The following is a 115,343-nucleotide window of genomic DNA, read 5'->3' as shown; positions in this document are numbered from 1 at the left end:
GAAGCGTTACCGACGTTGCTCAATCCGCTGCGCCGCAAAATCACACAAGTCAGTGTTGATGGCGCCTACGATACAAAAGGCTGTCATCAGGTACTCAGGCAAAAAGGGATAAAGCCGACGCTCCCGCCGCGGAGCAATGCTGGCTAATGGGATGATGGCCATCCTGGCAACGAAGCGGTTCAGGCTTTAAAAGCAGGAGCGCTGAGTCAATGGAAACGTGAAAACGATTATCATCAACGATCATTGTCAGAAACGGCCATGTATCGATACAAGTAGTTGCTCAGCCCAAAATTGGCACTGCGTGATTACAATGCACAAGTCGGGGAAGCATTGGCGAACGTTAAAGCGATGAACAAAGTCATAAGACTCGGTATGCCTGAGAGTTACCGAGTTGGATAACTGTTATAACCTTCAGTAGAACAGTGCATTAAGTGAATGATTTGATCAACAACGCCCCGCTCACCTACTAATAACTTGAGGTCGTCAAAGCTCAAATTAGCAACTGCAGCACTGAGTGTATTTCAATATTTACACTTGTAAAAATCTTTCAGAATTTATTACTTATTTAAGGAGTCACCGCCATTGATAAGATGTTGCACATATCAATGAAAGCGGATAACCCCTTAATAAGGATATATCTACATCTAAAACAAACCTGACTTCTTCTTAATTATAAGAGGAAAAAATGCTTGATAAAAATATATTATACATTCTTAAACTAATTAATACACTTAAACGCCTGCAACACCTAGATCGTTAAGTTCATTGATTACTGATGCCAACGCAGCATCTTCTTTTTCAAGTTTAGTAACCTCTTTGGAATATTCATTGTATTCTTCAGACCCTTTCACTAGCATACTCAGCATTGCTTTGCGATCTTTCAACATAGCTTCTGAGTTAACTTTATTTGCCTTTGCCTTAACTAGATCAGCTTTAAGTACATTTTTATTGTTTTTATTATTTTGAATACTTGACCTTAAATCCATATTTAGATTGGAAAACTCAGAATTAACTCTCTTCGCTTCCGACAATAATGCTTCTTTTTGGTCATTTTCTAATGTAACTTCACCTAGCTTAGCTATCTGTTCCATTGCGATATATTCTGCGATCTTCTGAATAGCTATAGTTCCACCAACTCCAGCTGCCATTTTAAGTGGTAATGGCCAACTATCACCAAACTTTTCGATTAACAACGCGCTAACTGCAACGCCACCAATTGTACCTGCAATAGTCGCTTCTTTCATAATCTTCAATTCAGTTTCTGACCTAATTACGTTTTCATCAGAAGCTGTTGATTCATTGCTCGTCAGCGCACAACCAGAAACGGTAAGTGTCAGTAATGCAGAAATTGCTACAGTACGAATTTTTCCAAACATAATTTCCTCTACATATTATATATTAACTGTGAATAATACAGTTATATAGGCTTAGTGTTTCTTTATAATAAACAAGACTTCAATCAGTATTCACCGACCATTAAGTAACAAAACATTAATAAGTATAAACTTTTATCAATTCCTTTTTCTCGTGTATAGATTTCTCCAATGAAGATTTTAAATTTAGTAAAATACTAAGCTTTTTATTAAAGTCTTCTTCAGACTTTTTAACATTAGCAGCTTGACTTTCTCGATTTAATTTTTGAATCTCTTTAATTTCTAGTTCTAAACGCTCAACTTCTTGTGTTAGTGATTTTAGCTCGGCCAACAAAATAACTCTCTCATTTTCATTATTAATTTTGTTTTTTTCTTCAACACTAAACTGTGTATTAATCAAATTCATACGTTCATTCTGTATGTCTATAGCTTTATGATACGTACATCCCGGAATAATTATTATGGTTAAGATAATAAAAATAAATTTATTATTTAATATTTTGATCATGGTTTTTCTCATTTCAGTTCTGGTTCTGACAATAAGCTATCATAAAGCTCGTCAACTTGTAGATACTTTCCTTGTTGCACTTCACGAATATGTCTTTCTAATAAATCTAAACCCTGTATTTGTCGCTTATCTATCTTATTAGATTCCAGCCAATTAACAACTTTATTTTTCACTTCGGGAAGTAATTTCACATTAGTATTATCTATAATTTGCACTATATATCTTCGGTATTCTTTTAGCATAGCTTCAGCTTCACGCTTATTATTATCCCAAGCACTTGGTGATACTGAACTACCAGCTCTTTTTTTAATTTCAATTGCTCTCAGGTTGCGCCAAGCTGTATAAAGATTGTAACCTGCGACTCGGACTAAAGCTTCTAGTAATCGCTTCTCCGCAACGATAATTCTCTTCTTATTTTTCTCTATCTCGTGTAATGCAATAGTGTCTCTACGCTCTGCATCGCTCACTTTCTTTTGTAGAGAAAATATTTTTTTATCAGATAGTTCTTTACTTTTTAGCTGATTAACTTGTTTAGCAACTAAAGATGAAAGTTGAGTTAACTCTGATTTTAGTCGCGATATTTCTGAATCTTTCACCGAGATAGCAATATTGATTTTTTTATCAATTGATTCTATATCAGCTAATTTGCTTAAATTTTTATTTTTCTCTCTTTCTGCATTAAGCTCTCTTTTTAATACGGCTAGAGTAAGTAGATTCTCTTCTATTTTGCCATGTAGGGTTTCGGCTTCATACACCAGGTTTTTGTTGTCGCCGCGTAGTTCTTTTACTTCATCACTTAATCTAGAAATTTCATCAGAATAATAGTTAACTTGATCAGCTTGAGCTTGTTGTGAAAGGCTAGTTTTACCTACAGGACCAGACTGAGTTACCCCGCTATCACTCTGAATGTAATCTTCATATGCATCATCCAATTCATCATTGGTGTGGCCGGACTCACTGACTAAAGTGCCTATAGCAAGTCTAAATCCGACTTTACTCCAGCGTAAAATATCACCATTTGATTTGTATACTTTATATTCCGCGCGTCTAGAGGCTTTGATATCATCAATATGATCACTAAAGTTTCCACCGCGAACAACTAAACCTCCAAATCTTGCGAAAAGAAAGTCATGGCCGAAGATTCCGTATGTCAGCTCTTCAGCATTTCCGAGCATATCATAGAGCCCTAAAGGGTTAGGTTTAAGTTCTTTTGAGCCCGTATGTCGTATTTTATTGCCGGAAGCTTGACGATACCACTCATATCCCCCAGGTGTGGAATCGTAAGGGTGAGGTTGGTCAAAAACACTCAGGGACACTTTATTTCCGCCCCGCGCCGCGTAAGCCCATTCCACCTCAGTAGGTAAACGGATATACCAACTGCATTACCGTTCTTTGGCAAGGCATGTTTCTGAGTTTGTAACAGGTAAACATTCAATGCTTCTATGAACATGAATATCTCCGCTGGGGTCTTACCAGTTTGAGGAACCAGAGACGTGTTCTGAGCCTCTATCACTAAGCTATTCTTTTCCTGCCACCATCTCATCACTGCGTTAAACTGTCTAACGGACACTTCAGTCTGACCAAGATAGTAGAACCATTTCTTCTCGCCTTTGTCGTCGGGACCGACAAACGCGCCACCAAGGTTTGTTATTGATAAACGTTCTTTATAACTAACATCATCTCCATCTCTTGAACCGAGTCTCATTTTTTGAGAAGAAAAAATTTTATCGCCATCAATATCCAAAAAAACTGGTTGAAAGTTCATTGGAGTATTATCTGGTAACTGTACTGTTAGTGTTTCCGATGCAATAACAATTTGACTATTAAGTACTAAAATTGACGAAGATAACGCAAGAAGAAGTAAAATGTATTTATTCATGAATATACCTTTTGGAGTCAATTTTATTAATTGCAGTGGCTGCAAAGAGAGAACTAAGACTCCCCAACAGTAATACTATCGATATTAGGCCTAAGATATATTCACTAGTAAGTCTAGTTAGTGATTCTGTCTCACCTAATAAATCTACGAACCAATTTTTTGCCAACATATCAAACAACCAATATGCAGAAAAAGCAATAGATAAACCAAATAGAATCAATATCATATTTTTGATAAGCGGAAAGAAAACTATTTTTGATTTATTTATACCTAACATATTCAAGTATGCTATATCTTTTTTCCTTCTCTGTACCGTAGCATATACGGATGCAGTAACAGCAAAAATGGTTGATATACCAGATATTGATGCAATTAATAGATATATTTTCTCCATATAATTGGATAGTTTTTGAATATTACGCACATCGTTTAATTTTGAAACAGGACTGACTAATGCTTTGACTCCTAACCTTTCCCCTTCATTTTTAACTGTATCGACTAGTAATTCTAAGTCATCTAGTGATTTTGAGTAGACACGGAAATAGCGTGTGAGATTTTCATTCTCTAATTCGAAAGAAAAACGTTCCTCACTATATACAGCACCTATCCGTATTGCTGATCGCAGTAAACCAGTAAAGTGGTAGCTCGGTACTATATAACCATGAGGAACTTTGTCTGAAATCATTAGTTCGACCGGTATTATAGCAGTTTTTTTCCCGAGGCCTGTTTTAAGTATTAGACGTTGTGCACCAACAAATTCGGCATCACTATTAGATACTAAGAGTATTGGTCGTTTTCCCTGCTGATAAAGAGGAGATTCACTAATACTCAGTGTTTTTACTTTCCAACTTTTTGGTATCTTTCCTTTAAAAAGAGACAGTTTAACATTATCCACATAAGGAGTAATTCTCGGAGAATAGCCATAGTTGAGAAGTGTATTATTCAGTTCTTGAATTTCTTCTTTCGTTATAGTGCTATTGACAGCTTTCCAGAGTAAACTATCGTCCTGCCCAACTTCTTCATCAGATTTCGAGTATTTAATTGGTAAAGTGCTGAAAGGGAACCTGCCAGCAAGCATTTTATTAAAGTCTTCTGTATTTGGCCTTTTATTACCAAAAGTCGTTATCGCTCCGTCATACTCAGGTAAGATATTTATCTCTCTGTTACCCTCTAAGTTGAGCTTTTTTGATGCATAACCTTTACGCCAGTGATATATATCATTAAATATTGAATCCTGCATGTGGATTTTATAATCAGGCATAACTTCTTTGTCTAAAACACCAACGATGCTAAAGTCAACTGGTATTTCCTCTCGATAATTATTTTTTGTGAACCTTACCAACATAATAGTCAATATATCTTTCTCATACTTACCGAGCTTTTTGCTTAAAGATTCTGAAATAAGTACCCATTTACTGTCATTATTGGTTAGGCTAGCTTTGGATTTAATAAAGAAAGGATCTAAATCAGAACTAGGTACTACATTAATTGGATCAGACAAACCTTTTACATCAAGTAATAAATGTGAGGTTTCAGACTCAATAAAAGCAGCACCAGCGTTTTTAATTACTTCCAGCGTTTCCTCAGGAATTGGACTCTGAGACATAAATTTAGGACGCACTAAACGACTTGTAGGATCACTTTCCAAAGCATCTATCATGTTGCCAATTATGCCTTTCTGTAGACCTAATAAGATAATTATCGGTGTAAAAATTGCTCCAAGAGAACACGCCATACAAAAAGATAAGATCTTTTCATGACTAATATCTCGTAATGCCAAGATTGTTAAATATTGTATATCCTTAAGCATCTCAACCTCTATGACATGCTTCTTCATTGAGCACAGACAGTGTTTCTCCATTCACCTGAGAAACACAAAAACGGTAAACTCGATTTGCATAATCATTAACTAGAGATAAGTCATGACTAACAATAATTAGACTTGAGTCAGAGCATTTTACTCTATTGGTTAAGCTAGTCATTAAATTTATTGCACTTATAGTGTCCATTGCAGACGTCGGTTCATCCGCAAGAATAATGTCAGGCTCTTGTATAAGTGCTCTAGCAATTGCGCCCTTTTGTCGCTGACCACCGGAGAGTTCCATAGGCTTTTTATTAATATAAGTTCCTATACCCAGTTCACTTATTACCTGGTCAAAGTTTGCTTGCTTGCCTTTTTTTAACTTTTTAACCAATGAAATATTCTGTTTTAAAGTTAAAAATTCAAGAAGGCCACCATTTTGCAGTATGTATGCTATGTTATTACGCCTTATTTTACTTATTTCTTCATTATCTAACTGTTCTACATGACTATATTCATCATTTCTAAATGTATAGTTAAACTCACCTATTTCATCTGGCTTATACAACATCGCTATCATATCAAGTAGAGTCGATTTACCGCATCCATTTGACCCTATAACCGCAACGATCTCATTTTGACGTAATTCAAACTTGGGAATTCGAATAGTAATCTTACTATCCGAATCACCAAGCTTAATTTCTGCGTCAGTAATAATTAACTTACTCGGCATTTTTTGTAGATTATGGTAACTGGTTTAACTCGACACCGACAACTCTATCCCGTTCACTTGTACCGGAACTCAATTTCTTCCAGACATTTGGATTGCCCTGTTGACGTTTAAGATCTTCGTAATGTCGTATTTTATTATCCATCGAGCGAACGAATGTCTGAACACGATCCATACTATGAAATTCTTCACGAGTCGTTGACATTATGTCACTCTCGTATGGAAGGCTATTGATCCCTAAAGGTGCTGAAAATGCATCTCGAAAGTTTACAGCGGACGGGTCTACAATAGTAAAGCGGGTGTTATCACTGACCAAATCAAAGAAGTCCAGGGTTGTACCGCTGTCTCCTCGCATTGCCATTTCACCTATTGTTTTTAATTCGCGTACGCGCTGCTCAAGTTCATTTAATTCAGCTTCGTTTAGTAAGATCATCGGTGCTAGTGCTTCTCGCGCTGGCGTTTTCATAACCTTGTCAGACACCCAACCTTGTATCGAGTCTTCAGGCATTGACGGGTCTGCTAACATTATATTTGCCTGTTGAAAGAGTAACTCACTAACCGACCCTTGCTCTAATTTAATTGAATCAGAGCTTTTTGCTAAATTCGCTAACAGGACTCTTGCCTCATTCAAACTATTAGACACTGTCTTAGCAAATTTTTGAGTCGAGCCTCCATCAATTATGGATATATGAGGAATTTGACGACTTGTTCCGTACGCTCCTTCATAAGTTGATGAAAGTTCGGTGTATTGTTTTTTACCTCTTCTCGAGTGTTTTGCAGCACCTTTTGATGAATCAATATAAAGAGAGAAGATAGGTATTTTTCTAACGTTAGCTTTATCTCGTAAAGCTCTAACATTGAATAGACTATCTTCACGCCCAGGTGCATCTCCAATCAGCACGAGCAGCTTTAGGCTATTATCACGCCATTGGTTTGATTCAAGCGCGGTATTTACTCCGTTCATCACTGCTTCGGGAATATCGTCTGACTTTACAGGCGTTTTCCTTGCTTCAATTTTGCTCAAAACTTTCACAAAGTCAGGAGGGCTCATAACTCCGTTTGGAGTAAACTGTTTTACTGTATAATCAAAATTTTTATTCTTATCTTGATAGCCAACGAAACCAAACTTGATATCCTGACCATCCATATCTAGTGCAAAGTTTTCTACTACTGAAAGTAACCTTTCAAGATATGGCTTCATGGAGCTTGTTAAGTCCATTGCAAAGACAATATCGACTGGCAGCCTACCTAGGCTTCCATCATTTGACCCGTTTCGTGTTTGAGCAGCCACTTCTAACAAACGAGTAAATTGACCGTCCATATAAAGGCCATCGGACTTTGATTCATAAAAGTCAAGCAGCGGATACATTACAATCTGTTCTTGTTTTTGTCCTACTGTAGGCTCTATAGCGAGAGCTCCACTAACTTTATTGACAGTTCCTGTTTCGAACTGTGTATAAAGCTTATCTAGTTGTGTCGTCCTATTGTCAGTTGAAGCTTTTATTAGGGCGACAGCATCTTCAGCAGTTTCAAAGAAGACTGATGGTTCTCTGTTTAGCGTATTAGTGAAACGCATAACAAGAGCTCGTTTCCACGGAATCACATCGTCAGCGGAAATCCAACCAATTGTTTTCGGTTGCCAGTTGGCAGGTTTCTGTTTTGGTACATACTCTTCAGTTACATGAAACCATAGATTCCCATCAATATTTTCCTGCTTTACGACCCCGAAAGCTTCATAAAGAGGCAGATTATCCCGCACTACATCGGAAGAACTATTTGAATTTGTATAAAGCTTTGCATACTGCTTAGTCAATACACGTGAAACTCTGTTCTGATCCGGATGATTACCAACACCATTCCAAAATGTAGTACTGCCATCCTCTAGACGGATCTCTCTCATCACACCTTTTACATAAAAAGGGTGTCGTTTTTGCGCAAACTGGACGCCAATGGTATTCAAATCATTATCTAATGATTTTGCCATTAATGTATAAAGGGCTTTGCGATCATTATTTTCATCTTCGGCCAATTGCTTTACGTCAGCCGGGCAAGAGTGATTTATTTTCAAATATCCATTCAAGCGTTCCCCAAGACATGTATCACTAAGAAGTTGCTGTCTTTCTAAGTCAGGTTGACGCACTTGCATTGTAGCCATTAAATCAGAATAGTTACTCGCAAATGATTGCGTTGACATCACCATTAAGCCAAGGCCACAAACAGAGCTAATATTAGACAAGGAAATTTTTCCGGTACTCATAACGCTTACTCCTTATCCAAAATGGTCGACTTTTTGTTTATTTTTTCAACGACACCCCAGGGGTTTGCGTTGCCGACTACCTTTATAGTTATTGGCTCGCCAGCGCTATTTGAGTCAATAGTCATTATTCCATTAACACTATCCTGCGCCGACTTTGCGAACTTGACTCTAAAGTTTTCTTTAGTACCTGGCTCTATTTCTAGACCACCTTCAGGTAGTTCCGCACTAAAATACTCTTGAGAAAAAATAACGTCATTTAACTTTAGTGTTACTTCACCATCATTAAAAACTTCTACCTTTACTGTTTGACCTGGGGATAAAGTTAATAAATTATCCTCAATGCGAATGACCGCATCACCCCTTAGCAATATAAACCAGACAAAACCAGCTATAATAGCTATCCCACTTAACAGGCTGGTAATTAATGCCCATGGAATTTTCTTAGGTGGAATAACTTTCTCCAAAACAGACCCACATGGCTCACCAAATACAGTTTCGCCAGGACAAATTGCCTCACCAGTTTCACTAATGGTTATGAGTGAACTTAAAATGTTATCATCACTACTAGCATGTTCACAGTCACCATCTGGACCGCCTTTATTTTTACATCTATACACGACTTCTGAAGTCATTACTTAATCACTCTTTTATAGTTTTTCTTTTAGTTCCGGTAGAACCCGGTTAATTGCATCATAAATAGCATCTTTAAATTTGCCATATCGCTCATCTTCTTCATTTCTTTTAGCGAGTAAGAAAACCCATTTGCTGTAGTTTTTTAATTTTAATTCTGCCGCGTCAATATGCTCAGGTACAACTTCAATACTATTTAGTAGTGCCTCAACTTTCGATCCGCAATCTCGCAAAAACTGCTCATGGTAGTCGGTATACAGAATTGCTAGTTCAACACTTATATCCATTTCATCATATTGATCACCAATTCTAGCGGCTAACTCTTTCTGCTTTAGAGTAAACTTAATACCAGTATCAATACGATTCTCAATAGGGCTAAATTTATCTTCTCGAGTACCAAAATACAGTTGCTTGTCAAGATCGTCGGGCACCTGAAGGTAACCCAGCGCACAGGCTGCAAGTATTGATGGAAGCCTAATCTCCATCTCTTCTGAACGACTTGGTAATAAAAGGTCTGAGAATCTCGCAGATTCACTGTGGCACTGATAAGAAACAAAACGTCCTTCATTACTCATCAATGCTCTGTCGTAATGCACTTTCAGTGCCGATACGACAGCTGCTTGACGAAGAGGGAAAAAGAAAGCAACTGTTAAAGCGCTAATTTCATTTGGGCATCGCTCTTCAGGGATGGTTTTAACTAAAATCTTTCCATCATTATTTGATAACGAACCTTCAATGCACGCTTTTAATGCATCTTGAAATGACTTAGGTACATCTTGACAAGTCGGTAGAAGCATCATCCGGCGCTTTCTCGGACCAGGCTTGGGTACGCTAGGGCGAGGTTGGCCCGCATCAAATGCAACCATAGGACTTGATGCATCAATCCAACGTTTGACTACATTCTCTAACTGCTTGGTAACCTCACCATATTGCTCATAGAGTTCTTTTACGATGTTTCGTCCGAAAAATGGCTTAAATGTCGGGTTATTTTCGACAACATCTGCATGGAAAGTATGGCTATATTGCAATGATTCTTTACGGATAGCAGAAGGGAATTCACCGCGTACAACGCTCGTTTTTTCGTCAATGACCATCAGGCGATTATAGGAGTCAAAGCTTTTGCGATCGCCGCGAAGCTCTTTTAATTGATCCCAAATAGCATTGCTGTTGGTCTCTAAAAGAGGCTTATTGGTGACAAAGTACTGCTGAATTGACTCATTAATTTCGTCCCAATTGATCCAATCTTCAATACCAGATTTTTTCTCGTTTTCAAGGTTTAAATCCGTTACGAAGTTATCTCTCAAGTTAGTGATATTTCGCTTAAACTGACCAACATCTTTTCGAAGTAACCGTAAGCTGTCTAATAATTCGAGACTAAAAGCAGCACCATATTTGGAAGCTCGCTCGTAGGTGCGATTAGAGTAGAAAACCACCGACTCTTCTTGGTACTGGGCAAATAAACGCAACGCCGCTCCACCAATTTTGTAGCCGATTTTGCCGATTCTTCTTATTTCCTCTTTTATTGTTACACGCTTCTTCTGGGCTGCAATTGCCATTTTTTCATAGCCAGCGCTTCTTTTGGCAAAGTTAGCAGCCTCGTCTTCTACCCGCTCAATCAGGTTTTCGACGATATCAGGTAGATTATGTGTTGTATAATTCTCTAATCCACTCTCGAGGCCATCAACCAGTAACGCCTCAATGTGTTTTCTTACGCTATTCGATCGCTTATCAAGTTGTATAGGGCTACCATGAAAACCGAAATAGCGTTCGACACCGCCTTGATCACCTAATGGACGAAAACCCTCATTCCAATATAGTTCTGCTTCACGGTTAAAAACTGTCACCCACTGCTGCATCTCTTGATACGAATCAGCTGTTTTCGTATTTTTTTCAATCTCCTCAAGCTTCAACCGCCAGTCTTGCTGATATGCTGCAAAGCTAGTTTCTTCAGAAAATTTCGTTTTTCCAACGGCTTTATCAAGCCATAGATCTCCCTTACTTACCTCTAGGTTTTTGACCAAATCAGCTACAAATGATTTAGCATTGAATGCAGTCGTCGGATCATCCACAAAGGATTTAACCCAATTATTATGCAAAATTTGTAGCGTGAATTGTAAACCGAGCGAGGAGATAAGACGCTGACGAATTTTTGTTTCTGGAATAGTTATCCTATGCACACCGTAAGCGCCATTCTTCATTGAACGGGGTCCGGTAAAGCCTTCATCAGTTGTTTCAGGGTTATCTTCGTTTGAAAGAGCTTGGCGAATTTCATTTGGTAGGTTGCCAAGTTGCCTTACAGACAGCTGGAACAATAGTTCTGCTGTCCCATTAACCTGTTCTGGCAAGCTAACGCGTTTTCCTTCTGATGTGCTATCCGTGACTAAGAATAGAGATTTATAGGTTTGCTTGAGATCATAGTGGTTTGTATCTTCCGCACTTGCATTGACAGGTTTAATAGATAAGCGCTTGGCGTGCGGAGGGTTTTTTATATCCCAAGGTTTATAATCAGAGCGGTTAAAAGCATTGTATTCTTTTAACGCGGCATATTGATTAATGTAAAAACGACCAGTGTTCTTATCGCCAACGTCTGCAGCAGTGGTAAAAGCATGGACATAGATCGTAGTGCGCCATGGCTGGTTTGATAGGTAAGATTGAAGCTGTGCCAAAATATCCAGCATTGTCCCACCGCCAGTACCAGTAGCTATACTGCCTGCAATGTGGATATCAACGGATTGCTCGCCGCCATTGTCACACAACCGTTCAAGTCGTCGCGACACCATTGATAACATTATCGACATTGTCCCCACTAGCAAGGGCCAGACGTCCCAGGCGACGAAGCTGGTTACACCCACAGTTTGGCTCTAAGCCAACTGTTATATTTGTTAAAAAGTCCTTTTCATCTTCTTTTCTGAGCCAAGGTGATACACCAGTATAAAGATCAAGGTTTTGGGCGGTATCCAACACTGAAGAGCTATTTAACAGTACCTGCTCGCGTCCCATTAAGTTGATGTCTTCGTTGAGGCTTACCCACTGCTCTCTTTTTCCCTGACCAGCTAGGTCATCAGAATGCGAATCAATACTGAGGGTGGCAATTCTCGAGATAAAGTCATTACCGAAGCTTTCTTTAAACTCAAACATGTCAGGAATTTGCTTATCTTCGGCACCGCGAGTTCTCCACTCAACATGAAGCTTCTTCTTCAATTCGCGAACAACTTCACATCCTGTCCCGCCAACCCCTATTAACAGTGTGTTTTTTTGAGTCATTTTAAGTCTCCATAGTGTCTAGTTTTCGCAGACACATTTTTCAATTCTAAAAATTTTCTTTGATTTCTCGAAGTGCCGACCAAGAAATTAAACCAATAATGATTGTTTGCAAAAGAAGCCAAAACCCCAGCAAGGCCAGAGAGCCAAATACAATTATCCGGTCAGACTGCTTAACTAATTCATTTGAAATATTGCTACTCGCAATACTAATTGCATCAGTAATTACGTATGTTGAAGAGTTCTCAAAGTATCTCTCAATATCTTCTGACATTTCGGACTTAGCTGAGCCCGATTCCGCTGAAAGTATCCAACTCAACATCGGCATTTTTTTCTCAAATTCTTCTTCTATTGAGTTGAGATATGTTTCTATAACAGTGATCTGGGCTTGATCTGAACGAGAAGGAATAGTTTCCCCCCCTAAATCTGGATGTGTATAACCTTTCAAGTTCTCGACGGGTAGCCCATCAGACGTTTTTAGTTCAGCGACATTTTCAAATGCATCCCGAAAGGTTGATTCTCGCCACTCTTCATTTTGAGTCAGGGCAAGTCCCCATCCCTTTATGACCACTTTCACAACCGGCTCTGTATAATGAAGTGATACAAGGCTTATAATTAATATAAAAGTGGAGGAATAAGAAAGTACGGATCCAATCGCGAAACCAAACCCTGGTTTATATGTTTCAGTTATATTCCTAGCAATGACTCTAATAATCCAAACTATCATAGCCGACACAACGAATGCTGCTGCGACACTTATATAGAGTGAATACTTTGCATTCTTCATCTCAAATATCAGTTGTAAAAAAACCATCATTATCGATAAAAACAATGAATCTGATGATATTAGTTTCTCAAGGACGTAATTTTCCATTTTTATCATTCCAAATGGTAATTTATAAATTCATCTATTATCAGTGATGGAGTAATTAATTCTGGGGCGTATTTTCTTAACATTTCCGACGTATAGCTTCGTTTAAAGCATTTTCAAATTAATTTTATGGAAAGCTTCAAAAATTTAACATGTTCATAATGCTGAAATGCAAATATGTGGTTTTATGTTTATTACAACAATCTTAACCAACACTTACTTGAGTACCAGAAGAATTTAGACTCTAGTCGAGATAAAATATGAATGTATATGTCTTTTAGTTATTTCAATTTTCATTATTTTCATTATTTCAGATTGTGAGGTTCGTCTAAATTTTTAATTTGAATATTCGCCGATGATTCAAACGAGAGATATGGTATAACAAGAATGTTATCTATGACCTCTTTCGTTTCTTAATTTTGCGATCAACTTAAGAAATATTTTAGACGCTTAGATAGGTCTCCACTAAACGCATGGATGCTCTCCTCTGCGTTTACAAAGTCTTACACTGGTACACACAACGACGCTCAGCAAGACCACTTTGTGTGTCGTCCATGACGCAGTTATTAATGCAAAAGTTGGTGTGCTATCGCCAATAAACGGCAAAGATCAGTGCGGCTCGGCCACGAAGGTTGATATCTTAAAAAGGTAACCAAAAACGATAAATAATATGATTACAGAGAGGGTAAATATGCACTACTCCCGTCTCTGTAACTCAGCATTTTACTCTCGGTAGATCTCTCCACCGAGTCGTGTATTGCGGCGATAAAAACTCGCGGCGCATGCCCCATTTCGGCGCAATGCCTTGCGCAGCCATGAACACAGTGCCTGTACCATAACGTTTATTCAGGCTGTCATAGGCTTTCATCAGCGTTGGGTTTCCGGGTTGTGAGTCGAAGAGGTCTGGCTGTATATGGTCAACTCTTGCGATATCTAGAAGCCCTACCCCCACTTTGTAGTACTTCACTCCTGGCTCAAATAATAGGGGAACCAGTTCAGATACCGCACGCGTGATGACAGTAGTGTCGTCAACAGCAAAAGCGAAGCGATGCAGTTGTTTGAAGCTTTTGGGTCTCTCGTCATATGGCGAGTTACCAGCAAAAACCATTAATACTGAGCTTGCTGATTTCTGCGCCCGTAATTTGGCGGCCGCGATCCCTGCGTGCTTGCATAATGCCTGATGTAACGAGACTTCATCGACGATACGTTCACCCATCGAACGGGTGGAGAAAATTTGTTGTTTATCCGCTCGAGAAGCATCCCAGCCTTTGCACACCTCGCCATTCAGTTCACGTACCGTGCGCTCCATCTCGACGTTAAACTCGCGACGAATCAAGGTAGGTTTTTGTCGCGACAGCTGCAATGCAGTTTCTATCCCCTGACGCTTCAACCGCGCCGCAATTCGTCTGCCCACGCCCCAGACATCTTCAACCGCCATCTGCTCCAACACATCAAGTCGCATCAATTCTGAGTTCAACACACAAACCCCGTCATATCCGGGCAATTTTTTCGCTGCGTTATTGGCGGCCTTCGCCAACGTCATGGTTGTACCCATGCCCACACCGACGGCCAAACGACATTCTTTCCAGACCGCCCGTCGAAGCGCTTTCGCGTGATCGCGCAAATCAGGGATAGCACTGCAACGGTGAAAAGACAGAAAGGATTCATCAATTGAGTAAACGTGCTGATCTGGTGCAAAGCGGCCGATCACCTGCATCATTTTGTCCGAGAGGTCACCATACAGTTCATAGTTCGACGAACACACGATCACTGACTGGGCTTCACACAATGCCTGTACTTGGAAATAGGGCTTAAACTTTTCGACACCCAATTCTTTTGCCTGCCGATTAGCTGCCACCACACAGCCATCGTTGTTCGACAGCACTATCATGGGTTTACCGCGCCAGTCAGGCCTGAATACCTGTTCTGCGCTGCAATAAAAGGCGTTGGCATCAACTAGCGCGAACATAACAATGGACTCTCGCGATGACAACGAATCGACCGCACCACAACACCTTCAACAGAAAAAGTATCGTGGCGGTTAATGTGAACTGAGGGATACCCTTCATTGGCAGAGAGCAGCAGACGATGGGTGACATCAAGAAGCTTGCAAACAAACTCACCATTAAAGTTTGCCACAATTACATCGCCGTCTCGGGCCGTTACATGCCTGTCAACAATCAGGATATCACCATCGAAGATCCCGACCCCCTGCATTGACTCGCCTGATGCACGGCCAATAAATGTTGCACTAGGGTGTTCAACTAACAGCTCATCCAGACTCAGCGGCAACTGACGATAATCACCCGCGGGTGATTCGAAACCGGTGATCCCGGCACTGGCAAAAATTGGGATAACATTCATTTTTATAATACTGTTTATTTATACAGTATTAATTGTATCGCTTTTTGTCTCAGTGGCAAGATCCAGCTTTTCTGACAGTCGAGGATTTGGGCACTTTTGTGTGTTCAAACCGATTCGGTCAAAGAAACAGCTGTTGAGAATAACGAAGAATGACAATCTAAGTAACACATTAGGAAGCCAATTTATTCAATAAGTTAAGTGAATAATTGTGCGCCCAGAGCCTTTGTAACTGCCGACTCAGCGAGAATTTCCGCAGTGTCATAAATAGGGGGTGATACATGGAGCGATGGACTCAAATAAGACAGTTCAGTGCAGGCAATCAGTATGTTGTCTGCGCCTTGTTCACTGAGGCTGCAATGGCACTTTCGAGAATTTTGGTGTCATCGATGTGAATTGAGTGCGCTTTATTCGCTTGATCAACGCCATAACTTGATGCTGATTCATGGAGTCGGGAAAAACAATCTCTATGTTCTGCTCAGAAAAGTATGGCTCAAATAACCTGACCTGCTGAACAGCGGTGGAGGCCAGTAAGCCAATTCTTTTAGAAAAGGGCTTTTGCTTACTCAAGTAAGCGGCAGAAATCTCAATCGTATTCAACATAGGAATAGCAACCTTATCCCTAATGTCTGAATAATAATGATGCGCGGTATTGCACGCAATGACGAGGAAATCAGCCCCCGCTTGCTGCAGGCCCTGCGCCATTGCAATTAAGGCAGGCAAAGGACTTTCGCCAGTTTGATCGATCAGGGCCTTAATCCGTGATGGTACTTTGGGGTTGTTATCGACGAGTAAACGGATATGGTCAATATCATCTGATGCGGGTGTAAGTTTGATGATCCTTTGCATCAAGTCCACGGTCGCATCAGGTCCCATTCCCCCCATAATGCCCACCGTGAGTGGCTTTTTTCTCATCAACTCGCCCTCTATATACTGCCAATGGTCCCGTATTTTGAGCAGCCTTATTTTTTCAACGGCGCAGTACTGTCTCTGGCAATAAGTTGGGTACTTACGGTTATTCTGTTTTCTGGCTCATTGCCTGCCAGCTTATCAAGAATATATTGAGCCGCCTTTTGCCCCATCGTTTTCGAGGGGATGTGTAAGGTTGTTAATGCGGGAGATAAATGCTCAGAAAACGGTAGGTCATCCACACCGGTTATAGAAACGTCCTCGGGCACATTGAGACCTAAATGCTGGCATTCGGTAATACAGCCAAACGCCAAGACATCGTTGCCACAAATAACGGCGGTTGGCCGCTCATTGTCTGGTCGACGCATCAGGTGTCGGGCTGCATGACGCCCTTCCCATATTCCGTAACGGCACTCAATAATATCTGCATCGTCGATGGTAATGCCTTCTGCGGCCAGTGCTTCGGTCACGCCGCGCACACGCTCCTGCGCCCTGTCATTACCCGTACGGATACCTGAAATGATAGCGAATTGCGTATGCCCCAAATTGAGCAGGTAGTTCGCAATCTTGGCACCCGCTTCTCTGTTATCAAAACCGACGGAGGGATGATCGTTGGTTTCGCTCAATGTCCAAAGGTTAACGTAAAGCTTTTGGTGTTGCTCTAGCAATGCATAGGACTCAGGGAGGTGTAAGTTCCCCACCAGTGCTACCGCCTCCACCCTTTGTTCCAACATATCGCGGATCTGTCGGTACTCATGCTCAAGGTCGTAATTCGATACCGACAGCATCAGCGTGTAACCCGCCTGATACAGCACTTTTTCCAGCTCACTGATACCTGACGCAAATATGGCGTTATCAATGGTGGGGATGATTGCGCCGACAATACGGGTTTTGCTTGAGGCAAGCGCCCGGGCTGCACCATCTCTCACATACCCTAATTTTAAAATCGTCTGCTCGATTTTCGCTCTGAGTTCTGGGTTAACCGGGCCACTGTTATTGATTACACGCGAAACCGAAGCCGTGGACACACCCGCCGCTTTCGCGACATCACTTAATGTCGGTTTATTCGTACCACTATGTAAGCGTTTTCTGGGCGTCATGTTCTGATTCTTCGTCAATTGATAACGTTACCTGCACTCCATCATATCTATTTCACATGGACGTTTTCAATCTTATTTTTGAGGCAGTCATTTATACGAAAAAATAAAATAAACAAATTTTTCAATGCATTAAGAATATAAAACAGTCTCTTTAGTATTTCACTTAGTATACGAAAACAAAAGTGCCAACTATTTACTCTTTTATTGTTTATAAAAAGTGAACGCACTCATGTTAATAACATTTCTATCACTAACAGACTCATCATGTAAGCGCTTACAGTTGATCTTACTTCCAGCTCTTCATAGGATAATTTTTGTTCAGCGAAAGCACGTAACTCACAAAGAATTATCAGAGCAACGCTCTGAACAGGAGTCGAAATGCCATCCAGCAACTCGTCAGCATCAGAAAACGCAAAACGTCGACTGGTGCAAAAAGGATATCTTTACGCCGCTTTGGTGTTTTTTATCGGCTATTGCATGAACATTCTCTTTGGGATCCTCAGTATTCGATTTGGTGCAGGCTTGCCATACGGAGAGCCGTTATTCGAATTCGTACTGCTTTTTCTTTCGGTGATTTTCGCCACCGCTTTCGTGCTCAAAAATGAGCAGCCTGATGGTAAGCCCCCTGTTGGCAGCCCCTCAAACACATAACAATGATCAAACCATACAGACGTTGCGCTTTATCTCTCTGAGTCTTCCTTAAATGAGTGGGTCGGCTCTTCACCTTACAGTAATGGGAGCACAACAATGAAAGGACTATTTAAGTCACGCAGCCATCAACACGCTAACCCAGACAGTGTTGAATCCATTGAGCGCCGCCGTTTCCTCGAGTTAAGTGGAAAATACGGATTCACGGCAGCCTTGGTTGCAGGTGCAGCAGGTACGCTTTTGTCCCCTGAAGCGAGCGCCGCCATCAGTAAAGAAGAAGCCCGACGCCAAAAAGCAGCAAAATACACCATGACGATAGCCACGGCCTATATTCTTGGTGCGTCACGCAGCTACCCCATCATGCAGCTCGATTTCAAAGAGAACATTCAGAACATGACCAATGATCAGGTCTATGTGAAGCTGGCACCGGGCGGGCAACTTGGTGCAGGCGGTGCGTTGGCTCAGAAGGTGCAGCAAGGTACCATTCAGGCGGCGCAGCACTCCTTGTCGAATTTTTCTTCCTTCGCGCCCGTGGTGGATTTGATCAATATTCCTTACTGGTGTGGCGAGAATCAGAAGTTTACCAACCTCGTCAATTCGGCGGCGTGGAAGAACGAAGTCGATGCCAAAATTGCTGACCGTGGCTTTAAAGCCCTATGGTATGTGTGTATTGACCCACGTGTTGTGGCGTTGCGTAAAGGCCGTGATGAGATCATCAAAACACCGGATCAACTTGAAGGGATCAAGTTCCGCGTGCCTGGCTCCAAAATCCTCCAGCAGTTCTATCGCCTGCTGGGAGCAAACCCAACACCCGTGGCATGGGGTGAAACACCGTCAGCATCAAACAAGGCGTAGCCGATGCCCTTGATCCGAGTGTTGAAGCTCTGAATATTTTTGGCTTTAAAGACGTGCTCTCCTCGGTGACCTTTATCCGCTCGGTGCCAGATGCACAGGTTTATTCCTGTAACCTCAAATGGTTTAACAGCCTGCCAAAAGACGTTCAAATGGGCATTGAGATGGCCAGTGAAGTAACTGCACAGCAGAATCTGGCAAAAGTTCCTGCCGCACGCGCGTTTGCGATGGCAGAACTGAAGAAAAACAAGGTGCAGTTCTACAGCCCAACGCCATCTGAGCTTAAACAGTGGCAAGACAAAGCAGGCCACCAGCTGCCTGTTTGGGATAAAACCAAAATCGAACTCGCAGGCTCACTCGATACTTTCAATAGCTTGCTTGAAGCAGCCAACACGCAAGGCCGTTATTACGTCCACGATATCTGATATCGAATTTCACTGAAATGGGTGAAGCTCTGTACCCAGACCCTTCGCATGATATTGGGGTACAGAGCCTTTCTTTACGGTTGTTTGCAGGTGGTTGTAATGCAAAATTGGCTCAAAAAAACGGACAATAATCTTGAGCGCTGGTTATGCCTAGTGTTCTACGCAATGATTGCTATCACCATTGTGTCTGAAGTGATGCGGCGGTTTTTACTCAGTTATTCCTCAATCTGGGGCGAGGAAGTCGCACGGTACTGTTTCATTTATCTCGCGTGGATTGGCGCGGCGTTAGCGGTCAAAGAGCGCAGCCATATCCGCATTGACGTGATCATGAATTTTTTGTCGTCACGCAATCAAATTCTCCTCTACATCTTCTCAGATATTCTGACGTTAATGCTTTCCGTGATTTGTCTGGTGGTCTCCGTGCTGCCTGTACTGACGTCGATTGAGTTCGGCTCCGTCACTCACGGCCTGAGGATCAGTCAATTTTGGTTTTTGATGGCTGTACCCATTGGTTTTTCATTGATTCTCGTTCGTCTCCTGCAGTCACTCAAACGCGATATTGCAGATTTACGGGCAGGAAGAGAGCCATTTAAAGGCACCCAGTTGGTTGACTAAGGAGTCAGGGAATGAATAACTATTATTTGCTGCAGGAAGCAGAAGCCGCCTCTTACGGTGCCAGCGTGTACATTCCAGTTCTGGCGATGATTGTGATGATTGCACTGGGTGTGCCAGTGTGGGTATTGCTGGGGTTAGGCTCTATCGCCATGCTGGTATTAACAGACGTACTGCCCTTGTCGCTGGTCGGCGAATCACTGTTTGACGGCATTGATGCATTTGCACTGATTGCCATTCCGCTCTTCATCCTGACAGGAGACGTTTTGGTTCGCACTGGCCTGTCGAATAAGCTGCTCGATATCGCGGAAGCTTGCACGGGCGCCGCACGTTCCGGGCTGGGCAGTTCAACCGTTCTCGGCTGTGGCTTTTTCGCCTGTATTTCCGGCTCTGACGCCGCGGGTGCTGCGGCAGTGGGCAGAATGACCATTCACCGCTTGGTAGACCGCGGATATCCAAAGGCTTATGCCTGTGCACTGGTCGCCTCCGGTGCATGTACCGGGATCCTGATACCACCCTCTATCGCCTATATCATCATCGGTCTGATTCTGGGTATTTCAGCATCGACATTGTTCCTAGCCGCCGCAATTCCCGGTCTGATGGTGATGATTTCCATTATGGTGACCAACGCCGTTCTCAACCGAATTTCCGGTTATGAGGATGCCAAAACAGGCTTCTCGTGGAAGCGTTGGACAAAAGCGATGATTGACGGACGCTATGCCCTTTTGATTCCCGGAATCATCCTGGGCGGCATTTACTCCGGCGTTTTCACCCCCACTGAAGCTGCTGCGATTGCCGTCTTCGTGGGCATTGTTATCGGTTTAGCGACAGGCACTATCACATGGCGTGATTTCCCAAAAATGCTGTATAGCTCAGCCAAAATCAACGGGATAATCCTGCCGATAATCGCCATGTCACTACCACTGGCCCAAACGCTAGCGATCCTCGATATTCCTCAGAGCTTTGTCGCCTCAATGACAGCTCTGACTGATGATCCGGTACATATCACCCTGTTGATGATTGCCATTTTAATTGTTGCTGGCTGTGTGATGGAAACCACACCGAATATCGTGGTGCTGTCGCCAATTCTTTTACCGCTGGCACAGTCGATAGGGATGGATGAAATCCACTTCTGCATCATGATGGTGACGGCATTGGGTGTTGGCTTTATTACCCCACCTTTGGGTCTGAACCTTTTCGTTGTTTCCGGCGTGACTGGCACACCGGTTCTGAGTGTTGCTCGCTACGCCGTGCCGTATGTGATTGCCATGCTTGGTGTGGTGTTGCTTCTGGCATTTATTCCGGCGTTGTCCCTTTGGGCATTACCAACTTAATACCCTGAGCAGCCACATAGCTGCTCCCCCTAATCCGTTTTTTCCAGCAGACAGACATGTCTGGTGAGTATTGTTGTGCGTTAAGGAGAGTCCAATGGCAATTACGTATTTAAAACAAGCAACCAAAACTGCGGCAACTGGCGAACAAGATGTCAGCGCCACCGTCAATGACATGTTGACTGCAATCGGTCAGCACGGCGAGCAAAAAGTCGTTGAATTCACTCAGTCATTTGATAAATGGCAAGGCGACATTCTGGTGCCTCAATCGGTGATTGATGATGCGGAAAAGCAGCTCAGCGAGCAGATGAAAAAAGATATCGCTTACGCCTATCAGCATGTAAAAGGCTTTGCCGAAGCGCAGCTTGATGCACTGAAAGAAACCGAAGTTGAGCTATCACCCGGTTTGATTGCCGGACAAAAGCTGATCCCGATGAATACCGCAGGTTGTTACATTCCGGGTGGCCGCTATTCGCATATCGCTTCTGCCATCATGAGTATCACCACTGCCAAAGTGGCAGGTGTCAAAAATGTGGTGGCTTGTTCACCCGCGAAACTGGGCAAGGGCGTACCTGCTGCCATCCTTTACACCATGAAATTGTGCGGTGCCGACCATATTCTTGCACTTGGCGGCGTGCAGGCTGTGGCCAGTATGGCTGAGGGTTTGTTTACAGGCACAAAGCCGACATTCTGGTTGGCCCGGGTAACCGCTTTGTCGCCGAAGCAAAAAGGCAGCTTTACGGTCGTGTCGGTATTGATATGTTTGCAGGGCCCTCTGAAGTCGCGGTCATAGCCGATGACAGCGCTGACCCACGCATTGTCGCCATTGACCTGATTGGTCAGGCAGAGCACGGTCTCGACAGCCCGGCGTGGCTCTTCACCACCAGCAGGCGTGTCGGTGAAGAAGTAATGAAACTGATGCCCGAGCTGATCGCCGATTTACCGGATACCGCGCGCGAAGCAGCCGAAACATCTTGGCGTGATTACGGCGAGGTAATTCTTTGCGAAAGTAGAGAGGAAATGGCCAGAATCAGCGACGAATATGCTTCTGAACACCTTGAGGTACAAACGGAAGATCTCGACTGGTGGCTGGAAAATCTGACCAATTATGGGTCGTTATTCCTTGGCGAAGAATCGACGGTTGCCTTTGGTGATAAATGCTCAGGGCCTAACCACATCTTGCCAACCAAAGGTGCGGCTAAATACACCGGAGGGTTGTCCGTCAGTAAATTCATCAAGATTTGCTCGTACCAGCGCCTAACGAAAGAGGCCAACCGTGATGTCGCGGCGGTCACAGCGAGACTCTCACGGTTGGAAGGCATGGAAGCGCACGCCAGAACCGGAGATGCGAGATTAGAAAAATACTTCCCGCAGGATGATTTTTCACTGCAGTACTGAATGCTCAGCACATTATCAGTGACCATGTGAGGAACAAAACAATGACAACATCACATCACCTGCCTCCTTCTCACTCACCGGAAAAGTGGCGCTCGTCACCGGGGGAGGAACAGGGCTAGGACGTCAGTTTGCAATAACATTGGCAGCCGCAGGGGCTGCCGTGATTGTGGTCGGTAGGCGGAAAGCACCGCTGCAAGAGACAGTAAAACGCATTGAGATAGATGGCGGACAAGCCGCCTGTGTCGCCGCCGATATCAGCGTAACTGCGGATATCCAAGATATTGTCTCACGCTGCAGCGAATATTTTGGCGCGCCGGACATTTTGGTCAATGCCGCTGGCGTTAACCTGCGTCAGCCTGTCGATGATATCGCTGAAAGCGACTGGGACATGACGCTAAACATCAACCTCAAAACCCCTTTCTTTCTCGCGCGTACCGTTTCTGACGCAATGAAAGCAAAAGGGGCGGGTAAAATTATCAATATCGCATCGTTGCAAAGTCAACGTGCCTTTGCCAATAGCCTGCCTTACGGCGCTTCAAAAGGTGGTATCTGTCAGCTCACACGGGCGATGGCTGAAACTTGGTCATCTTCGGGGATTCAGTGCAATGCCATCGCGCCGGGCTTCTTCCGCACTGAACTGACGCAGGCCGTTTTCGATGACACTGAGCGCGCCTCTAAACTGGCCGCCCAAACGGCAATAGGACGAAACGGTGAACCGGAAGATCTTAACGGCCCTTTACTGTTTTTTGCCTCATCGGCATCAGATTACGTCACAGGACAAACGCTCTACGTGGACGGAGGATTCACCGCAAAGTAGGCGCCTGACACAGCCTCATCGTTTCGAATACTGTAGAGAGAAATGACAATGAAAGCACTCGTATACGCTGCGAAAGAACACATGGAACTCCGCAACGAGCCAGAGCCTGTCGCGGAACAGGGCGAAGTGATTGTCCGCATCCTCAAAGCGGGGATCTGCGGGTCAGACATGCACGCCTATCACGGTCATGATCCCAGACGTGTGCCGCCGTTAATCCTTGGTCACGAAGCTTGCGGTATCGCAGAAAGCGGCAAATACAAAGGGCAAAAAGTGGTGCTCAACCCACTGATCACCTGCGGAGAATGCAACGATTGCCTGACAGGTCGACAAAACCTTTGCCAGTGCCGTACTGCCATTGGGTTAAAAAAGCCCGGCGCTTTCGCCGATTTTACGGCAATACCTGAACGCAACCTGATCCCGGTGCCGAATGACATGCCAGCCGAGCACGCTGCACTGGCCGAGCCAACTGCAACCGCAGTGCATGCCGTCGCGCTGGGTGAGCGGCATACGCATCGGCCTTTGAGCGAATACAAAATACTGGTGATCGGCGCAGGCTCCATCGGGTTACTCACTGCTCTGCTGCTGCAATACAAAGGCTGTATGGATGTGACCGTCAGCGACACAAATAGCTTGAGGCTTACCACCTGCCAGCAAGTAGGTATCGACAAGGTACATAATCCGCTGAATGATGCCCCTCATCCGGAAAATCATTTTGACTGGGTCATCGATGCGGTGGGCAGCGCAATCACACGCGATGTTGCCATGCATGCGATTCGCCCCGGTGGCGTGTTTATTCACGTCGGTTTACAGGATGCCTCCGGCACCTTTGATGTGCGTAAGATGACATTGCAGGAAGTCGCGGTTATCGGCGCATTCTCTTACACACAGACTGATATGAAAGTCGCGGTCGACTACCTCTACTCTGGTGCGCTTGGCACCCTGAACTGGATTGAGGAGCGTCAACTTTCTGAAGGCGCAGCGGCGTTTTCAGATCTCGATCAGGGGAAAACAGCAGCGGCGAAAATCATTCTCCAGATTGCTGATATGCCCGGGTAAGCCGTTCCGTGAGGAAAGAAGAGCGTAAAAGGAGCCACCATATATTGATGCTCCTTTTTCATATTAAGAAACGTGTCCTCTCACGGAGAAAAGTCTTGATTAATGATAAATTTAATGTGATGCAGAGCAGGCTCAGTCAACTCCCCTCCACCATCATTTTGTAGCTTTGATAACATCAGAGTGAATACGTTTTTTGAGTAAGGATTGTATGTCTAAACCCACCCATTTCATGCCGCTATACGCACAAGTCAAAGAACTTCTTACCCAGCGATTGATTGATAAAGTCTGGACGCCCGGAATGGCGTTACCCAGCGAGTTTCAACTCGCGGATGAGTTATCAGTCAGTCAGGGGACAGTACGTAAGGCATTGGATGAAATGGCGGCCGAGAAACTGGTAATCAGACGACAGGGAAAAGGCACCTATGTCGCCGAACACACCCAAGAACAGCCGCTCTACCACTTCTTCCGATTTGTCGATAACGACGGAAACCGTCATCTCCCCGATAGCAAACTGGAAAGTATCGTGCGGAAAAAAGCGACGCCCCTTGAGGCGCGTTCTCTCGGCCTTAAAAATAGCGATAAAGTGGTGCGCATCCATCGGGTTCGCTGGCTTGGTGGCCAACCTGTGATTAATGAAGTCGTCAGTCTGCCCGACGGGCTTTTTGACAACGCTGAAGTCCCGAGCGATCTTCCCAATATTCTCTACAGTTACTACCAACAGGATTTGGGCGTATCGATCGTAAAAGTCTCCGAAAAGCTGACTGCGGAATCGGCATCGGCAAGCGACCATCAGACTCTGGGGGTGGAAGTCGGAACACCTATACTGCAAGCATTACGTGTCGCTTACTCGCTTGATGGTCGAGCTGTAGAGATGCGCCAAACTCGCTGTCACACCGATCAGTACCACTACCTCAACGAGCTGACCTAAACCGTCGCGCCATGTGAAATAACGACGCACAGTCTCAGAACTTTCCCTTAAACACAAAAAAGCTGCAGCTCCAAGGGCAGGATGGCTGCAGCAAACACATAATAGGGAAAGGTTTTTACGTGTTAAGCACTTCGGTAAAGCTTAGTCAGAGAGAACTCGACGTGACCGAGCACTTCAGCGCAGGTGTGACGACCATTCGCAGTATCTATCACCATATCAATTAAGAGATCGCCCGCCTGATCCAGAGTCATCTCATGACGAAGGATGGCTGAAACATCATGATCGATATGTTCGCTCATGGTACGCACAGTTCTTGGGTTTCCGGTAATTTTCAAAACAGGCATGATCGGGTTACCAATCACGTTGCCTTGGCCTGTCGGGAACAGGTGAACCGCATAGCCTGCTGCTGCCTGAAGGGTGTTACACTCGGCCGCCGCTGACGAGGTATCCATAAAGTAGAGACCCGGGCCTTTTGCCGGCGCTTCAGCTGGCTCAAGGACATCGACATATTGGGTTTTCTTACCAATCTTCTGCACATTGCCAAGCGCTTTTTCTTCGATGGTCGTTAATCCACCTTCGATGTTGCCTTTGGTCGGTTGTGAATCTGACAGGTCATTGGTTTTCTCGGCGAGAATAAAATCGTTATAGGAAGACCAAGTACTCATGAATTTATCTGCTGCCTCCGGCGATGCTGCTCTGCCTTTTACAATGTGCTCAGCACCCGTAATTTCAGAGGTTTCACCAAAACAGGTAGTCGCGCCGATAGCATCCATTTTATCGATGAAGTTACCGACAGTCGGGTTGGCAGACAAACCTGATGTGGTATCAGATTCACCGCATTTTACCGCCACCCACAAATCACTCAGCGGGCATTCTTCGCGGCTCAATCCCGTCGCGTAGTGAACAAATTCTTTGGCTTTTCGTGAGGCCGCCGCCACGGTATTAATATCACCGTTCTGCTCAATCGAGAATCCGGCAACAGGCTTGCCCGTTTGTGCAATCCCTTCTACGACTTTCTGCGTCCAACCCGGTTCAATACCGATCACCACAACAGCAGCAACATTGGGGTTCGCACCGGTGCCGATAATGGTGCGGAAATGGAGTTCAAGGTCAGCACCAAACTGCAAACGTCCATATGAGTGCGGAATGGCAATCGTGCCTTTAATGTTGTTCGATACCGCCTCACAGGCTGCATTTGAAATATCATCCAATGGCAGAATAAGGACATGATTGCGGACACCGACACGGCCGTTATCTCTGCGGTAACCCATAAATGTTGTACGTTCCATTGTCTTGTCTCCTTTGGTTACCAGCGTTTGGTTTTGATGTTGTGAACGTGAGCATGACCACCCTGAGGGATCGCCTCAACCACCTTGCCCATATCGACACCGTATTTCATCACTGTGTCACCGATGTCCATATCGCCCAATGCGATTTTGTGGCCCAGCGGAATGTCATTTTGCGCTGTCATGGTCACTTTCTCGTGGGTATCCATGGTGTATCCACACACCTCCATACCCGCTTTCACTGTCTCAACAACCACAACGCCAACAGAGTCACCGTCATCGTGGATCAAAAAATGTGTCTCGCTCATTTCTCCTCCCAATCGCTCTTAGTCTGCATGTACTTCGTTTGAATGTATTTCGGTTTCAGTGTGCAAAACCTCAATCTGTATTTAGCCTAGCGATCGAACAGATCTTATACAAGATGTCTTTTGTCTTATATCTTATATAAGACTTAATTTGGATTTTAAGGTATTGATTTATGGGAGGTAAAAAAGAGAGAAAAATCTCAATCGATGAGGAAAGGGCAAATTGAGCAGCTAAAGAAGTTGATGCGTTGGGAGGGTTTTACGTTGAAAGTGATCGACTGACCGAGATCAGAAAAGATCTAAACAACAAGGTTTGATACTGATCTCAATTAGAGAGTTTGTGATCTGTGCAAAAGAGGTCATACACAAAAATCACAGCGGATTGTCATTTCTTTACAATCTCGAACCATCACAATTTGTGACTTCTCCAATAAAGATGAGTGATAACGATGAAACTCAAGAAACATGCTCTCGCTTTGATGATGGGAGCAAGCCTACTCGCTGGCTGTGCCAATTCAGACACCCGCAAGGCTGTCGAACCAACATTTAAAATCGCAGCCTACAATCTCTCTTTTGATCGCAGCACGTTTACTCAACTGGCTGAAGAAATGAACACAACGCCGCTTCAGCAACAACAGTTGATTCATGCCTTCACGCAAGGAGTATTGTCGGGCGAAAACAAGGTGCGGGCGGAAAAAATCATTCAAATCCGAAATGTTGCCGCAACCATTCAGGCAACGCGCCCACATGTACTCATGATGAGTGAGTTCAACAATGACGGAACGGGTGATGACCTTTCGGCGCTGCGCGATTTCCAGAAAAACTATCTCTCGGTAGGCCAACAAAGTGACGGCTTGCTGGGCGGTGAACGCCTCGCACCTATCGCTTACCCATTTGGTGAAAGTTTTTCTACCAACACAGGCCTGCTTAGCGACTTAGATTTGGACAACAATGGTAAGGTCGCTTTACCGGGCGATGCATGGGGCTTTGGCTTCTATCATGGTCAATATGCCTTTGCTGTTCTCTCTCAGTTTGAAATTGACCGTCAGAACATCCGCACCTTCCAGAACTTCAAATGGAAAGATTTGCCGGGCGCAGAGAACCCAACCATCACTAAGTGTGACAGCGAGAGACACTCTATTCCGTCAGGCATGAAGTGCGGTGACAACTGGTACAGTGATGATGAATGGCAGCAGGTTCGCCTGTCATCGAAAAACCATGTTGATGTGCCAGTTCTCATTGAAACTAATGACGGCGTGCGGTCTGTGCATTTATTGATGTCACACCCTACCCCACCCGTTTTCGATACCGTCACCATCAACAATAAGCTACGTAATCGCGACGAAATTCAGTTTTGGAATGATTACATCAGCGGCAAATCCTATTTCTATGACGACAAAGGTGTAAAAGGCGGTCTGAATGCAGATGCCGATTTCGTCATCATGGGTGATCTCAATGCCGACCCAGATGCCGGTGACGGATTCACAAAAACGATTGGCGCGCTGTTGTCGCACCCTAGTGTTAATCAGACAGCAACAACAGGTGACTTCGTACCAACCAGTCTTGGCGGAAGCAATGTTACTCTGGCAAAGAATGTCGAACAGATAACCCTTACGCTGAGCGCATCACCAGTACTTTTGGCCTCCGCGTCGACCATGTCATCCCTTCCAAAAAACTGGATGTAAAAGACTCTGGCGTCTTCTGGCCTGCAGTCGGTGAAAACGGTCGTGGCTTAGTAAATGACAAAGCAGTTGGAAAATACGGTAATGGTAAAGACGTATCGTCTGATCACCGTATGGTCTGGATTGAAACCAGCCTCAAATAAGACGCTTGTTGACTGATAACTAACCTTGAAGCCCCGCGTTGACGGGGCTTTTTTATAGATACTGATTAAACTCTAATACGTTGCCATCAGGATCACGGATAAAACATGCCAAACGTCGACCGCCAATTTTAATTGGTCCTTCGGTAATTGTTATCGATGCATCACGACAACCCCTTTCAAAGGCCGCCATTGAATCAATGATGAAAGCGACGTGCGTAATACCCGGCAGCTTAACCTTGTTGTCTTGCAATATGTTGAACTGCTTTGGTGAATTAGGCTGTGCGTTGAATATCAGGTTAAGCATCACGCCTTTCTCACTCACCAATTCAACGGCTTGATGTTCAGGTAGTTCCACATCCAGCCTAAAACCGAGCTTGGCATAAAAGGTGAGTGCTTCTGCTCGGTCACTGACCCTTATACCGACATGCTCGTATCCTTTAATCACAAAACTCATGGTGATTACTCAATCCCCGGCATGGTGATAAAGCCATTCAACATCTTTATCCGTTCACACCAAGCTCGAGTTTTAGGGTATGCATCAAGCGCAACACCTCCTTGATGAGCCAATGCGATATAGGGGAAACAGGCAATATCCGCCAATGTCACTTTATCACCCACCAGCCAATTACTGTCCTGCAAGGTGGCTTCAGTAACATCGAGGACAGCCCGCGCTTTGTCCCTTGCCTCAGCAACATCCAACGGCACTTCAAACAGATCATGCAAGCGGGCATCATTAGGGCCACGTGCAATTTCGTTGGCAGAAAAAGATAGCCACTGCATGATTAGCGCCTGACCGATAGCGCCATGCGGCCACCAGTTGATCAGGTCATATTTGACCGCGAGATACACCAAAATCGCTTGCGAGTCTCTGATGATCAGTCCGTTGTCATCTAGCGACGGGAGTTGCCCTAAAGGATTAATCGCAAGATACTCGCTACCTTTGTGCTCGCCTGCAAGATAATCGACGGGCACAATGTCCAGGGGGATGTTGTTAAGAGCACAAAACAGCCTGACTTTATAACAATTTCCTGACAGTTCCAGATCGTAAAGCTTCATCGTTACCGCTCCTTGTTCGCAATCGGTCAACTCACTTTAGGCAGAACAACTCACCATAACAGCCCTCAAACACGCTGGTGACTGATGCAAATTTGCATCTCGGATCAAGCTTCATACTAAGGGAGGATTGTCTCACTCACCCTAAGCTCCCACGATAGCGTTGAATAGTCATGGAGGGCGGAATGACAATTACCACCACAAGTAATTCAAAGCCTCAGCTCAGCTGGAATGATTTAAAGGTATTCCATGCTTTTGCTCAAACTGGCTCAATAAACAGTGCAGCCCGACACTTAGACGTTGATAACTCAACCGTATCCCGCCGATTACAGGATTTAGAAAAACAGTCTGGCGTCATGCTGGTAGAGAGAACATCGAACGGCTATCGGCTCACCCGCGAAGGCAGCGAACTTAAGCAACTGGTCAATGGTATGGCGGAAGGTGCGGGCAATATTCATCAATGGTTAAAAGAAAAAGAGAGCGTGTTGTCGGGCAGACTCACATTGAGCTGCTGTGACATTTCAATGCCACGACTATCAACCTTGATCCGATATTTTCAGGAACAGCACCCCGACACTCAATTTACCATCGAGCCAGTCCGTCACTTGCACGATTCGGGCCTGACGGTGTTGATATCGCAATAAGAGCGACTAACAACCCAGACGACAGTTTGATTGGTATTCGCCTACAGAATTTTGAGTTTGTGCTCACCTACCCATCATCCCGGCAAGAAATAACTGGGTTACCTTGGGTAAGGCTAAATGAGCAGCATCAAGGGCTGCCGTCAGAGCGATGGAATGGTGCCGAAAAAGCGACATGTCGATCACGCATCGCAACCGACAGTTACCTGAGTGTCATGCAGTTGATAAGCGCAGGAAATGGTATCGGCCTGGTACCGGACTTTGTTGTTCGAAGTAACCCATTACTGGGAAGCCAAAAAACCGAAACATCCTTACCACAGTGGTCTTTGTGGTTGCTTTACCAGCCTCAGCTGCGCAAGAGCCCATTGGCAAGGACATTCAGTGATTACCTAAAAGAAAATTGGCTACCACCTGTTAAGGCTATCAGTCGTGCAGCGAACTCGATAGAGTAAATACTTTCCCGTAGCTTTTGTCCAAAGCCATGCTTGAACATAAAAATCTCAGTCATTGCCTCTGACAAACCATAAATCGGTATGAATTCTTCTCGGGTTTAACTGATTCTATCCTTAGCGACGCGAGCTGAGAACATCACCCAAGATAACAGCTGTCGCGCAAGTTATGTGTTTCCAGCAGAGTCACCCCCTCTTCCACCACTCTTTGAAATTTCCCCCAAACTCTGCAGTTTCTCTATGTCATCCAAAGCCTGTCGTTACCCGTAAATAATTCGCAACAAACTAAATCAAAACAGGAATAGAGAAATATGTTCTCAGCAGACGAAGAGTCAAGAATCATTGAAATGGCGTGGGAAGACAGAACACCTTTCGAAGCGATCACACTTCAATTTGGTCTTACTGAGCCTCAGGTTCAGGCACTAATGCGCAGAAATCTTACTCCATCCTCATTTAAGCTTTGGCGTAAACGCGTGTCAGGAAGAAAGACCAAACATTTGCAACTGAGAAGCAAAGACGTCAGTCGCGGATACTGCCCCTCACAATACAAGCAGCGATAAAATCAAAAACCATCGTATAGATGAATGAATACACAGGACATTACTTTTTCGGTCTCGTCTTGATGAAATACGATCATAAAATATCAACATCATTTATATGCAGTGTGCCCCTCAAAGAAGTAACAAAGACGATGACTTTTTGATGATTTTTTTAGTATTCATAGCTGACAACAAGCTGAAAAACTAGGGGCAAATGTGGAAGTCAATTATCTCGACTGGGAAGGTAACTATGAAGACGTACTTAACGTGCTGCTAAGCTTACGCCCGTCTTACGATATAGAGACGCTCAAAACTCAGATAAAGAGGCAGCAACAGCAGGGCTATCAGGTGGTTTATGTTTCCGGAAAGCACGGCGTTCTGGCGGTCGCGGGGTTTGTGATAAGTGAAAAGCTGGCGTGGGGAAAACACATCTACATTGACGATCTTGTTACTAACCCTGAGTTTCGCTCGACTGGTGTTGGTGCGTTTCTGATGAGCTGGTTTAAAGCGCTGGCAGATGAAAAAGGGTGCGGTCAAATCCATCTCGATTCTGGTGTCCAACGTTTCGCTGCGCATAAGTTTTATTTGCGGGAAGGTTTTAATATCGCCAGCCACCACTTTTCATATATCAAAGATTAACCCGTAAATAAGCACGGAGTGGATGTGATCACTCCGTGCATCAAACGTTTTACCTCAGATAAAAGGGGCCAGACAAGTTAACGAGGTTTTAAAACGCTCCGAATAGTATTTTTCAGACCATCTCCATTTGGCTCCGTGATCTCTTTCCCTTTGCGTGTGGTTGGAAACGCAATATCTCTGTATGCATCAGAGATTTCTTTTGCTTGCGCTGTAATTTCCTCTTCACTGGTTAACTGACCTTCAGCAATTTGTATGACAAGCTCTTTGCTCTTAGTGCAATAGCCTACCTGACGGAATTTCGCATTTATCCAACCAATGGTATTACCATAACCACTGTTCTCGCGCCACTCGACCCAATGACCTGCTCCCTCCATCTTGGGAGAACGGGTAACGATGTCCCACGTCATGCTGTCATGACCAATATTACTGGCATAATCACCGTGCATAGAAACGGAGTCACCCTCTTTCGTCGCATAGCCATTCCAGTTTGGGAACGTATCTGAATACCAGTAGTAACTGGTATGAGTGCCGTTTGTACCGATAGGAATAAAGCATAACCCTTGTGTCGCCCATTGCTGGTGAACTGGGCTGCGATCGTTGTAAGCAGTGATGAGCCAACGATTTCCTCCATTTACCAAATCAGGAAAATGAGGGGGCTGTGAGTTAGCCATTGGGGCAGCTAACATTCCTGTCAGGACGACGAGTCCCGCTTTTTTCAATCGTGATGAACTTGATTTGCTTTCGTGTACTGTTTTCATTTCTGTACTCCTTGGCGGGGCCATGTTTAAAAAATCCACAGAAATGTCTAATTATTTAGCCTTTCAATCAAGGGAATTACCAGAAACACACCAATCAGTCTGAAATAATAGACAGGTGAAACTGAAGTATCGATTTAAAGATTGATAAGGGAGTGAGGGTAAAAACATATATAAATCATAAGCCTGTTAATCTTTTATTTTTTATCTTTGTTTTACTAAATTAGGTATAAAAGGAAGAAAAACAGATGGTTGATCTTAGTTTTTTCAACACGAGAGTTACAGAACCACACCAGCTAAAGATGCTAACTCGAATATTTGGTATCTGAATGGCAGCATATCGGTGCTGAACATACGACTTAAAAAATATGCATCGCAGAACTTCCGCTTTATTTCCAGCCTTAAAAGCGTCTCTCACAAAAAGCACTGTAAAATTTGCTCGTTCAATCAGGCAAAAATTCATCAACACTCACCACGGAATGACTTCATGGACATAACAGGCTTCTCAATCGCTGTGCTACCTTTTGCCCTCTCCCCCGGCGCTAGTTTTACGTTAACGATGAGTAATGTCACTCATTCAGGCATAAAAGGGGCGTTCAGCGTAATCGCAGGTACGGGTATCGGGATTTTGATCCATGCATTTCTGGTCGGTGTTGGTATTTCACAACTGTTGGCTTCAAGCAAGCTGGCAATGGCTACGTTAAATATCGTAGGTTTTGTATTCCTCTTTTGGTTGGGAGTTAAGCTCATCTATTCTGGCGTAAATAGTCGAAATACTCCCATCGCTGATTCTGATGAATTGCCAGTTACCGTTTCTCAGGCGTTATCGCTAAACATATTCAATGCGAAATCGGTGCTACTTTACCTGACCGTCGTGCCACTTTTTGCTGGCAATGCACTGACAGATTTCATGACATTAGGGGTTGTTCACACAGGGATCATGGCCAGTTGGCTTTTTCTATGTAGTTTTCTTCTGGGAATGGCAAGAAGGCAGTTTTCCCTCACGCCTATGACAACCGTGATTAATATCGTCGGCGGGCTGTTCCTCGTCTATACCTCAGTAGTGAAAATAGCTGTTTTTATCTCAGGGTAAGAAGCCTATTTTCTAAACTCGGCCGCAAATAAATAGCTGAAGATCCCAAGGTTTCTCATCTTCCGTTAGCTTGTCATGAAAAGTTAAGTATCGACATTTCGGTAACATGCAAAGCGAGAGGGAGTATTTGATGGCTGAACACAAAAGGCCATTGTCCATTCAGGCAAGTCACTTACTCGGTCTCAGGGTTCAGTGACAAAGCGGCCAATTGTCATTGCCCAATGTGCAGAAAGTTTTACGGCGCAGCCTTTACAACCCTTGTCGCCGTTGCCGATTTTATGTGACTTTCCGGATAACAGCAGCTTCGGGAGTTTACCGCTAACAATTGCACTGTTCGCACATTCTGCAGCAGATGTGGTTCAAGAATCGGCTTCGGGGTCAAAGATACTTCGCAAAGCAGCATAGAAGTGGCAATCGCAAGTTTTGATGAGGAGATTTCCGTCAAAATCGATGCCCACATCTATACAACTACAAAGCGAACTGGCGCGAGATATCCGATACATTACCGCCATTTGAAGACGGCAGAGAATAAGCCCCAAAACAAAACGGACTTTATAGTGAATATATTGACAGTAACATCAGAACACCTCGAACTCGTTGCTCCACTTTTTGATCAATACCGCGTGTTCTATGGGCACAACAGCAACCTCTCACTTGCAGGCACTTTCTTGAGTGAGCGGCTAAAGAAAAATGAATCGGTGATCTTTCTGGCGTAGAACGATCAAGATATACCTGTTGGCTTCACCCAGCTTTATCCCTCTTTCTCCTCTGTGTCGGCGCAAAAAACATGGATCTTGAATGGCCTGTTTGTGAAAGAAGAAGCGCGAGGGCAAGGCGCAGGGAAAGCATTATTAGATGCAGCAAAGGCGTTTACGCATTCGACGGGGGCAAAAGGATTATCGTTAGAGACCGCGAAGGACAATCATCATGCGCAAGCGCTTTATGAATCACTTGGCTACGAGAAAGACGACCGTTACTACAGCTACTTTTTAACGCTTTAGGCAGTTCGGCTGATATGGTTTTCATTCTGCGATATCAGCTTTCGAAGTTCGTCGTAATTATCAACCTTGTCAATAAATTGGTTGTGACAGACACAATGTATTGATTTACATTCAGGTAGTCACTTTGTCCCGAAAAGGCTTTTGGAGAGAATACTGTTATGAAGCTGCATTTCGAAAACGTTGCGTCAACCGAGCAAATTCATCAGGTCTTTGAGCTTGCCAACATTATTTGGACTGAACATTACACCCCCATTATCGGTGCTGATCAGGTCGAATATATGTTGGGTCACTTTCACTCAAAAGAAGTGATCACCGATGAAGTGACAACAGGGCTGACACATTACTTCTTGATGGTCAGTGATGATAAACCCGTTGGATACCTGGGTGTGAAGCTGAGTGAAGACGACCTGTTTTTGAGTAAAATCTATTTATTATCATCAGAGCGCGGTAACGGCTTTGGACGAAAAGCGATTGATTTCATCAAAGACATGGCGAAGGAATATCACAAGAAAAGCATCGTTTTGACGGTGAACAAATACAATACCAACACCATCAAAGCCTATCAGGCATGCGGTTTCGACATCGTCGAAGAGATTTGTGCAGATATTGGCCGCGGCTACGTTATGGACGATTACCGGATGCGCCTTATCGTGTAGTCATCACTCCAGAAAAAAGCACCTGATTTCTTGGCAATTGCGTTGTACCGCAACAACTGCTTTTAAGTATCAAAACAGCTTGAAAGAATCATATTATCTTGTTTTTATTGATTTAATTTTGGTTAGGTCAAAAGCAAGGACTCGCAATGAATTACTGGGTGCTAGGTGCGGGTGTAATTTCTCTACTGACGGCTTTCGTCCATATTTTTGCCGGACAAGTCGACCCTGTTAGGCCATTCCTCAAATCAGAACTGGCTGACGTACCCAAGGCAACACTCCTCTCCTGTTGGCATATGGTTTCTGTGGTTCTTTTGTGTTCTTCATTACTTTATCTATATGCGGGTTGGCGGCCAGCCCCATCTTTTGACATTCTCTCTATGTTCATGTCTTTTGGGTATCTCGCCTTCACCGCAGTGTTTGTTGTTGTCGGTTGGTATTTCTTTGGTGTAAAAAGCCTCCTCAAGCTACCGCAATGGGTATTGTTGCTTCCTGTTGGGGTAATGGGTTGCCTTGGTACATTTTTAGGGTCGTGAGAAAAATTGCATGCAAATCGATAATCAGTTTCAGCAGCTCAAACATCTTGGCGCGGGTGATTTTCAGCACCTCAATGGCTCGTTAGAGACCCACTTACAAGGCACAGAGGCGCTCCTTCGCGAGTGGCAAGCAGACGACATATTACGAACAGCCGGACTTTTTCATGCTGCTTATGGCACGGCGGGCTTTGACGAACAAATGGTGTCATTAAGCAAACGAGCAGAAATTGCAGATGTTATCGGCGTAGAGGCCGAAGCTCTGGTTTATCTGTATTGCTCATGTGATAGAGACGTCGTGTTCCCACAGTTTTCAGGCCAAAAAAGTATACAGTTTAAAGACAGATTCACAGGAGATGTGTTTTCCTTAAAGGAAAATCAATGCAGGTATTTTTGCGAACTGACCGTGGCCAACGAACTAGAGTTAGTCAAAAGTAGCGCCTCATTCAAAGCACAGTATGGGAGGGGTTTGCTGACCTTATTCACGTCTATGAACAACTATTTAAGTGAACATGCGATAGCAAGTTACGAGCAATTATTACAGTGATTCTTTGTTTCGAAATCTAGTTTGCGTGCAAACGCACGTGAACTGAGTCACCAATGTTCATAGTGTTATCATTTTTTATTTCACCGTCCAAAATGTCTACTTTTTAAGTCATCATCAATACCTCATGAAGAGTAATATTCTCTTAGATGTACATACTTGCTGAATCCATGAGGTTATACAATGAAATACCAGACTCTTCTTTTGCTGACTGCCGCTTCTCTGAGCGTCACCTCTCCGGCTATTGCTGCCTCCGAAAAAAGTGTCAGTGATTCTGTGGTGTCAGAGCAAAGAGCCAACCTTGCTACCAATACCTTAAACAAAGGCTTCGGCCCTCAATCACCCCGCGACATTGACTCAGTGAAAGGGGCTAACCCCATTACGTTCAACGCGGCTCCAGCCTATCAACAGATGAATCTGTGTAATATCCACTTTCATAAAAATGCTGAACACGCTGGCGGCGAATTCACCCGTTATGCCGGGAATGGTGACGGCAAAGGTTTCCAGAGTGGCTTTTTGTTCAGCGGTACACTGACAGAAAAAGAATTGGCGGCATTTGACGGAAATGTTTGCCCAAGTAAACATGGCGGGCTTTTCCCAGGTGATACAATTGAAGTTCACTACGTTCACACCTCTGCACAGGTATTACCCGGACCAACGCTGGGAGCTTGCTTGAGTGATGCCAACAAAAATCCGCAGCTGCGAGTTGAAGCGCAAGTAATGGTATTGGTAAACGATGACAAAGCACTCGACTTCAATCAGTTGGCTAAACTCGGCACAACCAATGGCTTTCAGCAGGCTGTCAATCTACCAGATAACACAGGGACACCCATTCAGTATGCCGGTTCAACAACTGGCCCGGCTTACAATGAGGCAGGATCGCCCTTTCAAGTGAGCTGGAGTGTTCGTCCGAAAGTTGCCAAAGTAAATATTAAAACTGTCGCGGACTGGTGTCAGGGTAACGTGTTCAACGAAGATCATGGCCACGGCGTTCGTAACTTAGTGAGGAACATGGCGCTACTCTCCCCAATAAAATAATCTCGCGCCTATTCTTCAGCACTACATCTACTGACGGCGTTCATTTGCACGCCGTCATCTTCATCGTGCTCTCGCAAAAGCAAGAAATCCCGCTGGTGAATTTCTCTCAATGCGTTAGGTTGTTGGCTTTTCCGGAGTGTGAGGCATTAAACATGACGTTGTCAGAGCTTCAGTCACAAATCAAAGCTCATGATCATAAACCAGAATTGGCTGACAAATATTTTCTCAAACTCATCGAAGAGGTGGGAGAACTATCAGAAGCCGTCAGAAAAGAACGTTTTGGACAGCCAACATTGGAGAACCTAAAAGGCTCTGTCGCAGAAGAGCTTCATGATGTGATTTACTATGCCTGCGCACTCGCCAATGTTCATAACATCGATCTGACACAAACCTGCCAACTGAAAAACACGCTCAATCGGGCAAAATACAACAGATGAGTATGCACATTTACATCCTCTGACTTGTTTATTTTCACAACCAATAAGGCGCTAAGAATGCAAAATCTTAATATTGTCGAGATTAAATCGTTTGTCCCCGCAAAAGATTTCGAGTTATCGAAACGCTTTTATCAAACTATTGGTTTTGAGATGGCCTCTGAGTTCGATGGGATCGCGTTTTTTCGAAAAGACCGGTTTTCATTCTTACTTCAGGCGTTTTACGAGCCAAAGCATGCTGAAAATTTTATGATGCACCTCCTTGTTGAAGATGTAGAAAGTTGGCATCAACACATCAGCGCCACAAACATTGACGAGTTTGGCGCAAAGTTGACCGAGCTGGTTGATCAACCGTGGGGAATGCGAGAGTGCTGTCTGTTTGACCCGAGCGGTGTACTCTGGCGAATTGCACAAAATCACGGTTAAAAAACTAAATACCGCTAAATTAGCTTGCCTCACCCTAAACCATTTTCCTGAGGGAGAAATCAGTGGGTCGCCAGATACTCGCAGCAAAACAGGGCAAGAACCTTGCCCTGATAACAATCAGTCACTACTTTCAACGCGCCCACACAAAGCCTGATACTGAATAGATTTCACTCACAGAATGGCCATCAAAACGTCGACGTTCTGCCGGGACATTCTTTAAATGCCATACTCCATGCATTCTGAAGCCTGTCTAACGGAATGGTCGCTGTGGTACTCAGACGGAAGTTACCATCGCTTGAGACCATTTCTGTGTCGCCGGAATACTCATTATATTCCGGGTACATTCGAAACGCCGTCATATTGATTTTGCGAGTATCGTACGTTTTTGAACCATCAGTGACGATACACGGCGCTGTTTGCACCCAGTATTTCCAGCTTCCCCCGTTAGGGTGTCCCGTTGTGGAAAAATTATAAACCTGCTCCATTAAGGTTTTTTCACGCGCCAGGTACTGCTGCCACACCTGCTCTTTCTGATTTCTCGCCTGTTGCTGTTTCTCTCGCTTAGCCTGCGCTTCGGCTTGCGCAATACGCTCTTGCTCAAGCTCTTTGTCACGCTCTGCGACACGGACCTCTAAGGTATCAAGCCCACGCTTAAACACATTGGCAAGCACCGGATGCGCCTCCTTCCACACCAGCATCAACGCAAAGGTTGTGCTGTTCCAATCGCCATATCGACCGCTGTTGTAGTTAAAATCTAAACAGGGCGTTTTACGCAGAGGTACTTTCTTCTCGATGATGTTGCCTACGTCATCCACCGTTTTTTCAATACGGAATTTTTGTTCGACGCATTCATCACGCAGATAGTGCAAAAGGTTGTCCTGAACAAATGTAAACAGCTGCGGCGCTTCTTTCTTCATGTAGTTCAAGCAAGCAGAAAGGTTGTAGTCAGCCTTCTGCATCGTTTCTTGTTCCAGCGTCAGCCGGTCAAGCCGGACACCTGCCGCCTCGAATTTTTTATTCACCCAGAGGCTCGAGGCCTCAATACCGTCCCACACAAAATCGCTGTTCATTGAATCGAGTTGATTGTAATCAGCCAAAGGGCGTTGAAAAAAAGGATGAGTAAACACGTTACAAATTTCCTGAGGGCTGGCAATAGTACCAACCGCAATATTTGTGCCCCAATCAAAACCGCTTTTGGGAACCAAAAGTTCGCCTGACGGCCAATTTGGTTGCGTTTCTTGGGTGTTAGTTTCTGCCTCCGACGCATTGGTAACGCTTACCAACGCCGTCAGTAAAACACTCATCAGGGCAAAACGATGATTCATAGTCAAAGAAGCCTTCTGTTGTGTATTCATTGTGGTATGTCATTTCCGCTGAAAAAAGACACATTCTGTTTATCAGAACATTCTTAAAATGTAGGAGAACTGACCGAGTCGTCAAATGAGAAAGTCACAAAAAAGCGTTACAAAGCAACTGGTTTCCTGACCTCCAGCCCGAGAGTCGTAAGTGAACGCTTCTGTTAAATAAGACGCAAAATAAAGAGAAGGCGCTACCTTGCAATATTGACAACCGAGTAAGGTAGAGCGTCCATAACCTTCTGGTCATCAGTATGCAATTTACACATTCGCACTATATTGGCACTGGCGTAAATCACGACAACGAGCAGTTTGAGGGAAAGCTGACAATCTCAAATTTATCCTCAACGGGTACGCAATCCATGCATTACATTTGTCAAAGAATTTCCGACGGCGAAAAAGTGCACGAAGAACTTGCACTGCTGACAACCAATGAGAACGGCGACAAAACACTTCATCTGCATATGGAGGAGCTACCGTCGATAACCATTCATACCTTAGCGACTCACGACGATGCCTTATGGACGTATTCCTACACCGGAACGGGCCAACTTGAGGGCTTCAACAGTGAGCTTGTCTTCGAATGGAATGAACGAAAAGTAAAATACCTTCACCGTTGGGCAGTGAATGATGAAGTGAGCGATAAATCATGGTGTCTTCTCGAACCCGTCAATGTCCCCGATACAGATGTTTCTCTCAGTCTTACATTGTCGAACAACCAATAAAGGAAAGCTCTTATGCAACCCAGAATGAGTATGTTGACACTCGGTGTCAGCGACCTGAAACGCTCAGTCAAATTCTATTCCGATCTCGGTTTCCCTCGTTATGGCAACGAGGATGAAGTGGCTTTCTTCAACCTTAACGGCACCTGGCTTGGCCTATATGGCAAAGACGCCTTAGCCGAAGATGCCAATGTGTCTGCCGAAGGCTCTGGCTTCAGCGGTGTGACGATTTCGCATTGTCTAGAAACTGAAGAGGAAGTCATTGCGGCAATGGAAGAAGCTGTAGCTGCTGGAGCAGAAATGGTGAAAGCGCCACAAAAGGTATTCTGGGGTGGGTTCAGTGGTTATTTCAAAGATCCTGATGGTTACCTCTGGGAGCTGGCGATGAACCCATTTACGTGGATAGGCCCGGAAAACATGCCCGTTCAATCCGACGAACATCAACCCAATGAGAGTCAAACAAACAGTGATTGATCATTTTGAAATCAAGACAAACAACTTCGACGTCTGCAAACGTTTTTATCAAGCCTGTCTTGCACTTTTGAACATTGAATTAAAGTGGAGTGATGACGCTGCCGCAGGCTTTGGTGTTATCGACGAAAACAAGGTGCGTTTTTTGATTGAACATGGAGAGAGCAATACCGGTTGCCATATTGCTTTCTCAGCAACAGACGAAAACGCTGTGAAACAGTTTCATCATGCAGCAATGGAGGTGAACGCGAAATGTAACGGCAAGCCGGGGCTTCGCGCGCATTACTCTCCAAACTACTATGCCGCTTTTGTTTTTGACCCTGATGGCAACAACGTAGAAGCGGTCACCTATTTATAATGCCGGAACGTCAACTCACATTGATGAATTAGATGGATGAAGAAGATACCAGAGGCATTACAAGGCTTTCTGTTGCCATATAACTGGGATGTCACCAAAGTCTGGGCGCTCGATGCGCCGAGCCAGCAGCTTCACATCGACACGTTAGCATTTATGTTTGAGCTTCCATTTTGGTCATCGGTAAAAGGCGAAATGCGTTTCGACGTGAAGCCCATTGATGTACTCAATGACCCAAGCCTGCATCCGCACCAGTGGCAGCGAGTCATACAAGCAGATTTGCGCTATCCCATAGACCTTATCTACTCTAACAACCGCTACTATATTCTTGATGGACTCCACCGACTGGCTAGATTAAAACAGCAAGGCCTAACAACTGTCAAAGTGCGCATTCACTCGCCCAACATCCAAGACTTTATAGAAATCAAATCCCTTGTAGCGCTATTCCCTACGGAATTCAGCCCAAGCTTATACAACCCTTGGCGTAATCCATCCTATGCTTGAAATAGTATTTTGACTCACGGGTCTTTATGACTAGGCAAGCTCGTGACTGGTTCAGTGACAACTCCAACACAGTCTAATTACCCAAAAAAGGATGCCGTACATGTCTATCCGAACAATGGAACCGGATGATTTCTTTGAGGTATACAACCTCTATCAGGATCAGGATGCTGTTTTTAACAGCTGGTATTTGCTGCCCTTTTTTACGATTGAAAACTTCCTCAACAAATTCTTAGAATCACAGTTGAACTTTGTATTCTGCGATAGTCAGGATAAATCGATTATCGGCCACCTGGTCATCACGCCGTTTTTAATGCCAAGCAACGTCATATCGTGTCATTTGGTATTACTGTTTCTCATCATAGCCGAGGCCAAGGTGTGGGTCAGCAACTACTCACTCACCTGTTTAAACTCTGCAAAAATGAGTTGGGAATAACGCGTATTGAGCTCGAGGTACCGGCCGATAACACGGGCGCACAAAAGCTTTATGTAAGAAATGGCTTTGTGGCTGAAGGGGTTAAGAAAAGCGCCGCTTATGGAAACGGCGCTTATTTTGATGTCATCGTCATGGCCAAATGTTTGGGAGTTGGCCACGAATAATCTTCATGCTGATTGACGACATATGTCTAAATACTGCTCCACAACACTGTCCAACCCCTGTTCGATACACTCAATCATTAATACATGACCAATTGAGACTTCCTTTATATCAGGGATGGTTAAAAAATGCGGAAGGTTTTGTAGGTCCAGATCATGCCCCGCGTTGACTTCAATTCCCAGCTCCTGAGCACGAGTGGCCACGGCTTTAAACTTAGCCAGTACACTGTCAAACTCTGGCGTGCCATAGGCGGCAGCAAGGGTTTCGGTATAGAGTTCAATGCGATGAGCATGTGTGGCTTTCACTCTTTCAACTTGCTCGAGACTAGGGTCTAAAAAAATGGCAGTGCGAATACCCTGCCCGTTCAGGCGCTCACAAATAGTCGCAAGGTACTCACCATCCTGGCTCAAATCCCAACCATGATCAGACGTTAACTGTTCGGGGGAATCCGGTACTAAGGTGCACTGTTTTGGTTTCACTTCCTCCACGAGCTGCAAAAAATCCTCAGATGGATAACCTTCGATATTAAACTCAACCTCGCCATCACAGGACAACAGGCGTGAAAGGTCTCTCACATCCTGTCGAGTAATATGTCGCTCATCTTGCCTCGGGTGAACGGTAATCCCGTGCACACCACGCGAGATAAATTTCTCTGCAAAATCGACAACATTGGGAAAGTCACGCCCTCTTGAATTTCTGAGTAACGCGATTTTATTGAGATTTACACTTAACTTGGTCATCGAACGCGATAACTCCTTTAGCAACGGGTTCACTTGCTTTCATTCTTCTCATGTCTTTTTGTGACAGACAAGTAACATCGCTGTGTAGTGAACCGCAAATATACGCAAAACTGACGGCCAATTTTCTCTTTACTACCAGAAGTAATTACAAACCATTGTTTTTATAGGTTTATTTTGATGTTTATAAAAGTGTAAGTTACGCCGCAAGAACGACCGGACTGCCTGAAAAGTTAGTCTCTCTATGGGGTATTTTTTGCTGGATCGAGACGTATCGGAGCAAAGATTTGAACATCACGTTAAGAGACTTTCGTGACAGCGATGGCGACTTACTGGAGAACATTCTGATTGAAAATGATCAATTTGAATTTCCTGACGTCGAGAATAAGGCCTCAATGAAACGGGTCGCTGATAACCCATCGTCAGTATTTTTGGTGGCTGAATGGGATGGCAAGGTCGCGGGGTTTGCCAAAGGTTTTTACGATGGCTCGCGCGCTCAGCTACAACTCGTTTCTGTTGCAAAGCAATACCAACGCTTCGGCGTAGGCAAAACGCTTATTCAAGCCGTTCAAAGCAACCTTAAAAAAATGGGCGCGCCAACTGTCGCTGTCGTGAATCGCGAAGAAACAGCGGAGTACTGGCTCAAATCTGGCTACTCGCCGCTCCCGGTCAACGTCATGGTAAAACGCATTTAACGCTTATTCTGACTTTAATAACAAACATTTATTTATCAAAAACACCCGCTAAGGAGTACACATTCATGGCATGGTTATTTCTACTTGTCGCAGGTCTATTCGAAGTCGTCTGGGCTGTCATGCTCAAGCAATCTGAGGGCTTTACCAAGCTCTGGCCATCGGTTATCACTATTGCAGCTATGTGGGTGAGCTTTGGCTGTTTGGCCATGGCGCTGAAAACACTGCCAATCGGCAATGCCTATGCCATATGGACGGGTATCGGCGCCGTTGGTGTGGCAATTGTTGGTATCGTGTGGTTCAACGAAAGTATTGATTTCGTCAGAGTGGCCTGCATCGGTCTGATTGTCGCAGGTGTTGTTGGGCTGAAGGTGCTGGGCTCAGGCAACGCGCTGGTTTAATTCTTATCATCTGCGACAGACGGCAGGGTCATTTTGCCCTGCCCGTTTCTCTTTCTTATATTATGAAAACACTCAACATTATAAAAGACGAATGTTCCGACCCATTATCATCTTCTTAGCACTTATCACCTGTAATTCGTTAACTCGCTTCAATTCGACATAAATATCGGAGGCAGACTGGTAAATGATTTTGTAAAACGGCTCTGACTGTTATCACAAGGTGCAAATATCGTTCTTCGAAAGTGCCTCTACTGGCTATTTTTAAAACGTAATTATAAGAATCGCACCGCAGCTTGGGGACCCGAGAAAATGATAAAGTACTTAGAAGTTCACGTAGATGATATTGAAAAATCGCGTATTTTTTGGTCATGGTTTCTGGATGAAGTCGGCTACTGTCCGAACGCGCAGTGGGATAAGGGGTTCAGTTATAATTTGGGTGAGTGTTACCTGTCGTTTGTGCAGGCCGCAAACCTCGAATCGCCTGAAGTTTTTCATCCAACACTGAAAGACCTCAAACATATACCCTTTGGCGCATCATCTGCCAACGATGTGGAACTTATGGCGCAAGCACTTACATCACGAGGTGTTGCACTCAATAAATTACAGCAGCCCGATGAAAGCGCTCTGCATGCCGAGCACTGCCTTTGGTTCACTGACCTTAATGGCCTATCGGTAGAATACTCGACGGCTGCCTGAATAAATAAAGGCTAAGATGACCGACAAAACCAATACACTGATCAATGATGTCGCCTCGCTCGACAGCATCAATATGACACCTATTATCGCCGCTGCTGGCGGCGTGTATGACATAAAGCGACGTATAAACGCGTTAACACAGGAAATTGAAAACGGTAGTCATATCGAGACCACGTATGTCAATGGCGCTCTGATTGGCTACATTCAGTGCTCGTCACGTGACAATTCATCAGCCTATATCAATTCGTTACAAATTCACCCACAGCACCGAAAAGGCGCTGTGCTTAGGAAACTTTTTAGAAACCTAGTCAAACAGCTTAACGAGCGACAGGTGAACTCGTTGACAAGCCGTGTTCACCAAAATAACGAAGCATCGATTCGATTACACCGACGGCTTGGGTTTTCAGAGTCACCTCCAGATGAGTGCTTTATTGCGTTCACGCTAAACAATACTGACTTTAAAGCACGAGCAGACCGATACATTCGCTGAGTGACTGAGAGATAATGAGTAACTTTCCGATAGCAGATAACACTTTCGTTATCGTCCAGTTTTCAGCATCGCACACGAAAGCACTTACGTCTCTCTGGCGAGAGGCGCATGCTGACGTCACAGGTATTTCCCCTATTCACCCTTTTGAAGGGCAGGCTGAATATTTTAAAACGGTACTAACGGAGCAATACCGTGTATTTACCGCATTGACCTCAACCGACAACTTACCTGTGGGTTTTATAGCAGTCAGTGATGACGAAATCTCCCAGCTCTATATTCACCCGAACTTCAAGGTCTAGGGCTGGGGAGTCAATTTATGAAAATAGCCAAAGAGTTATCGCTGGCCGCCTGACACTGAGAACATTTGAGAAAAACATCCGAGCACAGATATTTTATGAACGGCATGGTTTCACCAGTCAGCCGGGAGATACCAACAATGAAGAAGGTCTTTTGGACAGACTTTATACTTGGCAGCCGATCACTGATAATCCTTGATTACACCAACAAGCCTGAGTAGCGCTTCTAATGAAAATCTCTACGATTACTGCCCAGCAGGTACTCCCAATTCGACATCAGGTACTATGGCCCGATAAACCTGTCGATTTCAGTCAGGTTAAAGGTGACGACACTGCCACGCATTACGGTGCGTTTATTGAAGGTGAATTGGTGAGCGTCGGGTCGATTTTTATTGACGGTGACACGGCGAGGCTCAGAAAGTTTGCCACACTATCAGCTCACCAAGGGAAAGGCGTTGGCACCGCAATGCTTCATGTCATGCTCAGCGATCTCAAATCATCATCAGTGAAAACGTTTTGGTGTGATGCCAGAGAATCAGCAATGGCGATTTATCAACGTATTGGCATGAAAGCAGAGGGAGAACGTTTTCACAAAAGCGATATTCCGTATTTCAAAATGCAAATGCCAGTCAGTTCTAAAATCGCCAACCACTTATCTATGACTTATTCTCAAATCCAGAGATAAATATTTACATATAACCTCATAAAATTATTGATAAATACCTCTATGATGATGTGTTAAATTTACATCTTTTCTCTTACTCCATTCGACAAGCCTTCCATTAGCCATTCATTCCTCCAGCCTGAAAGAAAAACTTTATATTAGGTTCATTTTTAGAGTGTTTACTCAGCGACGTTTTTCATAATAACAAGGTTATCAAAGTGAATATTACACGCCGCTCTTTCATCAAAAACTCCGCAGCTCTCTCTGTGGTGCCCATGACTTTCTCTCTCACAGGTTGCGAGTTTAAAACGACCCCTTTCGTTCATGGGGTGGCCAGCGGTGACCCGCTTAGCGATCGCGTTATCATCTGGACGCACCTTTCTTTGCCGGAAGACGTAAAAGATAATTTTGATGTTAACGCACTGAATATTGCCGTTAAATGGGAAGTGTCACTCGACCCGCGATTCGATAGCTTGGTGCAAGAAGGTACAGTGGTAACCAGCCACGAACGTGATTTTACAGTGAAACAAGACGTTACTGGGTTGCAGGAAAATACCTACTACTATTTTCGCTTTACGTTAGCGGTCAAAGATAATGTCTACACCTCTACCATTGGCAGAACCAAAACACTGACTACTAATGATGTTTCTCGCGTCAAAATCGCCTTTACATCATGTTCTCATTACAGCTACGGATACTTTAACGTTTATGCCCGTATTGCAGAGATTCAGGAGATTGATGTCGTGCTCCACCTTGGTGATTATCTTTACGAATACGGTAATAAAGACATCTACCGTAATCATTTCCTCTGGAACCGGAAAGTATCGCCTGACGGCGAAATGATCACGCTTAACGATTACCGCGCTCGCCATGCAACCTACAAAACCGACAAAGATTTACAGGCACTCCATGCCAATCACCCGATGATCTGTATATGGGATGACCATGAATTTGCCAATAACACATGGAAACATGGTGCTGAAAACCACAATGAGGGTGAAGGAAGCTGGGAAGAACGCAGTGCAGCCGCGATAAAGCTTATCGCCGCTTTCGGTTTGGGCAATTAGTAGAGCTTAATATGCTCGATGCCCGTTTCATCGGGCGTGATCAACAGGTTGGGATTAATGACCCAGCCACACATGACCCTGAACGCACGTTGCTCGGCGTTGAGCAAGAGCAGTGGCTCTATGACAACCTTTCATCAGCGCAAAATGACGGTGTGAAGTGGAAACTTCTGGGTCAGCAAGTACAAATGCTACAAACTAAAATCTTTGGCAATCTGGTCAATACTGACTCGTGGGATGGCTACCCCGCAGCCAGAAATAGACTGCTCGACCATATCGTCAATCATGAAATCAATAACGTGATATTTCTGACGGGTGACGTTCATTCCTCATGGGCAGCAGATATCAGCTATGACCCTTATGACTGGAACCAGTACAACCCAATTACCCGTAATGGTGCAGTCGCGGTTGAGCTGGTGTCTTCATCAGTCACGTCGCCATCGATTCCAGTGCCTGGGTTGCAGCAAATTGTTGGAGATGTAGCGAAAGTATTACGACTTGAAAACCCACACATCCGCTATGTCGACATTAAAAATCGCGGCTTCGTTACTCTGACAATCACAGAGCAGGAGGCGGTAGCAGACTGGCATCATGTTCCCGTCGTCGGTGTGGTGAATGATAATGTTTTTGTAGACCGTAGCTTTAAAATAAAAGATGGCATCCCAAGGCTTATTAAAAACTAGTCTTCATCAATCTCTGATCAGGCTAGCTCTATAAATAAGGCATCAGTTGCTAAAAACACGTTGCTCAGTGACCCGTTCTCCGAGCAACGTTTTTACAATGTAAATCGCAGTCTTGCAGAGAGGTAACAGACCTGTCGACATGCCCTGCCATATACTACCAACCAGCTCAAACGGAGAATACAAGCGGGAGTCGTCTTGCCAACATTGCATTTTAAAAACGCAGAGATTTGTTTGTTGGACCTTGCTATACGAGGTGACCGTATCGTTCTTTTTCCAGTCCATGATCGATATGCCGAAACGATTTTCACTGAATTTAATGCAAGTATCACTCGCTACATGATCCCCAAACCAGCCGATGATATCAGTGAGATAAGAGAGTTTATCGACGTCGCCAAAACAGCCATGACACTGAGAACAAGTGTCTTTTGTGCGGTGTGCTGCAAGCAGAGCCATGAATTTTTGGGCATTTGTGCGTTTGAAGGCCAGAAGAGCGCATCGACACCCGAGTTAGGCCTGTGGATAAAGAAAAGCGCCCACGGCAATCGGTATGGGCTCGAGGCGATGGAGACATTGTTTAACTGGGCAATAGACAATATTGATTTCGACTTTGCGGTTTACCCAGTAGACAAAGCAAATGCTCCTAGCAGTGCAATCGCTGAGCACCTTGGCGGCGAAATCGCTTATGAGAAGCTGGCTAAATCACAATCCGGATTCACACTCAACGAAGTGGTTTATCATGTTCCTGGCCTTTGATGGCACAGTTATTGGGAACAGTAATCTACAAAATGTCTCCTCATGCTGCCATTATTGCTCGATCGGCTAACTCTTAAGCAACCTCTTAAACAATGTTGTGCGAAGCACCAGAGTACGCTAGCCCCGTCCTTATTTTGGTTGCATCAGCAAAATTAGGATTGAGTATGGGGGCCAACGTGCTTTCAGCTCATCAGAAATCACCGTTAAATCAAAGTTAAACAACCCTTTCTATTCATCAAGCTGACTCAGTATCACAGTCAGAACAATAGTTTCTAAGCGAGATTGCACTTTTTCCATTTATTACTTTGGTCAACGTAAGGTCACTTTCTCGTCCAACATCGCCGACGATCAATGTCACTATTTTTTATTTATTATACATTTATTACATATTTAAATTTGATTTATATTGGATTATTAGGTTTCGCTTTGATGAATTTATTTAGAGTTCAAAGCATTTTGAGTGCTTTTAGCTCTTCACCAGACTATTAAAATCAAGGGGATACCCAATTACAACCCCTCTTGATTTTCAAAAATTGAAGTTCTCGTCTCAGATCGATAGCATGCTCGCAAGAAATTGTTTAGAGATCTAAATAAAGGCAAACAAATGAGCATGGAGCTTTTACATTGCCACGACTCGCGAAAACCTATTAGCGAGAGTGGTGACACCCTGACTTTTCGAATACCAGAGAGGCAGGACGGTATTGATATTCACGATCTCATTGCCAAATGCCCACCGCTCGACGAAAACTCCTCATACTGTAACTTTCTCCAGTCTCATCACTTTAATCAGACGTGCCTTCTCGCTGAGGACAACGGTGTCATCGCTGGGTTTATCTCGGCGTATATCAAACCTCAGACAGCCAATGAGTTATTTGTTTGGCAGGTAGCCGTGTCGCCAACCATGCGCGGAAGAGGGCTGGCTTCGACCATGCTGGACAGGTTGCTTGAGCGAGAGCATTTATCAAAGATTGATGTAGTAGAAACCACCATCACCAAAACGAACAAAGCGTCCTGGCGTCTATTTGAAAAGCTTGACGAGCGCCATGGAAGAAATGGTGAAGTTTCCATTTTTCTTGATGAAGAAATGCACTTCAAAGGTCGTCATGACACTGAACATCTCTACCGCATCCCACTGAATTCAAGCCTCTAAGAAACTGGATAAACATGAATATCTTCGAAGAAAAAGAATCGAAAGTACGATCGTATTGCAATAGCTTTCCGGTCGTCTTCTCCAAAGCGAAAGGAAGCTGGCTGCATACGGCTGATAACAAAGGTTATATTGACTTTTTGGCAGGTGCTGGCTCGCTCAATTACGGCCACAACAATGACATTCTGAAAGAGGCGCTGCTCGCATACATTTCACAAGACGGTATCACCCACGGTCTTGATATGTATACCGATGCAAAACGCCAATTTCTCACTGCGTTTAATCAGCACATACTCTCTCCGCGCGGTCTGGATTATAAAACACAGTTTACGGGGCCAACGGGCACTAATGCTGTCGAGGCTGCGATGAAGTTGGCGAGAAAAGTGACAGGGCGAACTAACATTGTCACCTTTACAAATGGCTTCCATGGCTGCAGCTTGGGTGCGCTGGCTGCGACAGGTAATCAACATCATCGCGGTGGAGCGGGTATCCCACTTCCGGGAACAACCCGCATTCCGTTTGAGGATTATGCCGACATAGATGGTCTGACCTATTTCGATACCATGCTGTCAGATAACTCGAGCGGTTTAGACAAGCCAGCCGCGGTTCTGCTTGAGGCGGTTCAAGGCGAAGGCGGATTAAATGTCGCGTCAAATGCTTGGCTTCAACGTCTGGAGACTATCTGTAAAAAACACAAGATACTTGTGATCGTTGACGATATTCAGGCGGGCTGCGGCAGAACAGGCACCTTCTTTAGCTTTGAGCCCTCAGGTATAACACCTGACATTGTCACCCTGTCAAAATCCATTAGTGGTTACGGCCTCCCGATGGCGCTTGTACTGTTAAAGCCTGAGTTAGATGAATGGTTGCCTGGCGAACACAATGGTACATTCAGGGGCAACAACCATGCCTTTGTAACAGCCAAGACAGCTATCGAGCATTTCTGGCAAAACGATGCGTTCGAACAGCATATTCAGGCGCGCTCGGAACAGGTGACGAAGACAATCCAAACGGCGTTGAATTCATTCCCTAATATCTTCGTTAGAGCAAAGGGACGAGGAATGATGCAAGGCGTTGAAAGCATTAACGGTGATATTGCAGGCGATATTGCATCACTGTGTTTTGAAAACGGCATGGTGATTGAAACAGCGGGACCGAACGATGAAGTCATAAAATTCTTCTGTCCACTAACAATCACAGAGTCAGATTTGGCGCATGGACTTGCCATTTTCCTCAAAGCAGCCGAACAGGTTGCAGCAGAACAAACAAGAAAAGCGTCATAAGGGATTGAACGATGATTGTCAGAACGCTAGAAGAGTGTAAAAACAGCGAACGTCGGGTTGTTGCAGAAACATGGGAAAGCGTAAGAATGCTGCTCAAAGATGACAAGATGGGCTTTTCTTTCCATATCACCACGATCTACAAGGGTACGGAAACCCATATCCACTATAAAAATCACCTTGAGTCTGTCTACTGCATGTCAGGCACCGGTGAAATTGAGGTGATTGGCGACAAAACGTACCCCATTGAGCCGGGCACACTTTACATTCTGGATAAACACGATGAGCATTTTTTACGCGCGTTTGACGGTGAAGACATGGTGATGGCCTGTGTTTTCAACCCGCCCATCACTGGCAATGAAACGCACGATGAAAATGGCGTATATCCGTTGATCGACTAATAAGAATTTAAATCTAGGAATCTAAATCAAGCAAAGAAGCTTATCATCCATCTTTGCTTGACCTAACTTGAGCATCTCTTTTGGCTAGTCAGTGCTAAAAACTTTGTTAGTGTTTTTTAATAAATACTAAAATATATTCTAGAGAAGTAGCTGCTAAATTTCCCTTCGATATTTATCTAGATCTAGCCTTTTAAATACCTAGTAAAGCTTCTTTTGATGACGCAGCTAAAAATAGGCAACACTTTTGACCTTACTAGGTATGTTTGTAAAAAGCCCAGCTTTTCTGGGCTTGTTTAGAAAAGTGATGTTTAAAGCTATGCGTAACCTCGACCACGCCTTGCCGGATGTGGAGTAAACGGATTTAAATCATTAATTACCCGCGAGAGACCATTCAATGTCTGTGTAGCGCCCCTCTGGATTTGCTGAACTCCATGATTAACGTTTCTGGCGGTTTGCCTTGCCACATTTTGAAACCCTCTAACAACATTTTCTGCTCCCTGACGGACTGCTCCGAAAAATTGTCGGAATTGTCGTGCTGGCTCCTGGATAAGACCACGAAATGTTTCTGCTAGCTGAGGTGCTATGCTTTTTATTGCATCAAAATTACCGCGAGTAATTCCACCTGCTCCACGGAGAACAGTCTCAATGGCATTACCTGTAATATTTTCTGCAGCTTTGACCCCATTTCCGATTGAGCGATAAATGTCAGAAATAGGCTCAGGAGCAGGTTGAGAAACAAAGTTATTAAGAGGTTTAAGAAGACCTGCTACACCAGTTTGCTTGAGTATCCCGCTGGCAATATTCCAAAAATCCTGAAGTGCAGGATTATCAATAATGTTTCGTGCCACTATTTCAGCAATTTCCGATAGGGCCGGTGAAAATGGAGCAAATTGCTGTAACTTAGCAACGACCACATTAGTAACTACTTTCGCTAACTTCTTCGCACTGTTAGGGTCAGCCAGATAGTCTCCAATGGCATCGTTAACACCTTTGCCGCCCAAAACAAAATCTCCAGGTTGAGCAAGTACATCTCCAACAGTTACTTTTCCAGATTTTGCTTTGTTAATAAAGTCTTGGGTACCAGTTGCCAAGTCTAGCTTTATCGGTAATTGAGTATTGAGTAACTGCTGATCAGCAGTGTCCCCCGTCCTAACGACTACATTTGTTAGAGCTCCTGCAAGCTTCGACCTATCCCCATCGCTTAGACGCTCACCGGCCCTTAAACTTAGTCCTTTGAAAACTTCATTCCGAACGTTATTTGCCTGTGTTGCAGTAGAAAAAAGCGGTTGATTGCCCACTGCATTACCTGTGGCATTTCCATAAAATGCTTTGCCTAAGCTACCTGCTGTGACTCCGTCCTTAATCGTTCTATCTATATGTACGTTATTTGCGTTTCTTCTAGATGTGCTAGATGATGGATTTTGGGGGGCAGCTGCGGGGCGGGGAGCAGCAGGAGTGCGACGTCCTGAGAATGCTCTCCTATTATCACGTGGTTGATTTATAGGGCTCAACTGGCCTTGGCTAGATTGCTGTGGTCTATTGTTTCTTATTTCAGGCTTATAGTAGTTCGCCATGCTTTATCTCCATTACTGACGTTGTTTCACTTTATGAACGATTCCGTCGATCACTTATTCGTTTAGTTTTATAAAATTAATCTTATTTATCTTTTTAATATGAAGTGAGTATATATTTTTGTATCATTAGTTTTTAATAAAATAAAAAGCCGTTAATAAGTATTATCTAATGATTGAAAAGTATACTTTTAATATAAAAACTATAAATAAAGAATTAAGGAATAGGTTAAGGTTCTATTATTAAGAGTAACTCGCTTCTTTTAAGCGTGAAACCATCTAGACTTAACCCATTAAAAATTTATTTAATTTTTGGTTCCAATAACCTGCGCGAAGTGATCAATAAGACATTTATCTAAATCATCAAATTTCATCCCCAAATCGCGTTGAATATAGCTGTTGTCAAACGCTAGCTTGTAGCCAACATTCTTGCTAATAAACGCGCGAGTTATCCCGAACAGCGGCGCCACCAGCCAGAGTATCGATTTGGGCGCAGTAAACTTTGGCGTCAACTTCGCTTTGTCTTTGAAGTGCTCTCTGAGTACTGTTGCGATATCGAGATAGCTCATAGTGCCCGCTACCGTGATATGACGCCCTGAGGCATTCTCTGTAAATGCTGCCAGAAGGTGCGCTTTAGCCACATCCCGAACGTCGACAATACCGAACGTTAAATCAGGCGCGGCAGGGAAAAGCTTGCCGTCATAAAGGTCTTTAAATATTCGCATACTTTCACTGCCGGTATTACCAAGCGTTGGGCCAAGCACAAGACCGGGATTAATGGTAAGCAATTGCCAGCGGTTTTGCCCTTTATTCATTTGCCACGCAAGCTGTTCAGCAATGGTTTTTGAATAGGAGTAAGGCTGATGAACCGCAGAGCTCGACAAATTCCAATCAGTTTCATCAAAGGCGGATTTACCTGCATGCTGAAGATCCTCACTGTCGCCATAAATCGCAGCAACGCTCGAGGTCAATACAACACGCTTGACGGTTTCAGTTCGATTCACCGCATCAAGCACGTTCTTTGTACCGAGCTTTGCAGGTTCAAGTAAATCTTTCTCATTGTCCTTCACACCACGTACGACAAAAGGAGACGCTGTATGAAAGACTATTTCACAACCTAAAATGGCTTCATCGTAAGCACCTTCATCTAACAAATTGGCGTTAAATAGACAAAGTTTTCCCCCCGAAGACGCTGCCATTGCCTTAAGGTGTCCGACTTTGTCCTCGTTATCACGATCTCTTACCGTTGCGTGAACCGTGTTGCCCGCATCCAGCAGTTTTTTAACGATCCATGATGCGACATAGCCATTAGCCCCTGTCACTAGCACCGGTGATTGAGAAAAGAACTCGCTCATGTTGCACTCCCTGTCATTATTGAAGGACTTTCTCTTCAGCAGTTATATCCATACTCAGTCCATACTGCACCAAGTGACGTTGATATTCATCATTAGGCTTATCTAATGTGTTGCACTTTCGTCAGTCTTTCACTTGCCTCACACATGCGACAATTCGGTAGCAACCAGTAAATATTAACTGACTCGCAGTGTTCTTTCTGCGTGACTGCATACGCATGTTACTCAGGTAAATTTAACGATGACAATTCGAGGAATCACTATGAAACAAAGACTCATCGATATCATTACCACTAGCGCAGAGATCACCGAGACACTCCGTATTTGTGAAAAAATCGCATTGCCGAATTACTACCTCGCAGGTGGCGCGATAACTCAATGCGTATGGAATCACCTACTAGGTTTACCTTTGCTCAATAAAGTTAAGGACTTCGATATTGTCTACTTCGACGACCAGAGAGCATTAACTGAATCTTTTTATGAAACTCAGATTACCCGGCGAATCACTCACTCTATTCCGGTTGATGTGAAAAATCAGGCGATAGTACATGAGTGGTACCCCAGAAAGTTTGGACACACAATAACCCCTTATCAAAAGACGGAAGACGGTATCGCGTCATGGCTGCCTGCGTTTTCAATTGGCGTTAAATCGGTAAACGGAAACATTGAGGTGTTTTCTGCCTATGGTCTCGATGACTTGTTTTCCATGACCGTCAGACCCAATAAAATGGCGATGTCTGAGGAAAGTTATTTGAAAATGACTGACGGGTTTAAACGACGCTGGCCAGAGGTCTTTGTTTTGCCATGGAATGTTCATCACAGTTAAGGGGTGATAATTCTCTTATCAATCACTCTATTGAGGAGAAATGCGTCACAAGCGTCAACGTAAAGAGTGGGAAAAATGCGCCAGTTTGCATAACGTCTTAATTGTTAGGCAAGCGAAGGAGTTTTTCATGCAGTATGTCATACAGGCCATGTTTGCAGCCATGTCGAGTTTTATCTTACTCAGTGCCATCAACGAAACACTCGAAAATGGTTTATCCCCCCCAGCATTCGGCCTTTTTTTAATTAGTGGCGTATCGTTTTTTATTTATTATTTGCTTAACCAGCGACGAAACGGGTTTTTCTGTTGTGATAGCCTTTATTTTCTTTTTTCTTCCGCCCTCTTTTTCGGCCATATCGCCAATCACATTTATTTCGGAAGCCTCTCGCTAAGCCATGGCTTTCACATAGCAATTTGTATGATATTTTTTGCTGGATACCGACAGTGCAGCCTTATTACGAAAATTCGCCAGAAAGCCCGTAAATCAGTCAGCCGAAACGGTAATAATCTGGTTATTCACTCTGCTTTCCCCGAATCCCGCACAGACATTAAAATTGCTGATATTGCCTCAATAAGTATCAACGACGGTAATCTGGTGGTTGCAGAAAACCGTTCTTCAGTACATGACTTTATGGTCACATGTTCAAAGGAAGAGCTGCTATCACGCCTTTCTTTGATACTGACATCAGACGAGCAAGACAGCATAGAGTTGAATTTAAGCGCATTGAACGAAACACCCGCATGACCAATGCAATGTGTACTCACGTACCTGAGATGATAGAAAGAAGAAAGGAGCCTACACAGGCTCCTTTTTTTATAACTGAATAACTTACGATGTCTATCCCTGATACCCCATTAGCCTTGGCATAAAGAGAATGACATCTGGCAACATGATCATCGTAAACAGGGCTGCCAATAGTACACCGATAAAGGGTATCACCTGCTTGATTATCCCCGCCAATGGTATGCCTGTGGTGCCGTTTATCACAAACAGTAACACACCATAGGGCGGTGTTATCAGTCCTATCATCAAGTTAACGATGGTAATCACCCCGAAGTGAATCAAGTCTATCCCCAGTTCACGACATGCAGGTATAAACAGAGGCACAATCACCAGTATCACAGTGGTCGCATCAAGTACGAAACCGAGCATTAAATACACCAGATTGACCATCAGTAAAAACTGAATCGGTGACAAGTCCAGCGCCTGAATTAAGTTCGCAATCGACGTTGGCACATTCTCTGTTGCAATGATGTAGTTGAAGATCAGCGCTGAGCCTATCACCAACCCCACGGATGCAGAGGAATAAGCACTTTCCTTCAGCGCAGCATACAGCTGCTTCAGGCTGATAGAGCGGTAAACGACTGCGGCCAGAATCAGTGCGTAGGCGGCAGCGACAGCAGCAGCTTCCGTCGGTGTGGTGACACCACCGTAGATGCCAAACAACAAAATGGCTGGCATCAATAATGTCGGTAATGCACGAAAGGTAATACCGGGGATCTCTTTCAGCGGTGTCCGAGGCTCTCTGACGATATTCATTCTATGAGAAAGGTAGCCATTCATCCCCATCAGAACAACGCCCATTAACAGCCCCGGCACTAGGCCTGCAATGAACAGATAACCGATAGACGTATCGGAGACCAACGCATAGATAACCATTGGGATGGATGGCGGAATGATCGGTCCTATCGTCGCAGATGCGGCAGTGATAGCAGCAGCATAAGCTGGGGGATAACGCCCCTCTTTGGTCATCATATTAATGATGACACGCCCAACGCCTGCTGCATCAGCAACCGCGGAGCCAGACATACCGGAAAATATCAGGCTTGAAACGATATTTACATGTCCCAGCCCTCCACGTAAATGGCCAACCATGGCCACACAAAACTGAAGCAATCTGTCGGTGATACTGCCAGCATTCATAATGTTAGCAGCGGCAATAAACAGGGGGACAGCCAATAAAATAAAGCTGTTGTAAAAACCCTGAATAATCTGCTCTCCGGCCAACGCCAAGTCTTGTCCACTGACAGCAAGATATACAATGGCACCAATGATCATCGAGAATGATACGGGTGCACCAAACGCTGCCAGCAAAAAGACCGCCAGCAAGCAAAGTGTTAACGCTAGACTCATTCTTTCACCTGTCCGTCCTTGTCGTCTTCGACCTCAAAGTTTGGATTCAAATAGCGAATCAGGTCGTAGACGTAGCGAAGAATTATGACTCCGAGGAAAACCCCATAAATACTGAACACATAATCAAGCCGCCATTTCAGGATGGCGCTTTTCTTGATTTTGTAGAAAGTGATGTAGTCCCACGTTGGCAAAAAACTGGCTCCGAAACCCACGATAACGCCAACAGCAGCAATAATCAGAAACACGCGTTTTGCCTTGTTTGGCACATTCAGGTACAGCAAATCGAAGCGAATATGATCTTTGTGCTGCAAGCAAAATGCACCCGCCCAGAAAATCACCCACAACCACAGTGTGAGCAGTAATTCAGACGACCAGCCTATAGGCGCATTAAACACATAACGGGAAAGTATTTGTGCGCAGAAAATCAGGAACATTGCGGCCAACATAATGACCGCAACACCGTCTGCAATCCGCTTTATCCAATCAAGGATGCTTTTCACAGGCTACCCTCACAGGTTATTTATTTTCTCTACCAGACCTTCAGGCCAGGTATCAGAGAAATCTGATTCCAAATACGCTTTTTGTACATGTGTGCGGAACGCATCCAGATTTGGTTCATACACTTTCAGGCCTTGTTCGCGGAAGAAATCTGCCAGTTCAGATTCCAGTTTCAGTTGGTTGTTGCGACCAAACTCTGCGGCATCGTTAGCTGCTTTCACTAACTGCTTCTGTTGCGCAGGTGTCATCTTGTCGTAAACCTTTTTCGAGATCGCCAGATAGTTGAGATCAACAAGGTGACTGGTCAACACGATTTGTTTCGTAACCTCATAAAACTTGGCATCTTTATCAGTAGGTAGTGGGTTGTCCTGTCCATCAACAGCACCCGTCTGAAGGGCGGTATATACCTCAGTAAATGCCATTGGCGTTGGGTTGGCACCCAGCGCTTTGCCTAAGAATTGCCATGCCTCAGAACCCGGCATCCGGAGTTTTACCCCTTTCAAATCAGCGGGGGTGCTCACTTTCATGTCTTCACGCAGGTTCAACTGGCGACGACCAAGGTAAATGACAGTCAGCAGCTTCACACCCAATGTGTCTTCCACTTTCTCTTTTAACGGCTCCATAAAATCTGCGTTAAACACAGCGACCTGATGGGCAGCGTCACGGTGCATGTAACCTGCAGAGAAAATCGAAAACTCAGGAATAAACTCTGCCAGCTCCTGTGCTGACGCCATTGCCATGTCAAGATTGCCACGCGCAATCGCCTCAAGTTCAGTACCTTGCTTGAACAGAGATGCGTTCCAGTGAGGCTCAAACTCGGCAAAGCTCGCTACCCCGGGACCAAACACAGTTGTCAGTGCGACAGCGCGTTGGTCAGTCTCTGAGCTTGGTGCTGACAGGCGAAGTTTAATATCAGCAGCACTGGCGACCGATACTGACACTAAGCCTGCGACCAGCGTCGCAGTCTTCAGGAAGTGATTCAGCCCCTTCGCTGACACTTTCGACAACACTTTCATAAAACACTCCTTTGTGCAGAAGCAGCATAAGCACGCTTCCTGGTAATGAAGTGACACTCCTTAATGCGAGTAATGTCACCGTTTGATATGCCATTAGCCTAGACGATGACTTTAACCCTGTGTTGTCAAAATGTGTCTCAAATGTAAAAACAGCCTATATTTCTACTTTTATGGGTCATTTTTTGATTTATAGTAAACCTAGATAATTTAGAAGCTGATCACACTCAATAGTGACCAAGGCCAATGCGCAGTAATGAGAAATAATGGCAAGTAAAGCATTGATAATATGAATAATAATTTAGTTTTAGCACAAGGTATCTGTACGCATGACCCTGTATGAATCGCTGAGAAATGACATTTTGATGGGTGAATTTGAGCCGGGAAGTCGGCTAAGAATTGAATCGCTGAAAGAAAAATATGGCAGTGGCGTCAACTTGATCCGCGAAAGTTTGACCCGTTTATCGAGTGAAGGACTGATCGTTGCCGAAGGACAAAAAGGATTCAGTGTTCTTAACTACTCCTCAAAACGCATGGAAGAGCTGACGCGCTTTCGTATTCTCGTTGAATCTGACGGAGCGAAGGCGTCTTTCGCCAATGGTGATATGGAGTGGGAGAGCAATCTCGTTGCTGCGCACCACAAACTTGAGCACGTAGAGAGCAAGATGCGCGAGAGTGTCGATGACAACTTTTTGATTTGGCATCGCTGCGACTATGAATTCCATGCAGCCCTCATTGCGGCTTGTGGTTCTGATCTTCATAAGCACTATCATAAGCAGATTTACGACCAATTCCGTCAATTTGTGATGATGGACATCCGTGCCAATGGCTTCAGAGGGATTCATATTATTGATGAACATGCAGACATCATGGATGCCGCATTAAAACGGGATTTAACTGCCTGTGTCACTGCTATTAAGCAACACCTCGAAGGATTTGTTTCTCGGATCAGTCAGTCTCACCCAGATAACTGACATCATGCATTTCACCCTAAACAGGGTTACTTGAAGAAGGAAAATCATAGCCAATGGAGATGTTAAACCTCGCCGTCGTTGGCGCTGGACTGATAGGTAAAAGCCATATTCGCCTAATAAAAGCCAGTGACAGCTGCAATCTGGTCGCAATCGTCGACCCGTTTGAGGAGAGCAAGTTACTCGCAGAGGAGCATCATGTTCCCCACTTTTCGAAGCTTTCTGACCTCATTTCAGTGTTAGAAGTCGATGGGGTTATTCTCGCCACCCCTAACAGCTTGCATGTCGAACAAGCCATGGCTTGTATTGAGGCAGGGATACCGGTTTTGATTGAAAAACCGATTTCTCACTCAGTATCAGAAGCCAACACACTGGTTAATCTCGCGTCACGGTCCGAGGAAATATTCAACAGCATACTTATTGGTCACCACCGCATGCATAGCCCCATTATGCAGCGGACACGCGAGGTGATTGACTCAGGTGTGCTGGGAGATGTGGTGGCGGTGAATGGCAGTGCGCTTTTCTACAAACCCGATGAGTATTTTCTCGCAGCGAAATGGCGAACGCAGGAAGGCGGTGGACCTATTCTGATCAACCTGATCCATGATATCGGTAACCTTCGCTACATGTGTGGTGAAATCACCGCGGTTCAGGCCATTGCATCCAATCGGCACCGAAATTTCGATGTCGAAGATTCTGTCGGGATAACACTGGCATTCGAGAATGGCGCTATCGGTACCTTTATTCTTTCAGATACCGCAGGCTCAGGACAAAGCTGGGAACAAACCTCACAGGAAAATAAAGCCTATACGACCTGTAAAGACGAAGACTGCTATCACGTCGCAGGTACATCAGGCTCTCTTTCGGTACCGACAATGCGACTCAAATACTACACCGAAGACAGAGAACGTTCATGGTGGAAACCCTTTGAATCAGAACGTGTATCCCTTGAGCGTGATGACCCACTGCGTCTGCAATTACAGCATTTTTGTAATGTGATCCGAAAGACAGAGCCCCCCTTGGTGACAGTGCACGACGGGCTACAAAACCTGCGGGTCACAGAGGCAGTAGTGAAAGCCGTGAAAGAAGGCAAAACCATCTACGTCGACGACATCCACTAAATTCAGTAATTTGATTCCGTTAACGTCATCACCTTGTACAGGAAAGGAAGTGATCAATGAAGTCTGTACTCATTCTCAATGGACCCAACCTCAACCTGCTAGGGCAAAGGGAACCTGAAAAATATGGCACCAGTACCCTGCACGATGTCGAACAGCTTTGTCGCGAAACCGCAGCCAAGCACGACCTCTCAGTGACTTGTCTACAAAGCAACCATGAAGGCGAGTTGATTGAAGCACTCCATCAGGCAGGTAAAGCGTTACTCAAGGGTGACATGCTGGGTGTTGTTTTCAACGCTGGCGCATATACACATACCTCCGTTGCCCTTGCTGATGCAATCAAAGGCGCGAATGTACCTGTTGTCGAAGTACATATTTCAAATGTTCATCAGCGAGAATCGTTCAGGCATCACTCATTTCTCACGCCAGTCAGCGAGGGCGTCATTGCAGGCTTTGGCATAACAAGTTATGTGTTGGCTATCGAAGGCTGGTAAGAAAACTGGAGATGTCAGCATGATCTATTCCATCGCCACCGTTTGCCTGTCCGGCACCTTACGACAAAAGATCGAAGCCATCGCCAAAGCTGGTTTTCGGGGTATTGAGATCTTCGAAAATGATCTGATTACCCACACTGGCTCTGTGCATGAAATTCGCAGCATGCTTGATGATCATGGCCTTGAGGTTGTGACCTATCAGCCCTTCCGAGACTTTGAGGGATTACCCGCGCCATATCGCCAAAAAGCCTTTGATCGTGCAGAACGCAAGTTCGATTTAATGGAGCAACTCGGCACAGACTTGCTCATGGTATGCAGCAGTGTTTCTCCCAACGCGCTGGGTGGCATTCAGCGTGCGGCAGATGATTTTCACGAGCTGGGTGAACGTGCCGAAAAGCGCCGTATGCGGGTGGCTTATGAAGCACTTGGCTGGGGTAAACATGTTTATGACTACCGGGATTCATGGGAAATCGTCCGCCGTACGAATCATAAATCTATTGGTTTATGTTTAGATACCTTCCATATCTTTTCGCGCCAGTGCGATTTGAGCACCATGCTGAATATTCCCGGCGACCAGATCTTTCTGGTACAAGTTGCTGACGCTCCGAGTCTGTCTATGGATCACCTGAGTTGGAGCCGTCACTACCGCTGCTTTCCGGGACAGGGTGATCTGCCATTGGATCAATTCATGGCCAACCTCCAAGCAACGGGCTATGACGGCCCCTTCTCACTGGAAATTTTCAACGATCAGTTTCGTTCGGGCTCTCCGGAAAAGACCGCCATCGATGGCTATCGCTCGCTGGTGTTTGCTAATAACGCAGCCGAAAAGATTAAGCAGGAGATACCAGCGCCTTTGCCCGACGTCTCACCCCCTTCAGAAATCCAGTTTATTGAGTTCGCCCTCAGCAATAATGAAAAACAAGGTCTGACTACGTTGCTGCAACATCTTGGTTTCACTCACGCAGGCACGCATAAAAAGAAAGATGTTGAGCTGTGGCGCCAAGGTAACATCAATATGGTCATGAACCTTGAGCCGGACAGTTTTGCGCAAAAGTACCACCAGCAGCATGGCGTGTCGGTTTGTGCGGTTGGGTTAACCTGTCGCGATGTCAGCCAGCTTGTTGCCCGCGCCGAGCAGCTTTGTTTCCCCGCCGTATTTGGTAACCCGGACACAGATACTCATGGTATTCCTGCTATTTCAGGGCCCGGCGCAGTCTCATCTATCTGATTGATGAAGCCGACAGCCCTGCGCACTGGGAGCGGGAATTCCATTGGCATGATCCGGCAGAGCCGCAAGCTTTTCTCGGCCGGGTTGATCACATTGCCACCACCATGAGCTATGAAGAAATGCTTCACTCCATTCTGCTTTACCGGGCAATGTTTGGCATGACAACGATGCCTACCGTAGATGTCTCAGACCCCGGTGGGTTGGTAAAAAGTCAGGCAATGCAGACGCCAGACAAGCAAGTCAGTTTTACCATGAACAGCAGTCAGGCTTCGCGTACGGTTTCCAGCAAAATTCTTGACCAGTATGCCGGAACCGGAGTGAACCATATTGCACTTACTACCAGAGACATGTTTGAAACAGCTGCGTTTATTGAGAAGCAGGGCGCCAACACTATGCCAGTGACTGCAAACTACTACGACGACCTGGCTGCGCGTTTTAACCTCTCGGATGAAACATTGAGACAACTTAAACGCTTCAACATCCTTTACGATGAAGATGGGTTCGGCAGTTTTTATCAACTTTACACCTCAATGTTCGCCGGACGCTTTTGTTTTGAAATCGTGCAACGAAATGGCTATCAGGGTTTTGGTGCGGCAAACAGCCAGATGAGACTGACCATGCAGGCCAGAGAATTGAATTAAGGAGAGTATGAAAAGCAGTATATTTTCCCGTATTAGACCAATTCTATTCACCATTTTCGGCTTTGCCATCAGTCACAACCTTTTCTTCATCATGCTGCCTATCAGGATGAAGGAAACGGGCTACGAAACTTCGAATATTGGTCTGGCGATGAGTATGTTCGCAGTCGGTGCGATTTGCGCCGGCTTATTTGGTTCGCGAGCGGTTATGCGTGTTGGACACATACGCGCCTTTGCGTCGATGGCCGCAATGCTAGCGATCATTTCTGTCGTTCATAGTTATTCCAACGATATTTTCCTGACTGCTGCACTCCGGATGATGGCCGGATTCTGTTATGTAACCTCATTTATCACGCTCGAAAGCTGGCTTAACGTACTGAGTGACCGCAGTAATCGCGGGCGTGTTTACGGTACCTACCAGATCTGTTTTGCCGTCGGTTTTGGTACGGCGCCGTTTTTGTTCAGCCTCTACAACGAGCAAGACCCAAGGGTATTTGGTGTGATCAGTGTCTTCTTGTGTTTTTCACTGATCATCATGTCGATGAGCCGCTTGCCTGCCCCCGAACTGCCCGAGAAAAGTGCACCGATGTCACTATCAACACTCTGGCGCTATTCGCCGTCGGGAACGATTTCATGCTTTTGTGCGGGCCTTATCAATGCGTCCAGCGTATCGCTTATCGCGCTTTACGCCTATGGCAAGGGGATTTCAGGAATTTGGCTGTCATTGATCCTCGGTTCCTATCAAATGGGCGGCTTGCTCACGCAGTTCCCGACGGGCTGGCTCGCCGACCGATTTGATAAGCGGGTGATTGCCTCAGGCCTGATGGTGATGGGCGTGTTGAGTAACAGCATGATTGTCTACGACTACTTCAACCCAATGCCAATTGAAGTGCTCGCCGTTTTATTCTGGATTTCTGGCGGCTCTGGCGTTGCGCTGTTCCCTCTCGCGGTGACGCAGGTGTTTGACCATATCTCGCCCAAAGAAGCCATGCCCGCCACCAGCAGCATGCAGATTTTACTCGGGTGCGGGGGCATTATCGGCCCTATCGTCGCCAGTAACCTGATGAACAGTTTCAGCATTGTCTGGCTCTATTACTACGTCATTGCTGTACATATATTTGTTTTTGCCTTCTTGACGACGCGAAAGCTGATCTTCCGTACAGAAACATTACCCGCTACCACGCAGTTTCAGGTTAACGTTCAGCCCCTGCCTACGGGTAGCACAGAGCTAGACCCCATGCTCGACTTTAAAGAAGTGGGTAAAACCAACCCCGAGCTTAAACTGCTCATCGCTGCATTGGGCCAAAATCCGTCTGACCCGGGTCAACTGATGAAAGTTGCATTGGAAGGTTCAGCGTTAAATGCCAATGACATTGCCAAGAACATTGCCCTAACTTTCCCGAAACGATCCGGCGAATTAATCGGCTATCTCGTCGAACAATTTCCTAAGCGGCGATTGGAAGTCGCCTATTCACTGCATGATTTATTTATCCTTCGTAAAGAAAGGATAAATCAGCGAATTCATGAAGTATTGATCAAGGATGCCAGCGATGAAGAGACAGCAGAGATTAATCAGCTTTTTGAAGATCTGGAATATGTCGGCTAATCGAATGTAAGCACTTGGGATCACGGCAGGATAACCTATCCAATAGACAAAAATAGGCTGCCACTAAGTATTCTGCACGACGTAATAGGTCTCCAACACATTTGTAGGCACCCTTTTCACCGACAAGACAAATCGCAATATTGCGCCTCTGATGCAGTGGTAAGAATTCAAGTCATCGCTGTTTGTTTTTCCTTACAATTTATTCATGTCCATATTAGCGTTTAGCAGAGGCTTTCTACGTCTTTGTTTGAAATTTAACGTTAAGCCTCTATTTATAAACAACCTTTCAGGGGTAATCATGTATAAATACATCCTATTTTCCGCCTTGTTTACATTACTCTCGCTCCTTTCATCATTTACTCATGCACATGGCTCGAAACAACACTATTGGTGGGGCGGCGCATTCAGCCACCCTCAGCCCTGTCACAATCACATAAACCCAAACCCTTTTCACTACTACTGGGCGCAGTTTTTTTGGTGGCACAACCACTGCCTGAATCAACAGCCTAACGCTGATGCAGGTGATAATCAGGATGTCGCCAGTGACACGCTGGTTAAACTTGATGGAACAAATAGCGCCGATCCAGACGGTATTCTTGTCAGGTATTACTGGCGACAGGTCAGGGGGCCTTGGGTGAAACTCAGTGGACGGCATTCCCCCAGCGCATCATTTACCGCACCCGATGTTAGCGAAGAAACACGCCTCGTTTTCCGGCTTACTGTTAAAGACAACATGTGGGCAAGGGACGTGGATTTCGTTTCAGTGAATATTTCGCCTGCGGATGCCACATCAAACGTAAATCTTCGTATCCGCTCAGTCGATGGCAGTCCGGTTTCCAACGCAGAACTGTCTTTCTTTCAGTCTGGCGTAGGGGTTTCGGACCTAGCAACCATAGTGAGTGGATCGCAACAGGTCGCTGTTGACCCAGAGACAGATTATGCTCTGAAAGTTAACGCGCCGGGATTTGCCGTGCAGAGCGTACCCTTCAGTTCACCAGCTTCAGGCGGAGAAACAGATCTCACTGTCACCCTCATCCCACGAGGAAGTGTTATCAATGTGACGGCGGCAGGTAATACCTCTGAAAACGGCGCTGATGGTGCAACCGTTTCATTCAACGCCAGCGAATTTGTTGATGACAACGGTAACGCCGTGACGCAGGAGATTCAGCTGACTATCACGCCCGTGGATATCTCTCAACCAGCACACTGGCTGCCTTCCCCGGCGACTTTACGGGCATTCTGGAAGGAAGCGGGGCCTCGTCTCCAATCGTCAGTTTGGGTACGGTAGAGTTTCATTTCACCGCCAATGGCGAAGAAATCGACCTTGCCCCCGGTGCTACCGCAGACGTCACCATTCCGATTTACACTGCCACCTATCCGGACGGCAGTAACATCAACATCGGTGACTCCGTACCACTGTGGTCACTGAATGAAGATACGGGAATATGGACGCAAGAAGGGAACGGAACCGTTATCGCATCGTCAGATTCACCAACAGCATTAGCCTTTGAGGCCACTGTTAGTCATTTTTCATGGTGGAACTGCGATGTCAGCATCAATGCGGGTCAGGTGACCGTAACCGTGGTTTCCGACAAAGAGGGGACAGCCACCATTTACGGTGAAACACAGACTGATATCGGCTGGCGGCCCAGTCAGGTCGGTACAGTAATTTCAGTTAACTCCTCAACAAACCCTTTATTTGTGCCCAGCAATGCGGAAACATGTCTGAGAGTCACCGCCAACTTTGACGACGGGACAAGCGCAAACAGCGACACGCAGTGTGTTACGCCAGCACCGAGTGAATCGCTGGCGAGAACATTCACGGTTGGGATTGATACAGGTGAACCGTTGAATGTGGTTCCGCTACCCAAAACGGGTGATGACCTCGTTGAAGTAGTAGGCTTATACCTCAACAGTCTTATTACTCCAATCCAGCTGCTGCCAGTTAGCACGGAATCATCGGTGACATATTCGATTTCGTCGGGCTCTTTGCCCCCGGGCATCAGTCTCAACGCAATTAATGCCACCCAAGCAGAAATCGTTGGCTCGACGACAACCTCAGGGAGTTTCAGCGCTATCATCCTCGCTATTGATGACGAGGGCGCATCAGACGAAATTATCGTGAGTTTTGACGTCAGCAATGCGGTTGCTCCCCCCGATTTGCCTGCGGCAAGCCAAAAAATTGAGGGAACTGAAAACGTTGTTGTTGATCTGAATACCTTCAATCAGGGCGGTGCAGTAGCAGCTTGGATGATATCTGACGAACTGCCTGACTGGCTGTCTTTCAACAACAGTACGGGAATTTTAACCATGATTGAGGAGCCTGATACTGTGTGTAAGAGCTTTACGTCCCCTATCATGGCAACAAACAGTTCGGGTAACGCCAATTCGCTATTAACCGTCGGCATATTTCAGGGCGGCACGTATGTTCAAATCGGTGGAGACGGCCTTCCTTGCGTAGACAATGTTGATCAAGGGCCTTTGTTCTGACATAAGGTGATCGAACTAAGCAAACGGGTCGGATAATTCCGACCCGTTACTGCTAAATCAATATTGGCTTAGAGTCAGCCCTGTCCTTTTCTGAATCCATCACTTTCATTTGTCCAGCGCTGTATCGCTCACCTATAACTTTCTCATCATTAATCAGAGCACTGAGCTGGCTAACCGTGGCATCATCAAGCAGAACATCGCATGCTCTTTGATTTTCAATCATATAGCTTACGTGTTTGGTGCCGGGGATAGGCACCAGTGTTTGCTTGCCAAGCTATTTTTCAGAGCCAGCAACCACGACAAGGCCAGTTGTGCCATTGAGCACCCAAGCTCTCTCGCTATGTCAGCCATCGGCCGTAGAAGCCGACTGTTCGCCTCAAACGCGTCAGGTTCAAAACGCGGGCTGCATTGCCAGTTCTGATATCGCCTGCGGTCAGATGAGTCAGGTTCTGTGCTTTTCCAGTCAAGAACTGCCGGGCCAGTGGCGAGAAGGGAACGAAGGTTACCCCTAACTCCTCGCATGCTGCGAGCATTTTCAGTTCAGGCAGCCGTGTCCAAAGTGAGTATTCCGACTGGACGGCAGCTATCTGATGCTCCTGACAGGCGCGTCGAAGTGTGTCTGAAGATACTTCGGAAAGACCAATTTCCTGCACCTTTCCTTGTCTCACCAGCTCAGACAGCGCACCGACACTTTCCTCAATCGGTACATTTGGATCGAGGCGATGAAGATAGTAAAGATCAATCACGTCAGTTTGCAGGCGCTCGAGGCTGGCTTCGCACTGTGCTCGGATTGTCTCCGGCCTGCCATCAATGGTCGGTTTGCCGTCTTTCTTGAACAAAGCACATTTACTGGCAAGTACATATTCACTGCGGCGATCTTTCAGTACACGACCAATCAAGGATTCGTTGTGCCCGCCGCCATACATGGTCGCCGTATCCAGAAAGTCATAGCCGTTATCTAAGGCTGATGCAGCAGAACTTCTGACACCTTGTCGTCCGATGGCCCATAGCCATGAGACATGTTCATACAACCAAGACCAATGGGGGATACCCTTAGTGAGCCGATTTGACGCTTTTCCATCTAACTGCCTGTTCTCGTAAGGTCTGAATTTAGGATTTTTCGCCGAGTACGTTATCGATGCGATCCAGCACTTTCATTGCCGCCAGCGCTTGATTGACACTCGCATTGGGTTCACGACCCTCTCGAATGGCAGCAAAAAACTCTCTGTCCTGAAGCTCTATCCCGTTCATAGAGACATCAACATCACTGACATCAATTGCGTTTTCGTTACCGTCGACCAAGTCATCGTATCTTGCAATGTAAGTCCCATTGTCACAGATATAACGGAAAAAGGTGCCGAGCGGGCCATCATTGTTGAAAGAAAGTGAGAGCGTACATAGAGCGCCCGAGGCCGTTTTCATTAAGATACTCATGTCCATCGCAATGCCTAACTCTGGGTGTTTCGGCCCCTGCATTGCCTGAACATCAACGATTTCCTCACCTGTCTGATACGCGAACAGATCAACAGTATGACAGGCATGGTGCCAGAGCAGATGATCTGTCCAGCTTCGTGGTTGACCCAACGCATTCAGGTTTTTGCGACGGAAGAAGTAGGTCTGTACATCCATTTGTTGAATGCGAATCTCACCCGCTCGCAGTTTTTGGTTCAAATACTGATGCGAGGGGTTGAAGCGACGGGTATGGCCAGCCATGGCAACAAGGCCAGTCTCACGTTGCACATCGCAAACACGTTGTGCATCTTCCAGTGAGTCAGCCATCGGGATTTCTACCATCACATGCTTTCCTGCCTGCATGACCTCAATGGCCTGACTGGCATGGATAGGCGTTGGGGAGGTGATGATGGCAGCCTCTACCCCGGGAAGAGCAAGCGCATCCTGAAGGTCCAGCGTCCACTCTGGTATCCCGTACTTTTCAGCAGTTGCACGGGTACTTTGCTCTTCACCACCAGCAATACCCACCACTTCAACATTTTCAATATTCTTAATCGCATCCAGATGTTTGTGTCCGAATGCCCCTTCTCCAACCATGATGATTTTCATTTTTCCCTGACTCCCTCGGTAAACGGCGACGTAGTAACCGTTTACACCGCTGTTTGTATAGGTCGCTGTAACTGTAGCGCTCCACTTCTTGGCTAATTGGCTGAGTGATTTATTAGCCCCAAAAGAGGGGGCTACGTTGCGCGGTCACTCTTGTTTTCCAGTAACGTGAGACCGTAGTGCGAGTTCGACACAGGCACATGACTAAATCGATACACTTCCTCGACGTCGAGATCCATTGCGCCACGCATCACCAGCCACATGATGACCTCAATGCCTTCTGAACCAGCCTCGCGAAGATATTCCGTATGGGGCGTATCTTTGACTGAAAGCGGATCATTCACCATGTTATCGAGCCAGTTCAGGTCAAATTCGGTGTTAATCAGCCCAGCACGCTCTCCCTGAAGTTGATGAGACATGCCACCAGTACCAAAAACAGCAACAGTGATGTCTTCAGGGAAAGACTCAATAGCTTTGCGCAGTGCTTTCCCGATGTTGTAGCAACGGTTCCTGTCGGGGGTGGGTATTGCACAACATTGACAGCAAACGGGATCACCTTGCAGGGCCAGCTTTCAGGTTGCCCATACATGATTGAAAGTGGGACAGTGAGGCCGTGGTCAACGGGCATTTCATTGACTATCGTCATATCAAATTCGTCGAGGATCAGTGACTCAGCGAGATGCCATGCCAATTCACTATGACCTTCGCATTCCGGCACATTTCTCGGGCCATACCCCTCATCCGCAGGCGGAAAGCTGGGCGCCACACCAATAGAAAAGGTGGATACTGATTCCAGAGAAAACGCAGACGCATGATCGTTATACACCACCAAGCAAACGTCCGGCTTCACTTTCTCCATCCATTCTCTTGCAGGTTGAATACCATCAATAAACCGTTGCCAATATTCACCCTTCATGGTGCCGTTATCCATGGCTGCGCCAATAGAGGGAATATGAGACGTGCCGATACCGGCAATGAGTTTAGCCATTGGGGTTCTCCTTGCCGCTAGCTTTTTCCTGATTACTTAGTTTTTCCTCGACGCTTGGTTTTTCTTCGGCGTTTTGAGTCCATTCTTTCTTGCTTCTGTTTCCATCAATTTTCCTTCCGCCATCCAGCATCATCTGACGAAAGTCGTCGACGGTCATCCCCGTCCCTGACATCGCTGCGCCAGCATCTTGCATCGTCAGACCATCAAAAATCGCCAGTTTAAAGGTGTAGTAGATATTGCCACCGAGACGGAGCATACCGAGCCAATCACGCGCCAACACCGCATTCCTCTGTGCCTCTGTCATTGGGTAGGCGCTCAGATAATCCGTTTCGCTCTCACGAAACTTTTCGCGGTTTTCAGCCTTGTTCAGCGACATACAAAACCTATTGAGGTGATACCCCTTACGTGAGTGCTCACCATCAAATATATAGGTACCCGGTATGTCGTGGTAATCCTTATTCCCTGCCATCAACGGCTCCTTCATTGTGATATTGGATTGCAAGCTCGTGGCATTTAAAGCAAACCGACCTGCTTAAACCTGTCGTCCATACGCGGAAAAACGTTACGCACGTTACCGTTAAAGATTTGTCTTTTCTCTTCGGCATTGAGCTTGCTGCCGTCAATGTATCGCTTGGTATCATCAAAATAGTGGCCCGTTAAGGGGTCAATGCCCCGCACCGCACCAATCATTTCAGAGGCAAACAGGATGTTCTCCATCGGCACCACTTCTAGTAATAAATCGATCCCTTCCTGATGATAGACACAAGTATCGAAGTAGATGTTGTCTTTCACAATCTCATTGAGTGGCGGCAACCCGAACATGTCACACAGCCCTCTGAAGCGTCCCCAGTGATACGGCACTGCACCGCCACCATGAGGAATAATGAATTTCAGGGTCGGAAAGTCTTTAAACAAGGTTTCAGACATCATGAGCTGCTGAAAAGCTGTCGTGTCCGCACCGAGGTAATGAGACCCTGTGGTGTGGAAGCAGGGATGACAACAGCCGCTAACATGGATCATGGCTGGCACATCCAGCTCACACATCTTTTCATAAAGCGGATAGTAGTATTTGTCATCCAGCGGCGGTGCAGTCCAATACCCACCGGAAGGGTCCGGGCTTAAATTACAACCGACAAAGCCAAACTCGGTGACACAACGTTCGAGCTCAGCGGCGCTGGCGGTCAGGTCTGCGCCCGGCGACTGAGGTAACTGCGCCGCACCAATGAAGTTTTGAGGGTACAGTTCCGTGATGCGATAAATCAGGTCATTACAATGCTCAGTCCAAAACTTGCTGGTTGACTGATTACCGATATGATGGCCCATCCAGCTCGCCCGGGGCGAAAACACGGTGACATCCGTATCGCGCTCATTTTGAAGTTTAAGCTGTGCACCTTCGAGGCTCTCGCGCAGTTGATCATCGGTAATGTTAATGACACCTTTGACGTGTTCAAACAAAGGATCGGATTTCAAATCTGATTTTTGTTGGTCCCGGTATTCGCCCAACTCATCGGGAGCTGTCGTGTAATGCCCATGGCAATCAATGACCAATGTGTCCGTACTCATTTCAGATCCTCCAATGAATCTACATATCTGAAACCGGCATTCGCCAGCTTTTCACGCATGCTGTACATATCCAGCCCCAGCTCACCATCTGCCAGACGCTCCCGTTTTTGTTCCTCATTCGCCATTCTTGTCTGCGCTGCTTCTAACGTCTTTGCTGCGTTCTCTCTCGGCACCACGCAAATGCCATCATCGTCAGCCACAATCACATCACCGGGTGTCACAGACTGGCCGGCACATATCACTGGTACATTGACTGAACCCAACGTCGCTTTAACCGTACCTTTAATGGAGATGCTTTTGACCACACAGGAAACGCCATCTCACTCAAATCTTTGGTGTCACGTACCCCCGCATCGATGATCAAGCCGTGTACGCCCCTCGCCTGCGCCGATGTAGCAAGCAGATCGCCAAAATATCCGTCAGTGCAAGGTGACGTTGTCGCAATCACCAATACATCACCGGGCTGACAAAGCTCGATAGCCACATGCACCATCCAGTTATCTCCCGCTGCGCCAGCACAGTCACCGCGCTCCCGGCGATTTGTGCACCCGAATAAATGGGACGCATCTCTGGATTCATCTGTCCGGTGCGGCTTTGTGCTTCATGCACGGTGGCGCTGCCGCATTCGGCCAATTGGCGAATTGCGTCTTTGTCGGCGCGGGCGATATGTCTGACAGCCACGCCTTGAATCATGTGGTTGTGCATTGGCTTCTCCTTATCGGCCGATAACGGGGTATCAAATCCATATAAACGGGCGGGGTTATCCACCAGAATCTTCCGCTGCGTCGCTTCATCTCTCGCGATCAGGGGCACCAGATCCAGCAAGTCGGCATCATTGGGCATATGTTTTTTGATATTTGGGTGCGGGTAATCCGTCCCCCATAAAACACGATCTGGCGCTACTTCAATCAATCCCTGTGCATAGGGCACCGCATCATAGAAGGGAGGTGCAATCGCGATACGCTCGGAGCCGCAGACTTTGACCCACCAGTTTTCACGTCGCATAAAGTCCAGCAACAGTTGATAGGCAGGCTGCCCAACACCTTCACTGGTCGGCACACGCCCCATATGATCAACCACAATGTCCATGTCAAACTGGTCGAAAAAGTGCTCGTAGGTCAGCAAGTCTTCCGCATTAACATGGATAACGAGGTGCCAACCGAAGGGTTTTACTTTGTCCAACACACGTTTCATCATCGCCAGATCCGGCGCGCCACCAAGGTGAGTCACGAAGTTGAACCGAATTCCTCTTACGCCGCCAAGGTGCAGTTCTTCAAAGTCTTTTTCGCTGAATGTATCGTCAGCCATGCAAACGCCACGATATGCGCCACCACTGCTGGCGATGGCATCCATCATTGCGCGATTGTCACGCCCGTGGCAGCTCGCCTGTACCAACACAGCACGCTGAATGCCGAGTTTGTCGTGTACGCGCTTCAACGCATCTTTGCCTGCATCAGGCGGCCAATATGTCGCGTTGTCGCTGTAAGGAAAAAGCGCGTGCGGACCGAATACATGGCAATGCGCATCACAGGCATTCTGTGGTGCTTTGAACCTTGGGGGTCGCGTATCGTTATCGGGCGGCATACAGCTTGGCTTGGTCATCTCACCTGACTCCTTGGTTTTAGAAATTGGCATGTTCGGGGATATACACTTCCCCTTTTGCGAGTAATCGTGTTGTTCGGAGTAACCCTGCAGATAGCACCTGTCCGGCAGTATCTGTTATCAAGGTCATGGAAAATTCTCCGGACGGATGTTCAACAGAGACATACTTGATATCCCCTTCTGGCACCGTTGCGATCCCCTCTGCACTGAACCGGGGGTAATACAGGCCGTCGCCACAGAAACAGCGCCCAGTACACCAATGGCGGTGTGACAAACTTCGGGATGAAGGTACGACTTGAAACATGACCGCCGTGTTGTGCAGGCGCAATCAGACTCATTTTGGGAATCACTTTGTCTGTGATATCGCCAATCCCCATTGCCTTGCCAGCGGCGAGACGCACTTTCTCGACGCGTGATTTCAATTCGTCATTGCCGTTAAGTTCATCGCAGCTTTCATAGCCGCTGATACCTAGGTCTTTTGCGCGCATCACCACGACGGGCATGCCATTGTCGATGCAAGTCACCTCAACACCGTGAAATTCATCCAAGGCGTTTCCTGTCGGCAACAGCGCGCCAGTCACAGAGCCTGCAATGTCCTGATAGTTACAGATAACTGGAGCAGCAGTACCCGGCACGCCATCAATTCGCGCGTTTCCTTCGTACTGAACTTGTCCATTGGGTGTTTGCATCACCAATTCGCAGCGATTCCCGGTGTTTTCCATAAACACAGCCACACGGGTTTCACTCTCTGTCACGTCGATCAACCCCGACTCAATGGCAAAGGCACCTACACCAGCCAGAATGTTGCCGCAGTTAGGTGCGGTATCGACCCGGTTTTCTCCGACAACAACCTGTACAAACAGGTAATCAACATCGATGCCTTCACGCTGAGAGGGAGAGACGATGGCGACTTTGCTGGTAAGCGGGTGTGCGCCACCAAGGCCATCGATTTGCCGGATATCGCGTCCGACAGCATCCAACAGGATTTGATTTCGACTTTCCTTGTCAGCGGGCAGATCGCTGGCGAGAAAATACAATCCTTTTGAGCTGCCGCCTCGCATTTGCATGAAGGGATATGAGCGCATGAAAACCTGCCTTGGTTATTAACAATGCAATCAGCATAGGCGGGAAGTCTCACTCATTAAATTCAAGTTTTTGACATTTTATTGTACATTTTTAATACATGATGAGATTAGGATGCAGCATGACTGACATTCCACACTATGCCCTTTATGGCGAAGATTTCGCTGCCGATGCACCGGATTACCTGCACATTGCGAGGCTTGAAGAGTCATTACCCAAGCACAATTGGGAAATACATCCACACCGTCACGATAACCTTCATCAGTTTATGATTTTGGAGTCTGGGTCTATGCACGCGCAGTTCCGCGATAGCAGTGACGAGTACCAAGGCAGCTGTGTGCTCTCCATCCCAGCAAAAGAGGTGCATGGCTTCATCCACCAGCCTGAAGTTAAAGGTTTTATTCTGTCTATATCGCACCCTTTTCTGCTTAATCTGTTCAATGAAGCAGAGCGCACCGCTCTCCTTTCGCTGTTTAGGGAACCACAGGCGATAAGAACGCCGGGAAGGCGAGAAACTGTCGAGATAAAAATGCTGGCAGAGAGAATGCTGAGCGAATATCTGGAGAAAGGTCAGCTGATGGCCTCTATGGTCGGTGCGCATTTAAAAGCCATGATGATCCATCTTGCTCGCCATATCATGCGCCAAACCACACAGACAAAAAGTCAGGTAAAAACTCACGAGTTTGAGCAATTTATTGGCTTGGTTGACCTACACCTGAGAGACCAGTGGCTGGTTACTCAATATGCAGAGGCTATGGGCCTGAGCAGTGGTCAATTAAATCGCATCTGTCAACGGCACGCAGACCAACAGGCATTGGCGATCATCCATGAAAAAACGATCGATGAGGCAAAACGGCAGCTTATATTTACTCAGCTATCCGCAAAAGAAGTGGCTTACAAACTAGGGTTTAAAGATCCCGGTTACTTTTCACGTTTCTTTTCTCGCCGGGTAGGTATGTCACCAAAAGCTTATAGAAATAAAGTCATCGCTGACACACAAAAGTAATCAAAAAAATAGGGCAATAGAATTCTATCGCCCCCTCACTTTATGGAAAGCAAATCATCCAATTTACAGTGGAGATAGGATTATTAATTGAATTAGTTTATGTATTTATATTTAAGGTATATTTATAATTAACATCAAACAAATAAATTTAGCTTTATGATTTACTAATTTCAATTTTCTTAGGGCGTAATGTCTCGGGAACCTCTTTTTCAAGGCTTATCGTTAATAGCCCGTCTTCTAATTCCGCGCCACGAACTTCAATATAATCAGCAAGATTAAACTTACGTTCGAATGTGCGATTCGCAATGCCACGGTGCAGGTACTTACTGTCTGATGATTTTTCTTTCTCACCACGCACACTCAGTAGACCGCGGTCGACATTGATATCTAGTTCGCCTTGTTTGAAGCCTGCGACAGCAAGGGTTATTGCATATTTCCCTTCATCCAACACTTCAATGTTATAGGGTGGGTACCCCGTCGCTGAATCTGTTGTTAATGCATTATTTAATAATGATGCAAAGCGGTCAAAGCCTACGCTATTTCTATATAGGGGAGTTAGATCAAGTGCGTTCATAGTATATCCTCCAAAGAAGCGATATGTTAATTTAATGAATTCGATAAGAGAGTGCGATTATCACCACTATTTATCTTAACTATTAAATGGGGCTATAATTTTCGGTTTCAAGGATTAAATAAAAAATATTTTAAAAAGTTACTTGAAACTAGATTAGAAAACACTGGGTACAAATACTGACATTGGGGTGCCAGATTATTATTTCAAGTCTACCATCTGAAAATATTTTTAATCAGAATAAACTTTATTAAAAGATTCAGTAACGCCTTGTAATCACGCAATTACGCATATTTAGATCCAGCCTGAATAGAAGTACACCCCATTTTATTGGTGAATTTATGCTGAAGCCCCTTACGCACTGACGCTGTTTAGTTTCTTTGAGCTTTGCCAGATCAACAGACCAAACACACTCAGTGCATAGATCATAGACCAACCCAAACAGATAAATACAAACAGACATAACGCCAGAGAAACCGCTGCCAACCATTTAGCGGAGCCTGATAGCAGCTTGTAGGCTGCGAGCATGGCCATCAAGTAAAGCAACACGAAAACACCGTTGGCCAGCTTAAGAAAAAACTCCAAATCTAAGCCCGACCAGTAACCAATGATGCTTGACGCTGCCAGTACCATGCCGACACACAAGGTTGCATTATGTGGCACACCCCGCTGAGAGATCTCTGCTAATTTTCCGTCAGGTTTATACTCCCGCGCCTGTGCCCAAACCATACGAGAGAGGCTTTGGGTATATAAATTCACGCTGGCAAAGCATGCGGAGAAACCAATCACGCTGATAGCCACTTTGAAATGGGGGCCAAACAACTGCTCACTCAGCCACGGAATAGAGGCACTATCAAATTGCGCTGTACCATAGGCACCGAACTTAAGAATAACCACTGACATCGCCCAGTAAGTCGCGCCAGCAACAAAACAGCCCGCAATGATCGCCAGTGGGAAATCCCGGGTTGGGTTTTTAAACTCTTCTCCCATATGGGCAAACGCTTCAATGCCAACAAAGCACCAAAACATGACACCGAGTGCTGCACCAATTTGCCAAATTGATGCTTCATTGACACTGGGCATAGTTAAATCAGTCAAGCCCACATCCCCCTGCCAGAGAAACGCGCCGACCAACACAAAGATGCTCATTGCAATAACGGTCTGAAGTTGCCCCGAAGACTTTGCCCCCATCAAGTTAACACCAATCAATAACGCGACGGTTATCAGCTGAGCAATCAGTGGATCGTTGGCAGGCGCTGGCAGAAATTGTTGAAGAAAACCCGCGGCCAACGCAACAGCTGCGGGCACCCCGACCGGGATGACACTGACGAACAACCAAGCGACGCTGCGCTCTAATCGTCGATCAAACGCCTTTCGGACGAAGTACGCAGTCCCACCCGCATTTGGGTAGCGTTTACCGAGTTGAGCAAACGTGAGCGCAATAGGACAAATAGCTACAAAGAGGAGTAGCCAAGCCCACAGTGAAAGGTTGCCTGCAATACCTGCCGCAATAGCAGGGATCATGAAAAGTCCGGTACCGAGCAAGGTAGTGGATAGCTGACCAATACCGGACAGGAGGGTGATTTCTTTTTTTAACTGGCTCATCTGACTTATGATTTTTATAAAATTGATTGCATCAGATTAAATCTCAGTAAGCTAAAAAGCATCGCGCAAATCGTTTTTGTTGCGTGTCAGATTGCTGGTTTTGCCTTTGTAAGCTGACAAAATGACAGTTTTCACGCACTATCATTGGTCATTGAACGGTAAGTAAACGAGAACATGGATAAGTTCGACCAACACATTTTGCAGATTCTACGTCTCAATGCCCGCAGCTCGGTCAGTGACATCGCGAGGGACGTTAATTTATCTCGTTCAGCGGTGACAGCCAGGATCAAAAAGCTTGAGCAAGACAGAGTGATTCTTGGTTATCACGCAGAGATACTCGAAAATAACAGCGAGGAGTTGCTCCGGGCGTATCTGGCCCTGAAATACGATACGTCTTCAAGTGACACTCGTTGTGAGACCTATGCTGAAACCTTCAGACAGATTGAAGGCGTTAAATGGTGTCATGCTATCAGTGGCGAAACGGATATGATGCTTTACCTCGAGGTCCCCGGGATGAGCCATATCAATAAAATACGGGAAGAAATTCAAGCAATACCTGAGATGAAGCAAGTACTGACCCACGTAGTGATGACAGAGTTCTTCAACACCACCAAGTAAATGGGCTGACTCAAAGTGCCCCCATCAACTCAAAAAAACGTGTTTCCGGTTTATGGGCATCAGCTAACAAGCACACCAATTTAATCGGAAACAGAAATCATCTGTGACTCTCCTCGCTCAACATCTACATCAGCGTTGATGAAAACAAGCTCTCGTTTATATTCAATGACATAAGCCAACTGAGTACTAGCGAGCCGCCTCACTTAGCAATTACCGAACAACACACAAGGTGTTACCGCTTCACCCGTTATTTACTTTTGCCACCTTACTTTGAGGACGACAAAATGATCGCACCTGTAAAGCGCCTGCTTCCACTCCTTTCTCTTGCTGTCATTTCTGCTTTTTGGGCACTGTATTATCAAAGCAACAGCCCTCTAAATGAGGGGCAATGCTAATTTTGAATGGCTGTTTCTTGTCGACGCCTTTATTACGCTTCCTATCGTGTGCTTGCTGTGTGCGGAGAACAAGAAAAAGGCCGCGATACAGATCTTGGCCTTATGTATGCTGGCCGTTTTTATCGGCAGCATGATCATTCCTGATTCAAGCAAAGTCGTCTGGCCTTACCTCGAGAGTCTGAGACTTCTATCCATTCCCATTCTCGTTTTGTTCGAAGTTATTGCCGTGGTCACTGTGTTGATTGCCATAAAAGCAGCAATGAGCAGAAAACAAGATATCGATATAGCAATCCATCACGCGGTAAGTAAATTGTTCGGTACGGGGAACTTGGCAAAACTCTCGGCGCTAGAAGTACGTGTTTGGACATTTTTTCTTATGGCCACAAGGGTCAAACCAGAGCAATTTGAGGGCGAGTCACATTTCACCTACCACAAAAAGGATCATGCCCATAGTAATGCGTTTGGTTTTCTGATGATTATGGTGCTGAAACGCCCATCATGCATCTTATCCTTCACTATGCTTGGTCACCGACTGCCGCGAACATCATTACGCTTTTAACCCTTATTAGTATCGTTTTTTTCGTGGCAGAATACCGAGCAATGCCACGCCGCCCGATATCTCTGACCCAAAATACGCTGATAATTCGCTATGGCGTGTTTAACCCACTCACTCTACCGATATCAAACATTGAGTCTATTTCCTTACACAGCAAAGAAGTAAAGGGAAAAGCAAACCTTAAGGTTTACAACCATTTTGGCGTCCCCAATATCGAGATTAGTCTAAGAGAGCCCGATGGTGACCTTAAGAAGATCTACTTAGGTGTTGATAACCCCAACCGACTCATTGAAGCGGTGAGCGGCGCTGTTGCGCCGCAAAATCAGTGAAAGGGGCTGGCAAGTAGGTTTGTTGAATAATTCAGGGAGTCAGACTGCGACTTCCTGATACTCATTCTCACGAAGAAAAATATCGAGACTCTCTTTTTGCTTTTGCCGATCAAGATTACTGATATCAGGCATCTCAGCAGACTTTGCGAAGAGTGTCATTGCCTTTGGGTTATTCGGATGCCACTCGAGAAAGTTAAGTTCATCCGGGTTGTAGATAGCCAGCGTGCGTTTTTTCAGTCCTGACGCGATATGAACAATCGCGGTATCGACAGTGACGACCCTTTTCGCAGCATGTACCAGCGCAATCGCATCGTAAATTGTCTTACTTTCGGGGTAAAAAAAGACTCGGCCTGAGAAATTATCGGTAAGCCTCTTAACATCCGATTTTGTCTCTTCTGTATGAAGTAAAACCACTTTGCTGTTTGGCGCACGATGCAAAATATCGCTCAACAAAGATTGAGACGCATTGAAATTCATCTTTCTCGCATTACCGCTACCGTACAGGTTGACGACAATAAGGCCCTCTCTCGCAATCCCAGCCTGACTTAAAAAAGCGGTGACTGATGCTAGAGATTGCTGATTAACAGGGACGATATAGTCACGGGAAAAGTCATCAATACTGAGTGCATTAAGGAGCAATGCGAATTTTTCAGAAAAATGTTTCGCCTTGGATGTTTGTCCAAGCTTGATGTTGATAAGATTTAATTCGTCATCAAGCCCCGCAATCGCACCTGCATCGACATGACGCAAGAAGAAAAGATCTTTCATTTTCAGCGTTGGACTCATGTGAACCAATACATCCACCTCACCCAAATTAGCCGCTAACTGTTTCAGTTGTTTGTACTTCGGCCTTTTAGCAATTTCATGGACACGATCTACACCATAGTACTCAGAGAATAGGACAGACATTTGGGGAGTAGTCACTAACTCTATGATGATATTTGGGTATGTTTTTCTGAGCGCCTCAAAGACAAACGAAGAAACAATCGCATCTCCCCACTTGGCGTCAGAGCGAACAAAGACGATTTTCTTGGGTGGAAAAGCATGGTAGGTGTTTACAGAATTTGTATCGAAGAGCTTGATACCAAGCCAGCGGTGAGCAACATCTCTGAACAACTGAAAATTTGAAATGAACTTTTTCAACATTTAGGTGTTTTTAGGGTCAGAAGATACCGATACCCTATCGCCTAAATATTAATATTTTTAATTATTTTCCTGTCTCTTCGTTACATTCAATGGTTCTTGCGGCGCACCTCGAAAAAGTTCGAAATACTTACTGGCGTTGAGCGTATTAACTCGGTGAAAAACTGCGGGAACTTATCAAAAACTGATGATGGTGGAGATGCAAGCTGGAGTGATCTCAATCATCAAAGCGCCGCTATCACATATAGATGACAGTGACGCTCACTAAAAAATTGGCTTAATGGAAGTCAAGAAGCTCAACGTCAAATATCAGCGTTGAACCGGGCTGAATAGCGCCAGCACTTCGATTTCCATAAGCAAGTTCGGACGGATAAAAAAGCGCGTTTTTTCTCCCTTCACCATAAGTTGAACACCTTCGGTCCAACCGCGAATGACTTGATTTAAGCCGAACTCAATGGGCTCGCCACGTTCGACAGAGCTGTCAAAAACGGCTCCATTGATCAACGTGCCGTGATAATGCACCTTCACCTTTGATGAAGATTTAGGATGCTCCTCACCATCACCAGCTTCCAAGACTTTATATTGCAATCCTGAAGCCGTAGTTTTTACGCCTTCATCCTTGGCATTTTCTTCCAGGAACGCATTACCTGCGCGTTTGTTTACCGCCGCTTCTTCATTCGCTTTCAGTCGCTTTCGCAATATAAGCATCAGCAATAAAACGATAATAATGGGTAAGATGAAATCTAACATATGTCCAAAACCTTTACTTTGATAACGCAATGACAGCACGGCTGCCGCCGTAAGTTCGTTTACTTGATGTCGAGCAGTTCTACATCAAAAATCAGTGTTGCACCTGGCTCAATAATGCCCGTGCTTCTTTTTCCGTAAGCGAGATTCGCCGGGATGTAGAAACGGGTTTTCTCGCCAGCGACCATATGCTGTAGACCTTCTGTCCAACCGGAAATGACCTGGTTAAGACCGAAAGTCGCAGGTTTCCCGCGTTCGACAGAACTATCAAAGACTCTTCCATCTAGCAGGGTGCCGTGATAATGCACAGTCACTTTTGAATCCGATTTAGGATGAACATCACCCGTTCCTTGTTGTAACACTTTGTACTGCAGGCCAGATTCAGTAGTAACTACGCCCTCTTTCTTTCCATTTTTAGCAGCAAACACTTTACCTGCAGCAACATTGTTCTCGTAGGTTTCGCCAGATACAAAACCACCGTTGAAGTACCAAAAGGCGGCAATTAATACCAGAAGTGGAGCAATATATTTCGTCATTGGATGACCTATTTAGGAAACTATTGATACAAAACAGGGGTTGATTATCAATAACTTGATGTAAAAAGAAAACCGTCAACAGAGAGAAATTGTAACAAGAGTAAAAATGCAACTTTCCCTCATCAAGATATAGGTAATCTGGAGCTCACCGAATCGCCAAGTGTATCTCAAGCCATTCGTAAATATCCGCTTCTATCGAATGTTGCTTTTCAAGCATCAATTCAAATAGTTCGTCATTATCTTCAGCCGAGCAGGGTTTCTCACGTTCTTTAGCAAGCAGTGCAGCCATAACCTTGCGCCGCTTGGGCTCTGTCATTAAGTAATAAGACCACAACCATGCATTAGCGTATAACTCAGTCGTTGTTTGGTGGCCATATTTGTACCAGTATTCTTCTTGTCCGAAAAGCGCTGACAAATCGAAGAAGGTCTCTTCAAACTGATTATCACCGTTAACCCACTGTTGGCTCATCGGTACCTCACCGCCGACAGTAGAATATGAAATGTTCTCAAAGTATTCAGCCAGGCCTTCATTGATCCAATAGGGCGTCACGCCGATGTTGGCGTGATTCAGCGCATGCACATATTCGTGCAAAGCTGTGCGAAAAAGTTGCTTATTATTCTGAAATAACACTAGCGCTTTGCCATCAGCAGGGGAATAGACCCCCAATGGTAATGACCCTTGATATCCGGTCTTGGCAAGCGCATTTTGAAACTCTCCAATGTCTCCGTAAACTTCCAGCACATATGTCACAGAAGAGAAGTGTTTACTGCCAACGAGTTGCTGATACTGCTGGTTTATCTGACTCAATGCACTCTTCAGTTTGGCCCTAAAATCGGGTGTGACATCAGCATCGTAAATGCGTAATGCCAAGTTCAAGTTAGAAAACGTACTTGCCAGCGCATCAGTTTTAATTACCCGACGAGGTCCGAAACAAATGTCTGGGTTCGGATTGAATGTAACATCCGTAAAAGTCAGTGAGCCATTACCTTGTTCAGCAGATTCTTCGCTGTAGCTAACGGAGTACAAGTCGGAATCGGTGGAATGAGAGGGAGAAGCGGGTAGATGGGTGACATGATTGCTGAACACAAATACGTTTAGTTTGTCTGTGTCCGAAAAAGCTAGCCAAAGGCCAACAAGGCATGAGCAGAAAAGCAGTATCCATCGCCTTTTTCGAACATGTTTAGCCATTCCATACCCCTATCAGCGGTCGACTTTCCCCTTGAACATCCCCACCGTATCAACGCTATTTTAGTGCACTTTGATGGAGTAGCCTCATTAACGAAACGACATAAAATGAGGCCCGGATAGAATAAGTTAGCGTCTATGAAGATGAAATTTCAAGCAAACCTTTGAGAGTTTAAAACGACGTCATAATGAGCGTGTTCACAATGAGAAGCAGGGTTACTTTCCTTTGTACTTTCTGATACAAACTTCTGCTAGGTCGAGATCAAGCTGGGTATCTATATCGACTGAATCGCGGCTATCCATTTCGAAAGCAAATGCGCGATTAGAGAAGTTAATGGCTGACGTTTGAAGGAGGTCTGCCTTATCCAACGCATAAATAGCACCATTCAAACGATAATGCGTTGGCAAATCCTGACTTCTTACTGCTGCCTCAGGGCGAATGAAGTCATCCATCGCCATCGTATCGGGCAAGGTATTTGCCCACAAGGGGCTGTGCTCGCAAGGGGTGACTGAAATAACACTTAGGGCTTCTTTAGAATCAAAAAGTGTTAATGCATTATCAATATGTTCCGATGTGCGCAATGGCGAAGTTGGCTGGAGCAAAACAATAATATCAGCTTCTGAACCATAACGTTCCACCGCGTCAATCAATACCGTGACACTGGACGCCTTGTCATCAGACAATTCCGGCGCTCTCAATGAAGGAACCCTGACACCAAACATGTCTGCTACATCTGCGATTTGTTGACTGTCGGTACTGACAACAACCTTATCGACATACTGACTTTGCTGTGCAGCCTCTATCGTCCAGCCAATAAGCGGTTTGCCAGCAAGAGGCAGAATATTTTTACCGGGAAGACGTTTGCTGCCACCACGGGCTGGAATAACAGCCATGACAACTTTTCCGTTTAACATAGTTACATTCCCAGCCTGTGGATGTCCTGTTGTGCGCGATCAAAATCGTCGGGACGGCCAATATCAAGCCAATACTCATGGACGGGGTAAATAAGTACATTGTCACGTTCAGCCATGTGCTGTTCAAGCAAGGTAGGCATGTCGATGGCTTCATTTTTGATGACTGAGCGAATGACACGTGGCGAAATCACATAGATTCCTGTATTAACATGAAAACGCTGAACCGGCTTTTCTTCCATCCCGGTAATTTTCTTCCCCTTACTGCTGATGACACCGTAAGGAACCTGATATTCATACTCTCTGACACACATGGTAGCGTCGGCGTCATTGTCAGTATGGAAGTTAAGCAGACTCTCGAAATCTACCGTTGTCAGTACATCGCCATTCATGACGATCACAGGTTTTTCTTCAGGCAAATCTGCGGGTAGCAACCCAAGCGCTCCGCCCGTTCCAAGCGGTTGGTTTTCGTGAATATAGGTAATGTTAATCCCCATGACTGAGCCATTGCCGAAGTGCTCATGGATTTTTTCTGGCATGTAATGTGTTGAGATGAAAAAGTTCTCAAAGCCTGCCTTCATGAAACTGCGGATCACTGTTTCAAGAATCGGCCTGTCGCCAATTTTCAGCATCGGCTTCGGATTACTCTCTGTGAGAGGTCGTAACCGAGTACCAAAGCCCCCCGCCATCAACAGCACTGGGTTGTCCATTCTGGGTTTGTTCAATGCGCTGTGGAGTGTTTCCATGCCACAGATTTTTTCACCGTCAACCAAGGGAATGGCAAGAATACTTTTCGACTCCATGAGTTCGATAAGCTGCTTGCGTGTCGCAGACAGCGGAGCCGTTACCGGTGATGTGTTCATCACCTTCTCGACGGGTTCCGACATCGAAATATCTTTTAACAACGCGCGCCTTATATCACCGTCGGTCACCACACCCAGTAATTTATCGCTATCAGACACCACCAGCGCAACACGCAGCGCTTCTCTATCGATGATCTCCAGTGCCTCTCGGATGGAACTGTCAGGATGAATTAAAACGTTTCGCCAACTTGGATTCATGGCATCACCTTTGGTTCGATAGATTGCTGTACTGATTGAGCAGGCAAACAAATGTGTCCTACTGATAAGTCTTTAGTCACTGCGGCTCCGGCCCCAATGATTGCACCTGTACCGATTGATATTGACTGGATCACGGTTGCACCCGCACCGATAAACACAGAATCATGGCATTCAACCTGACCACATAGCGTCGCTCTGGGGGCGACGTGATTAAAATTACCCAGCACGCAATCGTGTTCAATCAACGCAGCGGAATTTACGATTGAATGTGTACCTAATTGGCTACCTGCCTGCACAATACTGCCGGGGAAAAGCTGAACCCCGTCAGCAAGTTGTGCGAAAGGAGACACAATGGCGCTAGATGCGATAACCGAGTCAAAGCGATAGCCCATTGCTTCAAATTTGTTGGCGACATGCTTTCTGATTGTATTTCCCGGCAGCATACCGATACCGTTGATCAGGCGAACCGCATTTGTTTCGAACTGGTGTATATCATCGTCAGACAATAGGTGCAGTATGCCGTTAAACACACTGCGGCTATCAATCGGGTCAGGAGAAATAACCGCCAGAATGTCTCTGTTCTGTTGACGGAGAATATCCACCAGCACAGAAGCATGTCCGCCACCACCGATGATCACAACCGGAAGCACTGGATCACTCATCAATCAGCTCTCCCTTTCGATATGCTCGGCCTGCGGGAGTATTCAGCACACGCCAATATGCGGAGGGTGACATGCCAGTGCCCGGACGTTTAACGTGTAGATTAACAGTGGAAAACAACTCTCCCGCTGCGATGTCTTTATCTGCAACAAGACTCTTTCTGGCCACGGCTTTATTTTTAATTTCTGATTCAGCAGGCGCTTTGACACCATGCCCGATTGCTTTTTCAATTTGCCTGACTGATGAAACCATCTGCGACAGCTCATCCGGCTCAAGAGAAGCCTTGTGATCAGGACCTTCCATTGTCTTATCCAACGTGAAGTGCTTTTCGATAACAGTCGCCCCTCGGGCAACAGCCGCAACAGGGATCAAGATGCCTTCACTGTGATCGGAGTATCCAATGTTCAAGCCAAACGCTGCCGTCATCGTGTCCATGGCTTTTAGGTTAATGTCTTCAATAGGCGCAGGGTACTCTGTCGTACAATGCAGCAAAGTGACTTTCTGCTTCAACGCACGCTGGCCTTCAACAGATTCATAAGCTTTTCGGAAAGCCTGCTCACTCGGTTTCGCGTCTTCATCAGCCGTGTACCCAAAGGCAATCACAGATAATGCACTTTCGACTTCATCCAGTGTCGCCATGCCGGTGGAGACGATCATGTCCAAACCGGATCGGGCATGTGCAAGCACCAACGGTGCATTGGTCAGCTCACCAGATGGCAGTTTTAAGCGATGGATCCCCAGATCAGAAACAAGGAAGTTCAGGCTCTGTTCATCAAAGGCGGTAGAGAGAAACTCAATACCCAACGACTCACAATGTTTAGCCAGTACAAAATGCGCCTCGTGAGAAAGCTCAAGACGAGAAAGCATGGCCAGTTGAGATTCCTTCTTACCAGTATTGGCGACCTGATAATCCGCCTGCTTCGCTTCTTCTGTTACCAGCGAAGAGGCTTTAAACGTCTGGAATTTAACAATGTCTACGCCCGCCTTTGCGGCAGCATTGACCAGCTCGAATGCCAGTTTTTCATCGCCATTATGGTTAACGCCTGCTTCGGCAATAATCAGCGTCATTGAAGACTCACTTTACGTCGTAGAATGTTTTGACAGGGTTGTAACTCATTGACTTAATCATTTGAATCACTTGTTGACTCGCGTTGCCCTTTCCATAAGGGTTATCAGCAGGCATCCCCTGATGTTGACGGAACCAATTTGCCGCCTCCTCAATAGCCTGCAATATTGATGCCTTATCAGGCGTACAGTGGAAAACCGAATTTGCAGCGGTTCTTCCCTGCTGACGGCTGCCTATATTTACCGTCGGCACGGAAAAAGAAGGCACTTCAATAATGCCGCTTGATGAATTGCCAATAACAGCATCCGCATGCTTCACAGCACTCAAGTAACGCTGAACGCCGAGAGAAGGTATTGCGTAAATACGGTCTTGATGTTTTGCGGCAAAGGCTTCCAATAAAGGAATGACTTTTCTTCCACCTTCGTCGGCATTGGGGTAAGTGAGAATGACCTTGTATTGCGGGTATTGCTCTAAAGCATCCAATAAGGCGGTAAATGTTTCTTCTGGGTCTTCAGTAGCCAAGGTCACAGGATGATAGGTCGCAATAAAATAAGGGTCATTGAGGTCGAAATTCAGTGATTCACTCAACGCTTTTCGAGTCATAAAGGATGAGCGTTCAAGGTGGTCTAACCCCATGGCTCCAACATTCTTGACGCGCTCAGGGCTTTCACCAAGCTGAATAACGCGCTCGCGGTGCGCTTCTGTCGATGTTCCGTGTAGGTAGCTGAATTTACTGATGGCATGGCGAAATGCCTCGTCATTGGCACCTTCAGTGATCTCGCCGCCGTGAAGATGAACGACAGGAATTTGCATCACATACGCCGTCTGTGCTGCCGCTAAGGCTTCAAACCGATCACCCAAAATCACCAATACATCAGGCTGCATACGAGCCAGCGCATCGGCAAAGCCTATCATGCCAAGCCCGATGCTTTTGGCTGTACCGACTTGTGTGTCGGAGGAAAGCAACATTTCGACTTTTTCGTCAATGTGAAAACCGTCTTTTTCGATTTGACGGTATGTCTCGCCGAACTCAGGAGAGAGATGGGACCCGGTCACTAAAACCTGAAGCTCGAGTGCGTTGTCCTTTTCAATGTCTTTCATCAGCCAGTATAAAAGGCCGTATTCAGCGCGGGTGCCAGTAAAGACAGCCACCTTTTTTATGTCTTTCGACATCCTTTCAGCTCCTCACGGATTCTGGGTGCGATTCCAAACTAACGGGTGAACTGGGTAAGTTGACCAGTCTTGCTTCAACAAATTCTGAATGTAAAAGGTCACCCCGATGCGCGCCGGAGAACATGGGCAATTTGTGCATCAATTGCCACACAGGGCGGGTCATCACTCCCGCTTGATTCGTCTCTCTCAGCAGGTGATCCCGGCAATCAATATCAGGCAGAGAATGGCATTCAGCCAATAGTTAGATTGCGCATAATCAGGCTCTGAGATGAAGGTATATTCGGAATGATTAAAAAAGGCCTCGTAAGCCATGGCGAGCCGACGTTTTCGCCAGACAAAGTCATCCAGCATTTCTATTTGCCCACACCCTAATGCCGCATTCAAATTCGGCATCCGGTAATTAAAGCCCACCTCATCATGGAAAAACTCATAAGGATGGGAGACTTTTGCCGTCGTTGTCAGATGTCTGGCTCGTTCACCTGCCTCCTCAGAGCGGCATAGCATCATACCACCTCCGCCTGTGGTGATAATCTTGTTGCCATTGAAGCTTAATGCGCCATACTCGCCTATGGTGCCTGTGTGGCGGCCCTTATAGAAAGAACCAAGACTTTCGGCGGCATCCTCGACCAGCACAATTCCCCATTTTTCACATACCGCCTGAATTTCATCTAACTGTGCGGGATGACCAAAGGTGTGCATTGGCATTACGGCACGGATCACCTGCCCTGTTTTATGGTGAACACAACGACCATTATCATCCAAATCGGCGTGTGCCGAGAGAAAACTCTCGAGAGCGTGCGGACACAGACTCAAACTGACAGGGGATACATCAACAAAAACCGGCTCCGCACCCAAATGGTAAATCACGTTGCAGGTTGCCACGAATGTCAGCGCCTGTGTGATCACCATATCACCGCGTTGAACACCCGCGAGGTAAAGCGCCGTATGTAATGCCGCCGTGCCATTTACCGTGGCAACGGCTGCTGTAGAGCCCGTGTAATTGACGACACGCTTTTCAAACTCACTAACAAACTGACCAACGCTGGACACAAACGTGCTATCGAGGGTTTCGTTAACGTACTGTTTTTCATTCCCCGCAAACTGCGGCGCATGCAGCGGAATAAAGTCTGTCGTTTGATAGGCATCACGAATGAATTCAACGAGGTTATTTGGTGTCATATCGCCATCCCCTACATTTTCCCATCAAGATACTTCCCCGTTTCCTTATGGCCAAAGTCAGGGATCATGTCGTGAAACAGCGCAACAAGGTCGGCTTTTGACCAGCACTTTTCTACCTTGAACCCACGAATTTTTTGCTCAAAATGTTCGAGTTTTTCAGAGTCATATCCTGCTTCGTTTTTAATGATACCGAGGTTATCAAATCTCGCCATATCAAGCGTTTCATTGTCGGTATAGAATTCCTCGAAGTCCTTCTCACCCGTTGTGTCACTGAGGGTAAACAAGCAAGGCCAAACGCCATCAACCTGCTCAGAAGCACGTTGTCTTGCTTGCTCTTCGTTTTCGCACTCAAATACCTCGTAACCTTGCTGTCGAAGATACTTAATGGCGATATCAGAAAAAGAAATGAGATGAAGACTATCACTGAGTTTAGGGAAGAAAATATCGCGGTTATCACCGAAAATACACGACATTAAACACAATTCACCTGATTCTTGTGGCGTAACGAAGTAACGTTTTATATCACTCGGGGCAACAATAGGCTGCTGTTTCTGTATACGTTGATTAAAGCTGTGTAGCAGAGAGCCGTCTGAAAAAGCGACATTGGCGAATCTCGCCGTGGATATTTTTATTTGTTCACTCCGACGAAGCAGAAACATTTCCATGATTCGCTTCGATGCACCCATCATATTTACCGGGTTAGCCGCTTTGTCTGTTGAGACACAAAAGTATTTTTTAACGCCTTTCTCTATTGATTGTCTGAGTGTTTTATCTGTATTGAAGATATTTACATCAATCATTCTCATCAATGTGTAAGGGTCTTTTTCACTTCTGACATGCTTCAATGCTGACAAATTGAGCACATAGTCATACTCTCCATCTGCATGAATAAAGGCATCATACTCTAGCGAACCAATATCCAATGCGAAGGTTTTAAAATCGCCTTCTATATATCCATAAGAACTACGAATATCTCTGACGAGTTCAACCAAGTTATTTTCACTAATATCCACCACATGCAATTTACGGGGGTGACGTTTAAAGATTTCTTTGGTCACCGCCTGGCCGATCGAGCCTGCACCGCCCAGCACCAAAACCGGAGCCCGCCACCTCTTGTTCTAACAAGGTAGCGTGAGAAGCAAGATCGTCAGTGAACAACGCCTTGTCGCGGCCGATCAAGGAGAGAATATTAGACATGGTGTTCCTTAGTCTCTAGATAAGACATCATCTTACGTCGCTGAATGACCATTATCGTTAAGTCCATGTTTTACTGTAATACCTAATCCGAATGGAGGCGGGTTTAGCGCAAAGTTATCTGCCATTTTTCGGACCATGCACACTATTTGAGCAAAAATGGGCAATGGCAAGCAATCATACCAAGCTGCAGAAACTGAGGTAGCACTGCATGAAATTTGGCTGGTTTGTCATAACAATGGTAGAGGCTATATATCTTTCACCGCAGTATACCTGCCAAAAGCGACTAATGCCCTCTCCTTAAGGTCTAAACAAAGTCACTTCAACATACAATCAACAAAAGTAGTTTAACCATAATTTTCATGTAAGTCATTGAAAGAATTGATATATAAAATTATATGGAACTAATATCTATTCAACTTCACTTATATAGGAATTATAAAAATAGAACGGCTGAGCGCCTACACAGGCTTTGGCCAACAAAGACATCGTAAGACTACACATTAAATTTTTGCCTTCAAAAGGAATAAAACATTGAAAATTATTTTATTTAGGGGAAACAAAAATGGTATCACCAGTCTCACGATGTGCATCAGCACCTGTATATGTTTGCTGTCCGTCAAATCCAACGAACGGTAATCATGGAAAACCAAATCATACTGACCACTCTGCCATAACGGAATCAGTGCGAGCAGCAAGTATGACGAGGGCTGTTATGGCGCAAAAAACGACCGTAAAGCATATAAGAAATTCTATAAGCAAAAAGCGAAGCACTTCGGTTTAGCAGGCACGAACAACAGGCTCTGCCGAAACGAACAAAGGAAGGAAAAACTTGCCGACCGTATCGAAAAGATAAAGTGCAAGCCTTCCAATGATAAGCGCGAGAAACGTTTGGAACATTTAGAACTGATGCAAGACAGAAACGAAGTCAGAATCGACGTTTTGAGCTGCAGAAAAGATTTCCTTGAAGCAAAACAAGCGTATAAGGGCGTTTAAAAACTAAACTACGGTGGTGCTTATGCGCCACCAGTTCATATTAAAATGAACAAATTCAGTCCCTTTTTGCGTGCTTTGAGGAACCAAGCACCAACCAGCGTCACATAAAGAATGGCGTATGAAAATGAAACAACTTGTTTTCACTGCACCCATCGCTTGCGCAAACTTCGCACTAGTACAGTTGGGAAGATGACGCAGTGTAAAAATTCTAATCGTCTTAAGGGGACAAAAAATGACAGCACCAGTACATGCAGCAGGACCTCCTAGAATTGCAGATCAAAGGGGGTATAATTCCTACAATGATCACAATCATCACGGGCACTATGGCATCAGTGCCAACTCCCAGTTTGGGAAAGAACCGTTTGTAACAGCCGATCACCCACAATTTGATAAGTTCAGGCTTTTCTATCGAGATAAGGCACTTCACTTTGATCAACACATGACCAGAGAGAAGTTCGAACATCAGACGCAGAGGCTTCACAACCTTAAACGCAAGATTAAGAATGTTAAACACAAACTGAGCAATGAGCATCTTACTCAGCATCAGGAAAAGCAACTTAAAGAGCGTTTGAAAGAGCTCGAAGTTTATGAAGACAGAACTGAATGGAAACTGAAGGTACTGAAACGAAGACTCCATTATTTCAATACTGGTGGCCCTCAAGGTGCTCCTGGCTTTAAACCTGATAGTGCAGGTAACGGGCATCATGGAGGAGGGTACGGAAATACCGTGAATATCAATATTTATATTCAGATCATGTACTGGAAGTATATCCAGCAAATGTTCAACTACTATGCTATCACAACCCACACAGGCAGTACTAAACAGCGTGTAGGCAAAATGAAAGTCCGTCTAGAGCACCCTGTAAACGGGTGCTTTTTTAGTTCTTTACCTCTGAAACCCATCACACCCGCACTTGCCAGATAGATATTTTGATTCCCGTCGTAACAGCAACTCACTTTAGAAAACGTCGTTTTTAAGCATGCTAAACTCCGCATTTAAAATCGCTGTGTTGATTATGCCTTTTTTCACAAAAAGTAAGTTCATCTCCTCAGAGTCACTTCACCTTCTTAGTGACAAAAGTTTTAGACTCTTTATCGTTGGTACCGCTATGTCGGTCGTCGGCAATCAATTTTCGATGATCACCATTCCTTTCTTGATTCTTCATCTTGGTGGAGGTGCTCAGGATATTGCGTTGGCGGTTTCAATTGCGACACTGGGGCCTGTCATATTATCTATTTTTTCCGGCTCTATATCTGATGCGTTCAGAAGGAAGCCTATTATTCTCTTTTGTGAGGCTGCAGCGATGTTGTCTCTCTCTGTTATGGCTGCGCTATATTTTCTCGGTAAGTTACAGATTCTGCACATATACCTTTGTATCGCAATCACCTCTCTGCTTGGTACCCTGTCTTACATCACGAAGTCGTCGGCAATCAGGACCCTAGTAGGGAAAGACAACCTCCAGGATGCAAAAATCATTCAACAGTATCTGATTTCAAGCATTGGAATTCTCACGCCGGTTCTCGCAGGCATATGTATTGCAGTATGGGGTTTGGGGCTGGGTTTAGTGATTGATATTTTGTCATTTCTTGCGACTTTTATTGCCGTATCAATGATTAGAGGCGACAGGCTGGGCCTCAGTGCCAAGCAAAAAACAATAAACGACCTCATTCGTTCATCGTTGGACGGGTTTATATGGGTAGCCAGCAGCGATCCAAAAGGCAACGCAGTTTTAAAGCTATCGTTACTGTGGGTGGTACAAAAATTTATCGCGTCTGCGCCGAGCGCATTGCTTGTCTATTTTTTAGTCAGTCAATATCAGTTCACGACAGAAAGCATCGGTTTTTGGAATGGTCTGACTGGAATAATGGGGTTAGTGCTGGGTTTGTCTTTTTTAAAATCGCTCATTTCAAAACTGGGTTACTTCCTACAAATTCAATTGGGCCTTCTGCTCAGTGCAATTACTATTGCCTCCCTGTATTTCAGCCCAAATCTGTATTTGCTTTTCTTCGTAATGACACTAAAGACAGCCGCAACCACAGCGGTGAACACCAGCATATCAACAGCGATTCAACTCGAAATACCTGATGAACTGATGGGTAGAGTGTTATCTGCTGTCTCATTGATAACGGGCTTATCTCTCCCTGTTGGGGCGGCTTTCTTTGGCTATGTTTCGGAGAGTTACGACAACCAAACTGCTTTTTTAGTTGCCGGTATTTTAGGAATCAGTGTAAGTCTGCTGCTCATTAGCAAAGGAATAAAACAGCGAACAGTACAGGTACAATCTTAAATCTGTTTACTTTCAAAATCAGGCTTCGATACAGTGGAGCCTGATTGACTCACATCGACTGAAGCCAAAAACTCTCTCGCCTGGCGATGATTTTGAATTCGCACAAAGCGGATATGCGCATACTCGCTTGACGCCAAATCAGCCTCGTAGCGACGCCGGACTTTATAATAATTTTTTAACGTCCACAAAACGATGGAGTGCTTGCTGAACAGCTTTTTCAATGACTCTTTATTGCCAGTTCCGGCCCATATTTCTTTACGAGACATCACACGTGTTAACGCCCGTTTAATTGCCTGAAATACGGTTCTCGGAAATGAGTAGTCAATCCAAACAACCGTATCGACATCCTTCCATTTTACCGATCTCGTACGGTTGTAATTACCGTCCAACACCCAGGAATCAATGGAAATTGCAGCGCTGAGGTTTGCAAAAAACTCGTCGTCTTTCGACTCCTCCCAATTGGGCTTCCAGAAAATCGCATCCATCTCCAGATAAGATGCATCCAGCTTTTCGGCAAGCTCCTTCGAGAAAAAAGACTTACCGCTTCCACTCACGCCGACCACATTGATTTTCTTCACGTCGATGCTCTCCTGATATAAATGGGGCGGAGGAGATTATCTATTTCTTTCGATCTAACAACATCATACCAATGGAATTGCGACTCATGATGAACAAATGATCGCATTGTTGCTCGAGACCTTTCTGTTCACCCCCGAGTCAAAGAAATCCGGTTAAAGGTACATTTACAATACACAATTCAACGCTCTGACTAAGATATCATTACGGTACTTACAGATGTTCAACACCCATTTATGCCCATACCGCAACTCAATTTTCGTCACATCCCTTCACTTCGGGAAGAAATAGAAGTCGTTGATCTCACTGATCTCAGATTACGGGAGGCAGTGGAGCATTGTCCGAGTCAACCTCATCGAATCTCGTTTTTCTCATTGATTTTTTTTGAGGGCGGCGAAGGTAACCACATGATTGATTTCGCTAACATACCTTTTCGTCAAGGAACGGTGATCAGCCTGCAGAAAGGGCAAGTTAACGCGTTTGATTTCGCATCAATGCCTACAGGTAAAGCTTTAGTTTTTACGCAAGCGTATATTGAGAACGTTATGACCAATATGCGGTTACCTGAGTTCTCTCCGTTACATTTAGTCAGTAACCACACACCGAGCTTACAGTTAAACCATAACGACCTTTCCCGCTTTCTCGTTTTGCTGTCTCAAATCGACGCGGAGTTAAAGGCAAAAAACAGCGACCCTCTTATCGTCATGTATCTGTTCTCAGCATTAACTCTCTTTCATAAAAGGTTCGAACATCAGTATGACGCTGCCTCTCTGACAGCATCACAACGACGCATTTTTTCTCGTTTTTCCTCACTGCTGGAGAAAAACTGCAATGTAAGTCGAGATGCAAACTGGTATGCGGAGCAGTTATCGACCACCTACAAGACACTGAATCAAGTCGTTAAAAAATCGACGGAATTATCAGCAAAACAAATGATAGACGCCTATACCGTCATTGAAATGAAACGCAGGCTAGCACTCACTCAAGTCACATCCAAAGAGCTGGCATATGATTTCAACTTTGATGATCAAAGTAACTTTATAAAATACTTCAAGAAATTAACCGGTAACACGCCCCATGCGTTCAGGCAGCAGTACTTGAAAACCTATGGGCCGGCTTGCGAGTGAAATAAATACTTTAATCGGTTCGATATTTACCATTTAATTGACGACTTTGACTTTGTTCCCAATGCGCGAGTTGTATTACGATTGAGTGGTCAAAGGTTTAACATAATTCCAGACAAAGACATCGTATATATCAGCGCTAGACACTAGCGTTTCTGCTCACTTTCTTCGTTAAGTGAGAACAATCCTAGTACCCCGGGGTTGGTTATCGAATTGACGAAGGGAGTGAGCAGTCATTTTCGAGCTGACCCTAGAAGACTGACCTTTTTCCTCATAGCAAAAACTTTGGCTAATTTCTCATTCATATTTTTTTATGTATGTGCTCGCTTTACTGCCTTTTTCGCCGCCTGTCGCAACCTATAAATACTTCGCTCGAACTGCCTATCATTTCCTCTTACTATCGCAACTAATGTAACCACTCAACAGAGATGCCGTCAGTATGGACATTGAAGTTCTCAGTAACCCACCGCAATCACTCGTTGATTTTCTGGAAAACAAAATTGATAAATTTAACCTTGAGCACTGGGAAGTAAAAGAACGACACCCTCTCGCCGTTCAGCTAAAAGACGCTCAGGGAAACATTATTGCGGGTGCAGCTGCGCGCTCATTCGGTAAATGGCTACTGCTGGACAACCTTTGGGTTGATGACAGCCTGAGGGGCAAAAATGTTGGAAGTAAGGTATTGCAAAAGATCGAAGAGGCTGGAAAATTACGCAGCTGTGAAATGTGTCTGCTAGATACCCTTAACTTTCAGGCAATGCCTTTTTACCGGAAACATGGCTACGAAGTACAATGGGTACAAGAGAACTACCCAGAGTCAGGCTGTAAATATTTTATGACCAAAGCGCTATGAATACCTCAGGTAAGGCGCGAGTTTGATGTCTGGTTTTCTTAGTCATATTGAGATCAACGTGTCCAACCTTGCGAGATCTCGCGACTTCTGGTCATGGCTTCTCGAAAGACTAGGTTATACCCTCTACCAGAAATGGGAGCACGGATTCAGTTTTGAATTGGCGGGCACCTACCTTGTATTTGTTCAGACAACCGATAAATATCTCGACTGCGGCTATCATCGGCAGAAAACAGGGCTTAATCATCTTGCTTTTCGTGCATCGTCAATAGCTGATATTGACGCACTTACACACGAACTTTCCTCGCGAGGCGTCAAAATACTTTACCCAGATAAACATCCTTACGCTGGCGGGAGAGAACATTATGCTGTGTATTTCGAAGACCCCGACCGAATAAAAGTTGAAGTCTGCCTGCACCTCGCGCACGACTTGGGCTAGCTCTCTATGTAGGTCACGCACTCATTCCTTGCTATTAAAATTAGTCTTAGCTAATTGACAGCATTACATCCTCAATATGCATAAGGTTACTCATTGACGTGTTGATGCATTTGCATTGAACACATGAATGGAGTGATAACGTCAAAGGAGTGAAATGTTGAAAAATGTCTATCTCGGATTGGCCATTATTGGTGCAGTCGTGCCATACCTTTTCTTTTGGGATTTTATGGGTGAGTACGGTATTGATATACCACTATTTCTGAGCATGCTTTTCCCTAATGATGCTGCCGGTGGTTTTGTGGCTGATCTACTGGTTTCGTCCGCTGTGTTCTGGGTTTTCATGTTTGTAAAACAGCAAAAGGAAAACGGCCCAAAACCTTGGATATTTATTGCCCTTAATGTCACGGTAGGTCTAAGTTGTGCACTCCCTGCCTACCTCTACGCAATTGAAGAAGAATAAAAGAGACGCAGGCACTCACTGCGTCTCTCTGTTTTCTATTCTCACGAGCACGGTTTTCGTCGATTTCATTACCTTATTAAGGTTAAAGCATGCCGTCTTCAGTCCGCAGGAATTTCACGGCTTCACCCGGCTTTACCCTTCCCTTGTTGTACTGCACCCAATCAACCCGCTCATCGTTGGCGGTATAGAGTTTAATTACGTCACCTCGATTCGATAACCGTATCTTAGACAACTGACGGGCAACAATACTCTCTCCGGGTAACAAATGACGTTTTCCTTGCGCTAATGGCTCCTTTATCCCGCTATTGTCTGACAAGTACCAGCCAGATATATCGATTTCATCATTCCCGAGATTAATCACCGATACCCATTCATTTCCTCTGTCGGTACCCTCTGGGTTCACCAATGCTGCCGCGATATGAATATCGAAATCATCATCTCTAACCGACTCACGACGATCACCTGTATTGACGATGTCCTTGGGCTGGGCAACTTCAATACGCTCCGGGGTCGTAACAATATTCTCTGCATTGTTAGGCTCGGGCTCTAAAAACAGAAGCGGATTGGCATCATATAAGTGGCTGGCAAAAATAAGTCCGGTTTGCTCTTCTATCTCCGTCAGGCTGCTGATACACTTCATTGTTGTATCCGGCACGTTTAGAGGCATTCTTACTGGCAAGGGCAGCTTGATCCTGGTACTGAATAAAGGCACGAACTTCAAGCTTATCCTGTTTATTGATGAAGCAAACGACCTTGAAGAACCCTGCGGGTACAAGCGCCAGTTGTCGTCCTGATGGCTGCACGGTTCTGTCTGCACCACCATAAATACAGCCTGAAAAAGAGGTTATTCTGCCGTCTTTATCTAAATCTAACGATTTCACCCAATTTTCAAGGCTCAGCCATTCATCTTGATTCAAGGTGTCATACTGCAACGCTGCATTGGTGAAATAAAAGGTTTCGTTTGATGCGCGTTGTGCGTCTGAACGTGAATCCCCCCATGCTGCGGTAGAACGGCGGGCAAGGTGACCTCTGTCTAGCGGGTTATTGGCATAGTAGGCGTTATCTAATTGATTGATGCTCCAACACGGCTGTCCGTTCGCCAGTTGTCGATTCGCCTGACATTTTTAAACTTCGACTGGTCGATATTGAGGGCAACAAAGGCCGCTGAGCGTTTCTCCGCCGCTTTATTCATCACCAATGAAAAATTCGGGTAATCCGCAATATATCCGTCACGGAGCCTAGAATCGAAAAGAATATCAGCCTGCAACGATGCAGAAAATGTAGGTAGCGGAATAGAAACACCCTGTAAAAAATCCGTATCGTAACCCTGAGATGTCATATCGTTCTCCCGTAAAAATAGTGCCATAACATGCGGTTGCAAGGGTTTGCCGTCAACGGCTTTACACACTCAACTGCTGGAATTTACAGGATTAATACCTTGTCTTGATTTCAGGACAACCTGCGTGTAGGGGGAGATATTGCCGAAGTTGATGGTAGATAAAACATCGTCAAATACGGTCAGTTTTATCGACTATGGGGTCATTAAATACCGGTTGGCATTCATTGATACGCAACTAGATTCATTTAGGTATTAGACGAAACCGTGTCGTTAGTGTGGTTATCTGCTGAGTACTCTTCGCATGTTTTGACTGCAGGTTCGCTTTTCTCTTCAATCATTGTCATTACGCATGCCATGATATAATCAAGTGTGTCATGTGGAATATCTAAAGCAATCTCCGGTACATCAATTTCCCGGTTCATCAGAAGCTTTACCCTCGGCCAGTAGCCTTCGATATTCTCACTCCATCGTCTTATTACCATCAAAGATACATTGAGATAGAGTGCGCCTCCGCGCCGAAGAATGTTTTCGTCAATGTAGTTCAAAAGCGCCGTATTATTGCAAATATTTGGGCTGATGTTACCGACGTAACGCGACCAACAACATTGTGCTTCGTTTAAGGTTCCAGATAATCGCCCACCACTAAAAATTGCCGATATGTAAGAGAGTACAGCTAATCGCTTGCGCTCATCTAACAAAGCTAATTGAATGAAGTGGTCATTATTAATAGATGCTTCCTTCAACACCGGGACCTGAAGCGCATTCATTACTGCATCATAGAAAACGGCCTCATTAAGGGGACTTTCGACCACAGAAACATCGACCACATCGTGCCAACTTTGGTCCATATACTTCCAGGGCCGATACCAGAACTCTGCCCACTGAGTTTGCATTTTCATAACATCAGCGAGACAACATCAGGCGAAAGTTGCTTCATTACTCAACTCAGTGTCTGATGGCACATTTAATGTGTCTTCACTTTCAACAAACTGGAATTCAACTTCGTCTTGCACAAAATAAAGTGCGCACATAATGATGTAATGTAGCTTCTGAACATACACCTTATCCTCGACAGACGGGAAGTGCAGATCTTTCGCAAATCTCAGTTTGTATCGTGTCCAAAAGCCGGAGTGTTCACCTGTCACATTCATCACCGCATAGGCAGCAATCGATTTATGTGCCTCTTTATCGTGGACAAAAGACGGATGAAACAGCACCTCAATCATTTCATTGTGTACTTTGATTTGGCTGAGATTCAGAGCATTGTAGATCCGGCTACACCAAACAACGAGATCATCGCTCAAAAACGAGGACATGCATCCGTTGGTTAATATTCCGCACACTAATGCGTGATAAATAGCTTCTTCATCTTTATCGAGCGCAATCATCATTGCCTCGATGACATCGTCAGGCTCTTTTTCAATTGAGGGAGAAACTCCAAGCTCATTCATTAATATTTCATAATTCAAAGCTTCAGTAATACCATTGCTGTCTAAGACAGAGTGAGTCACTTCCTTCCAAGTACTATGTCCATTTTTCCAAGGTCGGTACCAAAACTTCGCCCACTGAGATTCAAAATTTCTTTTCTGCTTAGCGTCTAAAAGATTAAACATATCTATATACCCAAAACATCGAACAATTTTCTGTACCTTTCAAATCAAAGGTGCCCACCTCTCCTAACATCATATTGTCTAAACGAGTATCTCGTTTGCTCTTCTGAATAAGTATGTTTTACTCTGCTTGGACTACAGTTCATCGGATTCAATGACGCAGACAGTTCTTTTAGCTCAACCTTATAGTAATATGACTCTGATATCATTGATAACTGGAGAGCAAGTTTAGAGATTAATTTTATCCTAACATCCTTATTTTGGAGACGAATAAGATATAGTAAGTCTCTAATAAGCGCTTGGCCATCAACGTTATTATTCCCATGACTGCTTAAAAACTTTGACAGGTCTTTATGTGTCTTATTTATTTCTGACTTAATACTCTCAGCTACCCTCTTAGAACATGTGATAGATTCTAAATCATTGAAACCAGATATTGCACTGTAGCAATGAGAGAGAAATTCTTTTATGACAAAAGATTTATTATCCATTTCTTACCCTAGTCACTTTAATTAAAAGTTCATAAGTATCTTTTGTGAGAATTAGACATTTCCTGACAATGTTTTAATCTGTTCTCATGAGTATCGGCGATATAGCTTCTAACAATACTATTTCTCGCATGCATGTGATTGAAAGCCATTTTACTACGTTCCACTTCATAATTACTTTGTTGGATTTTACCTACCCGATCATTATTTTGGTCCAGCATTTTATTCATCACTTGGCTGTTCAAGTTACTCGCAATGTGATTAATGGGCGTAATACTTCTTAAGGCCATAAAACATTCCTTTAATATTAGCAATCTACTATAGGTATCTTTTTCTTGCCTGCCCTGTGGCAGCGAGTTTCTCAAGCGTATCCTCATGTTCTTTTTGTATAAAATCTCTCATGTTACTATTTAACGCGTGCGCTTTATCCTTATCCATTTTGTCGTCTTCAACTTGTTTATTGTCACCCATCATTTTTCCCATCTGTCCCGCGGATTGCGCTGTTGTGCCATACCCAAGACCCCATTCATTATCATTGAAACTGGACCTAACATAGAACCTCCTATTTGTTTTCTCTTTTTAAAATATTTTCAATAAAGTTTATCGTACGATTTATCATTAGTTTGTTCATGACTAACTCTAATCGCTCTTCATTTTTCTTTTTCCTCTCTTCTTCAATTTTTTTTTGGGCCTCCATCACCATTACCTTTCCCATCAATCATAGCTACGGCTTGCGCTTCTTATGACTTTTCTTAGCACCGGATTTGAAAAGTCCGGTTGATCTCGTGCACTCATGGTTGCTTACCTTCTTATGTAATTGGCTCACTAACCTCCGCCAGTGTAGTGTTTTCTTCGATAATATTAAAAGCCATCATAAGAATTTCATTAATTCTTTCATTGCTTAATCTGCTTACCGATTCGAGTATATCTGTCTCACTCTCTTGTTTAATAACACAGTCCATTTTTCCTCCCTGTATTCAGATAACTTTCAGAAATTTAACTAACGATCGCCAACTGATCGTTATAGTATTGAATATCTATACCCAACATAAACTCTAGCTGATATAATACCCTGAATCGCTTCTTAAAAAAGCAATCCATTGTTATTACCTTGGATAAATTTACTTTATTTATTAATAGAACCGCTATACATAATGCCTCTCTCCGTGTCATTGGGTTTATGTTCCAAAAGTTATAATAACTCATAACTTACGGGGTATAACACCAGGAATACTATCCGTTTTCAGTATATTTATAAGCGAAAGTGATAAGATATATAGTTCGTAATCGACAGCAATTTCAAACTATTTCATACGAAAAAACTACAATCTCTACACTATTTCACTTCGGCTGGTTTACGGAGGAAACGTTATTTCTAACTGTTTCGACTGGAAACCTAGCACTGACTTTTACCTACGTGAACGCTCTCTGTTGTTCACTTTTTATTTTTGTAATTTTTTTCAATCCACGCCCTTACTATATCGCCATTTTTTGCAATTTCCATCTTTTAAAAAAAAAATAGTTCCAAAATAATTATGACAAAGTTAATCAAGTACATTTCTAAGAGTAAATCAATGAAATAAGTTTCATTTTTTAGATTTAATTGACTAATAATGAACATGTAGTGATAATAAAATATTCTATTTTTAATTATAATAATCAGCAACTTGAAATCCTACCCCGCGCTTTATCCATCATCAATAGCGCCAAAATCCTGATTATGATACGAGTGTAATTAATCAATATCAATTCTATTATCATTGATGAAAACTATATGTAATATATAATTTATATGTCATTTTGATAAATTATTTATTTCAAGATGAATTAGCATTATATTTTGAATGGTTAGGAAAAATGTTCTGCTGTTAAAAACTATTTATACTTTTACTGAATAATAGAAATTGTTTTGATATCAACTGGAACATACATGCCTTATCAGATTGGCCGAGGATCACTTAAAATGAGACAAAGGCACGCCTAGAACTCTACTCTTGGCTGAGTAAACTGACTTTAGTTCTGTTGGTACAGTGCCACGATGTTACTGAAGCAACATTTTATGATGACGAAACAAGCGAAGGTTACTTCTGACAAACCCTCCAGAATACGTAGCAACGAGCATGCCACATAAGATGAAAGGTCAACTGAACATTGATTCACTGATAGGCAATTTATCGAGAGGAAAAAACGAAAGGCTTCGCCTGAGTTAAAAAGGCACACTCAAGCCAACATCAAAAGACTTGATACCTTTCCCACTACCAGCACCAATGGTTAAGCGCACCTCATCTAACACACCGGAATCGAGGTCAAAATCAGTTTTTATATTGAAACCGACCTGCAAGTGGTGAATGAAAATATTTTCATCCTCCGTGAAGTTTGAATTGAGTATGTTGACGACGGAGTATGTAAGATCTGTGCTCCCTGAACGAGATATCAAAGGATACGTGTGCGCGGTTTCGACTGATGCGGACGCCGTGATGAAATTTCGATCAAAGTCTATACGATGCGCATCGTTTGTGACGTTCCTGGTATAAAGGTGTTCGTATTGATAAGTACTAGAAAACGTTGCACTGTAACCATTGCCAAACTCCGTTTTTTTAGAAAGGGTTATCCTTGGTGCTAGCGTGAGCGTATCTAGTGACCAGTTAAAGATAAAGCCATTAACCAATGGCTCCGCAAGAAGCTTGGCAAAATCCCCTCTCAGCTCAGCGGTATTCTTCATCTTTTGATATCGCACGCCGAACGAGGGGATGATCGTTACGTCCGATGTCAGTTGATGATAATAAGAGAGTGAGGCACCAACAGATTGGCTAACATAGGTGACCAGTTCAGTTTGCGCGTCTTCTTCAAAGGTTTTTTCCTCGGTGTGTGCTTCACCTCGGGCAAAGAAGACTGAAGTCTCCAGATAATCCGAGTTTTCCTGAAATTGCCACTGCCAGTTAAATGGCAACTTGAAGCCAGAGTAGCGTACATCATCCACTTTTACATACGCCGCAGAGAGCAGGTCTGAGTTGGTAAGTAAGCTCATACCATCTACGGTGGCAAGAATGAACTCGCGTACAACAGGTGCAAGCTCTTTCTTCATCGCCTGCAAAGCCTCTTGGTCAATCTCTAACTCATCGCCAACAGCAGTCCCCATGGGCAGGGTTAATATACAGACGCCCATCAGGACCACTAAATATTGCCTTTTCATACAACTCAATCTCAAGAAAAGTCTCATCCAAACAAAAGTGACAACACTGAGAAAGGATAACAGATATAGCAATTGCGACATGTTCAAACAGTGTGCTTCTGTGCCAAAAGATGTTTACCGATGTGATCAGGCATCAATACAAACACTCATCCGAAACACATAGAAAAAGTTACTACACTAGTGAAGGGCTAACTGGCAGTTTGATTTACTTACTCAAGGAGTCAATTTACAACCGAGCTATCGCTGACTATGGCATTCATATATAGACTCTTTTCATCAACAAACTCTCTGCCTGCGTCACACACCATGCCATTACAACAATAAATACTAAAAACATACTGATACTGAGAGAAGTATTCATTCCCCAATCATTGAACATCATGACCAAAAACATAAATGGGTAATGGAGTAAAAATAAGGGGAAGGCGATATCACTGAGAAAAGTAACAGGTTTGCGTAATAGGGAGATGTCTAACTTGAACCAAAAGTTGTGTTTAACTTGCAAGGCCAGATATATTCCCAGAGCAAACTCAAATACCCTACACAGAGGAAACCAGTCTGTTGGCCTGCCCGGCATAAAGCCAAATTGCCGATACGTCCAACCTTTAAGGTCATCAAAAACAGAATCATCAAAGGGGAAAACGCCCTCAGCACCCACATACCAGCGCGAAAACACACTTAGAATAAATAGAAACTGTAAAGTGACATTTGGTGACCACTTGAACAAACCAATAAGGGGGACAGCCAACAGGTACATGGCCATGATCAAGCCGATAAACCAACTTGGTGGGTTATATGGCCCTCCCCACAGCCCTAGCCATGCGTAAGCACCCGTCACCGAACCCAAGGTGTCAATCCAGAAGCCATTGGGGAACACATCAGGCAGACCACCATCAAGCACAAGGCCTGATAGAAGATAACCCACAAATGAAAGAGGCACAGTCAGTAAATACATGGGATAAATACGCACTACTTTCTTTTTCATGTAAGGAAGAAAACGTGGTGATCTGTGCGCATCTGTCAGACCCACCAGCAAGCCAGAGAGTAGCAAGAACAATGACACCCCTACCCCACCCAAACTGACGTAATAGAAGTTCTTGATACCAAAAAAGTCGCCGGAAGCATGACCCAGCAACTGTCCAAAATGGGCGATGAGCACCAATGCAATGGCGAATACCCTCGCCATATCAAGCATTAATGACCTTTGCATAACTGCCTGACATCCTTACAAAGAAAACAACGGGCATTGGTTTAACAGCTAGCTATGACAGCTGATTGACGAGTTAATGAAGAGCCGGTGAAGAGTTGATTTTTCAATCATAAATAACCGTTAGTCGATTAATGCACATGTCGACAAAGCCTTCCTGCTGCTTGTCCGATGCAAACATAAGACACTGCTGATAATCAGTGCCCTCTATGCTTCTGCTAGTACGGTTTTTTATATCAAGGATCGATAATGAAAAATCCAAAGAAAATTGGACTTTCTTTTATGCTGGCGGCGCTTACCTCTTTCACACTCCCGGTTTGTGCCGAACCAAACGACAGTCAACCCGCACAAACAGCCGCGAGTGATGCCACTACACGCATTTTCGGAGGCTCCACCGCGTCGGAACAAGACTGGCCATTTGCCGTGTCGTTGTTCAGCGATACAATTTTTGGTGTGAGTTTTCGTTGTACAGCATCGTTAATAAGCAAAAAACATATTCTGACTGCCGCACATTGCGTTGTTCCCCCGATAGAACAAGGTCGACGTATTTACGTGTCCGTTGGTCTGCAAAGTCTCGCCTCGTCTATCGAAATACCCGTTGAAAACATTACCGTTCATCCAGAATACCGCTCTTACAAAGCTGACGATATTGCGATTCTAGAGTTGCCATTTACGCTGGCAGATTCGTTGCCCGTCGCACTCGCCAGTAGTCGGATAATGGACGGTAAGGATACTGGCGACAAACTCACGGTTGCAGGATGGGGATACCGTGATGGCTCGGCGTTTATTCCAACGCAACTGTTTGAGGCAAAAGTCCCGCTCGCGGCCAACAGAACATGCGAAAGTCTCGCCAGCACTCAAGGGGGAGCGAATCAAACACTCAGTCGAAAACATCATTGCACGCTGGTCGTCAACAATGTGGGAACCTGTAACGGCGACAGCGGTGGCCCAGTGATAGTTGAAGCCTCAAGCGGTAAGCGGTATCAGGCCGCGGTAACCAATTACACCCAAAAGAAAAGTGGAAGCCCGGACAGAATATGTAACACCGCCGAAAACTTTGGTCTTTTTAATGCTGCATCATCTATTGCTTACTACTCTCGCTGGATTTATCAAACGATCACTGGCATCGATGTGAATGCCTCACTCACCCACGTCGGGCAAGCCATTAATACGCAAGTTAACCATCGTTTCGTTCTCACCAATAAGGGCGACAAAGCCGCTAACGTCAATGTCATCGGGGCCTCTCAGGGTCTCACCGTCACTGAAAATACCTGTCAGGCACAGATTAACCGTGGGGAACAATGCATCATAGCGGGCAACACCTCAGTGCCTAGCGAAGGTCGAAACGAGCAATTCCTCTCTGTTGCTCTCAGTCACCCAGATTACGGAAGTCTGAATTTGGAGCTGTTAGCGAACACCGTCGGCCGTCCGCCAAATGCAACTAATGCTGTCACTCAGGCTGTGAACATTAACGACATCAATGTCTATGCCGCGCCAGAGCAATGGCAGACTTCAGGTAACAGAGGAGTATCTGCCACAAACAACAGCTCAAAGACTTCCGTGCTTGAGCTCGACGGACTGGCGACAGGCGACTTTAGCTTTGATTACTCACTACCTGCTGGCAGCGCAGCCGGTACACTTTGGGTGATGAGTGAAAAGATGAATACACTGGACAGACTGCCCGCTCTGAATAACGGCAGTTTTAGCCTCAATATCACCGAGAGCGATGAGTCGATCGCTATCGTTTACGAGTTTCCTTCACCTTCGGCTTCGGGGCAGCCGGCTGCGGTGGTCCGTAACTTTAAATCCGGCGGTTACCTTACCTTTAGCGCGCTGATTGCAATAATGGTATTTGGCCTTACAACGAGCAACAAACGCCGCCGTAAAGCCTGACGACAAACGCAGACGAACCATAACGGACGAGACAACTACAAGGCTTTTTCCAGAAGGAGGCAATGGTATTTTTTACCCAATTCGAATTCTGGGAAAAAGCCTTTTATCTGGGTAAAGCCTTGTTGATACCAGAAACGAAACGCCGCCATATTTTCGGCATAAACGTTGAGCGCAACATGGGTAAATTCAGCATATTGTGTAACGGTATCAATCACACTCTCGACCACCTCACGACCAACGTTTTTCCCCTGATACTCAGGAACAATAGATAACATTGGGATAAAGAAAACGCCCGGCTTAGGGGCATTCACTTCAATCTGCACATAACCGATTGGCACATTATCTTTGGTGGAGATTTTACGTAGATAAAAGCCTTCTTTGGTTAATGGTGTTTTTTCTTCATGGCTTTTGCTTATGAGCTCATCGTACTCACCGAGCGGCCATTCTCTGAAGGTCGGATCCACATCAACCATTTCGCGGTTTTGATCGAACAGTGATTTCGCCAAATCAGCTTCAGATTTTTCAAATTCACTGAACATCAAGTTCGCTGACGTCCATTGTTTTTTAAGCATCAGTTTTCCACTTCTCATATCGTCTAAATGTTCAAAAATCGCCGATGTAATCTGGCTCAGGTAAGGTTTCAATAAACACCGCATTGATGGAGGTATGCCCATTAAGGTGCGCTTTTACAATCCTGTGTAATCCGTCCATCACACCAAACTCTGTTGAGATAATGATGGGGCAATTCAAATCAGCATTCTCGGCACGACGATAGTGTTCTATCAGAGAACGTATCGTGGGTTGATGAGTTCCATGAAACCACGCATTCTCATCCAGATAGTCGTCCAACGTAGTCAATTCGACCTTAACAATCGGCAGATTACGTGTCGCTTCAACCAAACTTTGAATAAACCATGTCTGCCGCTCTCCCTCCACTCGCAACGACACTTTGCCGTAAAAGCCTGTCGGCATATCTCTGATATCGTCGCTGCTCAAAGCCTGCTTCAACTTACTGCTCCCTGACTACGTGATGCATTGAATGACAAAGAAACAACAGACTAAAACAAGCTTCAAATTCATTGCGTAAAAGCCCGGTGCACTGCACATAAGCGTAAATACAGGTCTGATACCTATCGGAAAAATCGACATTGTTAGCGGTTAAGGGGTTTTAGAGTGGAGTAGATTGAGTACGGGCAGCAAAGCCAAGCGATAAAGCACAGGAAATTAAACGATAAAGCGCCCGCGACGCTTTATCTGACACCAAAAAGCTTACTCAAATTTAATGATATAGCCTCATCAGCACTTCATGCTATTTGATATTACTCGCCAGCTTGGTCACTTTGCCGAGCCACGCTTCTCTGCTTTCAGGCTTTGAGTTGATAACAGGGCCAAAATACGTCGATGTACGGTTTTTTATCCCTGTAAAATCCAAGGTGCATTTTTTCAATTGTTTATACACCGCGTTGCCTTTCACGTATTTGTACCAAAGGGGCGGTGTATCGAGAGTAATGATAAGTTCGGATGTTCTGCCCTTTAATAACTTCTCAGGAATGGCTTTGCCCTTGGTATATTTAAAAGCAAAGTTTGGTAAGAATGTTCTGTCTATCAGGCCTTTGAGTTTTGCTGGCACCGTACCCCACCAGACGGGACTGACGATCACGACATGTTCGGCCCACATGATCATCTTTTGAAAGTTCGCGAGGTCAGGCTCCATCGCTGTGTTCTTGTCGTAACCCGCACTGAGGTTCATCTGAAAATCCAAATCACCGACATGAATTTGTTCCACGTTGTGATGCTTGGCAGCAACTGTTGCATACTGGTCTGCCATAGATTTACATAGACTGTCTGATTTCGGATTACCGTTGATAACTAACACTTTTTTCATGAGGTTTGATTCCCTTTTCATGTTTAAGCGCAGTCTACACTCTCACCTATAGGTCAGAGTCAAGGGCCTGATTACATTTATTTATCGATATTCGATAACTCTCTATGCGGCGTTTCTTTGCCTCTAACACTTCAATCTCTTTTTCGACCGACTTTTGTTTCTCAATCAAAAAGTCACTGACCAATTTCCAATCGAAATCTTCATCATCAGCTTTCAGACGGCTCAAATCTGATAAAGAGATACCCAATGTCTGCGCTTCTTTGATCAGCATAATCAGGTTTATGTTTTGTTCGCTGTAGACCCGATATTTTCCTACGCGTCTTACATTCAACAGGCCTATAGATTCATACAGCCTTATTGCTCTTTGAGTCGCACCCGTTTGTTCAGAAGCTTCCTTGATATACACGTTCCCATCCCACTATTCATCTGGCATTACAGCATGTTCTGACGCATCAACACTGCGTTTACATCAAGAACAAAAAACAACATGAGTAGCAGTAAATCAACACTGTGGTTGATAATTCAGGCACACAACACAAACCGCAACCTTGTCTTGGCGGCATACAAAGGCGCCAACATAGAACATGGGTTTCATCCTCCCGCCTTAGAGCTTAAACACTACCCTCTCACTTGTCGTACACATCTTGCTGACTCTCTCTGACTACATTCAAAAATTACAAAACAGGATTGCCTTTACCTTCAAAGTGGAAAGGCAGATAAAGCATCACTATAAAAACAAGACAGGGAGAAAAATGTGAACACCATAACCAGATATGTCATGGTTTTGCTGTTATTTATGTTGAATATAAACACGGCAAACGCGGAAAACAGGTTTTTCTTTCATCATAATCCGCCCATCGAATTTCCGAGGGACGAAGCCGCTCATGATGGCATTGCCGAGTGGTGGTATTGGACGGGCAATGTTCAGGATGATGAAGGGAATACATACGGCTTCCAACTGACGTTTTTCAATATGGCGAGCTTCTTTGGCTTTTCAACGTTATCGACACATGTTGCCATTACCGATCTTTCGACAGGCCGCCATCATCACTCAGAGAATTTTCAGTTTTTCCATCGTCCAAATAAGCGTCGCCTCAACATTGCCAGCAGAATCGGTTCAGCCGAACGCTTTCCCGATGGACGCTATGAGATCTCAGGGGATGCCGAAGGTATCGAATATCGATTCACGCTGAACGATATCAAGGGCGCAATTCTTCATGACGACGATGGTATCGTCTCTATCGGTGCACATGCTGGCACAGGCTATTACTACTCTCGGCCACGCATGGATGTGCAGGGAACCATTAAGAAAGGTGGGGTCACCGCCAATGTTAATGGATCAACCTGGATGGACCACGTATGGGGACATTTTGTACCCATTTTCATCAAAGGCTGGGACTGGTTTTCTATTCAACTCGATGACAATTCAGAGATCATGTTCTGGATATTCCGAAGAGACGAAGAAAACCCTTATGACATTGAACTTGCCTACGGTACCTACATTGATAGCGATGGTAACGCATCGAAACTCAGCCAAGAGCAGGTGGATGTCAATGTCTTAGACTGGTGGCAAGGGCAAGAAACCAATGGCCTTTACCCTCAGAACTGGACCATGTCTATCCCTCACCTTGGTTTCAGCGCAAACATTAATGCCACCCTGCCCGAACAAGAAATGCCGAATGCACTTTGGAACTATTGGGAAGGCCTGATATCCATTGACGGCACAAAAGCAGGCAATGAAATTAACGGTAAAGGCTATGTAGAACTGTCTGGCTATTCCGGAGGATGGTTTCAGTAAAAGGTTTACCTCGATCATTTTTTAAAAATATCGATTAAATACTAAGTATAAAAATAGCCACTTGAAGGGGCTATCACCCACCTTATCACTTTAAGTACCAATAACTACCTCCTCTAAGTATTAAAACCAGTTTCATAAATAATAAATATCTCATAGTAAATACATTTAATATACAACTGACTTTATAATATAAATATTTTAAAATTAACGATTAAATATAATTAAATTTATCAAAGTAAAAAAAATAAATATCGACATCACAATAAAAAGTGAAATGAAGAGAAAATTTGAAAAAAACACCTTGCAAAAATAGTAACTGGTATATGGTTAATACCAATAACTGGTATGCATTAAGTACCAAAAAATAAAATACTAATAACGTCAGTTGGCTAAACCAATCTTAATTTCAGTCAGTTAGGAGGTAAACATGGGTGTCGTAGCTACAAAAAATACGGAAACAGTAACAAAACCTAAGTCACCAAGGGACAATGACGATAAAGATCAAGATATTAGCCCGTCAAGTAAAAGACCAAACAGAGAAAAACTTGTAAAACCTAGTGACAGTAGTAAAGACCAGATCGACCAAAAAAGAGCTGCCGCAGAGCAAAACATACGAAGCAAGCTTGAGGTTAACAGCCAATCGTCACAAACATCTAATGAGGCAGCAGTTAGCTCAGAAAAAAATAAGGGTGAAATTGAAAATAAACATCCTGTTGAGGTTAAGAGTAGCGAACCTATTAAAGAAAAAAACACACCATATAACAAAGACGATTTAAGTAGAGACGTAAATAAGGTCACTTCGCTAATCAAAGATACAAACGCTCAAATAGAAAGCCAGCGTGATAAGTTTTCCAAAGACGTTAATATCGACACGAATAAAATCATTTCTCCTGAAGTTGTTGCAAATACAAAATTCAAATTAGCGGATATTGATAACTCAAAATACAAAGACAAATACCAGGGTGCAACAGCACTTTACGATGATAAAACTAATACAGTGACGCTTGATAAACAGCGCTTTGGTAATCTCTCACCAGACGAACGGACCAGTGTTTTAGTCCATGAGCTTCGCATGCGAAAGAAGATACAGACAGTAAAAGCCTTTCAGACACCGCGAAAGACACAGAAGCGTCAGCGAGAGAAATAGAGAAAAGTACGGTCAATGCAATCAATTTAGCTAAAAATAAAGACCTCAAGCTGTCACCTGAATCCTTCGATCCTGTAAAAAATGACAATATTCATCCTGCAAATATCATTCAGGCTCAAGTAGCCGAAGTATATGGTATACCGATCGATGCTGTTCAAGTTAAGCAATTCGACAACGAAAATGAAGCAAAAGAATTTTACGATAACAATCCTGGGTGGAATCCAGCTGAAGCTGTACTGCCAGAAGCAACCAAAGAACAAGTCATTAAATGGGCAGCCCTAGCCTCCACCTTTCCATATGTAGGTTTCTCCTTGATTTCTCGCGGAGGAGTAGGAGGATTTGCAAGTCGTACAAACTCCGGTACACAGAATCGTCGTAATCCTCAAGCATCCGGCACACAGAATAGTCGTAATCCTCAAGCAAACTCCGTCACACAGAATGCTAGGAACGTCAATCCCGCTCAAAGTCAAGCCGCAGATCTCTTGAATGGTGTCGCTACAGGAATTGGTGTATTGGTTTCATCTGGAAAAGCTATTGAGTACGCGGATGCGGCAACTAAGATTGCAAATGGGGTAACACCCGACCTTCTGGATAAAGCAGTTGACTACGCTAACAGTGTTGAAAATCTGTCCGGTTCAGATAACCGAGAATTTTCGGTTCACGATAACCCCAAAGGCCCAAGATGGGGAGATCAATACTCAAAACGTGGGCCATTACCAGCATGGTATCACCAAACTGCATTCAATAAAGCTCAGTCGTTAAGCGCTCCTCTATACAAAGAAGGATTTGGGCCAGAAAATGAAGTGTCGGGTGGGGGTACAGCAGTCACCACTGAATCGAGAGAGACATATGTTGTTCATGCCCCGAGAACGGGTGTCATAAATGGTGAAAAAGTTACGACAATGCAGATGGATGTGAAACTGCATGGTGTTGTAAACGCCACCCTCGGATATAGCGGCAAAGCAACAGACTCAGCCACTGGTGCAGGTGGCACTGGTCACATTACTAATGCAGTCGAAGCTGGAATAGAAAATGGCTATAGCATCAATTTGATAAAAAACGAACAGACGGGCAAGTGGGAGCTACCTAAAACTGAAAATGCAGCGGGACAAGAGATCATTGATGCCAGTAATATCGACTATTTTACAAAAGTATACGGCTTGGGGGGGTGATTTCAGGTCAGAATATGACTCTTGGAAATCAAGGTCTGACTGCTGCCTATGGCGGTTTAGAGTTCGGATTGTATAACGCGGGCAGGAAGTGGAGCTGGAAAATGGATCAAGGTGGCGCTGATGCCGCAAGGGCGACATTGGTACTCAAGTCGCTACAAAAGTACTGGCAGGTATGGCTGCGGGCGCAGTGGGCTTAGCCAGCCGTAGAAGCAGAAACCCTGATCTGTTGCGTGGAACAGCAGATGCTATAGGAGGAGTCGCAGTAGCTGCTTCAGACATAGCATTTGGAGCGACAACTTCGGCACTAATCGATGCGGCCATTCCCGCCCAGTCAGACCACTCAACGGTAGGCGCTTTTCTGATTGCAGGTACGCAGGGAGAACTCAAGTATAACAAATCTGGGACAAAGCCAAGTGTTGCTGTTAAAGATTTACAAGGTTTAGCTGGCTTTGTGACATTCGAAGATTTTGATCATAATACAGGAACACCGAGTAACGTTTCACAACCAAGAGGTCCTGTTCAACTGGGTTCTGGATTAACAAATTATAATCAAGATAAAGAACAGCCAAACGACGACTTCCCAGGGCTTCAGTGGCAAATAAGCGGGTTTGGCACGAGAACATACTATGATGGTCAATTAATCACGAGTCCTGACCAATTGCCACAACAACCCAGCAATAGCTATGGGACAAGAGCGGATGGCACATGGGGTAGATTGGACCGTAAAGAAGAAGTGGACCGTAAAGAAGACTCACAAGTTGGATTCACACCTAGTGGTCACTGGACTTTCGAAGATGGCCACTGGTATCAAGATGGCGTAAAAAGGACCTCCTAGCTTTCACTCCGCTGCCTGAAATAATTCAACTAAAATGCATAAGCGTAATAAACCAGTAGGGTATTAACTCTACTGGTTTGTTGCACATAACGAAATTTTACCCGCAACACTAACCATAATGAATGGACAAACCCTGTCTAAATATTTTTATCTTTTTTTACAAAATAACTCCCTGAAACCAAAATCATTCTCAAAAAAGAAAGGATAAAACTATCGTCAAATATTATTTTGGACGTTGTTTTTTATTACCCCTGAATAATAATACGACGTCCAATTAATTCAGGTGAGAGAAAAGAAATGAACTTCAAGATTGTAACGTTATGTTTGTTAACATCTTTAACTATGGTCGGCTGGGGCGGGGTTCTAGTGACTCTGCGACCGCCACAGGTGGTACTGGCTCTGTTTCTATAAGAAAAAATGATCTTCCTGTCATCGTTAATAACTACAGTGAATCAGGCCAAGATTTTTGGCTAAGCGAAGATTCTACGTGGCAAAGTGCAACACAAATTAATTGGCTTACCGATTACTTATTCCCTCCGTAACCATTCCCCGAATAGCGGGTCGAAAAGTTAACGAAGTCTGCCGTGAATACGGCATTTCCGATGCAAC

The 115,343-nt window shown here is 44.9% G+C and carries 123 protein-coding genes and 8 pseudogenes (1 of these 131 running past the window's edge); 68 read left to right on the top strand and 63 right to left on the bottom strand.

Annotated elements, in window-relative coordinates:
• A pseudogene (locus tag CS022_RS13535) lies at positions 1-399 on the top strand (IS5 family transposase); its annotated part reaches 299 nt to the left of the window's first position; the annotation flags it as partial.
• 332 nt (positions 400-731) lie between these two features.
• Here the strand turns inward: CS022_RS13535 and CS022_RS13530 are convergent.
• From CS022_RS13530 to CS022_RS13460, 15 genes are all read right to left on the bottom strand, one after another.
• Positions 732-1,376 (bottom strand): hypothetical protein, encoded by a 645-nt coding sequence (locus CS022_RS13530; protein WP_129122727.1) that lies wholly within the window; start codon positions 1,374-1,376, stop codon positions 732-734.
• A 115-nt stretch (positions 1,377-1,491) separates the two neighbouring features.
• Positions 1,492-1,881, bottom strand: coding sequence for a hypothetical protein (locus CS022_RS13525; RefSeq protein ID WP_129122726.1), 390 nt, complete (start codon positions 1,879-1,881; stop codon positions 1,492-1,494).
• 8 nt (positions 1,882-1,889) lie between these two features.
• The gene (locus CS022_RS13520; protein WP_235869504.1) at positions 1,890-3,197 is read right to left on the bottom strand and encodes an SUMF1/EgtB/PvdO family nonheme iron enzyme; all 1,308 of its coding nucleotides are present in this window, start codon (positions 3,195-3,197) and stop codon (positions 1,890-1,892) included.
• On the bottom strand, positions 3,188-3,760 hold the full coding sequence (locus tag CS022_RS13515) for a hypothetical protein (protein ID WP_129122724.1): 573 nt from the start codon (positions 3,758-3,760) through the stop codon (positions 3,188-3,190). The genes CS022_RS13520 and CS022_RS13515 overlap by 10 nt, the downstream gene beginning before the upstream one ends.
• The gene (locus CS022_RS13510) at positions 3,753-5,570 is read right to left on the bottom strand and encodes an ABC transporter permease family protein (RefSeq protein ID WP_161569633.1); all 1,818 of its coding nucleotides are present in this window, start codon (positions 5,568-5,570) and stop codon (positions 3,753-3,755) included. Before CS022_RS13510 ends, CS022_RS13515 begins: the two co-directional genes overlap by 8 nt.
• A 1-nt stretch (position 5,571) precedes the next feature.
• Positions 5,572-6,294 (bottom strand): ABC transporter ATP-binding protein, encoded by a 723-nt coding sequence (locus tag CS022_RS13505; protein WP_129122722.1) that lies wholly within the window; start codon positions 6,292-6,294, stop codon positions 5,572-5,574.
• A 10-nt stretch (positions 6,295-6,304) separates the two neighbouring features.
• Positions 6,305-8,548, bottom strand: a complete 2,244-nt coding sequence (locus tag CS022_RS13500; RefSeq protein WP_129122721.1) for a DUF1318 domain-containing protein — start codon at positions 8,546-8,548, stop codon at positions 6,305-6,307.
• A 5-nt stretch (positions 8,549-8,553) separates the two neighbouring features.
• Complete coding sequence (locus CS022_RS13495; RefSeq protein ID WP_129122720.1) at positions 8,554-9,180, bottom strand: hypothetical protein; 627 nt, start codon at positions 9,178-9,180, stop codon at positions 8,554-8,556.
• A gap of 15 nt (positions 9,181-9,195) precedes the next feature.
• Positions 9,196-11,976 (bottom strand): tubulin-like doman-containing protein, encoded by a 2,781-nt coding sequence (locus CS022_RS13490; RefSeq protein WP_129122719.1) that lies wholly within the window; start codon positions 11,974-11,976, stop codon positions 9,196-9,198.
• Complete coding sequence (locus CS022_RS13485; protein WP_129122718.1) at positions 11,939-12,442, bottom strand: tubulin-like doman-containing protein; 504 nt, start codon at positions 12,440-12,442, stop codon at positions 11,939-11,941. The genes CS022_RS13490 and CS022_RS13485 overlap by 38 nt, the downstream gene beginning before the upstream one ends.
• 46 nt (positions 12,443-12,488) lie before the next feature.
• Positions 12,489-13,313: a hypothetical protein gene (locus CS022_RS13480; RefSeq protein ID WP_129122717.1), complete on the bottom strand. Its 825-nt coding sequence runs from the start codon at positions 13,311-13,313 to the stop codon at positions 12,489-12,491.
• 712 nt (positions 13,314-14,025) lie between these two features.
• Positions 14,026-15,279: a Y-family DNA polymerase gene (locus CS022_RS13475; protein ID WP_129122716.1), complete on the bottom strand. Its 1,254-nt coding sequence runs from the start codon at positions 15,277-15,279 to the stop codon at positions 14,026-14,028.
• On the bottom strand, positions 15,267-15,674 hold the full coding sequence (locus tag CS022_RS13470; protein WP_129122715.1) for a LexA family protein: 408 nt from the start codon (positions 15,672-15,674) through the stop codon (positions 15,267-15,269). Before CS022_RS13470 ends, CS022_RS13475 begins: the two co-directional genes overlap by 13 nt.
• Positions 15,675-16,016: 342 nt before the next feature.
• The gene (cuyB, locus tag CS022_RS13465; RefSeq protein WP_235869503.1) at positions 16,017-16,586 is read right to left on the bottom strand and encodes a cysteate racemase; all 570 of its coding nucleotides are present in this window, start codon (positions 16,584-16,586) and stop codon (positions 16,017-16,019) included.
• A gap of 47 nt (positions 16,587-16,633) precedes the next feature.
• Complete coding sequence (locus tag CS022_RS13460) at positions 16,634-17,680, bottom strand: LacI family DNA-binding transcriptional regulator (RefSeq protein ID WP_129122714.1); 1,047 nt, start codon at positions 17,678-17,680, stop codon at positions 16,634-16,636.
• Between the two features lie 378 nt (positions 17,681-18,058).
• On the opposite strand from CS022_RS13460, the gene CS022_RS13455 reads away from it, so the two are divergent.
• The 9 genes and pseudogenes from CS022_RS13455 (at position 18,059) to CS022_RS13420 (ending at position 25,747) form a co-directional block, all read left to right on the top strand.
• The gene (locus CS022_RS13455; RefSeq protein ID WP_129122713.1) at positions 18,059-18,331 is read left to right on the top strand and encodes a DUF2207 domain-containing protein; all 273 of its coding nucleotides are present in this window, start codon (positions 18,059-18,061) and stop codon (positions 18,329-18,331) included.
• A gap of 96 nt (positions 18,332-18,427) precedes the next feature.
• On the top strand, positions 18,428-19,183 hold the full coding sequence (dctP, locus tag CS022_RS27340; protein WP_268967899.1) for a TRAP transporter substrate-binding protein DctP: 756 nt from the start codon (positions 18,428-18,430) through the stop codon (positions 19,181-19,183).
• Positions 19,168-19,605 (top strand): type 2 periplasmic-binding domain-containing protein, encoded by a 438-nt coding sequence (locus tag CS022_RS27335; protein ID WP_328590363.1) that lies wholly within the window; start codon positions 19,168-19,170, stop codon positions 19,603-19,605. The genes dctP and CS022_RS27335 overlap by 16 nt, the downstream gene beginning before the upstream one ends.
• A 99-nt stretch (positions 19,606-19,704) precedes the next feature.
• A complete protein-coding gene (locus CS022_RS13445) occupies positions 19,705-20,220 on the top strand; it encodes a TRAP transporter small permease (protein WP_129122712.1) in 516 nt (171 codons plus the stop codon).
• Positions 20,221-20,231: 11 nt separating this feature from the next.
• A complete protein-coding gene (locus CS022_RS13440; protein WP_129122711.1) occupies positions 20,232-21,551 on the top strand; it encodes a TRAP transporter large permease in 1,320 nt (439 codons plus the stop codon).
• Between the two features lie 94 nt (positions 21,552-21,645).
• Positions 21,646-22,946, top strand: a pseudogene (hisD, locus tag CS022_RS28100) (histidinol dehydrogenase).
• An 85-nt stretch (positions 22,947-23,031) separates the two neighbouring features.
• Positions 23,032-23,763 (top strand): SDR family NAD(P)-dependent oxidoreductase, encoded by a 732-nt coding sequence (locus CS022_RS13430; protein ID WP_235869502.1) that lies wholly within the window; start codon positions 23,032-23,034, stop codon positions 23,761-23,763.
• A gap of 48 nt (positions 23,764-23,811) precedes the next feature.
• Positions 23,812-24,819, top strand: coding sequence for a zinc-dependent alcohol dehydrogenase (locus CS022_RS13425; protein ID WP_201746280.1), 1,008 nt, complete (start codon positions 23,812-23,814; stop codon positions 24,817-24,819).
• Between the two features lie 208 nt (positions 24,820-25,027).
• A complete protein-coding gene (locus CS022_RS13420; protein ID WP_129122708.1) occupies positions 25,028-25,747 on the top strand; it encodes a GntR family transcriptional regulator in 720 nt (239 codons plus the stop codon).
• Between the two features lie 122 nt (positions 25,748-25,869).
• Here the strand turns inward: CS022_RS13420 and CS022_RS13415 are convergent, their stop codons facing one another.
• Together CS022_RS13415 and CS022_RS13410 are read right to left on the bottom strand one after the other, a co-directional pair.
• The gene (locus CS022_RS13415; protein WP_129122707.1) at positions 25,870-27,036 is read right to left on the bottom strand and encodes a UxaA family hydrolase; all 1,167 of its coding nucleotides are present in this window, start codon (positions 27,034-27,036) and stop codon (positions 25,870-25,872) included.
• A 17-nt stretch (positions 27,037-27,053) separates the two neighbouring features.
• Complete coding sequence (locus tag CS022_RS13410) at positions 27,054-27,341, bottom strand: flagellar biosynthesis protein FlgA (RefSeq protein ID WP_129122706.1); 288 nt, start codon at positions 27,339-27,341, stop codon at positions 27,054-27,056.
• Positions 27,342-27,787: 446 nt separating this feature from the next.
• On the opposite strand from CS022_RS13410, the gene CS022_RS13405 reads away from it, so the two are divergent.
• Positions 27,788-29,023 carry an endonuclease/exonuclease/phosphatase family protein gene (locus CS022_RS13405; protein WP_328590358.1) on the top strand — a complete coding sequence of 412 codons (1,236 nt, stop codon included), beginning with the start codon at positions 27,788-27,790 and terminating at the stop codon, positions 29,021-29,023.
• Between the two features lie 192 nt (positions 29,024-29,215).
• Here the strand turns inward: CS022_RS13405 and CS022_RS13400 are convergent, their stop codons facing one another.
• Entirely contained in the window at positions 29,216-29,617 is a 402-nt protein-coding gene (locus tag CS022_RS13400; RefSeq protein WP_235869501.1) for a VOC family protein, read from the bottom strand.
• Between the two features lie 5 nt (positions 29,618-29,622).
• Positions 29,623-30,219: a glutathione S-transferase family protein gene (locus CS022_RS13395; RefSeq protein WP_129122704.1), complete on the bottom strand. Its 597-nt coding sequence runs from the start codon at positions 30,217-30,219 to the stop codon at positions 29,623-29,625.
• A 182-nt stretch (positions 30,220-30,401) separates the two neighbouring features.
• Between CS022_RS13395 and CS022_RS13390 the strand changes: the two genes are divergently transcribed.
• The 4 genes from CS022_RS13390 to CS022_RS13375 all read left to right on the top strand — a co-directional run bounded on the left by CS022_RS13390 (position 30,402) and on the right by CS022_RS13375 (position 32,484).
• Positions 30,402-30,860 carry a LysR family transcriptional regulator gene (locus CS022_RS13390; RefSeq protein ID WP_161569632.1) on the top strand — a complete coding sequence of 153 codons (459 nt, stop codon included), beginning with the start codon at positions 30,402-30,404 and terminating at the stop codon, positions 30,858-30,860.
• A gap of 26 nt (positions 30,861-30,886) precedes the next feature.
• On the top strand, positions 30,887-31,309 hold the full coding sequence (locus CS022_RS13385; RefSeq protein ID WP_235869500.1) for a LysR substrate-binding domain-containing protein: 423 nt from the start codon (positions 30,887-30,889) through the stop codon (positions 31,307-31,309).
• 308 nt (positions 31,310-31,617) lie between these two features.
• Positions 31,618-31,866, top strand: a complete 249-nt coding sequence (locus CS022_RS13380) for a TIGR03643 family protein (protein ID WP_129122701.1) — start codon at positions 31,618-31,620, stop codon at positions 31,864-31,866.
• 195 nt (positions 31,867-32,061) lie between these two features.
• Complete coding sequence (locus CS022_RS13375; protein WP_129122700.1) at positions 32,062-32,484, top strand: GNAT family N-acetyltransferase; 423 nt, start codon at positions 32,062-32,064, stop codon at positions 32,482-32,484.
• 77 nt (positions 32,485-32,561) lie between these two features.
• Here the strand turns inward: CS022_RS13375 and CS022_RS13370 are convergent, their stop codons facing one another.
• Entirely contained in the window at positions 32,562-33,242 is a 681-nt protein-coding gene (locus CS022_RS13370; RefSeq protein ID WP_129122699.1) for a hypothetical protein, read from the bottom strand.
• A gap of 484 nt (positions 33,243-33,726) precedes the next feature.
• Between CS022_RS13370 and CS022_RS13365 the strand changes: the two genes are divergently transcribed.
• From CS022_RS13365 to CS022_RS13325, 10 genes are all read left to right on the top strand, one after another.
• Positions 33,727-34,332 (top strand): LysE family translocator, encoded by a 606-nt coding sequence (locus CS022_RS13365; RefSeq protein WP_129122698.1) that lies wholly within the window; start codon positions 33,727-33,729, stop codon positions 34,330-34,332.
• Between the two features lie 134 nt (positions 34,333-34,466).
• Positions 34,467-34,616, top strand: coding sequence for a GFA family protein (locus CS022_RS28410; protein ID WP_456243288.1), 150 nt, complete (start codon positions 34,467-34,469; stop codon positions 34,614-34,616).
• A gap of 123 nt (positions 34,617-34,739) precedes the next feature.
• Positions 34,740-35,048 carry a hypothetical protein gene (locus CS022_RS27730; protein WP_456243287.1) on the top strand — a complete coding sequence of 103 codons (309 nt, stop codon included), beginning with the start codon at positions 34,740-34,742 and terminating at the stop codon, positions 35,046-35,048.
• 12 nt (positions 35,049-35,060) lie between these two features.
• A complete protein-coding gene (locus CS022_RS27725; RefSeq protein ID WP_328590360.1) occupies positions 35,061-35,333 on the top strand; it encodes a GNAT family N-acetyltransferase in 273 nt (90 codons plus the stop codon).
• Between the two features lie 158 nt (positions 35,334-35,491).
• Positions 35,492-35,989 (top strand): GNAT family N-acetyltransferase, encoded by a 498-nt coding sequence (locus CS022_RS13350; protein WP_129122697.1) that lies wholly within the window; start codon positions 35,492-35,494, stop codon positions 35,987-35,989.
• Between the two features lie 146 nt (positions 35,990-36,135).
• Positions 36,136-36,522, top strand: a complete 387-nt coding sequence (locus CS022_RS13345; RefSeq protein WP_129122696.1) for a hypothetical protein — start codon at positions 36,136-36,138, stop codon at positions 36,520-36,522.
• Between the two features lie 10 nt (positions 36,523-36,532).
• The gene (locus CS022_RS13340) at positions 36,533-37,066 is read left to right on the top strand and encodes a DUF6817 domain-containing protein (protein WP_201746279.1); all 534 of its coding nucleotides are present in this window, start codon (positions 36,533-36,535) and stop codon (positions 37,064-37,066) included.
• A 180-nt stretch (positions 37,067-37,246) separates the two neighbouring features.
• A complete protein-coding gene (locus CS022_RS13335) occupies positions 37,247-38,101 on the top strand; it encodes a delta-class carbonic anhydrase (RefSeq protein WP_129122695.1) in 855 nt (284 codons plus the stop codon).
• Between the two features lie 152 nt (positions 38,102-38,253).
• The gene (locus CS022_RS13330) at positions 38,254-38,538 is read left to right on the top strand and encodes a pyrophosphohydrolase domain-containing protein (protein ID WP_129122731.1); all 285 of its coding nucleotides are present in this window, start codon (positions 38,254-38,256) and stop codon (positions 38,536-38,538) included.
• A gap of 57 nt (positions 38,539-38,595) precedes the next feature.
• The gene (locus tag CS022_RS13325) at positions 38,596-38,961 is read left to right on the top strand and encodes a VOC family protein (protein WP_129122694.1); all 366 of its coding nucleotides are present in this window, start codon (positions 38,596-38,598) and stop codon (positions 38,959-38,961) included.
• Positions 38,962-39,146: 185 nt separating this feature from the next.
• On the opposite strand, the gene CS022_RS13320 is transcribed toward CS022_RS13325, so the two are convergent.
• Positions 39,147-40,316 carry a hypothetical protein gene (locus CS022_RS13320; protein WP_129122693.1) on the bottom strand — a complete coding sequence of 390 codons (1,170 nt, stop codon included), beginning with the start codon at positions 40,314-40,316 and terminating at the stop codon, positions 39,147-39,149.
• A gap of 254 nt (positions 40,317-40,570) precedes the next feature.
• Here CS022_RS13320 and CS022_RS13315 point away from each other — a divergent pair, with 254 nt between their 5' ends.
• The 6 genes from CS022_RS13315 to CS022_RS13295 all read left to right on the top strand — a co-directional run bounded on the left by CS022_RS13315 (position 40,571) and on the right by CS022_RS13295 (position 42,965).
• Positions 40,571-41,041, top strand: a complete 471-nt coding sequence (locus tag CS022_RS13315; protein WP_129122692.1) for a hypothetical protein — start codon at positions 40,571-40,573, stop codon at positions 41,039-41,041.
• Between the two features lie 12 nt (positions 41,042-41,053).
• The gene (locus CS022_RS13310) at positions 41,054-41,512 is read left to right on the top strand and encodes a VOC family protein (protein WP_129122691.1); all 459 of its coding nucleotides are present in this window, start codon (positions 41,054-41,056) and stop codon (positions 41,510-41,512) included.
• Entirely contained in the window at positions 41,505-41,867 is a 363-nt protein-coding gene (locus CS022_RS13305) for a VOC family protein (protein ID WP_129122730.1), read from the top strand. The genes CS022_RS13310 and CS022_RS13305 overlap by 8 nt, the downstream gene beginning before the upstream one ends.
• A gap of 36 nt (positions 41,868-41,903) precedes the next feature.
• A complete protein-coding gene (locus CS022_RS13300) occupies positions 41,904-42,368 on the top strand; it encodes a ParB N-terminal domain-containing protein (protein WP_129122690.1) in 465 nt (154 codons plus the stop codon).
• A gap of 100 nt (positions 42,369-42,468) precedes the next feature.
• Positions 42,469-42,801 (top strand): hypothetical protein, encoded by a 333-nt coding sequence (locus CS022_RS25385; RefSeq protein ID WP_201746283.1) that lies wholly within the window; start codon positions 42,469-42,471, stop codon positions 42,799-42,801.
• Entirely contained in the window at positions 42,699-42,965 is a 267-nt protein-coding gene (locus CS022_RS13295) for a GNAT family N-acetyltransferase (RefSeq protein ID WP_161569631.1), read from the top strand. Before CS022_RS25385 ends, CS022_RS13295 begins: the two co-directional genes overlap by 103 nt.
• Positions 42,966-42,968: 3 nt before the next feature.
• On the opposite strand, the gene CS022_RS13290 is transcribed toward CS022_RS13295, so the two are convergent.
• Positions 42,969-43,703, bottom strand: coding sequence for a pyridoxine 5'-phosphate synthase (locus CS022_RS13290; RefSeq protein WP_129122688.1), 735 nt, complete (start codon positions 43,701-43,703; stop codon positions 42,969-42,971).
• A gap of 284 nt (positions 43,704-43,987) precedes the next feature.
• Here CS022_RS13290 and CS022_RS13285 point away from each other — a divergent pair, with 284 nt between their 5' ends.
• The 11 genes and pseudogenes from CS022_RS13285 (at position 43,988) to CS022_RS13235 (ending at position 52,267) form a co-directional block, all read left to right on the top strand.
• On the top strand, positions 43,988-44,395 hold the full coding sequence (locus CS022_RS13285) for a GNAT family N-acetyltransferase (protein ID WP_129122687.1): 408 nt from the start codon (positions 43,988-43,990) through the stop codon (positions 44,393-44,395).
• Positions 44,396-44,460: 65 nt separating this feature from the next.
• Positions 44,461-44,793: a quaternary ammonium compound efflux SMR transporter SugE gene (gene sugE, locus CS022_RS13280; RefSeq protein ID WP_129122686.1), complete on the top strand. Its 333-nt coding sequence runs from the start codon at positions 44,461-44,463 to the stop codon at positions 44,791-44,793.
• A 309-nt stretch (positions 44,794-45,102) separates the two neighbouring features.
• Positions 45,103-45,489, top strand: a complete 387-nt coding sequence (locus tag CS022_RS13275) for a VOC family protein (RefSeq protein WP_129122685.1) — start codon at positions 45,103-45,105, stop codon at positions 45,487-45,489.
• 16 nt (positions 45,490-45,505) lie between these two features.
• Positions 45,506-45,979 (top strand): GNAT family N-acetyltransferase, encoded by a 474-nt coding sequence (locus CS022_RS13270; protein ID WP_129122684.1) that lies wholly within the window; start codon positions 45,506-45,508, stop codon positions 45,977-45,979.
• Between the two features lie 14 nt (positions 45,980-45,993).
• Complete coding sequence (locus tag CS022_RS26400) at positions 45,994-46,278, top strand: hypothetical protein (protein ID WP_235869499.1); 285 nt, start codon at positions 45,994-45,996, stop codon at positions 46,276-46,278.
• A 226-nt stretch (positions 46,279-46,504) separates the two neighbouring features.
• A complete protein-coding gene (locus tag CS022_RS13260) occupies positions 46,505-46,960 on the top strand; it encodes a GNAT family N-acetyltransferase (RefSeq protein ID WP_129122683.1) in 456 nt (151 codons plus the stop codon).
• Positions 46,961-47,214: 254 nt separating this feature from the next.
• A pseudogene (locus tag CS022_RS26395) lies at positions 47,215-48,686 on the top strand (alkaline phosphatase D family protein).
• A 195-nt stretch (positions 48,687-48,881) separates the two neighbouring features.
• Positions 48,882-49,439: a GNAT family N-acetyltransferase gene (locus CS022_RS13250; protein WP_161569630.1), complete on the top strand. Its 558-nt coding sequence runs from the start codon at positions 48,882-48,884 to the stop codon at positions 49,437-49,439.
• Positions 49,440-50,049: 610 nt separating this feature from the next.
• The gene (gene ectA / locus CS022_RS13245) at positions 50,050-50,589 is read left to right on the top strand and encodes a diaminobutyrate acetyltransferase (protein WP_129122729.1); all 540 of its coding nucleotides are present in this window, start codon (positions 50,050-50,052) and stop codon (positions 50,587-50,589) included.
• Positions 50,590-50,603: 14 nt separating this feature from the next.
• Positions 50,604-51,869, top strand: coding sequence for a diaminobutyrate--2-oxoglutarate transaminase (gene ectB, locus CS022_RS13240; protein WP_129122681.1), 1,266 nt, complete (start codon positions 50,604-50,606; stop codon positions 51,867-51,869).
• Positions 51,870-51,880: 11 nt separating this feature from the next.
• A complete protein-coding gene (locus tag CS022_RS13235; protein ID WP_129122680.1) occupies positions 51,881-52,267 on the top strand; it encodes an ectoine synthase in 387 nt (128 codons plus the stop codon).
• Positions 52,268-52,581: 314 nt separating this feature from the next.
• Here CS022_RS13235 and CS022_RS13230 read toward each other — a convergent pair whose 3' ends face one another.
• Together CS022_RS13230 and CS022_RS13225 are read right to left on the bottom strand one after the other, a co-directional pair.
• A complete protein-coding gene (locus CS022_RS13230) occupies positions 52,582-53,841 on the bottom strand; it encodes a hypothetical protein (RefSeq protein WP_129122679.1) in 1,260 nt (419 codons plus the stop codon).
• Positions 53,842-54,143: 302 nt separating this feature from the next.
• Positions 54,144-55,193: an NAD-dependent epimerase/dehydratase family protein gene (locus tag CS022_RS13225; RefSeq protein WP_129122678.1), complete on the bottom strand. Its 1,050-nt coding sequence runs from the start codon at positions 55,191-55,193 to the stop codon at positions 54,144-54,146.
• A gap of 259 nt (positions 55,194-55,452) precedes the next feature.
• Between CS022_RS13225 and CS022_RS13220 the strand changes: the two genes are divergently transcribed.
• Together CS022_RS13220 and CS022_RS13215 are read left to right on the top strand one after the other, a co-directional pair.
• Positions 55,453-56,016, top strand: coding sequence for a nucleotidyltransferase family protein (locus tag CS022_RS13220; RefSeq protein WP_129122677.1), 564 nt, complete (start codon positions 55,453-55,455; stop codon positions 56,014-56,016).
• A gap of 127 nt (positions 56,017-56,143) precedes the next feature.
• On the top strand, positions 56,144-56,758 hold the full coding sequence (locus CS022_RS13215; RefSeq protein ID WP_129122676.1) for a hypothetical protein: 615 nt from the start codon (positions 56,144-56,146) through the stop codon (positions 56,756-56,758).
• Between the two features lie 93 nt (positions 56,759-56,851).
• Here the strand turns inward: CS022_RS13215 and CS022_RS13210 are convergent, their stop codons facing one another.
• The 3 genes from CS022_RS13210 to CS022_RS13200 are packed head-to-tail and all read right to left on the bottom strand — an operon-like array spanning position 56,852 to position 59,661.
• The gene (locus CS022_RS13210; RefSeq protein WP_129122675.1) at positions 56,852-58,147 is read right to left on the bottom strand and encodes a TRAP transporter large permease; all 1,296 of its coding nucleotides are present in this window, start codon (positions 58,145-58,147) and stop codon (positions 56,852-56,854) included.
• Positions 58,144-58,647 (bottom strand): TRAP transporter small permease, encoded by a 504-nt coding sequence (locus CS022_RS13205; RefSeq protein WP_129122674.1) that lies wholly within the window; start codon positions 58,645-58,647, stop codon positions 58,144-58,146. Before CS022_RS13205 ends, CS022_RS13210 begins: the two co-directional genes overlap by 4 nt.
• Positions 58,648-58,656: 9 nt before the next feature.
• Positions 58,657-59,661 (bottom strand): sialic acid TRAP transporter substrate-binding protein SiaP, encoded by a 1,005-nt coding sequence (locus CS022_RS13200; protein ID WP_129122673.1) that lies wholly within the window; start codon positions 59,659-59,661, stop codon positions 58,657-58,659.
• A 326-nt stretch (positions 59,662-59,987) separates the two neighbouring features.
• Here CS022_RS13200 and CS022_RS13195 point away from each other — a divergent pair, with 326 nt between their 5' ends.
• The 8 genes from CS022_RS13195 (at position 59,988) to CS022_RS13165 (ending at position 68,203) form a co-directional block, all read left to right on the top strand.
• On the top strand, positions 59,988-60,632 hold the full coding sequence (locus CS022_RS13195) for a GntR family transcriptional regulator (RefSeq protein ID WP_129122672.1): 645 nt from the start codon (positions 59,988-59,990) through the stop codon (positions 60,630-60,632).
• 53 nt (positions 60,633-60,685) lie between these two features.
• Entirely contained in the window at positions 60,686-61,750 is a 1,065-nt protein-coding gene (locus tag CS022_RS13190; protein ID WP_129122671.1) for a Gfo/Idh/MocA family protein, read from the top strand.
• Between the two features lie 56 nt (positions 61,751-61,806).
• Complete coding sequence (aroQ, locus tag CS022_RS13185) at positions 61,807-62,241, top strand: type II 3-dehydroquinate dehydratase (protein WP_129122670.1); 435 nt, start codon at positions 61,807-61,809, stop codon at positions 62,239-62,241.
• Positions 62,242-62,260: 19 nt separating this feature from the next.
• Positions 62,261-63,469 carry a sugar phosphate isomerase/epimerase and 4-hydroxyphenylpyruvate domain-containing protein gene (locus CS022_RS13180; protein ID WP_235869498.1) on the top strand — a complete coding sequence of 403 codons (1,209 nt, stop codon included), beginning with the start codon at positions 62,261-62,263 and terminating at the stop codon, positions 63,467-63,469.
• A gap of 104 nt (positions 63,470-63,573) precedes the next feature.
• Positions 63,574-64,110 carry a VOC family protein gene (locus tag CS022_RS26390; RefSeq protein ID WP_235869497.1) on the top strand — a complete coding sequence of 179 codons (537 nt, stop codon included), beginning with the start codon at positions 63,574-63,576 and terminating at the stop codon, positions 64,108-64,110.
• Positions 64,111-64,117: 7 nt separating this feature from the next.
• A complete protein-coding gene (locus CS022_RS13175) occupies positions 64,118-65,713 on the top strand; it encodes an MFS transporter (RefSeq protein ID WP_129122669.1) in 1,596 nt (531 codons plus the stop codon).
• Between the two features lie 298 nt (positions 65,714-66,011).
• Positions 66,012-67,001, top strand: coding sequence for a PKD domain-containing protein (locus CS022_RS13170; RefSeq protein ID WP_129122668.1), 990 nt, complete (start codon positions 66,012-66,014; stop codon positions 66,999-67,001).
• Positions 66,989-68,203 carry a hypothetical protein gene (locus CS022_RS13165; RefSeq protein ID WP_129122667.1) on the top strand — a complete coding sequence of 405 codons (1,215 nt, stop codon included), beginning with the start codon at positions 66,989-66,991 and terminating at the stop codon, positions 68,201-68,203. The genes CS022_RS13170 and CS022_RS13165 overlap by 13 nt, the downstream gene beginning before the upstream one ends.
• A 52-nt stretch (positions 68,204-68,255) precedes the next feature.
• On the opposite strand, the gene CS022_RS26385 is transcribed toward CS022_RS13165, so the two are convergent.
• From CS022_RS26385 to CS022_RS13125, 9 genes and pseudogenes are all read right to left on the bottom strand, one after another.
• Positions 68,256-68,426, bottom strand: a complete 171-nt coding sequence (locus tag CS022_RS26385; RefSeq protein WP_235869496.1) for a hypothetical protein — start codon at positions 68,424-68,426, stop codon at positions 68,256-68,258.
• A 115-nt stretch (positions 68,427-68,541) separates the two neighbouring features.
• Complete coding sequence (locus tag CS022_RS13160; RefSeq protein WP_235869495.1) at positions 68,542-69,234, bottom strand: aldo/keto reductase; 693 nt, start codon at positions 69,232-69,234, stop codon at positions 68,542-68,544.
• A 79-nt stretch (positions 69,235-69,313) separates the two neighbouring features.
• Complete coding sequence (locus tag CS022_RS13155) at positions 69,314-70,264, bottom strand: Gfo/Idh/MocA family oxidoreductase (RefSeq protein WP_129122666.1); 951 nt, start codon at positions 70,262-70,264, stop codon at positions 69,314-69,316.
• Positions 70,265-70,395: 131 nt separating this feature from the next.
• Positions 70,396-71,177 (bottom strand): annotated as a pseudogene (locus tag CS022_RS13150) (class III extradiol dioxygenase subunit beta).
• 64 nt (positions 71,178-71,241) lie between these two features.
• Positions 71,242-71,718 (bottom strand): protocatechuate 4,5-dioxygenase subunit alpha, encoded by a 477-nt coding sequence (gene ligA / locus CS022_RS13145; protein WP_129122665.1) that lies wholly within the window; start codon positions 71,716-71,718, stop codon positions 71,242-71,244.
• A 44-nt stretch (positions 71,719-71,762) separates the two neighbouring features.
• Complete coding sequence (locus CS022_RS13140; protein ID WP_129122664.1) at positions 71,763-72,812, bottom strand: amidohydrolase family protein; 1,050 nt, start codon at positions 72,810-72,812, stop codon at positions 71,763-71,765.
• Positions 72,809-73,305 (bottom strand): annotated as a pseudogene (locus tag CS022_RS13135) (4-carboxy-4-hydroxy-2-oxoadipate aldolase/oxaloacetate decarboxylase). Before CS022_RS13135 ends, CS022_RS13140 begins: the two are co-directional and overlap by 4 nt.
• Positions 73,257-74,414 (bottom strand): amidohydrolase family protein, encoded by a 1,158-nt coding sequence (locus tag CS022_RS13130; RefSeq protein WP_408057239.1) that lies wholly within the window; start codon positions 74,412-74,414, stop codon positions 73,257-73,259. The pseudogene CS022_RS13135 and the gene CS022_RS13130 overlap by 49 nt, the downstream one beginning before the upstream one ends.
• A 152-nt stretch (positions 74,415-74,566) precedes the next feature.
• Positions 74,567-75,499 carry a PrpF domain-containing protein gene (locus tag CS022_RS13125; protein ID WP_235869494.1) on the bottom strand — a complete coding sequence of 311 codons (933 nt, stop codon included), beginning with the start codon at positions 75,497-75,499 and terminating at the stop codon, positions 74,567-74,569.
• Between the two features lie 119 nt (positions 75,500-75,618).
• Here CS022_RS13125 and CS022_RS13120 point away from each other — a divergent pair, with 119 nt between their 5' ends.
• On the top strand, positions 75,619-76,503 hold the full coding sequence (locus CS022_RS13120; RefSeq protein ID WP_129122663.1) for a helix-turn-helix domain-containing protein: 885 nt from the start codon (positions 75,619-75,621) through the stop codon (positions 76,501-76,503).
• A gap of 154 nt (positions 76,504-76,657) precedes the next feature.
• On the opposite strand, the gene CS022_RS13115 is transcribed toward CS022_RS13120, so the two are convergent.
• Entirely contained in the window at positions 76,658-77,077 is a 420-nt protein-coding gene (locus tag CS022_RS13115) for an Hsp20 family protein (RefSeq protein WP_129122662.1), read from the bottom strand.
• 351 nt (positions 77,078-77,428) lie between these two features.
• Positions 77,429-78,679 carry an L-methionine/branched-chain amino acid transporter gene (gene yjeH / locus CS022_RS13110; protein WP_129122661.1) on the bottom strand — a complete coding sequence of 417 codons (1,251 nt, stop codon included), beginning with the start codon at positions 78,677-78,679 and terminating at the stop codon, positions 77,429-77,431.
• A gap of 174 nt (positions 78,680-78,853) precedes the next feature.
• On the opposite strand from yjeH, the gene CS022_RS13105 reads away from it, so the two are divergent.
• The 3 genes from CS022_RS13105 to CS022_RS13095 all read left to right on the top strand — a co-directional run bounded on the left by CS022_RS13105 (position 78,854) and on the right by CS022_RS13095 (position 80,577).
• Entirely contained in the window at positions 78,854-79,297 is a 444-nt protein-coding gene (locus CS022_RS13105; protein WP_129122660.1) for an Lrp/AsnC family transcriptional regulator, read from the top strand.
• Between the two features lie 378 nt (positions 79,298-79,675).
• Complete coding sequence (locus CS022_RS13100; protein ID WP_129122659.1) at positions 79,676-80,251, top strand: hypothetical protein; 576 nt, start codon at positions 79,676-79,678, stop codon at positions 80,249-80,251.
• Positions 80,252-80,292: 41 nt separating this feature from the next.
• Entirely contained in the window at positions 80,293-80,577 is a 285-nt protein-coding gene (locus CS022_RS13095; protein ID WP_161569629.1) for a PH domain-containing protein, read from the top strand.
• Between the two features lie 39 nt (positions 80,578-80,616).
• On the opposite strand, the gene CS022_RS13090 is transcribed toward CS022_RS13095, so the two are convergent.
• The 11 genes and pseudogenes from CS022_RS13090 to CS022_RS13040 form a co-directional block, all read right to left on the bottom strand.
• Positions 80,617-81,723, bottom strand: a complete 1,107-nt coding sequence (locus tag CS022_RS13090) for a glycosyltransferase family 9 protein (protein WP_129122657.1) — start codon at positions 81,721-81,723, stop codon at positions 80,617-80,619.
• Between the two features lie 274 nt (positions 81,724-81,997).
• A pseudogene (locus tag CS022_RS13085) lies at positions 81,998-82,428 on the bottom strand (FKBP-type peptidyl-prolyl cis-trans isomerase).
• 101 nt (positions 82,429-82,529) lie between these two features.
• Positions 82,530-83,003: an FKBP-type peptidyl-prolyl cis-trans isomerase gene (locus CS022_RS13080; protein WP_129122656.1), complete on the bottom strand. Its 474-nt coding sequence runs from the start codon at positions 83,001-83,003 to the stop codon at positions 82,530-82,532.
• Between the two features lie 145 nt (positions 83,004-83,148).
• Positions 83,149-84,192, bottom strand: coding sequence for a hypothetical protein (locus CS022_RS13075; RefSeq protein WP_129122655.1), 1,044 nt, complete (start codon positions 84,190-84,192; stop codon positions 83,149-83,151).
• A gap of 213 nt (positions 84,193-84,405) precedes the next feature.
• Positions 84,406-85,104 carry an acylneuraminate cytidylyltransferase family protein gene (locus tag CS022_RS13070; RefSeq protein ID WP_129122654.1) on the bottom strand — a complete coding sequence of 233 codons (699 nt, stop codon included), beginning with the start codon at positions 85,102-85,104 and terminating at the stop codon, positions 84,406-84,408.
• A 2-nt stretch (positions 85,105-85,106) separates the two neighbouring features.
• The gene (locus tag CS022_RS13065) at positions 85,107-86,162 is read right to left on the bottom strand and encodes a nucleotidyltransferase family protein (RefSeq protein WP_129122653.1); all 1,056 of its coding nucleotides are present in this window, start codon (positions 86,160-86,162) and stop codon (positions 85,107-85,109) included.
• Positions 86,159-86,824 (bottom strand): acetyltransferase, encoded by a 666-nt coding sequence (locus CS022_RS13060; RefSeq protein ID WP_129122652.1) that lies wholly within the window; start codon positions 86,822-86,824, stop codon positions 86,159-86,161. The genes CS022_RS13065 and CS022_RS13060 overlap by 4 nt, the downstream gene beginning before the upstream one ends.
• On the bottom strand, positions 86,817-87,890 hold the full coding sequence (gene neuB / locus CS022_RS13055) for an N-acetylneuraminate synthase (RefSeq protein WP_129122651.1): 1,074 nt from the start codon (positions 87,888-87,890) through the stop codon (positions 86,817-86,819). The genes CS022_RS13060 and neuB overlap by 8 nt, the downstream gene beginning before the upstream one ends.
• 7 nt (positions 87,891-87,897) lie before the next feature.
• Positions 87,898-89,061 carry a UDP-N-acetylglucosamine 2-epimerase gene (neuC, locus tag CS022_RS13050; RefSeq protein ID WP_129122650.1) on the bottom strand — a complete coding sequence of 388 codons (1,164 nt, stop codon included), beginning with the start codon at positions 89,059-89,061 and terminating at the stop codon, positions 87,898-87,900.
• A gap of 4 nt (positions 89,062-89,065) precedes the next feature.
• Positions 89,066-90,240: pseudogene (locus CS022_RS13045) on the bottom strand (LegC family aminotransferase).
• 11 nt (positions 90,241-90,251) lie between these two features.
• A pseudogene (locus CS022_RS13040) lies at positions 90,252-91,437 on the bottom strand (UDP-N-acetylglucosamine 4,6-dehydratase).
• A 1,225-nt stretch (positions 91,438-92,662) separates the two neighbouring features.
• On the opposite strand from CS022_RS13040, the gene CS022_RS13035 reads away from it, so the two are divergent.
• Together CS022_RS13035 and CS022_RS13030 are read left to right on the top strand one after the other, a co-directional pair.
• Positions 92,663-93,355 (top strand): hypothetical protein, encoded by a 693-nt coding sequence (locus tag CS022_RS13035; RefSeq protein WP_129122649.1) that lies wholly within the window; start codon positions 92,663-92,665, stop codon positions 93,353-93,355.
• 55 nt (positions 93,356-93,410) lie between these two features.
• Positions 93,411-94,718 (top strand): MFS transporter, encoded by a 1,308-nt coding sequence (locus CS022_RS13030; protein WP_129122648.1) that lies wholly within the window; start codon positions 93,411-93,413, stop codon positions 94,716-94,718.
• On the opposite strand, the gene CS022_RS13025 is transcribed toward CS022_RS13030, so the two are convergent.
• Positions 94,715-95,296, bottom strand: a complete 582-nt coding sequence (locus CS022_RS13025; protein ID WP_201746277.1) for a P-loop NTPase family protein — start codon at positions 95,294-95,296, stop codon at positions 94,715-94,717. The two genes, CS022_RS13030 and CS022_RS13025, sit on opposite strands and share 4 nt — an antisense overlap.
• A gap of 405 nt (positions 95,297-95,701) precedes the next feature.
• Between CS022_RS13025 and CS022_RS13020 the strand changes: the two genes are divergently transcribed.
• The 4 genes from CS022_RS13020 (at position 95,702) to CS022_RS13005 (ending at position 98,167) form a co-directional block, all read left to right on the top strand.
• Positions 95,702-96,421, top strand: a complete 720-nt coding sequence (locus tag CS022_RS13020) for an AraC family transcriptional regulator (protein WP_235869492.1) — start codon at positions 95,702-95,704, stop codon at positions 96,419-96,421.
• Between the two features lie 436 nt (positions 96,422-96,857).
• A complete protein-coding gene (locus tag CS022_RS13015) occupies positions 96,858-97,271 on the top strand; it encodes a GNAT family N-acetyltransferase (RefSeq protein ID WP_129122645.1) in 414 nt (137 codons plus the stop codon).
• Between the two features lie 25 nt (positions 97,272-97,296).
• Positions 97,297-97,707, top strand: coding sequence for a VOC family protein (locus CS022_RS13010; RefSeq protein WP_129122644.1), 411 nt, complete (start codon positions 97,297-97,299; stop codon positions 97,705-97,707).
• A gap of 154 nt (positions 97,708-97,861) precedes the next feature.
• Positions 97,862-98,167: a DUF2834 domain-containing protein gene (locus CS022_RS13005; protein ID WP_129122643.1), complete on the top strand. Its 306-nt coding sequence runs from the start codon at positions 97,862-97,864 to the stop codon at positions 98,165-98,167.
• An 82-nt stretch (positions 98,168-98,249) separates the two neighbouring features.
• Here CS022_RS13005 and CS022_RS25370 read toward each other — a convergent pair whose 3' ends face one another.
• The 9 genes from CS022_RS25370 to CS022_RS12975 all read right to left on the bottom strand — a co-directional run bounded on the left by CS022_RS25370 (position 98,250) and on the right by CS022_RS12975 (position 106,007).
• A complete protein-coding gene (locus CS022_RS25370) occupies positions 98,250-98,807 on the bottom strand; it encodes a lamin tail domain-containing protein (protein ID WP_201746276.1) in 558 nt (185 codons plus the stop codon).
• Positions 98,737-99,243 (bottom strand): DNA/RNA non-specific endonuclease, encoded by a 507-nt coding sequence (locus tag CS022_RS25365; protein WP_235869505.1) that lies wholly within the window; start codon positions 99,241-99,243, stop codon positions 98,737-98,739. Before CS022_RS25365 ends, CS022_RS25370 begins: the two co-directional genes overlap by 71 nt.
• Positions 99,231-99,506 carry a hypothetical protein gene (locus CS022_RS25360; RefSeq protein ID WP_201746275.1) on the bottom strand — a complete coding sequence of 92 codons (276 nt, stop codon included), beginning with the start codon at positions 99,504-99,506 and terminating at the stop codon, positions 99,231-99,233. The genes CS022_RS25365 and CS022_RS25360 overlap by 13 nt, the downstream gene beginning before the upstream one ends.
• A 245-nt stretch (positions 99,507-99,751) precedes the next feature.
• On the bottom strand, positions 99,752-100,405 hold the full coding sequence (locus CS022_RS12995) for a hypothetical protein (RefSeq protein WP_145964515.1): 654 nt from the start codon (positions 100,403-100,405) through the stop codon (positions 99,752-99,754).
• 18 nt (positions 100,406-100,423) lie between these two features.
• Positions 100,424-101,119 (bottom strand): hypothetical protein, encoded by a 696-nt coding sequence (locus CS022_RS12990; protein ID WP_129122641.1) that lies wholly within the window; start codon positions 101,117-101,119, stop codon positions 100,424-100,426.
• A gap of 803 nt (positions 101,120-101,922) precedes the next feature.
• A complete protein-coding gene (locus tag CS022_RS24890) occupies positions 101,923-102,087 on the bottom strand; it encodes a hypothetical protein (RefSeq protein WP_161569627.1) in 165 nt (54 codons plus the stop codon).
• A gap of 79 nt (positions 102,088-102,166) precedes the next feature.
• On the bottom strand, positions 102,167-102,319 hold the full coding sequence (locus CS022_RS24885; RefSeq protein WP_161569626.1) for a hypothetical protein: 153 nt from the start codon (positions 102,317-102,319) through the stop codon (positions 102,167-102,169).
• Positions 102,320-103,810: 1,491 nt separating this feature from the next.
• Positions 103,811-104,779 carry a hypothetical protein gene (locus CS022_RS12980; protein ID WP_129122639.1) on the bottom strand — a complete coding sequence of 323 codons (969 nt, stop codon included), beginning with the start codon at positions 104,777-104,779 and terminating at the stop codon, positions 103,811-103,813.
• Positions 104,780-105,053: 274 nt separating this feature from the next.
• Positions 105,054-106,007: an acyltransferase family protein gene (locus tag CS022_RS12975; protein ID WP_129122638.1), complete on the bottom strand. Its 954-nt coding sequence runs from the start codon at positions 106,005-106,007 to the stop codon at positions 105,054-105,056.
• A gap of 246 nt (positions 106,008-106,253) precedes the next feature.
• On the opposite strand from CS022_RS12975, the gene CS022_RS12970 reads away from it, so the two are divergent.
• A complete protein-coding gene (locus CS022_RS12970) occupies positions 106,254-107,897 on the top strand; it encodes a S1 family peptidase (protein WP_129122637.1) in 1,644 nt (547 codons plus the stop codon).
• A 35-nt stretch (positions 107,898-107,932) separates the two neighbouring features.
• Here the strand turns inward: CS022_RS12970 and CS022_RS12965 are convergent, their stop codons facing one another.
• The 4 genes from CS022_RS12965 to CS022_RS12950 form a co-directional block, all read right to left on the bottom strand.
• Entirely contained in the window at positions 107,933-108,469 is a 537-nt protein-coding gene (locus CS022_RS12965; RefSeq protein ID WP_129122636.1) for a GNAT family N-acetyltransferase, read from the bottom strand.
• 31 nt (positions 108,470-108,500) lie between these two features.
• Positions 108,501-108,905 (bottom strand): hypothetical protein, encoded by a 405-nt coding sequence (locus CS022_RS12960; protein ID WP_129122635.1) that lies wholly within the window; start codon positions 108,903-108,905, stop codon positions 108,501-108,503.
• Between the two features lie 301 nt (positions 108,906-109,206).
• Entirely contained in the window at positions 109,207-109,782 is a 576-nt protein-coding gene (locus tag CS022_RS12955; RefSeq protein WP_129122634.1) for an NAD(P)H-dependent oxidoreductase, read from the bottom strand.
• Positions 109,783-109,828: 46 nt separating this feature from the next.
• Positions 109,829-110,188, bottom strand: coding sequence for a MerR family transcriptional regulator (locus CS022_RS12950; protein WP_129122633.1), 360 nt, complete (start codon positions 110,186-110,188; stop codon positions 109,829-109,831).
• A 348-nt stretch (positions 110,189-110,536) separates the two neighbouring features.
• On the opposite strand from CS022_RS12950, the gene CS022_RS12945 reads away from it, so the two are divergent.
• The 5 genes from CS022_RS12945 (at position 110,537) to CS022_RS12925 (ending at position 114,734) form a co-directional block, all read left to right on the top strand.
• Complete coding sequence (locus tag CS022_RS12945) at positions 110,537-111,580, top strand: lipocalin family protein (RefSeq protein ID WP_129122632.1); 1,044 nt, start codon at positions 110,537-110,539, stop codon at positions 111,578-111,580.
• Positions 111,581-112,007: 427 nt separating this feature from the next.
• On the top strand, positions 112,008-112,727 hold the full coding sequence (locus tag CS022_RS12940; RefSeq protein ID WP_129122631.1) for a hypothetical protein: 720 nt from the start codon (positions 112,008-112,010) through the stop codon (positions 112,725-112,727).
• Between the two features lie 311 nt (positions 112,728-113,038).
• The gene (locus CS022_RS12935; RefSeq protein ID WP_129122630.1) at positions 113,039-113,899 is read left to right on the top strand and encodes a hypothetical protein; all 861 of its coding nucleotides are present in this window, start codon (positions 113,039-113,041) and stop codon (positions 113,897-113,899) included.
• A 14-nt stretch (positions 113,900-113,913) separates the two neighbouring features.
• Positions 113,914-114,096: a hypothetical protein gene (locus tag CS022_RS12930; protein ID WP_129122629.1), complete on the top strand. Its 183-nt coding sequence runs from the start codon at positions 113,914-113,916 to the stop codon at positions 114,094-114,096.
• A 29-nt stretch (positions 114,097-114,125) separates the two neighbouring features.
• Positions 114,126-114,734 carry a hypothetical protein gene (locus tag CS022_RS12925; RefSeq protein WP_129122628.1) on the top strand — a complete coding sequence of 203 codons (609 nt, stop codon included), beginning with the start codon at positions 114,126-114,128 and terminating at the stop codon, positions 114,732-114,734.
• Positions 114,735-115,343 lie beyond the last annotated feature (609 nt).

This window comes from Veronia nyctiphanis, from assembly GCF_004116385.1.
In the GTDB taxonomy this organism is placed as follows: Bacteria; Pseudomonadota; Gammaproteobacteria; order Enterobacterales; family Vibrionaceae; genus Veronia; species Veronia nyctiphanis.
Note: the sequence above shows the minus strand (reverse complement) of the source record. Positions and strands in the feature narration are given on the sequence as shown.

Excerpts from the sequence above, each read along its gene's own strand:
- CS022_RS13310 (WP_129122691.1), top strand. The coding sequence starts at position 41,054 with ATGCAACCCAGAATGAGTATGTTGACACTCGGTGTCAGCGACCTGAAA.
- CS022_RS12990 (WP_129122641.1), bottom strand. The coding sequence starts at position 101,119 with ATGTTTAATCTTTTAGACGCTAAGCAGAAAAGAAATTTTGAATCTCAG.
- CS022_RS13230 (WP_129122679.1), bottom strand. The coding sequence starts at position 53,841 with ATGGCGAACTACTATAAGCCTGAAATAAGAAACAATAGACCACAGCAA.
- CS022_RS13260 (WP_129122683.1), top strand. The coding sequence starts at position 46,505 with ATGAAAATCTCTACGATTACTGCCCAGCAGGTACTCCCAATTCGACAT.
- CS022_RS25360 (WP_201746275.1), bottom strand. The coding sequence starts at position 99,506 with ATGACATCTCAGGGTTACGATACGGATTTTTTACAGGGTGTTTCTATT.
- CS022_RS13155 (WP_129122666.1), bottom strand. The coding sequence starts at position 70,264 with ATGAAAATCATCATGGTTGGAGAAGGGGCATTCGGACACAAACATCTG.
- dctP (WP_268967899.1), top strand. The coding sequence starts at position 18,428 with ATGAAAGGACTATTTAAGTCACGCAGCCATCAACACGCTAACCCAGAC.
- CS022_RS26400 (WP_235869499.1), top strand. The coding sequence starts at position 45,994 with ATGAGTAACTTTCCGATAGCAGATAACACTTTCGTTATCGTCCAGTTT.
- CS022_RS13070 (WP_129122654.1), bottom strand. The coding sequence starts at position 85,104 with ATGTTAAACGGAAAAGTTGTCATGGCTGTTATTCCAGCCCGTGGTGGC.
- CS022_RS13130 (WP_408057239.1), bottom strand. The coding sequence starts at position 74,414 with ATGACCAAGCCAAGCTGTATGCCGCCCGATAACGATACGCGACCCCCA.
- CS022_RS13425 (WP_201746280.1), top strand. The coding sequence starts at position 23,812 with ATGAAAGCACTCGTATACGCTGCGAAAGAACACATGGAACTCCGCAAC.
- CS022_RS13010 (WP_129122644.1), top strand. The coding sequence starts at position 97,297 with ATGTCTGGTTTTCTTAGTCATATTGAGATCAACGTGTCCAACCTTGCG.
- CS022_RS12965 (WP_129122636.1), bottom strand. The coding sequence starts at position 108,469 with ATGCTTAAAAAACAATGGACGTCAGCGAACTTGATGTTCAGTGAATTT.
- CS022_RS13515 (WP_129122724.1), bottom strand. The coding sequence starts at position 3,760 with ATGAATAAATACATTTTACTTCTTCTTGCGTTATCTTCGTCAATTTTA.
- neuB (WP_129122651.1), bottom strand. The coding sequence starts at position 87,890 with ATGACGCTGATTATTGCCGAAGCAGGCGTTAACCATAATGGCGATGAA.
- CS022_RS13120 (WP_129122663.1), top strand. The coding sequence starts at position 75,619 with ATGACTGACATTCCACACTATGCCCTTTATGGCGAAGATTTCGCTGCC.
- CS022_RS13325 (WP_129122694.1), top strand. The coding sequence starts at position 38,596 with ATGCAAAATCTTAATATTGTCGAGATTAAATCGTTTGTCCCCGCAAAA.
- CS022_RS13420 (WP_129122708.1), top strand. The coding sequence starts at position 25,028 with ATGTCTAAACCCACCCATTTCATGCCGCTATACGCACAAGTCAAAGAA.
- CS022_RS13505 (WP_129122722.1), bottom strand. The coding sequence starts at position 6,294 with ATGCCGAGTAAGTTAATTATTACTGACGCAGAAATTAAGCTTGGTGAT.
- CS022_RS13075 (WP_129122655.1), bottom strand. The coding sequence starts at position 84,192 with ATGGCTAAACATGTTCGAAAAAGGCGATGGATACTGCTTTTCTGCTCA.
- CS022_RS13195 (WP_129122672.1), top strand. The coding sequence starts at position 59,988 with ATGACCCTGTATGAATCGCTGAGAAATGACATTTTGATGGGTGAATTT.
- CS022_RS13095 (WP_161569629.1), top strand. The coding sequence starts at position 80,293 with ATGCCACGCCGCCCGATATCTCTGACCCAAAATACGCTGATAATTCGC.
- CS022_RS26385 (WP_235869496.1), bottom strand. The coding sequence starts at position 68,426 with ATGATTGAAAATCAAAGAGCATGCGATGTTCTGCTTGATGATGCCACG.
- CS022_RS13180 (WP_235869498.1), top strand. The coding sequence starts at position 62,261 with ATGATCTATTCCATCGCCACCGTTTGCCTGTCCGGCACCTTACGACAA.
- CS022_RS13220 (WP_129122677.1), top strand. The coding sequence starts at position 55,453 with ATGAAACAAAGACTCATCGATATCATTACCACTAGCGCAGAGATCACC.
- CS022_RS13350 (WP_129122697.1), top strand. The coding sequence starts at position 35,492 with ATGAAGCTGCATTTCGAAAACGTTGCGTCAACCGAGCAAATTCATCAG.
- CS022_RS13480 (WP_129122717.1), bottom strand. The coding sequence starts at position 13,313 with ATGGAAAATTACGTCCTTGAGAAACTAATATCATCAGATTCATTGTTT.
- CS022_RS13410 (WP_129122706.1), bottom strand. The coding sequence starts at position 27,341 with ATGAGCGAGACACATTTTTTGATCCACGATGACGGTGACTCTGTTGGC.
- CS022_RS13340 (WP_201746279.1), top strand. The coding sequence starts at position 36,533 with ATGCAAATCGATAATCAGTTTCAGCAGCTCAAACATCTTGGCGCGGGT.
- ectA (WP_129122729.1), top strand. The coding sequence starts at position 50,050 with ATGGAGCTTTTACATTGCCACGACTCGCGAAAACCTATTAGCGAGAGT.
- CS022_RS13175 (WP_129122669.1), top strand. The coding sequence starts at position 64,118 with ATGAAAAGCAGTATATTTTCCCGTATTAGACCAATTCTATTCACCATT.
- CS022_RS13140 (WP_129122664.1), bottom strand. The coding sequence starts at position 72,812 with ATGAGTACGGACACATTGGTCATTGATTGCCATGGGCATTACACGACA.
- CS022_RS26390 (WP_235869497.1), top strand. The coding sequence starts at position 63,574 with ATGAGCTATGAAGAAATGCTTCACTCCATTCTGCTTTACCGGGCAATG.
- CS022_RS13060 (WP_129122652.1), bottom strand. The coding sequence starts at position 86,824 with ATGAGTGATCCAGTGCTTCCGGTTGTGATCATCGGTGGTGGCGGACAT.
- CS022_RS12975 (WP_129122638.1), bottom strand. The coding sequence starts at position 106,007 with ATGCAAAGGTCATTAATGCTTGATATGGCGAGGGTATTCGCCATTGCA.
- CS022_RS13105 (WP_129122660.1), top strand. The coding sequence starts at position 78,854 with ATGGATAAGTTCGACCAACACATTTTGCAGATTCTACGTCTCAATGCC.
- CS022_RS13405 (WP_328590358.1), top strand. The coding sequence starts at position 27,788 with ATGAAACTCAAGAAACATGCTCTCGCTTTGATGATGGGAGCAAGCCTA.
- CS022_RS13125 (WP_235869494.1), bottom strand. The coding sequence starts at position 75,499 with ATGCGCTCATATCCCTTCATGCAAATGCGAGGCGGCAGCTCAAAAGGA.
- CS022_RS13030 (WP_129122648.1), top strand. The coding sequence starts at position 93,411 with ATGCTAAACTCCGCATTTAAAATCGCTGTGTTGATTATGCCTTTTTTC.
- ligA (WP_129122665.1), bottom strand. The coding sequence starts at position 71,718 with ATGGCAGGGAATAAGGATTACCACGACATACCGGGTACCTATATATTT.
- CS022_RS13015 (WP_129122645.1), top strand. The coding sequence starts at position 96,858 with ATGGACATTGAAGTTCTCAGTAACCCACCGCAATCACTCGTTGATTTT.
- CS022_RS13500 (WP_129122721.1), bottom strand. The coding sequence starts at position 8,548 with ATGAGTACCGGAAAAATTTCCTTGTCTAATATTAGCTCTGTTTGTGGC.
- CS022_RS13080 (WP_129122656.1), bottom strand. The coding sequence starts at position 83,003 with ATGACGAAATATATTGCTCCACTTCTGGTATTAATTGCCGCCTTTTGG.
- CS022_RS13335 (WP_129122695.1), top strand. The coding sequence starts at position 37,247 with ATGAAATACCAGACTCTTCTTTTGCTGACTGCCGCTTCTCTGAGCGTC.
- CS022_RS13470 (WP_129122715.1), bottom strand. The coding sequence starts at position 15,674 with ATGAATGTTATCCCAATTTTTGCCAGTGCCGGGATCACCGGTTTCGAA.
- CS022_RS13210 (WP_129122675.1), bottom strand. The coding sequence starts at position 58,147 with ATGAGTCTAGCGTTAACACTTTGCTTGCTGGCGGTCTTTTTGCTGGCA.
- CS022_RS13065 (WP_129122653.1), bottom strand. The coding sequence starts at position 86,162 with ATGAATCCAAGTTGGCGAAACGTTTTAATTCATCCTGACAGTTCCATC.
- CS022_RS13485 (WP_129122718.1), bottom strand. The coding sequence starts at position 12,442 with ATGACTCAAAAAAACACACTGTTAATAGGGGTTGGCGGGACAGGATGT.
- CS022_RS13395 (WP_129122704.1), bottom strand. The coding sequence starts at position 30,219 with ATGAAGCTTTACGATCTGGAACTGTCAGGAAATTGTTATAAAGTCAGG.
- CS022_RS13170 (WP_129122668.1), top strand. The coding sequence starts at position 66,012 with ATGTATAAATACATCCTATTTTCCGCCTTGTTTACATTACTCTCGCTC.
- CS022_RS12930 (WP_129122629.1), top strand. The coding sequence starts at position 113,914 with ATGACTCTTGGAAATCAAGGTCTGACTGCTGCCTATGGCGGTTTAGAG.
- CS022_RS13190 (WP_129122671.1), top strand. The coding sequence starts at position 60,686 with ATGGAGATGTTAAACCTCGCCGTCGTTGGCGCTGGACTGATAGGTAAA.
- CS022_RS12995 (WP_145964515.1), bottom strand. The coding sequence starts at position 100,405 with ATGAAAATGCAAACTCAGTGGGCAGAGTTCTGGTATCGGCCCTGGAAG.
- CS022_RS13495 (WP_129122720.1), bottom strand. The coding sequence starts at position 9,180 with ATGACTTCAGAAGTCGTGTATAGATGTAAAAATAAAGGCGGTCCAGAT.
- CS022_RS25385 (WP_201746283.1), top strand. The coding sequence starts at position 42,469 with ATGTCTATCCGAACAATGGAACCGGATGATTTCTTTGAGGTATACAAC.
- CS022_RS13020 (WP_235869492.1), top strand. The coding sequence starts at position 95,702 with ATGATTGATTTCGCTAACATACCTTTTCGTCAAGGAACGGTGATCAGC.
- CS022_RS12970 (WP_129122637.1), top strand. The coding sequence starts at position 106,254 with ATGAAAAATCCAAAGAAAATTGGACTTTCTTTTATGCTGGCGGCGCTT.
- CS022_RS13235 (WP_129122680.1), top strand. The coding sequence starts at position 51,881 with ATGATTGTCAGAACGCTAGAAGAGTGTAAAAACAGCGAACGTCGGGTT.
- ectB (WP_129122681.1), top strand. The coding sequence starts at position 50,604 with ATGAATATCTTCGAAGAAAAAGAATCGAAAGTACGATCGTATTGCAAT.
- CS022_RS13510 (WP_161569633.1), bottom strand. The coding sequence starts at position 5,570 with ATGCTTAAGGATATACAATATTTAACAATCTTGGCATTACGAGATATT.
- CS022_RS13365 (WP_129122698.1), top strand. The coding sequence starts at position 33,727 with ATGGACATAACAGGCTTCTCAATCGCTGTGCTACCTTTTGCCCTCTCC.
- CS022_RS13300 (WP_129122690.1), top strand. The coding sequence starts at position 41,904 with ATGAAGAAGATACCAGAGGCATTACAAGGCTTTCTGTTGCCATATAAC.
- CS022_RS13530 (WP_129122727.1), bottom strand. The coding sequence starts at position 1,376 with ATGTTTGGAAAAATTCGTACTGTAGCAATTTCTGCATTACTGACACTT.
- CS022_RS24885 (WP_161569626.1), bottom strand. The coding sequence starts at position 102,319 with ATGGGAAAGGTAATGGTGATGGAGGCCCAAAAAAAAATTGAAGAAGAG.
- CS022_RS13445 (WP_129122712.1), top strand. The coding sequence starts at position 19,705 with ATGCAAAATTGGCTCAAAAAAACGGACAATAATCTTGAGCGCTGGTTA.
- CS022_RS13390 (WP_161569632.1), top strand. The coding sequence starts at position 30,402 with ATGACAATTACCACCACAAGTAATTCAAAGCCTCAGCTCAGCTGGAAT.
- CS022_RS12940 (WP_129122631.1), top strand. The coding sequence starts at position 112,008 with ATGGGTGTCGTAGCTACAAAAAATACGGAAACAGTAACAAAACCTAAG.
- neuC (WP_129122650.1), bottom strand. The coding sequence starts at position 89,061 with ATGTCGAAAGACATAAAAAAGGTGGCTGTCTTTACTGGCACCCGCGCT.
- yjeH (WP_129122661.1), bottom strand. The coding sequence starts at position 78,679 with ATGAGCCAGTTAAAAAAAGAAATCACCCTCCTGTCCGGTATTGGTCAG.
- CS022_RS13415 (WP_129122707.1), bottom strand. The coding sequence starts at position 27,036 with ATGGAACGTACAACATTTATGGGTTACCGCAGAGATAACGGCCGTGTC.
- CS022_RS25370 (WP_201746276.1), bottom strand. The coding sequence starts at position 98,807 with ATGAAGTGTATCAGCAGCCTGACGGAGATAGAAGAGCAAACCGGACTT.
- CS022_RS13475 (WP_129122716.1), bottom strand. The coding sequence starts at position 15,279 with ATGTTCGCGCTAGTTGATGCCAACGCCTTTTATTGCAGCGCAGAACAG.
- aroQ (WP_129122670.1), top strand. The coding sequence starts at position 61,807 with ATGAAGTCTGTACTCATTCTCAATGGACCCAACCTCAACCTGCTAGGG.
- CS022_RS13370 (WP_129122699.1), bottom strand. The coding sequence starts at position 33,242 with ATGAAAACAGTACACGAAAGCAAATCAAGTTCATCACGATTGAAAAAA.
- CS022_RS13380 (WP_129122701.1), top strand. The coding sequence starts at position 31,618 with ATGTTCTCAGCAGACGAAGAGTCAAGAATCATTGAAATGGCGTGGGAA.
- CS022_RS13100 (WP_129122659.1), top strand. The coding sequence starts at position 79,676 with ATGAGGGGCAATGCTAATTTTGAATGGCTGTTTCTTGTCGACGCCTTT.
- CS022_RS13275 (WP_129122685.1), top strand. The coding sequence starts at position 45,103 with ATGATAAAGTACTTAGAAGTTCACGTAGATGATATTGAAAAATCGCGT.
- CS022_RS24890 (WP_161569627.1), bottom strand. The coding sequence starts at position 102,087 with ATGGGAAAAATGATGGGTGACAATAAACAAGTTGAAGACGACAAAATG.
- CS022_RS13315 (WP_129122692.1), top strand. The coding sequence starts at position 40,571 with ATGCAATTTACACATTCGCACTATATTGGCACTGGCGTAAATCACGAC.
- CS022_RS13490 (WP_129122719.1), bottom strand. The coding sequence starts at position 11,976 with ATGTCGATAATGTTATCAATGGTGTCGCGACGACTTGAACGGTTGTGT.
- CS022_RS13225 (WP_129122678.1), bottom strand. The coding sequence starts at position 55,193 with ATGAGCGAGTTCTTTTCTCAATCACCGGTGCTAGTGACAGGGGCTAAT.
- CS022_RS13035 (WP_129122649.1), top strand. The coding sequence starts at position 92,663 with ATGACAGCACCAGTACATGCAGCAGGACCTCCTAGAATTGCAGATCAA.
- CS022_RS13115 (WP_129122662.1), bottom strand. The coding sequence starts at position 77,077 with ATGAACGCACTTGATCTAACTCCCCTATATAGAAATAGCGTAGGCTTT.
- CS022_RS13330 (WP_129122731.1), top strand. The coding sequence starts at position 38,254 with ATGACGTTGTCAGAGCTTCAGTCACAAATCAAAGCTCATGATCATAAA.
- CS022_RS13455 (WP_129122713.1), top strand. The coding sequence starts at position 18,059 with ATGCCATCCAGCAACTCGTCAGCATCAGAAAACGCAAAACGTCGACTG.
- CS022_RS13005 (WP_129122643.1), top strand. The coding sequence starts at position 97,862 with ATGTTGAAAAATGTCTATCTCGGATTGGCCATTATTGGTGCAGTCGTG.
- cuyB (WP_235869503.1), bottom strand. The coding sequence starts at position 16,586 with ATGAGAAAAAAGCCACTCACGGTGGGCATTATGGGGGGAATGGGACCT.
- CS022_RS13345 (WP_129122696.1), top strand. The coding sequence starts at position 36,136 with ATGAATTACTGGGTGCTAGGTGCGGGTGTAATTTCTCTACTGACGGCT.
- sugE (WP_129122686.1), top strand. The coding sequence starts at position 44,461 with ATGGCATGGTTATTTCTACTTGTCGCAGGTCTATTCGAAGTCGTCTGG.
- CS022_RS13440 (WP_129122711.1), top strand. The coding sequence starts at position 20,232 with ATGAATAACTATTATTTGCTGCAGGAAGCAGAAGCCGCCTCTTACGGT.
- CS022_RS13320 (WP_129122693.1), bottom strand. The coding sequence starts at position 40,316 with ATGAATACACAACAGAAGGCTTCTTTGACTATGAATCATCGTTTTGCC.
- CS022_RS13270 (WP_129122684.1), top strand. The coding sequence starts at position 45,506 with ATGACCGACAAAACCAATACACTGATCAATGATGTCGCCTCGCTCGAC.
- CS022_RS13400 (WP_235869501.1), bottom strand. The coding sequence starts at position 29,617 with ATGAGTTTTGTGATTAAAGGATACGAGCATGTCGGTATAAGGGTCAGT.
- CS022_RS13525 (WP_129122726.1), bottom strand. The coding sequence starts at position 1,881 with ATGATCAAAATATTAAATAATAAATTTATTTTTATTATCTTAACCATA.
- CS022_RS13290 (WP_129122688.1), bottom strand. The coding sequence starts at position 43,703 with ATGACCAAGTTAAGTGTAAATCTCAATAAAATCGCGTTACTCAGAAAT.
- CS022_RS13090 (WP_129122657.1), bottom strand. The coding sequence starts at position 81,723 with ATGTTGAAAAAGTTCATTTCAAATTTTCAGTTGTTCAGAGATGTTGCT.
- CS022_RS13460 (WP_129122714.1), bottom strand. The coding sequence starts at position 17,680 with ATGACGCCCAGAAAACGCTTACATAGTGGTACGAATAAACCGACATTA.
- CS022_RS13215 (WP_129122676.1), top strand. The coding sequence starts at position 56,144 with ATGCAGTATGTCATACAGGCCATGTTTGCAGCCATGTCGAGTTTTATC.
- CS022_RS12955 (WP_129122634.1), bottom strand. The coding sequence starts at position 109,782 with ATGAAAAAAGTGTTAGTTATCAACGGTAATCCGAAATCAGACAGTCTA.
- CS022_RS13200 (WP_129122673.1), bottom strand. The coding sequence starts at position 59,661 with ATGAAAGTGTTGTCGAAAGTGTCAGCGAAGGGGCTGAATCACTTCCTG.